Source organism: Bacillus sp. VA15, from assembly GCF_055721145.1.
In genome coordinates, this window is sequence record NZ_JBVQPQ010000004.1 from 230,687 (window position 1) to 346,029 (window position 115,343).

Genomic DNA, 115,343 nt, shown 5'->3' on the forward strand with positions numbered 1-115,343 from the left:
GAATGGGAGGCGCCCAGCCGCTGTCTGTCACGATGAATGAAGGAGTCGTCATTGCCGTTGAGGTTGATGAGAAACGCATCGACAAGCGCATCGAAACAAAATACTGCGACCGTAAAACAGCCTCGATTGAGGAAGCATTAGCGTGGGCTGAAGAGGCAAAGCTGACAGGAAGACCTTTGTCCATCGCTCTTCTCGGAAACGCGGCTGAGGTTCATCACACACTTTTGAACCGAGGCGTCAAAATTGATATTGTGACGGATCAGACATCTGCCCATGACCCTTTAATCGGTTATGTTCCCGAGGGCTATTCACTTGATGAAGCTGACCGTTTGCGTCAAGACAATCCAGACCTTTACGTGCGCCTTGCGAAGCAAAGTATGAAAAAACATGTGGAAGCCATGCTGGCCTTTCAACAAAAGGGCTCTGTTGTATTTGACTACGGCAACAATATCCGGCAAGTCGCAAAGGATGAAGGGCTGGAGAATGCCTTCGATTTTCCGGGGTTTGTCCCTGCCTACATTCGCCCCTTATTCTGCGAAGGAAAAGGACCGTTCCGCTGGGCGGCGCTTTCCGGTGATCCGGCAGATATTTACCGTACGGATGCGTTATTAAAAGAACTGTTCCCGGAACATAAAGCCCTTCACCGCTGGATTGATATGGCACAGGAAAAAGTCACGTTCCAAGGCTTGCCGTCCCGTATTTGCTGGCTTGGATATGGAGAACGAAAAAAGATGGGCCTCGCCATTAACGAGTTGGTTAGAAACGGAGAGCTAAAAGCGCCTGTCGTCATTGGAAGAGATCATTTGGACTGCGGGTCTGTCGCCTCTCCAAACCGGGAGACAGAAGCGATGAAGGACGGAAGTGATGCTGTCGGCGATTGGGCTGTGCTAAATGCGCTTGTCAACACGGCGGCGGGTGCAAGCTGGGTTTCCTTCCACCATGGCGGAGGCGTTGGAATGGGCTATTCCCTGCATGCCGGCATGGTCGCGGTTGCCGATGGAAGTGAGCTGGCTGACGAGCGGCTTGCCAGAGTCTTAACGAGCGACCCGGGAATGGGCATTATCCGTCATGCGGATGCGGGTTATGAACGTGCCGTTGAAGTAGCGAATGAACAGGACATTATCGTGCCAATGCAAAAATAAAGGAGTGATGACATGCCGAAACAAATTGATACGATGCTCATTAACATTGGTCAGCTTTTAACGATGGAAAGCAGCGGCCCCCGTGCGGGCAAAAGCATGCAGGATCTTCATATGATCGAAGACGCTGTTGTCGGCATCCATGAACAGAAGATTGTGTTCGCCGGAAAAAAAGGGGCTGAAGCCGGTTATGAGGCAGACGAAATCATTGACTGTTCGGGACGGCTTGTAACGCCGGGCCTCGTTGATCCGCACACCCATCTTGTATTTGGCGGATCTCGGGAAAAGGAGATGAATCTTAAGCTTCAGGGCATCTCATATTTAGATATTCTGGCGCAGGGCGGCGGGATTCTGTCTACTGTCAAAGACACTAGGGCGGCTTCAGAGGAAGAGCTGCTGCAAAAAGGCCATTTTCACCTGCAAAGAATGCTGTCCTACGGCACGACCACGGCTGAAGTGAAAAGCGGCTATGGCTTGGAAAAAGAAACAGAGCTGAAGCAATTGCGTGTCGCAAAAAAACTGCATGAAAACCAGCCTGTTGACCTTGTCTCCACGTTTATGGGAGCCCATGCGATACCTCCCGAATATCAACACAATCCGGATGAATTTCTGGATCAAATGCTTTGCCTTTTGCCGGAAATCAAAGAGCAAGAGCTCGCCAGCTTTGCAGATATTTTTACAGAAACAGGCGTTTTTACCGTCAGTCAATCCCGCAGATATTTAAGAAAAGCGGCCGAGGCGGGATTCGGGTTAAAAATACACGCAGATGAAATTGATCCGCTTGGAGGAGCTGAATTAGCGGGTGAGCTAAAGGCTATCTCAGCCGACCATTTGGTAGGTGCCTCAGACGAAGGCATAAAGAAATTGGCTGAGTCAGGAACGATCGCCGTCCTCTTGCCGGGCACGACATTTTATCTTGGCAAAAGCACATACGCCAGGGCAAGAGCTATGATTGATGAAGGTGTATGTGTCAGCTTGGCAACGGATTTTAATCCTGGCAGCTCGCCGACTGAAAATATCCAGCTGATCATGTCGATTGCCGCGCTTCATCTGAAAATGACTGCGGAAGAAATATGGCATGCGGTCACAGTCAATGCCGCACACGCCATAGGAAAAGGAGAAGAAGCCGGTCAGCTCAAAGCCGGCCGATCAGCTGATCTAGTCATTTGGCAAGCCTCGAACTATATGTATATTCCGTATCACTACGGCGTCAATCATGTACACCAAGTCATGAAAAACGGAACAATTGTAGTCAACAGGGAGGGAGCCATTCTTGGATAAATACCCTTTTCTCAGAGAGGCAGGTTCTTCGTTTAAAGACCGGGATGTAACAAAAATGAGCGACCTGATATCAAAATGGGACGGCCAAAGTATTAAAGGGCCAGCATTGATAGGTGTCCCTCTATCAAAATCCTCTATCAGTCATTCAGGCGCTTCCTTTGCTCCTGGAACAATCCGCCAGGCACTCAAACATTCATCGGCCTATTCTGCGGAGCTTGAAGGACATGTCGTATCAGATTTTCTTTACGATCTGGGGGATATCGATATTCATGTAACTGATATCGTAAAGTCACATCAACAAATCTTCCATACCATGCATGCTCTGCTTTCGGACCATCCAGATTGGGTGCCGCTCATACTCGGGGGAGATAACTCGATCAGCTACTCCACCATAAAAGCGATAGCACAAACTAAAGGAGCGGCAGCAGTGATTCAATTTGATGCCCATCACGATGTTCGAAATACGGAGGACGGGGGGCCGACAAACGGCACCCCCTTCCGCCGCCTTTTGGATGAAGAGATCATTGAAGGCCAACATTTGATCCAGCTGGGTATCAGAGAATTCAGCAACAGTCAGGCATATGAAGCATATGCAAAAAAACACAACGTGAACATTCACACAATGGGCATGATTCGTGAAAAAGGACTAGTCCCGACGATAAAAGAGATTTTGCCTGCCATTCAAACAAGAACAGACTCCATTTTTATATCCGTTGATATGGATGTCTTAGACCAGTCCCATGCACCCGGCTGTCCAGCGATTGGCCCGGGCGGCCTCTATACAGACGAATTGCTCGAAGCAGTCAAGTACATCGCACAACAGCCCAATGTTGCCGGGATTGAAATCGTTGAAGTTGATCCTACCCTCGATTTTCGAGATATGACAAGCAGAGCCGCAGCTCACGTTCTGTTACACGCATTAAAAGGAATGAAACGCTCCCCATTCAAGTGATCTTCTGGCAGGTTGTATTTTGGGTATGAGAAACTCATCTGCCTAATGAATGGCAGCTAAAAGGAGGGCGAGACGGTGGATCTTCAGGAGAACAGCGGCCAACAGCTAAAACGCACAATGAAAAGCAGGCACTTATTTATGATCTCATTGGGAGGCGTCATAGGGACAGGGCTTTTCCTCAGCACGGGTTATACGTTACACCAAGCTGGACCCGGCGGTACGATACTCGCTTATTTAATCGGCGGGTTGATGATGTACCTCGTCATGCAATGTCTCGGTGAATTGTCGGTCGCCATGCCGGTGACCGGATCTTTTCAAAAATATGCTACCACATTCATCGGGCCATCTACCGGTTTTATGGTCGGCATCATGTACTGGGTGAATTGGGTGGTGACGGTAGGTTCTGAGTTTACCGCATCAGGTATTCTCATGCAGCGCTGGTTTCCTGACAGCAGCGTATGGATGTGGAGTGCGGTTTTTGCAGCTCTCCTTTTCATATGCAACGCATTTTCAGTCAAGCTATTTGCGGAAACCGAATTCTGGTTTTCCAGCGTGAAGATTGTCACGATCATTTTATTTATCATTTTAGGAGGAGCCGCCATGTTTGGTTTGATCTCTTTAAACGGGACGGCAGATGCTCCTATGTTGTCAAATTTCACAGGTCATGGAGGGTTGTTTCCGAATGGTTTTCTCGCCGTTTTTATCGCCATGATATCTGTGAGCTTCGCCTTTTCCGGTACAGAATTAATCGGAGTCACAGCCGGAGAATCAGCAAATCCTCAAAAGGATATTCCGCGATCCATCCGTAATGTTGCATGGAGAACAGTCATTTTTTTCATTGGCGCTGTCTTCGTATTATCCGGGCTGATTTCATGGAAAGAAGCAGGCGTGATTGAAAGCCCGTTTGTAGCCGTATTTGCGGAGATCGGAATCCCTTACGCCGCTGATATTATGAATTTCGTCATATTAACTGCCTTGTTATCCGTCGCCAACTCGGGCCTATATGCTTCAACCCGTATGATGTGGTCGTTAGCAAACGAAAACATGATCAGCTCCCGTTTTAAGAAAGTCACATCTAAAGGCATTCCCTTAAATGCCTTAATGATCAGTATGGCCGTATCTTGTTTATCTCTCGTTTCCAGTATCGTGGCGCCCGGAACTGTATATGTGGTGATGGTAGCGATTGCTGGATTTGCAGGAGTCGTGGTCTGGATGAGTATTGCGTTGTCTCAACTCTTGTTTCGAAAGAGATTTCTTAAAAAAGGGGGAAATGTAAAAGATCTGACATTTCGCACGCCGCTTTATCCTCTTATGCCTATAGCCGCTCTTTTATTATGTTCAGCTTCTTGTATCGGTCTTGCTTTTGATCCCAATCAAAGAATCGCACTATTCTGCGGAATTCCTTGTATCATCCTATGCTATCTCATCTTCTATTTTAAAAGAAAGATTGAGAAAGCAAAAAAAATCAGCCAAGAAGAATATCAGATCGATCATATCCTTTAATCAAAACAGCACACCCCACTCAGATGGGATGTGCTTTATTTTTATTCCGTAATCAACGTATGAATCAGTTTCGGCGCCTTCGCTTCCGCTGCGATACGGATGTTGTCATAGACTTTTGCGATGACTTCATCGACGTTTTCGCGGTTGGCGTAAAGCGTAACAAGAGACTCGCCTTTTTCTACCTTGTCGCCGACCTTTTTGCGGAGCATGATGCCGACGGCCAAGTCAATTTCATCTTCTTTTGTGGCGCGTCCGGCACCTAACAGCATTGCTGCGACGCCGATTTCGTCCGCGACAATTTCGGAGACAACACCGGCTTCTTTGGCAGGCACATCAATTTGATATGCAGCTTGCGGAAGCTTAGATGGATCGTCAACAATCGAGCTGTCGCCGCCTTGGTTTTTGAGGAAGTCCTTGAATTTTTCAAGCGCTTTGCCGTTTTTCATGACTTCTTCCAGCTTCGTTCTCGCTTCGTCCAATGTATCAGCTTTTTTCGCAAGCACAACCATTTGGCTTCCGAGCGTTAAGACAAGCTCATGAAGATCCTCAGGGCCCTCGCCTTTGAGCGTGTCGATCGCTTCTTTGACTTCAAGCGCATTTCCGATCGCAAAGCCGAGCGGCTGGGACATGTCAGAAATGACAGCCATTGTTTGGCGGCCGACGTTATTGCCAATACGAACCATCGCTTTGGCAAGTTCAGCTGCGTCTTCTTCTGTTTTCATGAAGGCGCCCGCTCCCGTTTTTACGTCAAGCACGATAGCGTCCGCCCCGGCAGCGATTTTTTTGCTCATAATCGAGCTTGCGATCAGCGGAATGGAATTGACCGTTCCCGTTACATCACGAAGCGCGTACAGTTTTTTATCAGCCGGCGTTAAATTGCCGCTTTGGCCGATGACGGCGACCTTGTCGCGGTTCACAAGCTTAATAAATTCGTCCTTCGACAGTTCCACATGAAAGCCGTCGATTGCCTCTAATTTATCAATCGTACCGCCCGTATGGCCGAGGCCGCGGCCGGACATTTTAGCAACCGGCACATCAAGAGCCGCAACTAGCGGGGCGAGAACGAGTGTTGTCGTGTCGCCGACGCCGCCGGTGGAGTGTTTATCCACTTTAATCCCTTCAATGGCAGAAAGATCAATCGTTTCACCGGAGTTCACCATAGCCATCGTCAAGTCCGCACGTTCACGGTCACTCATATCCTGGAAGAAAATCGCCATAGCAAGCGCGCTTGCTTGATAATCAGGAATGCTTCCATCTGTATAACCTTTCACGAAAAATTGAATTTCTTCAGTGGTGAGTTCTTTTCCGTTTTGTTTTTTGATGATGATATCTACCATTCTCATGTTTGGTCACCGATCCTTTTCGATTAAGTTCAGTAAATCAAGCCCACAATTGCTGCTGATAAAAAGCTGACAAGCGTAGCGCCGTATAATAATTTCAGGCCAAAACGAGCGACAACATTTCCTTGCTTTTCATTCAGTCCTTTTACGGCACCGGCAATGATACCGATCGAGGAGAAGTTCGCAAATGACACAAGGAATACCGATACGATCGCTGTTGTACGGCCGCTGAAATGGAAGCCGTTTTGCGTTAGCGACGTCATGGCAACAAATTCATTCGATACCATTTTTGTTGCCATAATGCTTCCCGCATTAACTGCTTCGTTCCATGGGATACCCACAAGAAAAGCGAATGGAGCAAACACATATCCAAGAATGCCTTGGAAGGAAATACCGAATACTGCATTAAAAATGCCGTTAATTAAGGCAATAATCGCAACAAATCCGATCAGCATCGCAGCGACGACCACCGCTACTTTGAAGCCGTCAAGGATGTATTCTCCGAGTACCTCGAAGAAGGATTGTTTTTCTTCTTCTTCGACACGAAGCATATCCTCTTCTTTTTTTACATCATAAGGATTAATAATTGAAGCGATGATGAAACCGCCAAATAAGTTCAAGACCAGTGCCGTTACGACATATTCCGGTTTCAGCATCGTCATATACGCGCCGACGATTGACATTGATACGGTTGACATCGCAGAAGCGCAAAGCGTGTACAAGCGCTGCTGGTTTAAAAGACCGAGTTCTTTCTTCAAGGAGATAAATACTTCTGACTGCCCTAAAATGGCTGAAGCAACTGCGTTATACGATTCCAGTCTTCCCATACCGTTTACCTTGCTGAGGGCAAGGCCGATATATTTAATAATAAACGGGAGGATCTTCCATTTTTGCAGAATCCCAATCAAGGCGGAAATAAACACGATTGGCAAGAGAACGTTCATAAAGAATGTCGTTTGATCCGCATTCACCAAGCCGCCAAACACAAAGTTGATTCCTTCTGCCGCGTATTCAAGCAGGTAACCGAATCCTTTTGCAAATCCTCCTACGAGGAAATTCCCTACCCCGGTATTGAGGAGAATGTAGCCGAGAATAAATTGCAGAATGAGCATAACAACAATTGGGCGGATCTTAATTCTTTTTTTCCCGCTGCTTGCGATCCACGCAAGGCCTAAAAACACGATCAAACCGATTATCCCAATCAAATACTTCATATGTGTTTCTCCTTTGTTTGTATTCGCTTACAATAACTACTTCCCCAGAAAAGATAGAAGAGTAACGGAAAGCAATGTGCCTTCCGTCTACTTCTTAATAGTTGTCTCCGCCTGATGCGTTTTCGCCTTTTACAATGGAAACGCCTGCGCTTGCGCCGATTCGGCTCGCTCCCGCCTCGACCATTGTGTCTACATCTTCTTTCGTTCTGACGCCGCCTGATGCTTTCACGCCGATATCAGGGCCTACTGTTTTGCGCATTAAGGCGATATCTTCCTTCGTTGCGCCGCCTGTAGAGAATCCCGTTGATGTTTTCACGAAATCCGCTCCCGCAGAAACCGCTAAACGGCACGCGCGTTCTTTTTCTTCATCAGTCAGAAGGCATGTTTCGATAATGACTTTGACAAGCGCTTTTCCGGCTGCTGCTTCCACCACACCGCGGATATCCGCTTCAACCATATCGTCTTCTTTGTCTTTCAACGCCGCAATGTTAATGACCATGTCCACTTCAGTGGCGCCTTTTGAAATCGCGTCTTTTGTTTCGAACGCTTTTGTTTCTGTTGTGTTGGCACCGAGCGGGAAGCCGATGACCGTACAGACGTCAACTCCAGTTCCCTCAAGCTCTTTTGCAGCAAGCTCTACCCATGTCGGATTGACACATACTGAAGCAAATTTGTATGTTTTTGCTTCTTGAATTAATGTTAGAATCTCCGCTTTTTGTGTATGCGGTTTCAAAGCTGTATGATCAATTATGTTAGCTAATGACATCCTTCGCACACTTCCTTTTTTGTTAAGATATTTTTTAGCATAACCGACTTTTGAACATATGTAAATTGGTAATTGAAATTTTGTTCAACGAACGGTTTGCACGTGTCACAAATCATTAACAAGCGCCCTTGCAGTATGCTGGTCAATGATCAAAACGTTGGCATATTTTCCGGTTAATGCACCGTGTATGGAGGACACTTTTCTGCTCCCGCCGGCCACTAAAATCGAGCGTTCCTTCAGCCTAAGGTCTTCAAGCTCAACGCCGATGGTCCGGTCATTGATGGCTCTGCTGCAAATATTTCCTTTCGCATCAAAAAAGCGTGAACAGATATCCCCGACGGCCTGTTTTTTCAGCAGGGCTTTCTCTTCTTCGTTAAAGTATCCGAGCCGGAACAACAGCGCTTCTTCACGGACAGTTCCCACCGTGAAGAGAGCGATATTCGCCTGCTTGCCCATCTCGATGATCCGCTCAATATGACGGTCTTTCTCCACCATTTTCTTCACATCGGCATTATCAAACACGACGGGAAGCGGGAGATAGCGCGGCATCGTTTGAAATGCCTCTGCAAACAGCTGAATCGTTTCAGCGGAATACGTGTTTACCCGGGAATGGCTGATGCCGCCTTTCAGCTGGACGACCTCGACGCCTTTTACCTGCTTCGGCTGCATGTTTTGCGCAATTTGATACATCGTGGTTCCCCAGCTGACACCGACAATGTCGCCGTCTTTCACCGTTTCATGCATATATTCTGCACCATAGCGGCTTAGGTCATGTGTAATTCCTGCATAATCAGGTGTCGGAGAAAATACAACATGCGCCTCCAGAAGCCCGTATTTCTCTTCAAGCATGGAACCGAGCGCATCCAAATCCTCAAAAGGGTCCATGACGCGAATCTGGACAAACCCTTTTGCTTTTGCATATTGCAGCAGCCGTGAAACGGTCGGCCTTGAAATGTTGAGCTGCTCAGCAATTTGCTGCTGACTGTAGTCTGATTGATAATAAAGCCTAGCCGCTTCTATGCTTAATTGTTGTTTTTCCCGATCCATTCCGCACCTCCCTTTGGATCAGTTCATGATGAAACTGCTTTCGATTTGCTTTTATTATACAGGCTGGCCCCAGCTTTCATCCACCTGATTTCTGAGAAACTGAAAAACGCTCTGGACGCAGGACCTGTCCAGAGCTTACTTCTCCCATGTCATATGCTGATAAATCCCTTTCATAATAGCGTACATTCCATATAAGATCAGCCCGAACGCCAAAATAGACAGAATCATTTTGCCATGCGGCTGCTGCGCGAGTTCAGCGAGCGCACCGTCAAAGCCTCTTGTGTCGTCAGGATCAGCGGTCATGGCTGTCTTGATGAGAAAATAGCCGATAGCCGAGAAAATAATGGCCCGGGCGATATTGCCTGCGCGCCCAGTGTTTTTCGCGATGCATATCATTTGTTTATTCATTTTTGACGTATCGAATTCTTTCATAAAAGCAGCCCGTACACCCTTCACAAATTGAACGATCGCAAATACGATAAAACCCGCACCCGTAAACCCTGTGAGCCATTGGCCGAACGGCTGGGCCAATACATAAGCGGACCACGTCTGTTCTGAAGTGCCGCCGTCTCCTTGGCCAAACACAAAGCGCAAGGCATTCCAAGCAATGGATGCATAAACGGCGGCGCTGAAAAAGTTTCCTGTTCTCCGCGTCAGGCCGCGCCTGCTTGTTCCGTGGCCTTCCGTGTCCTTGAGCGCGCTCAGCACCATCCAGATCACATAACCGACGAGACCGACGCCAATGAAAAAAAGCAAGAATGACCCGTACGGCATGCGTGATAACGTTTGGAGCGCTCCGCTCGAATCTTTTGCGCCACCCGCCCCAGCTGCCGTCATACATGCTAAAATCCCGAGCAGGATAAACACGCCGCCGAATGCAAAATAACCAAGCCTCCCGAATCGCTTGACCCAAGGCTTGGTTTCCTGTTTGATTTTTGACATGTACTGGTCTTTCACGGCCATGTGTCCAACCCTCTTTCACAGAATCCTTACTGTAACATTCCCGATTGGACAAAATTGAAACAGCTGCTGCCTTAGCTATGGCTGGCTGAGACATGTTTTTGCTGGTCAGCTGACTGTGCAGGCGTCATCCAAGCAGCCGCTGCGGCTGCTGTGATTCCGCCCGCTAATTTTCCAATGATCATAGCAGCCGCCATTTCTTTTTTCATTCCGGCTACAAAACCGAGATGGCTGCCAAGCACAAAGGCTGCGCTAACCGCAAATGCGACATTGATGACCTTTCCTCTCGGCGTCATATCTTTTAATGAAGCCAGCATGGGAATATGATGAGCCAAAGAAGTCACCAAGCCTGCTGTTGCTGTCTCATCTAAATGAAAGCATCTCCCCAGTGCCTGAAGAGGCTTTTTAAAGACTTTTGTGATAAAGGCGGTCATCGGAAACGCCCCTGCCAACGCAATGGCGATGGTCCCTGTCGTTTGTATCCCTGTTTCGACGTTTTCCATCCCTGGAATCAGCACAATGCCAGTCATCGTTTCAACGGAGACAGCTGCAAGCCCGATAATTGCAACCATACTGACAGCCTTCCCGAAGAGATGAAATAACCGAATGATGATATCGGTGTACCGCCATAATCCAAAAGCGATCACAGCAGATAAAAGACTCGGAATCAGGAGGTTTTGACCTATCATGATGATGTTAAGGCCTGCGCATAATCCGCCGGTTAAGCACCCGATCGGCACTGTACACAGCCCGATTAAAATGCCTTTTGCAAAGTACGGGTGATCCTCTTTTTCGATGATGCCTAGAGCGACGGGAATTGTGAAGACAATAGCCGGTCCCATCATCGTTCCTAAAAACACCCATGAAAACAATCCGGCCTGTGGATCTTTCGCCATTTCTCCAGCGAGCGCATATCCTCCCATATCAATGGCCAAGATGGTGTTCGCAAAGGATGAAGGATCGGCGCCAATCGCTGTATAAACCGGAGAGACGATGGGAATCAGGATAGCTGCCAGCACGGGTGCCAGCGACACAATTCCGATCATGGACAGCGCCAGAGGCCCCATGGCCTTGAAGCCGTCGGCAAACCGCTCGCCAAGCCCCCACCTGTTTCCCAAACAATAATCCGCCGCTCCCAATAGTAAAAAGGCAGCCAAAATGAATACAACCGCGTCATTCACCGTCATGGTTTCTCCTTTTTCAAACGTATGATTGGTTTTATCATATCATCTGAAATCGGTTAGTAGAGCTGAATCTTATCCAATATGCGCTAAAAATTCTTTTATATCGGCTTTCTCAACGGCTGTTATGATGCGACGCGCTTTTTCTTGCGGAACCGTTAATATCAATTTTTCTATTATGTCTTCTTCAGACAGCTCATTTCCTGGCGCCCCTTTTGGGCAGTCCACACGCGCTTCGCAAATCCGGCCGTCTGATAAATAGGCCCGGACAATCGTGAAACGGCCTTTTGGAACGGCATGAGGGGCCGGCTGAATGGCATTGTCATATACTCGCTGAATATGCCCTATTGTCGTTTGAATGACGCTTGGGATCGGCTGGCTGTTGAAATGCTCAGCGTTCAGCTCATGTCCGTGCAAAGCAAGAGCAATCACATATTCAACGCTGAAACGGCCTTCCTCTCCAGCCTTCGGCGATCTTTCCGTCAATGCAGCATCTCCGCCTGGCGGAAAAATCACTTCAATCCGCTCGGTATTGGCAGCAGAAATAGCTTCTTCAGAGACAAGCTTTCGTACCGCATCTGCAGCATGGTGTGCCGCAGAGCAAAATGGGTAAATCTTAAACCATAGGCCAGGCTTCACGATTCTCCATGATGCGCCCCAACGGTTTAGCAACGTGTTTTGTGCTTTTTCTAAATCGCCGTACAGGCCGAAGAAACCTGTATCTCCATCAAGTGCCGTACGGGACCCGCCGAATTCTGATTGGGCCAGCTTAACGGCAAGCAAGCCAGCCTGAGCCGCCAGCCCGGCGTGCAGCGGTTTCATTTCTGTCCCAAATTGCACCCTCATCCCGGCAGATTGCGTTGCTGCAAAACCAATGGCTTTTTCCAGCTCTTCCTGAGTCAGTTCCTCTGCGTAACCTGCGGCGCAGGCAGCAGCGATCGCGCCAAGCGTTCCTGTATTATGCCAGCCCTTTTCATAGTGGCGGCTGCCAATCGATTCTCCCAGCCTTGCCATCACTTCAACACCAACAATATAAGCGCCAAGAAGCCGCTCGTCATATCCGCGAGCGGCAGAAGCTATAAGAGCCGGCACGATGACAGCACTGGGGTGTCCTCTTACATCGGAGTGGACATCATCAAAATCCAATGCATGGGCGATAAATCCATTGAGCATCGCGGATTGTAATGGCGCGGCCTTTTTTCCTTGCCCGATAATAGGAACAAGGGACGCGCCTCCTTCATCCTCTATCAGGCGGAGGAGCTTTTGAATTCCTTTATCTTCTCTTCCTGCGAATGAAGCGGCTGTAAAATCGAGTAACCCTTTTTTTGCTTCACGCATCGCGGCAATTGCACGCTCAGGCTGTGACGTTCTCACAGCCTCCGCGAGACCTGCTGTCAGCCCTTGTCTGCTCATTTGATGGTCTCCAGTACGATAACAGCCAGCTCAGCGAAATATTGAGATGCAACCGTCAAGGCTTCTTCATCCAATGTAAAGGCCGGGTGATGCCACTCCTCCGTACCGTTCGTTCCCATCCACACAAAAAATCCCGGGATCTTCTCTTGATACAGAGCGAAGTCTTCTCCGCCCGGAGACTGCTCAGCGTGAACAGTTTGATAGCCAAGCCGTTCCGCAGCTTCGGATGCCGCATTCAAAAATGTGCCGTCATTCTGAACGGAAGGCAAATAAGGAAACCACTTGAATTCTGCTTGTGCCCCATAGCCCGCGGCAATTCCTTCAGCCACTCGTTTCATATGTTCCGGAACAGCCTGTCTCGCTTCTTTTTGAAAGGTTCGAACCGTCCCCTCCATTTCAGCCTGGTCCGGAATCACGTTCCACGAAGTGCCCGCCTGTACTCTTGTAATACTAACGACCGCGTTTTGCAATGAGCTGATGTTGCGGCTGACCACAGATTGCAGGCCGCTGATGATTTGTCCGGCTGCAACGATTGGATCAATACTGTTATTCGGGATGCCGGCGTGTCCGCCTTTCCCTTTGACGACGATCTCAAATCGGTCAACACTTGCCATGAGCGGACCTTCTTTTACACCTATGGTCCCGACAGGCAGATCCGGCTTATTGTGCATGCCGAAAATCGCGGAAACGCCATCAAGTACGCCAGCTTCGATTACCTTTCTTGCTCCTGCGGCAATTTCTTCCGCTGGCTGAAAAATAAAGCGGACAGTACCTTTCAGCTCGGCTCTTCTTTGATTCAGCAAAATGGCCGTGCCGATAATGGAAGCTGTATGAAAATCGTGTCCGCACGCATGCATCGTACCGTCAACCTTAGATGCAAACGGCAGATTCGTCTGTTCTTGGATCGGGAGCGCATCAATGTCAGCTCGTATCGCTATCACGGGTCCGTCTTCGTGCCCTTTGATTTCCGCAATCACGCCTGTTTCCAATAGAGGAACGTCAAGAATCTCAATATGTTCTTCTTCAAGCCAGCGGCGGATTTTTTTCGTCGTTTCAACCTCTTGAAATGACAGTTCAGGATGTTCATGAAGATCACGCCGCATATTGATTAAACGGGTATGAAACGTTTTGTCGGCCATTGTTCTTCTCCCTTTCTTATATAAGCTCTGCAGGCTCTCCCACCTGCTTGATAAATCGTTTCGTCCGTTCGTTTTTCGGATGGTCAAACAGTTCTTCTGGCGTTCCCTGCTCGATAATATGGCCGTCTGCCATAAAAATCACTTTATCAGCGACCTCTTTCGCAAACGCCATTTCGTGTGTAACAATGATCATCGTTGTTTGTTTTTCCGCAATGGACTTGATGACCTGAAGCACCCCTGCGACGAGCTCAGGGTCAAGCGCCGAAGTTGGTTCATCCAGCAAGATCGCATGCGGATTGACCGCAAGTGCCCGCGCGATGCCGATTCGCTGCTGCTGGCCGCCGGACATTGTGATCGGATAGCTGTCAGCCTTATGCTCTAAACCAACTTGTTTCAGAATATCCATTCCAATGCGTTTCGCTTCGTCGCGTGATTTGTGTTGAGCCACGATTAAAGCTTCTGTAATGTTTTGCAGAGCCGTTTTATTTTTAAACAGATTGTAGTTTTGAAAGACCATGGCCGTTTGCTGGCGAAGCCGGTGTGCTTCCTTGCGTGTGAACTTTTCCGCGTTCAGTTTGGCTTCTCCGATTTCAATGTGGCCTTGATCCGGACGTTCTAATAGATTTAAGCATCGGAGAAGCGTTGATTTTCCAGAACCGGACGGACCGATGATCGCCACTACTTCTCCGCGTTTCACTTCTAGATCGATTCCGTCGAGCACGACGAGATCTTTAAACGCTTTGCGAATATTTTTTACTGTTATCAACTGATTTCACCTCTAAGTCCGGTATGGCTTGCTCATGGCGCGTTCAAACATGTCCTGCAAAATGCTGTAGATAATGGTAAGAACCCAATAGACAATCGCAACCGCTAAGTACGTCTCAAAATATTTGAGGTTTCCTGAAGCGTACATCTTCCCTTGGGCGAACATCTCCATGACCCCTAATGTAAAGGCCAGTGAAGTTTCTTTGAGTAGTCCGATAAATGTATTTCCCGTTGCCGGAATCGCATTTCGGACGGCTTGCGGCAAAATAATCCGTCTGTATGCCTGAAGTTTTGTCATGCCGACAGACAGGCACGCCTCCAGCTGCCCGTCATCAACAGAATTGAGGGCGGCACGGAAGATTTCTGCCAAATAAGCGGCGTTTTTTAAGCTTAACCCGATGATGGCAGCTGTGAGAGCTGTCATTTTGCTCATCTCCGGAAACAGCTGCGGCAGTCCGTAGTAGATTAAGAACAGCTGCACAAGTGTCGGCACGCCCCGGAAAAAGGATATATACAGCTTTGACAGCTGATGTAGCACTGGAATTTTGTTCTTTGTGATAAGTGCGAGAATAAGTCCTCCGATAATGGCAAAAATCATAGCCGCTACGGCCATAAACAAGGTGATCGGAAGGGCCTGAATTAAAGTCGGGAATGCTGATATCATGAATTCCCAATCAATTGTGTTCATTCTGGTGATTCACCGCCGTTTCTTAATGCTTCTGTTCTACTGTGATATCTTCATTAAAATATTTTTCGGAAAGCTTTTTCAGTGTCCCGTCTTTACGCAATTCATCAAGCGCTTTATTAACTTTTTTGCGGAGCTTATCGTGTGCGTCGTCCTTGGCAAATGGGAATGCAACTTGTTCGTACACAATCGGATCCCCTGCAAGCTTTAACGGCAATCCGGTTTTCTTCATTTGCGCGATCAGCACAGTTCGGCTGTTGACATAAGCGTCTACACGGCCGTAAGCGACATCCTTCAGCGTGCCTTCTTGTGTTTCGTATGTTTTGATATTGATTTTTTTATCAGGATCTTTGCTTTCAAGATTTTTTGCGTGATTTGAACCGAGAACGGCAGCGACTGTCTTCCCTTTTAAATCGTCTACTGACTTGATGTCATGATTGTCTTTTTTGACAACAATCTGTGTTCCCGCATAAGCGTATGGTTCAGTAAAGTGATACGTTTCCTTACGTTCATCAGTCACAGCTACCTGGTTGGAAATGGTATCAAGCTTGCCTGTTTGAAGCTCTCCCATCAGCCCGCTGAATTCAAGCAGCTTCCAGTCCAGTTTCATGTCAATTTTCTTCGCGACCGCTTCCATCACTTCCACATCAAAACCTGTCAGCTTTCCGTCTTCTTTATAAGCAAATGGGTAACTTTGTCCTGTCGCACCGACATGAAGTACATTGTCATCCTCTTTACTGCTGCTGTTTCCATTGCCGCAAGCTGAGAGCACCGCTAATAATGCAGCAACGAACAGCACAGTCCATTTTTTCATTTTCATTTGATTTCCCGCCTTTTCTATTTTATAGGTCATTTCGCAATTGTTTTTTCATATAGATTGTCATATGCCCTTTGCCAAGGTCTTGTTCACCTGAGCGGACATACCCTTTTCGTTCATACATCTCAATCAGCCACGGATGCTTATCCGCTGTTCCGAGTGAGACAAACGGAACCTTTAACGTATCGCGGAGGATTGTTTCCTCCAGCCATTGAAGCAGCTTTGTTCCGACTCCTTTTTGACCGGTGTCAGGGTCCACAGCGAACCACCAGATATGCGGAACGCCATACGGTCCCGGCTGCTGTCCCCAAGGCATTCTTAAGGTAATGGTCGCGATGATCCGCCCGTCCTCTTCCATGACGTAGCAGGCGTTTTTCCCGATGTTATTTAACACCAAATCCAGATCCGCATGAGCGGCAGCAAAACGAATACCGAGCTTTCGAATCGGTTCATAAGCCCGCAGTGTCAGCTCTAGAAGCTGTTCGGCATCACGTTCAACTGCAAGACGATATTGTGCCTTCATCTAGCGTTCCTCCTTACTTTGCATAACGGTTTACCGGCTTTTCCAAACCGAAGTGGTCTCTCAATGTAGTGCCTTCATATTCTTTTCTGAACACCCCGCGCTCCTGTAAAATCGGAACCACTTGATCAACAAACACTTCAATTCCTTCCGGAAGAAGCGGAGGCATGATGTTAAACCCGTCACATGCCTTCTTATCCACCCATTCCTGCATCTTGTCGGCGAGCTGCTCCGGCGTGCCGACGAAGATATGGTGGCCTCTGGAGCCTGCAACGTATTTGTAAAGCTCGCGTATCGTCATATTGTCACGTTCAGCCATTTCCTGAACAAGCTTGAAGCGGCTCTTCACCGCATTGGAAGCATCTGCGTCAAGCTTCGGCAGCGGCCCGTCAAGCGGATATGCTGACAAATCAATTCCTCCTAAATAATTTTGGAGAATTTGCAGACCGACAGATGGAATAATCAGATCTTGAAGCTCCTTGTATTTGGCTTGCGCTGCTTCTTCGGTATCAGCAATGATCGGGAAAATACCCGGCATGATTGCAATTTTTTCTGGATCACGTCCGAATTCCGCAGCCAGCTCTTTAATCGATTGATAAAAATCTTGAGCTGATTCCAGGTGGTTTTGCGCTGTGAAGATCACTTCTGCTGTTCTGGCAGCCAGTGCTTTTCCGTCTCCTGATGATCCTGCCTGGATAATGACCGGCTGGCCCTGCGGCGTTCTTGAAACGTTAAGAGGCCCGCGAACCGAGAAATATTCTCCTTTGTGGTTCAGCTCGTGCATTTTTTCCTTCTCAAAGAATTCACCTGTTTCTTTATTGCGGATAAAAGCGTCCTCTTCCCATGAATCCCAAAGTCCCTTTACAACCTCGACAAATTCCTCTGCCCGCTGATAGCGCAAATGGTGTTCAAGATGCTTTTCACCGCTGAAATTCAGCGCTGTTGATTCAATAGACGAAGTGACGACGTTCCATCCGGCACGGCCGTTAGACAGATGATCCAATGACGCAAACTGTCTGGCAATGTGAAACGGCTCGCTGTATGTAGTGGAAGCTGTTGCTGTCAGTCCGATTCTTGATGTTACCTGCGCCAAAGCAGAGAGCAAGGTGAATGGCTCAAACCTTGTTAACACATTTGGATGAGACTTGCTGTCAATTGATAGGCTATCCGCTAAAAACAGCATATCCAGCTTGCCCCGCTCCGCTGTTTTCGCAAGCTCTTTAAAATAATCCAAATTCATGCTCGCATCGGCAGGCGCGTCCGGATGCCGCCAAGACGCCACATGATGTCCTGTACCCGCTAGAAAAACCCCTAATTTGATTTGTTTCTTTTTGCTTGTCATGACGTTACTCCTTTTATCATGTTTTAGGCTGAAAAATCCGAAAAATAAACACCTATATTCCTAGTCGTTTAATATGAATAAATCAAAATGTACCCTTGTCTTAGGCGTTTGTCAATGAGTTAAGATCAAATTTTTCATATCTCGCGGAATCATGGGGCGGCATTTGTGCAACCTGTGTACTCGTAAAACTAGTCTGATGATGCTGAGACTCAGTTTTGATCCAAAGTTTATATAAATATAGCTTGCGCGTGATCGGCGTTGTAGATTTAGCACAATCCATTTTGCCAATGATTCAGAAGCTGTGACATCGTACAAAAAAAATCAGCTGACCCCGGATTTATACCAGAATCAGCTGATTGATTCTTAATTAAGCTCTAGAATATTTTCTTCTGCTTTAGCAGAAAACACTTTAGGCTCCAGACAGTCAAGGTCTTCATGAAATAAACTTACTTTTTGGATTTGCCGATTGTCGTAGTGGTGAAAGTAGTAGTTTCCCGTGTCGTTGCACATCACAGAAGTATATTGCGTATAATCAATTTCGTCTTCTTCCGTTATCACAGCACCCTTGGGTATCGCCATGTTTGCCAAAAGCTGAAAAGCAGCTGATACACCTCTCGTTTCATCTGCTGCCGGCTCTAGATGTTCTTTCAGAAAAACAGCTCTGACAAACCGTGAAGGCGGTGTATAATCTCCCGGCAGACCCACAGTACCCGAGCCTTGGCCAAAAGCGGACAGCATCAATCCGCCCATCTCCTTGCTCTCGAATTGTTTCGGCCTTATTCCTATATATTGCCTAAGATTGGTCACATGCCATAAAAAGTCGGGACTGTTCGTCATGACACCTGGTTGATTGTCATAGATTTTGATGCCGTCTGCTCTCGGTTCTATCGTCAGGCTGCGTCCCGTCCGGTCTGACAATATCCAGTGTAGCGGTAAAACGGTATCCAATAGCTCTAATTTCTTCTCCACAATCGTTAAAGAGTGGATCTTTTCTTTTACATCATCCAAAGACTTACAAACTGACAGCGCCCATGTTACAAACTCATGCGGGGCAATATGAACGCCGTCTCCCCGTATCGTTTTTTCGTACTCCGCATATCCCATAAAATAAAGCGCCGCACAAGATAAACCGCTTTCATTAACACCGTCGGCAAATAATATATTTCCAAGTTTTCTCCCCATACCGATAAACGCGTACTGTGTTTGGTGCACCTTTCCGTCAGCTTCACTCGTCCAGTTGTAACGGCGCGGATAGAGAATGACCTCCGTCCCCAGCTGAAATGCAAAATCCATTGTTCTCGCTAATAAATGATTCCGGTCAGCAGTTTCCAATGTAAGACTTGTGCACATCTGATTCAGTCCCCTTCCGATTCAGGCTAAAATCATACATTTTGTGAACAACTTGTTTTATCAGCATAACGAAAGTCAAAGAGATTCGTCAAAAGATTAACATGACTTCAAAACGAGGAATCCATCCTAGAGCAAAGAATGACAAGAAGATTCGTTCATGAGAAAAAAATGTACGATGCTGATGATTATGGTGATTTCTTCCTTTTTATTTCTACAGCAGCAGAGCCAATAAGAAATTATGCAGGTTCATAATTCATCGCTGATGTTCTAAAAGGGCAGCAGGAAAAAGAAATCTTAGCGTCCATTCCGCAAAAAGGGCTGATGATGATTACAGACCAGACAGGCACAATAAAGCCGCCATAACAAAAAAATCCAGCCTCCTAAAAGGCTGGATTTCATTATTTCGCCAAAACAAGCTCGTGAATCGCATGCGCAACACCATGTTCATTGTTGGAGCGTGTTTGAAAGTTTGCGGCTTCCAATACTTCTGGGATGGCGTTTGCCATGGCAACGCCGCAGCCCGCCCATTCAATCATTGTCAGGTCGTTCCCGTTGTCCCCTATGCTCATGACTTCCGCTTGTTCAATTCCAAGCAGCTGTGCTAGCTGGCGTACGGCATTTCCTTTGCTGGCTTCCGGATGCAGAATTTCATAAAAGAAAGGCGCGCTTCTGACCATTGTATATTTTTCTCTCACGTCTTTTGGAATCGATGTAATGACGTGGCTTAAGTTCTCCGGTTTATCAATAAACATCACTTTCGGGATGAGGATATCTTTTGGCACCTCGTCAATCTCGCGGAAATGAAGCGGCACTTGCGTCACATAGGATTCGTATACGGTAAATTCGCTAATATCCCGGTTAGGCGTATACAAATTAGATGAGTCAAAGAAATGCATCGGCGTCTTCAGCTCTAAGCTCAGGTCATATAATGAAGTCAAATCATCATAACCGAGAGACAGCTCCGTGACCACTTCGTTTGTATAGGTATTTTGAACAAGCGCTCCATTATACGCAATAACATAGTCGCCTTCTTCAATTAAATTCAGTTCATCTAAATATCTCCGCACACCCCCGATCGGCCGGCCGGTGCAAAGCACAATTTTGACGCCTTCCGCTTTAGCCGCGTGAAGTGCTTTGCGGACTTCCTCTGTTACTTCATGATGATCATTTAAAAGTGTTCCGTCCATATCAATTGCAATTAGTTTGTACATCCTGCATCTCCTTCGTGTCGTTTTCAGGCTATAGTCCCATCATATCGTTTTTTCTTTTTGATATTCAACTGGAAGAGATGATTTTCTCCGGATTCTGTTTAGACGCCGGCCTTGTCTTCGAGTACGAGTGCGCGGTTTCCGCTTTCTTTTTGTCTCCATGCCGCCGTTTTCTGTTTTTTCCTGTTTCATCAGCAGGAAGCCGGCAGCTAAAAAAGGAACGCCGGTTATATTCAAGATGGCGAGCTTCACACCCGCCGCCGTCAAAAAGAATCCCCATGAAGATGCAGGATTCCGCCTGATCATGACGTAAGCCGTCATTTCCAGAACAATCAAGATGGCATGAAGAACTACACAATACATAAGCCATACAAGCGCAAAAAACAATACATAATTCACGATTGCCCCTGAGTACATCATAGCGCGCATCATTTGTATAAACGATAAGGACTGCATGGATCCGCTGATAACATTAGGGTTATAGATCGTATAATCACTAAATAAGTCTTTGATCTTGAGAAAAGCCCATAATATAAATATCCACTGAATGATATGTAAAATAAGTCCTGTTAACACCAGTCTTTCAGCTTTTTTATTTCTCATATTTCTCCTCCTTGCCGATCTTTGATGTGATTCTTGTCATCGTTTTTGTCTGGCCATTTTGCTCCCATATCAGCGTCCCATTTTCTCCTCTTTTCAGCGTGCTTTTGAGCGGATAATAAAGTCCGAGATACTGAATCCCGATAGACCCGTCAGTGCTTTGGGAAATCACCTTGTATGCCATAAAAGGCAGCTGTACCTCTCCTCTTCCTTCAATCACTTCCGTCTCCATCACCTCGTTTTTGGTAAAGGTGACTGTTGCTGATTTCACGCCATCCATGGGTCCCTGGGCAATTCCCTCATCCCACGTGCCGTAATAAAACGGCGTTTCCTCTTTTTGTTGTTGGCAGCCCGATATCATGACGCTTACAGCGGCCAGCAGCAAAGCGATAAGACCTTTGCTGCGCAACTTGATCACCGCCCTTTCTCACCTTTTTAGGCAAATGCCGTGGCACTGTGCCAATGACTACATAAGTTATAAGGAATTCACCCACATTTTATTTTTAAGGAGATTGATTACATGAATCCATATCAATATTACAGCCCGCAGCTGCCTCAGCAGGAACCTTACTATAGCCAACATGAATACAATCCTTATCCGCAGCAGGATTATTATGATCCTTACCAGACGGACAGACAGCCGCCGGCGTTAGAAAGAAGAGTTGCGGCACTTGAACGGCAAAACGAACAGCAATCAAGAGAGTTAACACGCCTTACGAATGAAGACCGCCGTCAAAATCGAGAAATTGCACGGATTGCCGAACAGGTCAATCAGTTAAGCCAGGCTGTTGAACGCCATACACGCCGTTTAAACCGGCTCAATCAGCGCCTCCGCACAGTAGAAAACAGGCTGAATATCCCATTTACTGCAGGGGAAGGCGGTTTCTGAAGCAGGCAAAGAAAAAAAGCGGAATACGATTCTCCCGATTTCAGGGTTTCGTTTTCCGCAATCCTTATGGTTTTAAAACGGAACATTTACATAAAAAGGGTTTGTACCAGTATACAATCTTTACCGTTTTCATTCAAAGATAGAGGAGCTGAGGAAAATAATTGTAGTTCCACTTTTACAGAATTTCTTTTCATTCAAGTTGCATGATAATACCGACTCACATCAATCGATCACATGGAGGAATGATTCATGCATCATACACAACACGGCTTGCAGCAGCTGAACCAATGCCGCCAGACTGCTCAGCAGCTCATTCAGCAAACACAGCAAAGCAGCCAGCAATATCGCCAAATGCTTCATCAGGAGCAGCAAAACATCCAAATGCTGCAGCAGATTCTAAACCACGAACAACAAGCGGCACATACTATTCAGCAAGCGCTGCACGGACATGACATGGCCATTCAAAAATGCCAGCAGGTTGTCAACATGTGCAACCAAATGCAGCAGGAATTCACTGGACAATCCAGCGTGATGAATACGAATGTGTCTACACTTCCATTCGGCCAAAATACGCCATTCCAGCAGCAATCCTACCAGCAGTAACATATAAAAAGCTCAACACAATGCTAGTGTTGAGCTTTTTTCTTACTGTTCTTTGCGAATATGTATATCTTGAATTGACTGTTTCGGGGCATGAAATCTGCTCTCGGCTTCACTTCTTGCCTCGGCAAAAGCCCGCGCCTCCACATGATCTTTGTAGACATCCAGCTGAATCAAATACAGCGGGCGTACTTTAAATCCATGAATAATGGTCACCGCCCATAACGGGACCACAATAAAAACACCGGGCAGATCGGGCAAAACAAAACCAAACGCAAAAATGAAAAAATAAATGATTCCGTACATGATCCACTTTCTATTTCTAACCTTGATGCCAATAAATAAAAAGGCAAAAAAACTGGTAATGGCAAAAGGCATGAAAATAAACAGCATCCACCAGCTATGCAGCCATCCCCAAGCGGCACCTCTTTTTGTAATTCCCATATTTTCCTCCTCCTATTTACCTATAATAATCGATTAGGCATACCGCGTCACCCATAAACGGGAAAAACTTTCTCCCTTTAAAATAGTGATAGACGGCGAACAGGTTTCTTGCTATATTATTAATTGATAATGATAATCATTACTAATCAATTAAAATACATATTGGAGGGTTCTTGATGAAAAAGAACACATTGCTCGTGGGCATGCTGGTGCTGCTTCTTATGTTTGCCAGCGCTTGCAGCGGCACGGCTTCGAAAGGAAGCTCAAGTGATTCAGCTTCCGAAAAGACAGAAATGAGAACATACAAATCAACAAAAGGGAACGTCAACATTCCTGCACATCCGAAACGCATTGTCACTGATTTTTATGCCGGTGAATTACTGTCTGTCGGGGCCAATGTGGTCGGCTCAGGCTCATGGTCATTTGATAATCCGTTTTTAAAATCAAAGCTGAAAGATGTGAAGGATGTTGGTGATCCGATCAGCGTTGAAAAAGTGATGGAGCTTCAGCCTGACTTAATTGTTGTCATGAATGAAGAGAATGTCGATAAATTAAAGAAAATCGCTCCAACTGTTGTCGTTCCTTATAACACAGCGAAAAACGTAGAAGACACAGTCAGCATGTTCGGAGATATCGCCGGAGCGAAAGACAAAGCAAAATCATTTATGGCTGACTTTAACAAAAAAGCGGAAGCTGCTAAAAAGAGAATTGCCGGCGTCATCGACAAAGATGCGACCTTCGGCATTTATGAAAACACGGACAAGGGCGAATTCTGGGTGTTCAATGACAATGGCGGACGCGGCGGCCAAGCTGTATACAATGCACTCGGGTTAAAAGCGCCTGAAAAAATTGAACAAGATGTCATCAAAAAAGGAGAGATGAAACAGCTCTCTCAAGAGGTTATTCCTGAGTATGCCGCAGATTATATGTTCATTACGGATTACAACCCGAAAGGCGAAAGCAAAACACTCGACAAGCTGGAGAATTCCTCTATTTGGAAGAACCTGGACGCTGTTAAACATAATCGCGTGTTTATCAATGACTTTGACACGTTTTATCCGTACGATCCGATTTCTGTCAGCAAACAGGTGGATATCATCACCGACATGCTGATCAAACGGGCCGAAGAAAATAAAAAATAAAAAAACGGCACAGTCATGACGCTGTGCCGTTTATTATGATTCACTTTAATGTTGACTGTACGGAGTCCGGCATATCTTCAAACCTGACTTCTTCCCAAGTCTCGACATACTTTCCTTTCGCCTTCACCTTCAAATACGCGTTCTTCCGAAGCTCTTTGCCGGCGAAAAAGGTCACTTCTTCTTTTTTCCCGGATGCATTATATCCGTCTAATGTATATTCAGTACCGCCCGGGCTAAGATGTCTGCCATCTCGATCAATCTGAACATAGACATCTTGCTGGTGAATAAACGGATTAAATCTGTCTGTAACATCGTTATGAAAAAAGAGAAGCCCGCATATTACGGCAGCAGCCGCCAAGACGGCCAGGATTGCCATTGCTTTTTTCATCTTTGCACTCCCCTTACTTGTTCATTTTTTTCAAATAGCTTGACCGCACCGCGAGGAAGAATAGAAGCTGAAAAATGAAAAACCCTCCGATGGTGAGACTGAGCGGCCCCGCTACATCGGAATAGCCTTCCACAGCCAATGTTCTCAAGGCAAACAGCGTATGCATGACGGCAATGACAAATGGAAAGAAGAAAAGAATTGCCAATTGTATCGTTACGCTTTGTGCCATTTCACGCTCACTCAGGCCGATTTTGGCCAGTGAACGGTAGCGCTCCCGGTCTTCATCTAAATCAGTGAACAGCCTGAAATATAAGAAACTTGCTGCCGCGACAAAGAATACAATTGCGATAAACAAGCCGATAAATAAACTCAGGCTCGGCAGCTGCACCGTATCATAGTAGGTGCCGGCTTTTGACATAAAATCAGAATGCACGTCGATATAGTTGCCGTAGATCTCATCTTTCAGAGATTGGCTGAAACCAAGACTGTCTTTCCAATGATCGTAGCTGTAGCCGTATAATGACGCTTTATCACCGAGTGATTTGAGCTGATCAAAGGTTTTATCGTTCACCGCGATGATGGCATTCAATGAGATCAGCGGTTTTTTGACTTCTTTTACTGACAGTTTTTGTCCGGACAGCTTGCCTTTTTGGTTCAGCAGCTTCAGCTGATTCGGCGCTTTGTTTTTGAAATTGCGGTCATACGTGCCCGGGAAATAGACAGCCTCGTCTTCTTTCAGAGAGTTCACTTTGACATGGAAGTATTTTACCGCATCCGATTCACTAATCATGTAAACAGGCGGAACAGTATCCCCTGCCTGATAGCGAATATTGGAAACATCTATTTTGTCTTTCTTATACGTAAAGCCGTGTGTTTTCAGTTCATGGTCAATTTTTTTCAAATGAGTCTGTTCTTTTGGATTGTTGCTGTAAGATAAATACTCCATTTCATAAGCGGACTCTTCCGCCCCGACGGTCGATTTGTACATCGCGAGCACACCCGTAGCCGTAAACGCAACCGCGGAAATAATGCTGACAATAAAGAACAGGCGGGCGTTGTCTTTTAAACGATAGACAAGGTCAGAAACCCAAATGACATTTTTCCCGCGCAGATAAAAGGTTTTCCACTTCTTCAGCGCGCGCAGAATCCATATGCTGCTTTGGCTGAAAAAGAAATACGTTCCGATGACGGTGAGCAGTAAAATGATAAACGGTTCGGTCCCGTGGACATTGCCTTTAAGAACCATGCCGTACCCGCCGCACAGACAGGCGATGCCGAATAAGGACAGAAGCACGGACGGCTTAGGCTCCGGCTTAATCTTGTCAGTGCCCTTTATTAATTTGATAACCGTATTTGATCTGACAAAAAGGATCGTAAACTGCGATAAAAGGAAAAATAAGAGCAGAAATCCGCCGGCCGTAATACCGAGCGCTTTCCAAGGCATATACAAAGGCAGCGCGTCCATTTCTAAAATATAAGCGCCAACCGTAAAGAACGTCTTTGAAAAAATGAATCCTCCGATTATGCCGGCTGCAATTGACATGACGCCGATGATCATATTTTCCGCAGTAATGAGCTTTCTCAGCTGCCCCGGCGTGATGCCCTGCATGAGCAGGATGCCGAATTCTTTATTTCTCGATTTTAAAAACGCATTAACCGAATACAGAACAAATAAGAAAGAAAAAACAAAGATCATCCATTCCGCGGCGGTTAAGCCTTTTTTGGCGATGTTATTCAGGTAGCCTTCCTTTAATGCCGGATGAAACAGGAACATCGCAAAGGTAAAGAAAATCAAAACGGAAAAGGCGCTGCTTAAAAAGAATGCAAGATAGGCCCTTTTGTTTCTCGTGACGTTTTTATAAGCGAACTGAAGAAAGGTCATTTGCGTTTCCCCCCAGCATAGACAGCACATCGAGAATTTGTTCATAAAATACTTGGCGGTTTTCCCCGCGGTAAATCTCATTAAACAGTTCGCCGTCTTTTATAAAGATGACGCGGCGGCAGTAGCTTGCCGCAACAGGATCGTGGGTCACCATCAAAGCCGTGACATGATCATCCTGATTCAAGCTCTGCATCGTTTCCATGACGTCTTTTGACGCTTTGGAATCAAGGTTTCCCGTCGGTTCATCGGCCAGAATGAGTGACGGCTTATGAATGACCGCTCTTGCAATGGCGGCACGCTGGCGCTGTCCTCCGGATACTTCAAACGTCCGTTTGTTGAGCAGGTTTTCGATACCGAGCTTTGCCGCGATGCCTTGCAGTTTTTCTTCCATTACAGACGGCGCTTCTTTTTCAAGCGTTAACGGCAGCATGATATTTTCACCGATTGTCAGCGTGTCCAGAAGGTTGAAATCCTGAAACACAAATCCGAGCTGCTTGCGGCGGAAATGAGCGAGCTTTGTCCGCTTCAGGCGATGCGGGTTTTCTCCATGAATCAGGATATCACCTGAATCCGGACGGTCGATCGTTGAAATGATATTCAAAAGCGTTGTTTTTCCGGACCCGGACGGCCCCATCACCGCCGTGAACTCGCCTTCTTCTATTGAAAATGAAATTTGCTTTAAGGCTTGATAGGACACTTGTCCTTTATAGGTTTTATTTATATGTTTAACTTCAAGCATATTCGCCATGAGAATCCTCCTTATGGTTTTATTCTTGTTGATCTGGGCTGCTTTCATGTAGTGCCGGGACGTTCAACATAAAAATCCCCTTGACATAAATCCATGTTATCAAGGGGAAACAAAGCGAGCTATGTTGTTTTCTTAACGCAGCCTTACATTTTTGTAAGAAATGAAAATCGAACTGATGTCCCTTCACCGGGAGACGAGCTGATGTCTACCGTATGATTGAGCTTACCTGTAATTTCTTTGACGAGATGGAGGCCGATTCCCGTAGATTCTTGGTAACGCCGCCCGTTTTCACCGGTGTAATAAGGGTCAAACACCCGCTTGATGTCTTGGGAGGGAATCCCGACGCCGTAATCTTTGACTTCAAGCACCGTCCTGTCTTCATCGCGGAAGACATTCAGCTCAAGTCTGTCACTCTTGCCCGCTGAATACTTGACCGCATTTGTGACCACTTGGCCGATCGCAAATTTGAGCCATTTTGCATCGGTGTAAATCTGATGATCATCGCAAATGTCCATTTTCGGATAAACGCGGTATTGAATAAAAAATCGTTTATAGCTTTGAATAACTGATTGGAGAAGCTCAGACAGGGAAACCGCTTCGATTTTAAAATCCCGTTCAAACAGGTCGAGCCTTGAAGAATAAAGAAGCGTCTCCAGCCCGAATTCAATCTGCCGGACTTCTTTTTTGATTTGTTCAAAAACGGGCTCATCCTCTTCTTGAATGATTAAATTAATAACCGACAGCGGCGTCTTTACTTGGTGCACCCATTGATTCATATACGTCACCCGCGCGTCAAGCTTGGCTTCGGTCTCATGGAGCTTTTGGTGCTGCAGCCGGATCAGCTCCATCTGCTTTTCATACAGCTCTGAACAGAACACTGAAGAACCGAGATACGGGATATCCGTCCCTTCCTGCCCCGAGCTGAGCCATTGATACACGCCGCGGTCTTTGTACCAGCGGTAGGCAAGATAGCCCGCCAAAATGAGAAGCTGCACGCCCAATATGTAAAACAAGTGAGAAAAAGAATGAAGACCCGCAAACCAGTAATAAAAGAAGACAAACAGCCCTTGAAGGAGAAATAGCAGAATCAGGACTGTATGAAACCGGAGAAACAGCTTCATGACTGCGCCCTCAGCTGGTAGCCTTCGCCCCGCACCGGTTCAATAGAAACAGGCGCATTCAGCTCCCGCAGTTTTTTTCTGAGCCGCGTGATATACACGTTAAGTGTATTATCATCGACGAAAATGTCGGTGTCCCACGTCTTTTCCATGAGACGGTCCCGACCCGTCACCTTTTCTCCCCGCTCCAGCAACACTTCCAAAAGCTTACTTTCTTTTTTAGAAAGCTCGCTTTTTTCATCCTGAAAACGCAGTTCAAACCGTTCTACAAAGAGCTGAACGCCGGCATATTCAACCACTTTCTCCCCCTGCTTTGCGGCGTACTCCCCGTACGCCCTGCGGATCTGGCTTTTGATTTTCGCCAGCACAATATCATAAGAAAACGGTTTTTCGATATAATCGTCTCCCCCGTTTTCAATCGCCATCACCTGATCCATTTCCCCGCTTCTGGCTGAAATAAAAATGATCGGGCTGGTGGAATGCTGGCGGATCTGGCGGCACCAATAATATCCGTCATATGCCGGCAAATTGATATCAAGCAGCACTACATCAGGCTTTTCCTGCAAAAAAACATCAAGAACAGCCGTGAAATCCGCGGTGACCACTGTTTGATATCCGTATTTTTCAAGGTAATTCTGCAACAGTCCACGAATGTCTTCACTGTCTTCCACAATCATGATCTTATTCAAACTGAACCACTCCCGTTTCTTACACTGCTGCCATCATCATAATCGTTTTGGGCGTATGGACGCAACACCGCACAAAAAAACCGCCATCTCGGCGGTTTCTGGTCTCATCAGCCGACCTGCTGTTTTACGGCTTTACCGGCTGATCCGAACTCTCTCATTTTGCTTCGCACTGTCTCTTCCACGGCTTTAATGCCGGGTGTCATATAGCCGCGCGGTTCGTACAGATCGCTGTTTTCCTGAAACATGCGGCGTGTTTCGTCTGTCCAGGCTACCATACATTCCGTATTGATATTGATCTTCGCGTGGCCGAGCGTGATGGCTTTTTTGATCTGATCCTGCGGAATCCCGGATGCCCCGTGAAGAACGAGGGGAATATCAGTCATGCGGGAGATAGCCTCCATTTCCTTAAATCCGAGATTCGGCTCACCCTGATATTTGCCGTGTACAGAGCCGAGGGCGGCGGCCAGCGCGTCGATATTGGTTTCTTTGACGATCCGCTCACATTCCGTGATATCGGCATAGCGTACCCCGCCGACCAGTCCGTCTTCCATTCCGCCGACCGTGCCGACTTCGGCTTCTACTGACACGCCGTGCTTTGCGGCATAATCGGTGACTTCTTTTGTCATCGCGATATTCTCGTCAATCGGCTGATGGGAGCCGTCAATCATCACTGAGCTGAATCCGGCATCAATGGCCTGTCTGCAGCGTTCCGCACTGCTTCCGTGATCAAGATGAAGCACCACGGGAACGGTAATCGCCATGTCCTCCATTAACGCGCCGACCATGGCGGCAATCGTTTTAAATCCGCCTAAATAGTCGACCAGGCGATCGGAAGCCGCGGCGATGACCGGTGATTGCTCCTTTTGCGCAGCCTGCAAAATCGCCTTCGTCCACTGCAGGCCGTTGATATTAAACTGGCCGACTGCGTATTTCTCCCGCTTTGCATCTTCAAGAAGCTCTTTCATCGATACAAAAGCCATGTCCACCCCTCCTTTATCCATTACATGTTGAAGTATTTTGATACGACATCAACCGTTGTTTTTTTCGCTGTTTGAATGGCTTCCTCAGCACTCAGCTTATAGTATTCAGGCCGGAAGAGCTCAACTGATACAACATCAGAGAAGCCAATTTCCTTTAGTGCTGATAAGTGGGCATCTAAGTCAATCGCCCCTTGGCCCGGCCATACACGATCCTCATCCGTTAAAAAGCCGATTGGGAAATCTTCGGTATCGTCGATATGATAGATGAAAATTTTCTTTCCGTCCGCCTGCTTTAAGCTTTCAATATTTGACCCCATTGCATGGAAGTGGAAACTGTCAAGGACAAGCCCGACATTGTCACGGTCGACTGTGTTTACGATGTCGTACGCCTGTTCAAACGTATTAACTGTACACTGCGGATGGCCGACAAATTCGAGCGCGATTTTTACGCCATACGGCTCCGCGATATCTGAAAGCTCAGTCAGCACCTCAACACTGCTCTTTTTGATCTCTTCTTTTACAATCTTCTGCTCAGTCACAAGCGGGACGGCCACGACATATTTCACACCGAGGGTTTTGCACGTTTCCATCATGTCTTTAAATTCAGCGATGATCTCATTGTGGCCCTTTTCATCACGGTTGTTGAAAAAAACGAGTGCGTTTAAGGCAAGCGGCTTGATGTGATGGGTTTGAAAATATTCCGCAAGATCAGCCAATGAATGGTCTTTTAAGTACTCTGGCAGCTTATCCATTGTGCGGATTTCAATATAATCATAGCCATGCTTTTCGCATAGTTCTAAATCCTGTTTAAGGTTTGAGTTTTCCAATGTTGTTGCTTCATTGAAACAAAGTTTCATGTCAGACTCCCCCATCTGTGTTTTAGATATGAAGGGAGTTCGGCAGGAAGGCTGTTCGCCATATCCCGCCGAACTCCATGCTCAGCTTATGCCAGACCTAATTCTTCTTTCATTTTTTTAAGCATAAATCGGCTTGATTCATCCGCTCTTTCGTCGACCCAAGCAAATACTGCATTCGTCGCAATTCCGTCGAACTTCATCTCTCTCAGCTTTCTGAAAATCGTATCAAAATCAACCTCGCCTTGACCAATGTCCAAATGCTGGTGAACCGTTACTTTCGCGTCAGGCGGATTGACGATGTAGCGCAAGCCATGAGCCGCTTTATGATTAAAAGTATCTGCAAATAAAACATGTGTGAGGCGGTCGCCGGCTTCGTCAAACATTGTCTCAATGTCGCCTTTGCCGTCATCATAGAAGAACGTATGCGCAGTCGAGTAGACAAGATTGATCCAATCCTTGTCAAGCGCGCGGATCATATCCATCGCACCTTTGTGCGTTTCGATAAAATCGTATGGATGGGCTTGAAGATTGAGTTTAATGCCTTCTTTTTCAAAGACTGGCAGAAGCTCATCCATGGATTTGATAAATTTTTCTTCACTTGTTAAAGGATCATATTTTGAACCGCTGAATTCGCTGTTCATCAAATCCACTTCAAGTTCAACTGCAATTTCGATCGCCCTTTTCCAGTTGCGCACCGCAGCCTGGCGGCGGTCTTCATCAGGACCCGCCCAGTGGTAAAGAGGAAGGAGCGATGATAGCTTAACACCTGTATCCTTTAATAGACGCTTTAATTGTTTGATCTTTGCTGAATCGACTTTCGGATATTTATAGAATGGACAAAAATCCTCGCGTGGCGATAGCTCAATATATTCATAGCCAAGCTCCGCTGTTTTATAAACCATTTCCTCCAAAGTTAAATCATCACGATACATCGATGGATCCAATGCTAATTTCATATTTTCACTCCTCTATTTTTTTAATTTTTAACTGTTGTAAACGATTGATAGAATTCCGGTTTTTCCTTCAATTCAACCTTTTCTTTTTGTCCAGATTCCTGGGCTTTTACACACGCGTCAGTCGTAACAGCAGCAATATAGCCGTCCCATGCCGTCGGCCCGCTGACCTCGCCTTTCTTTTGAATCGAATCAATGAAGTCTTGGATTTCCACATCGTACGCAGCCACAAAGCGTCTCTGCCAATCCATCAAAATATCTGTGCTGAATTTGCCTTCTTTTCTCATGCTGATGCTTGATGGTTCAGGAAGCTTGATAACGCCGTCTTCTCCTACAATTTCACATTGAATGTCATAGCCGTATTTACAGTTCACATAGATTTCAGCATTGATGACGATGCCGCCTTTCGTTTCAATCAATACGATTTGCGGATCTTTCAAATGCGGAAGTGCATTTTTCGATTTTTTTGGATAGATGACTTGAACGGACTCGTAGTCATCATTGACGAGCCAGTGCAGTACATCAATTTCATGAACAAGCGTGTCGACTACGGCCATATCCGTTGTGTAGTTATCTCCCACAGTCGGGTTGCGGTGCGCGCAGTGAATCATAAGCGGCTCGCCAATAACATGATTATCGAGTGCTTCCTTCAGCTGTACGTAACCGCTGTCATAACGGCGCATAAAGCCAACTTGAACTAGGCGTTTGCCCACTTTGACTTCCTCTTCGACGATGCGCATGCATCCTTCAGCCGTTGTCGCGAGCGGTTTTTCACAGAACACATATTTCTGGGCTTTAATCGCTTTCAGCACGCTCGATTCATGCGCAGGACCCCAGCTTGTCACTAAGACAGCATCTACATTTTCGTCTGCAAGCAGGCTGTCATCATTCGGATAAACCGTCGCGTTTAATTGGTATTGCTCAACGACCTTTTGTGCAGCTTCTTGATTGACATCCGTTACAGCAACGATTTCTGCGCCGGACAGCTTGTTCGTAATGCGGTTAATATGTTCTTTTCCAATTGCTCCAGTTCCAATTACGCCAATACGTAAACTCATTGACAGCCACTCCTTCTGTTGGTTACATCATTTTGCTTTCTGTTCCTTGCTTTACTTGGCTCTGAGGAGATCCGTAGAGTTCCTCCTGAATTTGTTCAAGCGACTTGCCAGACGTATTCGGCGCGAAGAGAATCCCGATAATCATACTGGCCGTCACACATCCGAGGAGAATTGCAGCCATCGTTCCAATGCCTAAATTGGTCATAATCATTGGGACAAACAGACTCCAAATCCCTATTGAAATACGGACGAGGAAAAACATCAGTCCTTGTGCAGAAGCACGATATTGCGTAGGAAAGATTTCACTGGCCCATAACTGATAGTTGGCTTGCTGCCCGGCTCCGTTATTGATGCCGATCACGACAATAAACAGAAGCAGAACCGGCAGGCCTTCAACCGGCAGCAGAAACAGCGTCCATCCGATCACTGCCATAAAAGCAGCGATTCCAAATACGGTTTTTCTATATTTGTCGGCAAAGGGCATGAAGATTAAAGCGACCCCCAATCCCGTGAAGATAAACAGTCCCATTTGCAAAAGGTTTGCCATATTGGCAGATACACCGCCGACCTGCTGATAAATGTATGGCATGAAGAAGCCCATCACCCCGGCGGCTAAATTCCAAACCAAGTACACACCCATCAAAAACAGTATGCTTTTTAGATACATTGGCTTGAGCAAATCAAAATACGATGTTTTGTTCAGTACGGCCGGCTTCTCTTCCTGAGCATCTCCCGGCTGATTTTTTGCCTGCCAGGCGTCTGACTCCGGAAGCCTGATTCTCAGGATGTACGTAATCAGCGCAATGACAAGCAGATGGGCAAATACGATTTTATTCCCCAAGAGGCCTAAATCACCGACCAGTACGGAGAGAAGCAGCACAACGACTGCCCCTGCCGCCCAAGCGACTTGTGCCACGCCGCAATGACGGGCCCGATTTTTCTTTGGCGCATTTTCTGCAATAATGGTCCATGATGCGGTAATATCAGCTCCTACTGATAAACCGATAATCATGTAACCGCTTAACAACATGGGGAAATTAACCCCAAACAGAACCAAACAAATCCCTATTGCATAAACCAGCATGCTATTGGTATAAACAGCCTTCCGCCCGACTTTATCAGCTAGATACCCGCCAAGCAGTGCGCCGACAGCGGCAGAAATTGCGTTTGCGCTTAGCGCGCCGAGCAGCCCGATTTGCGTATCAGATAGCTTTAGGTAACTGACCCATAATGATAAACCAGCAGAGCCCGCCACAATGGAACCTGCATCAATATAGTTGGCCAATGCTGCTGCGATTGTCCGTTTATTGAAGGCCGAATCTCCATTGGTATTACCCATATATTCAGTCCCCATTAAGCCAGATCCAACAACTGCTCATCAATATAGTTTCTCGCGATCAATGCATACTCAAGCGGGTTTGCAACATCGGGGTCCTGTTCAGCTTCAACGACAATCCATCCGGAATAATCGTGCTTCAACAGCTGTTGATATACTTCTCTAAAATCAATGCATCCATCACCGGGAACCGTAAACATGCCTTTTAAAAACGATTGCTGAAACGATTTCCCTTCAAGCCTGCATTGTTCCATGACATTCAGGCGGGCATCTTTAAAGTGCACATGCTTAATGCGGTTGATATGCTTCTCAAGCATCCCCAAGTAGTCACCGTCAGAAATATACGCATGGCCTGTATCATAGAGGAGGTGTACATGCGCAGGGTCTGTTCCTGCCATCAGGCGGTCGACTTCTTCTGCCGTTTGGACGCCAGTACCGAGATGGTGATGGTAGACGAGCTTCAGGCCATGCTGGTCAGCAATTTTGCCAAGGTGATTCAGCCCTTCGCAAAGCCGTTCCCATTCATCATCCGTAAAGTGCGGCTTCTCTGTGAACACGTTTTTCTCCAAGCTTTGCACGCTGTAGGTTTGTTCAGAGACAACTGCGACATCCGCGTTTACTTGCTGCAAATACTCACAATGCAGGGTAAATGCTTTTGCCGCTTCACCAAGTCCGTCACGCAAAATAAAACTGCTGAACCATTTTCCCGCAATGCGTAAATTCCGAAGCTTCAGCTCTTTGTTCAGGATGGCAGGTTCGGGGAAAAAGCCCCCGACCTCCGTGCCTTGAAAACGTGCGACAACAATATCACTTAACAAATGCTGAAGTGTATTTCCCGCTCCAATTTCAGGCATATCATCATTCCGCCATCCAATGGGAGCGATCCCCCACAGGATTTCATTTTTGCCCATCTATGGTGCCTCCCCTCTAATACTGCTTCGCAGATTCCAGCATTTTCTCTTTTGCTTCGTATGCTTTCTGAACGCTTTCTTGTTCAGACACCTCTGCTACGCCGACATGCCACCAGCTGTCATAGCCGTCAGTCATTGTTTTTGGCAGAACCTTCATTTCAATTAACGTTGATACGTCTTGTTTCTTCGCATCCTCTAACGCCGCTTTTAATTCTTCTACTGTGTTTGCACGATAGGTTTTCGCTCCGTATCCCTCAGCAACTTTCGCATAATCGACATTTAAAATCTGGTTGTCATCTGTGCGGAACTCACAATAGTAGCTGCCGCTGCCATGATCCATTTGCAAGTTGTTGATACATCCAAAACCAGAGTTATCAAAGAGCAGCACATTGATTTTCTTGTTGTACTGAATCGCCGTAATCAGCTCGGAGTGTAGCATTAGAAAGCTGCCGTCTCCGACAATGGAATACACTTCTCTGTCAGGATGGGCCAGTTTCAGACCCAGTGTCCCGGACACTTCATAGCCCATGCAGGAATACCCGTATTCCAGGTGATACGTATTCGGAACATTTGAATGCCACAGACGCTGCAAATCTCCTGGAAGGGAGCCTGCTGAGCAGATGATCACACTGTCTTCAGGAATTGTCTCGTTGATTGTCAGCAATGCCGTTGTTTGCGGAAGCTCAGTATTCAACGTGTCAGCGTATTCATTTAGAACCTCTTGAGAGAAATGATTTTTGATTTCCGGATCAAATGCTTCCCGTTTAAACGTCACTTTGCTGAGGCGTTCGCGTTCAGCGAGCCATTCGTCCTTCAGCTCCTTAATCGTTGAGCCGAATTCACTCTTATAGCCTTCAAGCAAGCCGTGCAGTTTGCCAAGCGTCACTTTCGCATCCGCTACCACTTGGAACGCATCGAGTTTATACGCCTGCATTCGGCTGACATTGATGTTCAGAAACTTCGCTTTATCAAAGTCAAAAGCGGTCTTAGAGGATGTCGCAAAATCCGTATATCTTGTGCCGATACCAATAATCAAGTCAGCTTGGCGGGCCGCTTTATTTGCCGCAAGTGTACCTGTGATGCCCATTCCGCCAAGGTTGTTCGCAAAATCAGCTTCAACTGTCGACTTTCCTGCCTGCGTTTCAACTAACGGAATGTTATACGCTTCAGAAATGGCAACCAATTCATCGCGCGCACCGGAGTATTTTGCGCCTCCGCCGACGAGGATCACAGGATTTTTGCTGGCTTTAATCAGCTCCGCCGCACCTTGAAGCTCGCGCTCGCTCGGCTGCATGCGATCAATATAGTGAACCCGTTTGACGAAGAAACTTTCATCAAAATCGTATGCTTCTCCTTCGACATCCTGAGAAATACAAATCGTTGCTGGACCTGCTTTTGCCGGATCAGTCATGACTTCAAACGCGCGCAGCAAACTGCTCATAAGCTGCTCAGGGCGCGTAATGCGGTCCCAGTATCTCGATACAGGTTTCAATGCATCGTTTGTTGTAATCGCCGCACTGTATTCTTGCTCCATTTGCTGCAGTACAGGGTCTGGCTGTCTTGTCGCAAATGTATCTGCCGGAATCAAGAGAACCGGGATATTGTTTGCCAATGCAGTACCGGCTGCCGCCACTAAGTTGGCCGCTCCCGGTCCGACGGATGTAGAGACCGCATATATTTTTCTTCTCAGCATTTGTTTGCTGTACGCCATTGCGGCATGCGCCATTCCTTGTTCATTTTTCCCTTGATAGACTTTCAAATGGCCTGCATCCTGCTCAAGCGCCTGGCCAATCCCTAACACGTTTCCATGACCGAAAATTGTGAAAATCCCTTCTACAAAAGGCTCTTCCTTTCCATCTACATGGATGTACTGCTGGTTTAAGAATTTAATCAGCGCTTGTGCTGTTGTTAAGCGAATTTTCTTACCCACAAACGATCCCACCTTTACTCGATCTTTTTCAATTATGACTGTGCTTCAATAAGCTGTACGATTTCATCCGCAGTCGGCATCGCTTCTGACGAACTGTGCTTGCTCACCACAATGGAGGCTGAAGCGCTGCCGTATTTCAATGCCGTTTCGATGTCTTTTCCGCTGACAAGGCCATAGATAAAGGCTGACGCATAGGAATCACCGGCTCCAAAGGTTTTCAGCACTTTTGTCTTGTACGCTTGGGCGCGGAATACCTCGCCTGATTTGCTGTATGCATAAGAGCCTTCGACGCCGTGTTTGATGACAACGAGGTCGGCTGAATGGTCAAATAAATGATTGACCGATTCTTCATTGCTTCCGCCTGTGCGGTTTTCCATCACATCAAATTCATCGCGTGTGCCGATGACGATATCAGACTGCTCGGCAACCAAAGAATAGTAAACGGCTGTTTCATCTGCTGACTGCCACGTATACGGGCGGTAATCCAGTTCGAACACCACTTTGACCTGATGCTTTTTCGCATATTGAACAGCTTTTAACACCGCTTCCCGTGACGGGCTTTTGGCGAGTGCTGTCCCGGAAACAAGCAGCATTTTCGCATTTGCGATATAGTCCTCGCTTACCTCTGAAGGCTCAAGATAAAGATCCGCCACATCATCGCGATACATTAAGATGCTGCATTCTTCAGGACTGAGGATTTCTGTAAATGCAAGACCTGCTTTGTGTCCATCTTGATCAACAATCATCTGCGTTGTATCAACGCCGGTATTTCTCATATAGGACTCTATGAATCTTCCATGCTGGTCATCTGGAATTTTGCCGATAAAGCCCGCTTTTAAGCCAAGCTTCGCGCTTCCGATCGCGATATTCGCAGGTGAACCGCCGACATATTTCGAAAATGTCATCGTTTCTTCCATTGGGCGGTTGTATTCGACTGCGTTCAGATCAATACATGCCCGGCCGATGGCAACAATATCAAAAGCCTTCTCTTCATTGAATGTATACTTCATCGTAAACAGCCACTCCTCACTTGTTAGCGTTCTAAAATCCACTCATGCGCCGGGTCATTATGAAACTTCCATTTCCGCGTCGGCCCTGCCATGACATTTAAATAGTAGGATGTGTATCCGTCCGGCACGCCTACCGGGTGGTATCCAGCAGGAACAATGACAACGTTTTCATTTTCTACAGTCATTGTCTCGTCAATAGAGCGGTCATCTGTGTATACACGCTGAAACACAAAGCCCTGTCCCGGGTCTAATTCATGGTAGTACGTTTCTTCTAAGAAAGATTCCTCCGGCAAGTTGTCTTGATCGTGTTTATGAGGCGGGTAGCTGGACCAGTTGCCGCTGTCTGTATAGACTTCAACTACTAATAGGCTGTTAGCTGAAGGGTCTGAATCCGGAAGAATGTTGTGAACAGTACGTTTGTTTGAAAACTTCCCGCGATGCTCAATTCCGTTGTCTTCCGCTTTGATCAGCTTTGTCGGAAGCTGTTTTTCCGATGGAGAATAGCAAAGCGCCACTCTTGCGTCGCTGACCGCTGTGATCTCAAATGCACGATCATTTGAAATATAGACGCTGTCTGTCGGTTTTCGTTCGAATACGCTTTCACGCGTGCCGATATTCTCAAAAGTTGACTCATGATCGGTGACTGTAATTTTTCCTGTGACCGCAACAATACAGATTTCTTGTTTTTTCAATTCTTCTGCATAGCTGGAACCGGAAGCGAGATCTAACACTTTAAACTCTACATAGGTGAGATCAGAGTTGGATTTTGTTACTTCGTGCACCAGTTTGACCCCATTAGATACTTCATTCGACTGCGGCTTACGCAACAAATAACTCATAGTGAAGCCCTCCTCTTTCTATTGTAAGAATGAGTCCGAACAGCGCATATGGACGCCGTTCGGATGTTCGTCGTTTAGTTGAAATCAGGTGCCGGATATCTTGCCGTAACCACTTTTTTACGTGTATAGAAGTCGACGCTGTCTTTTCCGTTCGCATGCAGCGTTCCAAAAAATGATGACTTCCAGCCTGAGAATGGGAAGAACGCCATCGGAGCCGGAACACCCAAGTTGATGCCGAGCATACCCGCATCAATGTTTTCACGGAAGTAGCGGATTGCGTTTGAGTTGGATGTGAACAGGCAAGCACCGTTCGCAAACTCAGACTTATTGGCAATCTCAATTGCTTCTTTTAGGTGTTTCACGCGGATGACAGATAAGACCGGAGCAAAAATTTCATCTTTCCAGATCGTCATCTCTGTCGTGACATTATCAAAGATCGTCGGGCCGACAAAGTAGCCGTCGTCAGACACATTTTCACGTCCGTCACATACGAGTCTCGCGCCTTCTTCAAGCCCTTTTTCGATATAGCTGAGCGTGCGCTTCTTGTTGTCTTCGCGAATAACAGGTCCTAAGAACACGCCGTCATCAAGGCCGTTACCGATTTTAATGTCAGCCACTTTTTCCTGCAGCTTCGCCATAAACTCATCAGCGATTCCTTCTTCAACCGTCACAACCGCACAAGCCATGCAGCGTTCACCGGCAGAACCGAAGGCTGCTCCAATAATGTTTGTGATTGTGTCTTCGAGATTCGCATCGTTCAGGACAATCGTATGGTTTTTCGCGCCAGTCAGAGATTGAACGCGTTTTAAGTTTTCGCTTCCTTTTTTGTAGACGTATTCGCCGACTGGCTTTGAGCCTACGAATGAAATCGCTTTAATTTCAGGATGCTCGAGGATGCCGTTCACAACGTCATGCGCACCGTATACGACGTTGAATACCCCTTTCGGAAGGCCCGCTTTTTCAAAAAGTTCAACCAATTTCTCTGTTAACAGCGGTGTCCGCTCAGATGGTTTTAAAATAAATGTGTTGCCGAGCGCGATTGCCATCGGGAACATCCAGCAAGGAACCATCATCGGGAAGTTGAATGGCGCGATTCCGCCGACAACTCCGATTGGGTAGCGGTAGTTGGCCGCTTCAACATCTGTTGCAATGGAAGCAAGTGAGTCACCCATCATCAGGGAAGGTGCTCCAGCCGCGAATTCTACGTTTTCAATTCCGCGTCCCACTTCTCCAAGTGCTTCTTTTGTGTTTTTTCCATTTTCAATGGTAATCAGATGAGCAAGTTCTTCTCTATGCTGAGACAGCAGCTGCTGGAAGTTAAATAGGATTCTGGCACGGCGCGGAACCGCCACTTTTGACCAAGTTTTAAACGCCTCAGACGCTGTTTGCGCTGCGTAATCGATATCCTCTTTTGTTGAAATTGGCACTTGGCACAGCACTTCTTTCGTCGCCGGATTCACAACGTCTTCGTATTTATCTGTTTTGCTTTCAACCCATTCACCGTTGATGTAGTTTTTTAATTTTCTGATTTCTGCCATTCTTATTGCCTCCTTCATTAGTAAACACATACACTTGTATGGATGGTTCAGGATAGATTCATATCAATATCCACTTTTTCAGTAAGCCAAGAATTAAACGCTTTCAAAAAAACCAAAAAAATAAAAGTTGATCCAATTTTAGATACAAGCAACCATTTCATGCACAACAGGTTACTTTTTGGTCATTTCTTGGTTATATTCTAATCGCATAATACCCATAAGTCAATCATAAACACTAAATTTTTTCATTATTTTTATTATACTAATCTTTTAACTCATTAAGAGAGTAACGAGAAGTCCATCGAATCTTGCAAAAGATATACACCGATGTTATCATTTTTTAAGCAACTATTGATCAACTCTTGGGTTTTATTATATATTTATGTTACGTAAAGATTCAAGAAGGAGTTTATTTATATGAAACTGATGCGGATTCAGGAAATGGAGGAGTACATTTTATCTCATGGCACTGTTTCCTTAGATGAGCTGTGCCAGGTGTTCAATGTCTCTAAAAACACAGTCAGACGTGATATCAACAAGCTAACAGAAAAGGGTGCGATTGAAAAAGTATACGGCGGCGTAACATCTATTGAGAAAACCGCATTAGTTCCTTTTGAGAATCGCACCATTCAGCACCAAGATGAAAAAACAAAAATTGCTCACTATGCTTCCCGTTTTATTGAAGATCACGATTTGATTTTCATTGATTCAGGAACAACAACAAAGTCTATTCTCGATACGCTTGATCCTGCCAAAAATGTCACCATTTTAACCAACAGTTTAGACATTATCAATGCGGCATCAGCTTTGAAGCATATCAACTTAATCATTATCGGAAACAATTATAAGAGAAAAACGCGCTCCTTTGTCGGCATGGACGACCCGGCTATGCTTGATAAGTACAATATCAACAAAGCCTTTATGTCTGCTACCGGAACGACGCTGACACACGGATTGACCAATTCGGATCTGCTCGAGTACGAAATTAAAAAAAGGATTTCGGAAAAAGCAAAAGAAGTGTATTTATTGGCTGACCATTCTAAATTCGGAAAATCAACGCTACTGACGTATGCGCCGTTTGACAGGCTGCATTGCATTGTGACATCCCAGCCATTAGATGACGAGTACACGCAGTATTGCAATGAGCACCAAATCGGCATTCATCTGGCCTAGCGGTTACAATAGTGTTGAGAGTCTTTCATCCATTTTATTCTAGGAGGCAGATCATGAAAAAAGCTACGCTCGGAAAATCAGACTTGCAGGTATTCCCTATCGGGTTAGGAACAAATGCTGTCGGAGGACATAACCTCTACCCGAACCTGAATGAAGAAACCGGAAAAGAATTGGTTCGCGAGGCGATCCGTAATGGCGTGACGATGTTAGATACCGCTTATATTTACGGGATCGGCCGTTCCGAAGAATTAATTGGTGAAGTGCTGCGCGAATTCAACCGTGAAGATGTTGTCATCGCGACGAAAGCCGCGCACAGAAAACAAGGAAATGACTTTGTCTTTGATAATTCACCAGAATTCCTTAAGAAATCAGTTGATGAAAGCCTGAAGCGTTTGAATACGGATTATATCGATTTGTTCTACATTCACTTCCCGGACGAACATACGCCGAAGGATGAAGCTGTCAACGCGCTGAATGAGATGAAGCAAGCCGGAAAAATCCGCTCCATCGGTGTATCCAACTTCTCTTTAGAGCAATTGAAAGAAGCAAACAGAGACGGATTGGTAGATGTATTGCAAGGCGAATACAACCTGTTAAACCGTGAAGCGGAAAAGACATTCTTCCCGTATACGAAGGAGCATAATATTTCATTTATCCCTTACTTCCCGCTCGTATCAGGATTATTGGCAGGAAAGTATACAGAAGATACAACGTTCCCTGAAGGAGACCTGCGAAACGAACAGGAACACTTCAAGGGCGAGCGTTTCAAAGAAAATATCAGAAAGGTCAACAAGCTTGCGCCGATTGCTGAAAAGCACAACGTAGACATCCCACACATCGTATTGGCTTGGTATTTGGCAAGACCGGAAATTGATATTTTAATCCCTGGAGCAAAACGTGCCGATCAGCTGATTGATAACATCAAAACAGCTGACGTGACGCTTTCTCAAGAGGATATTTCGTTTATTGATAAGCTGTTCTCATAAGAAGCAGAAAACAGCCTTCCCCACTGGGAAGGCTGTTTTTATTTGTGCAAAATTGATCTATCATCCTATGATGCTTGATGAATTAGCAGCTTCAGTGAATAACTGATTTTGAAGCAAAAACTTACAAAAAGAGCCATAAATCCGATAAAATAAAGGTAGGTTATCTCAGAAAGAAAGTGATTGAAAAAGCAAAACAAGATATGAAACGTTAGTATCATCTAGAAATAAGAGACTCATGTGTTAAAAAAATCTGACCAGCTACTTTTATTTGCTGCTCAGAATAACGGGCCGTTTCGGCGGTCTATGGAGGAAGCAGAATGAAACTTACATATGTAAAAGCTTTTGTTGCAGTAATCGTTGCTTTAGGTGTACTGCTGCCATCAACCATTTCTCATGCAAAAAGTTTTAGCGGCCGCTCATCATCTAGTTACAGCAGCCGAAGTTCAAGCTCATCATACAGCGGAAGCTATAAATCCAGCCCAAAATCAAACTATAGTTCAGGAGCAAGCTCTTCAAGCAAAAACCCCAAGACGTCTGACGATTCATCATCATCGATTTCTCTAAAAAAGAAACCTTCGGAAGAGTCTAGCCCATCAAGCGCTAAAAAATCGTCAGGCACATTTTCCGGCGCCACCTCAAAAGTAAGCGGAAAGACATACAGCGGAAAAACGTCTAAAGCTTATGTTGGCGGACGTTATGTTTCAGTCAATCATTACTACAATGCAGGATTCTCGCCATCGGGATGGTTTGGATATTATAGCGGATTTACAATGGGCATGTTCATGATCAGCATGATGCACCCTTGGGGTTACACCTATCATCCAGTCGGGGGCCCAGGCTATGTTTCTTATGGCGCTTCGCCCATTGCCTGGATCGTTGATGTCATTGCTCTGATCATTATTTTACTCATTGCCATCGCATTGATCCGCGCATTCAAAACACCGAAGACATACAGAAGGAGCTTTTAGGTAATGAAACTAGTATTAAATGAGCAAGAAATTGTAGACGGGATTTGTGTGTATATTTCTAATGAAGAAGAGATTTACCCGGAGGACGTTGAAGTAAAAGAGCTGTCTTACAACAAGCGGACAGGATTCTTCGCTGAAGCCAAATATGGCCTGCACCACAAGCAGCTTGTGTCAGATGACATTTCAGAAGGCATTATTCAGTTCTTAGAGGAATACCACAACTTCAATCCAGATGTTACAGCAGTTGAATTGCAATTTGATAAGAAAAAAGGATTCTCCGCCTTGGTTTTTGTCAACGAGAGAGAATAAAAATCAAAACCTTACTCCGCGCGAGTAAGGTTTTTTTATGATGATTTGTCCCGGGCATATGCTTTGAGATGCTTAGCATTCCCGTACTCACTGGATCTGTCACCTTACGTAAAAATCGCTAATCCCCTGCGTTTTGGTTTTAATTTTTCCTTTTTTAAAACAAATGTTTCAAATCAGATAGGAAAAGGGTACTACTCTATTAACTTTGTTAAACATAAGAGATACTCATTGGCCTAACAACTGAGGGGGAACATTTGTGAAGACAAACACAAGGAAATATTTGATCTACTTTTTTGGCGCTTTAGGAGGGCTGCTTTACGGTTATGATACGGGCGTCATCTCTGGAGCGCTGCTGTTTATCAACAATGATATTCCTTTAACGACATTGACAGAAGGATTGGTTGTCAGCATGCTGCTCCTTGGCGCGATTTTCGGTTCTGCCTTAAGCGGCACATGCTCCGATCGCTGGGGCAGGAGAAAAGTTGTTTTTGTGCTTTCCATCATTTTTATTATTGGTGCGCTCGCTTGCGCGTTTTCTCAAACGGTCGGCATGTTGATTGCATCTCGGGTGATACTCGGGTTGGCCGTCGGCGGTTCAACGGCGCTTGTGCCCGTGTACCTGTCAGAAATGGCACCGACGAAAATCCGCGGGACACTCGGCACAATGAACAACTTAATGGTTGTTACCGGTATTTTATTAGCATATATCGTAAACTATCTGTTCACGCCGTTTGAAGCGTGGCGCTGGATGGTGGGACTGGCTGCGGTGCCCGCTGTGCTTTTATTAATCGGGATCGCATTTATGCCTGAATCACCAAGATGGCTCGTAAAGCGCGGGCGTGAAGATGAAGCGAAAGACATTATGAAAATCACTCATGACCAAGAAAATATTGAGCAGGAACTAGCAGATATGAAAGAAGCGGAAGCTGGGAAAAAAGAAACAACACTCGGTTTGCTAAAAGCAAAATGGATTCGTCCTATGCTTCTCATTGGCATCGGCCTTGCCGTTTTTCAGCAGGCGGTCGGCATTAACACGGTCATCTACTACGCACCAACCATTTTTACAAAGGCCGGTCTCGGCACATCGGCGTCAGTACTCGGCACAATGGGTATCGGTGTACTCAACGTGATGATGTGTATTACAGCTATGATTTTGATCGACCGCATCGGCCGCAAAAAGCTGCTGATTTGGGGAAGCGTCGGCATTACACTGAGCTTGGCTGCATTAGCAGCTGTGCTCCTGACACTGGGTCTCTCTACATCAACAGCATGGCTGACTGTCGTTTTTCTCGGAGTCTATATCGTATTTTACCAGGCAACATGGGGTCCGGTTGTATGGGTTCTGATGCCTGAGCTCTTCCCATCCAAAGTACGCGGAGCCGCAACAGGCTTCACTACTTTAGTGTTATCAGCAACCAACCTGATCGTGTCGCTCGTCTTCCCGCTGATGCTCAGCGCCATGGGCATCGCATGGGTCTTTACAATTTTTTCAGTCATCTGCCTGCTTTCATTTTTCTTCGCCCTCTACATGGTTCCGGAAACCAAAGGGAAAAGCTTGGAGGAAATTGAAGCAAGCCTGAAAAAACGGTTTAAAAAGAAGAAAAGCAGCCAAAACCAAGTGCTGAGTGAGCGTACATTATAAAAAAAGGAATCGTCTCAAGGGACGATTCCTTTTTTATTACACCATAACCTTGCAAATATTGTTCGTGAATTCCACAGGGTCCTGAATCGGTAAGCCTTCGATGAGAAGCGCCTGATTGTACAGAAGATTTGTGTACAGGCTCAGCTTCTCTTTATCCTGTTCAAATGCGTTCTGCAGCGTTTGGAATACCTCATGATTCGGGTTGATTTCAAGCACTTTTTCCGCCTTTACATTTTGGCTGTCCGGCATCGCGTTTAAGATTTTTTCCATCTCGATTGTCACTTCGCCGTCAGCAGCAAGGCAGACCGGATGTGATTTGAGTCGTTTTGAGATTCTGACGTTTTTCACTTTATCTGACAGAATGTTTTTCATTTCCTCAAACAGATCCTTGTACTTGCTTTCTTCTTCCTCGGACTGCTTTTGGTCCTCATCCGTGTCTATGCCTAGGTCTCCGCTTGATACGGATTTAAACTCTTTTTCCTGATAAGATGCCAGCATTTTAATCGCAAACTCATCAATGTCCTCAGTGAAGTAGAGAATTTCATAGCCTTTGTCCGCTACCATTTCCGTTTGCGGCAGTTTTTCTATGCGATCGTATGAATCACCGGTCGCATAATAAATGTATTTCTGCTCCTCGGGCATTCTGGATACGTACTCATCTAAGCTGACCAGCTTTTTCTCTTTGGAAGAGTAGAATAATAAGAGGTCCTTCAATTGATCCTTATTCGCGCCAAAATCATTGTACACGCCGAATTTCAGCTGTCTGCCGAATGATTTGTAGAACGTCTCGTATTTCTCTCGGTCTTTTTTCAGCAGGCTTTGCAGCTCGCTTTTGATTTTTTTGCTGATATTTTTCGCGATCAGCTTCAGCTGGCGGTCATGCTGGAGCATTTCTCTGGAAATGTTCAGAGACAGATCCTCAGAATCGACCATGCCTTTCACGAAGCTGAAGTGGTCCGGAAGCAGATCCGCGCATTTGTTCATAATCAGAACGCCATTAGAATACAGCTCCAAGCCTTTCTCATATTCCTTAGAATAATAGTCAAACGGCATGTTTTCAGGAATAAATAAAATCGCGTTGTAGCGAACGGCGCCATCCACACTGATATGAACGTGTGTCAGCGGTTTATCAAACCCGTAATGCTTTTCAGCATAAAACTTTTCATAGTCCTCATCTGTCAGCTCGCTTTTGTTTTTTCTCCAGATCGGCACCATGCTGTTGACTGTCTGTTCTTCCTGTACCTCTTCAAATTCATTTTCGCTGCCTTCCTTCGGCTTATTAATGGTTGTATCCATTTTGATCGGGTAGCGAATGAAGTCGGAGTACTTTTTAATGATTGCTTTTAAACGATATTCTTCTAAGAACTCGTCATAGCTGTCATCCTCTGTATTCTCTTTGATTTTCAGGATAATGTCTGTACCGACAGAATCCTTTTCACACGGCTCAATCGTATAGCCGTCTGCACCCGCAGACTCCCATTTATACGCCTCTTTGCTGCCGAGCGCCTTACTGATGACAGTCACGACATCAGCAACCATAAACGCCGCGTAAAAGCCGACACCGAATTGCCCGATGATGTCATGGCCGTCTTTCAGCTCGTTTTCCTTTTTAAACGCAAGGGAACCGCTTTTTGCAATGGTGCCGAGATGCTGCTCAAGCTCATCCTTTGTCATCCCGATCCCCGTATCAGAGATCGTTAATGTTCTCGCACTTTTATCAGCTGCGACCTTTATGTAGTAACTGTCTTTATCAAACGTAAGCGTATCGTCCGTCAGCGCTTTGTAATAGATCTTGTCAATCGCGTCACTCGAATTGGAGATTAACTCGCGCAGGAAAATTTCTTTTTGGGTATAAATGGAGTTAATCATCATATCCAGCAGTCGTTTGGACTCTGCTTTAAACTCTTTTTTAGCCACTCTAGATCGCTCCTTTTTGATATGTTATTACGCTATGTAAACTCTTTTCAGCATCTATTTATCACATGCTGTGACAATTGTCAATTAGATTGATAGATGCATATATATGTAAATTTAACACTATTTAGGTCTGCTTTCACTATTTTTTCTCAGTCATTCTCATAAAAAAGAGAGGCTTCATCATCCTCTCTTTTTTTCTGCATCATTCCAGCGGCCAAACTCCCGCTTCATCCATATATGCACCGGGTAGAAAAACAAACCGAACGGGATCAGAAACAATAGATTATGCCATGAGGCATTGAGAAATGCACTTGCTGCAATCGGAAACGTAATCTCTTTAAATAAAAAAGAGATGATAGTCAGCACAACAAACGCGGACGGAATCGTGACGAAGCAATAAAACTTGAGCTCCTTCTTATGGTGTACTTTCAAAATACACAAACCTCCCAACAATTTCTAGTCCATCTTAACATATGCTGGCATTTCTTTTCTCGCATGTTTATCACTGCACGTAGCGGGAAGACAAATAGAAAAAGGAGGACTCGTGTAATGGGAAAACTTGAAAACAAAACCGCAGTCATCACAGGCGCCGCGACAGGCATTGGACAAGCGACGGCAGAGGTTTTTGCCAATGAAGGCGCGCGTGTGATGATCGGAGACATCAATGAAGACCAAATGAAAGAAACCGTTGAAGCGATCAGAAAAAACGGAGGAGAGGCGGACGCCTTTCACCTCGATGTGTCAGATGAAAACAGTGTGAAAGCATTTGCTGATCAAATCAAGGATGCTTGCGGAACGATTGATATTCTGTTTAATAACGCCGGGGTTGATCAGGAAGGCGGAAAAGTGCACGAATATCCGGTTGACCTGTTTGACCGCATTATCGCCGTTGACCTGCGCGGCACGTTCCTTTGCAGCAAATACTTGATTCCGCTCATGCTCGAAAATGGAGGCTCCATCATCAACACCTCCTCCATGTCAGGCCGGGCCGCGGACCTCGACCGCTCCGGCTACAACGCTGCAAAAGGCGGAATCACCAACCTGACAAGAGCGATGGCGATCGACTACGCAAGAAACGGCATCCGCGTCAATTCTATTTCTCCGGGAACGATTGAAACCCCGCTGATTGATAAACTGGCTGGCACCAAAGAACAGGAAATGGGCGAAAAATTCCGCGAAGCCAACAAATGGATCACGCCGCTCGGCCGCCTCGGCCAGCCGAAGGAAATGGCGACAGTGGCCCTGTTCCTCGCCTCAGACGACAGCTCATACGTCACAGGAGAGGACATCACCGCAGACGGCGGCATCATGGCGTACACATGGCCTGGGAAGATGTTGATTGATGAGAAGTGGAAGGAAGAAATGAAATAGACATGGACTGGGCAATTTTATGCGTTAATGATCAAATGTGAATCAGCCATAGATATAGCTAAGTAAAAGGGAGCTCAACCTGAATCATTAGGTTAAGCTCCCTCTTCATTTACTCTATTTCTTTTTTCCGCTGTCTGGCAGGAAAAAGAAATGAAAACTACATATTGCATTTATCCATATATATTTTACATATTGTTTATTATATCTTACAATAAATTTAGCATTTATTAGGAGTTGGTAGAATGAAATTGCTATATACCTATATCATTTTAGGAGGTTTCATTAGCATATCTCTTACTTATTTTTTTGAGTTAGGTATTTTTAATCTTGCTTTATATCTTATCTATTTTAACTATGCACTTTTTTTATATAAACGAGCTAAAAGCGCCAAAAGTTCAATGAATACTTAGTATATCCCTTAATAGGTTACAGTCATATTTATTCGTTCATTTTTCAGTATAATTATTTTAGTTTTTAGTATAATTCTAATAATATTTGACAGAAAGGCACGCAATTTATGTCACAAAACAAACTACTATTTTTACTTTTTTCATTTTCTTCTATCGTTCACCTGCTCTTCAATACGATTTTAGACCATACTTCAAGCTGGAAATCTTGGTCGGTGAACATTGCACAAATTCTTTTGGCCCTTCTATTTTTAAATCTCACCTTGAAAGAAAGAAAAGCAAAAGACCAAGTATCATAACCACACAAAGCCCGGGTCAAGTCTCCGGGCCACTTCAAAGCAATACAACCTTATACTTCTTCACATCCAAAAACTGCAAAAATTCCCTCGCCAGCACTTCTGGCGCATGCGTCTTCCCTTCATCCAGCCGATACAAAATCAGCCCGATAATCATCGCGGATACATAATAGGCATAAAGCTTTTTCTCCGCATGAATCTCAGTCTGCTGATGCAGATAAAACGATTCCAGCGCTTTGAACATATCAGGTATCACATGAGGAACACCCCATTCCCGATTGAGAAAATGCACAATGGGCATGTTTGATAAAGCAGAAAGCAGACTGGCGAGCGCCTCCTCCGCATCCTCTAAAGAAAGCTCATTCGGACTTGGGGCAATCGTCAGGTGATCTATGATCTCAGCACATGATTGCTGAATCATGGTTTGCAGCAATTCCTCTTTACTGGCATAGTGATCATAAAAGGTTGCTCGGCGGATATTGCTTTTACGGGTAATATCCGAAATCGTGATGGCCGCGTAGTCTTGTTTCTCTGCCAATACGTCCAGCAAAGCTTTCTGCAGCGCCTCTCTCGTTCGAACCACACGCCTGTCGATTTGCTTGTCCTCTTGCCGCTCCCCTGACGCAGCCTGTCCAAACAGCCAATAAAACCTCTTTTGAGAAACAAGCTCCCATACCTTTTGGCTGATGGCTTCCGGAGAAGCCGCGGCATCCTCATTCAGCCAATACAGGATAATCGCGTACGTGTACAAAGCCCGGTAATGTCCGTAGATTTCCCGTTCGATCGGCGTCAAGTTCACATGGATTGGAGCCAGCAGGACATCCTGCTGAAACACATCCTTAAAAAAACGATGAACATTTTCTCTGTTCATCATCGTACCAAAAAAGGATCGATGCTCGTGAACAAAGGACAGAGTCGGATGCACCGTTTGCCGTTTTTTGTTCAAATGGAGGGTATCCATATGCCTGAAGGCCTCATAGAGCGCTTTGCCCAGCCCCTCCTTCATGTCTTCGATCACATCCTCAATGATTGAAAACTTGTCTTCATAATAAAGGTAGAGCGTCCCGCGGCTCACTTTGGCCTTCTCAGCAATTTCTTTCATTGTGATATGTTGAATATCCCTTTCTTCCAATAAGGCCAGCAGCGCCTGTTTCACTTGAGCTTCAGCAGATTCCGGCACAAAAGACACCCCAATCATTAGACAGATGTTTGATATATGTACGGTAACGTATAGATGGTTCACCGTTGTCTTTCTTACAGAAAAGGTACCACTTTATAATAGGTCTGAGAAAAGAAGAAAGCAAATGAGGGGGATTTTACAATGGAACAGCAAGTAAAAGACGACATTCAGCGTGTCTTTCAGCTTCAGAAAAAACAGCAAAAAGCACTGCGCGCTTCAACAGCGGAACAGCGCATAGAGAAGCTTCAGCGCTTTTTAGATTCCGTCATTGCCCATGAAGAAGAAATCATCGAAGCGATTCGAAAAGACGTCCGCAAACCATATCACGAGGTCAAAAAAGCGGAAATCGAAGGAACGAAAAAAGCGATCAGAGATAATATGAACAATCTGGAACAATGGATGGCGCCTAAAGAAGTCGGTTCATCTTTAAGCCCTGACGCAAACGGAATTCTTATGTACGAGCCTAAAGGCGTAACGCTCATCCTCGGTCCGTGGAACTATCCGTTTATGCTGACGATGGCGCCGCTTGCCGCTTCTCTCGCAGCCGGAAATAGCGCGATTGTGAAGCTGTCTGATTTTACGATGAACACAAGCAACATTGCCGCAAAAGTGATTCGAGACGCTTTTGACGAAAAAGAAGTCGCGATTTTTGAAGGAGAGGTTGAGGTGGCAACCGAGCTTCTAGATCAGCCGTTTGACCACATTTTCTTCACTGGAAGTACAAATGTCGGAAAAATCGTCATGACAGCAGCGGCCAAACACTTGGCATCTGTCACACTTGAGCTTGGCGGCAAGAGCCCAACGATCATTGACAGTGAATACGATCTCACGGACGCAGCGAAAAAGATCGCCGTTGGGAAATTCGTAAACGCCGGCCAAACCTGCATCGCACCTGATTATCTGTTCATTAAAAAAGACGTTCAGGACAGGTTCGCGGGGATTTTACAAACAATCGTCAACGCAGGATTTATGGAGGATGATTACAACCCAGACCGCAGCAAATTTACGCAGATCGTCAATGACCGCAACTTCAACCGCGTCAAAGACCTGTTCGACGACGCCATCGAAAAAGGGGCGGAAGTCGTATTCGGAGGCGTGTTTGATGCCAGCGACCGCACGGTCTCGCCAACCGTTTTGAAAAACGTCACGCCTGACATGAAAATCATGCAGGAGGAAATCTTCGCACCGATCCTGCCGATGATGAACTATGAAGACATCGACGAGGTCATTGATTACGTAAATGATCGTGATAAACCGCTTGCGCTTTATGTATTCAGCCACAACCAAGACCTGATTGACAACGTCCTTCAGCATACGACATCAGGAAATGCCGCCATCAATGATGTTGTCGTCCATTTCAGTGACGTCAACCTGCCATTCGGCGGTGTCAACACAAGCGGAATCGGCTCCTATCATGGGGTATACGGATTTAAAGAGTTTTCTCATGAGAAAGGTGTATTTATTCAAGCCGCTAAATAATCACAATAAAGAGAATCTGCATCATTTTGCAGATTCTCTTTTATTTTTCACCAAACTCTTCTATTTTCCTATTAATCTACAATACAAATAGGAAAATAAAGCAATATACAGCAACAAAACACTATTGTTGTTAAAAGACAAAGTTCCTCTAGTATATTTCATTGAAACCCTATAGGCTCTAACATATAATATCCCAGAAAACTTCAAAGGAGTGAAATTCATACATGGAAAACCAGCAGGGTTTTGGATTCGGGCAATCGCCTCTATTATTGATGATTTGATTATCTATTTTTTTGCTTTTATTATGATTCTCATTAACAACTTAATTGTGCTGCCTCTTATTGATGCGGGAAGCCTTTATACGACAGAAGAACAATATACATTTTCTATATTGGTATTCGGGACAATCCCTGTTATTGCCATCATATATATCTTCGGTATTCTTTATTATAGCCTACTGACGTCTTCAAAAATGCAAGCAACACTGGGCAAAAAACTCATGGGAATAATCGTTGTCAATCAGTATGGCGAGCGAATTTCATTTTGGCACAGCTTCGGCCGTTTCTTCGCTTATACACTATCAGGAATTTTGTATATCGGTTATATCATGGCCGCCTTTCCCTCTAAACTGGCATTGCATGATTATATTTGCGGGACAAAGGTTATCTATAAAAACAAATATTTGGATTGACTAACCAAAAAAGGCTGCCGAGACCTTCTCGCCAGCCTTTTCTCATATTCGATTATTTCCCAAAAGCCACTATTTTTTGATAGATTCTGATCGCAATAAGTACAGCATATTCATCCATTTTATGAACAGGAAAATATAGGGGATTACGTAAAACTTCTTGTAACGGGTTTTTTTGATGCTGAACGAAAAGCTGCAAAAAACCAAATGATGTTTACAGCAGCCGCAGCGAGACAAACCCCAATCACAAGGATCACCTCAGAAAGCAGATGGTCACTGAACAAACTAAACATCAAAATAAAACCGGCCGAAGATAAATGAATCAGCAGCCCAAAGCCGCAAAGCACCGCCATTACATACCTCATCGCATCAACTCCAAGCATGTAAATGAGAAAAGGAATGAGATACAACACAAGGATCATACCGATAGCTGACCACATGCCGACTGAGTTAAACTGATTGGCCGCCCCTCCCGTTTCGGCCAGCGGCGAAAGTGAAGCAGCGGCAATCATGGCGCAAAAAAGGAATGCAGAAATGATTGTTACGATTGCCACGCTGTTTTTTCTAGACATCAAACTCCTCCTTTAAATAGAAATATTAACCTTTTTATTATAAATAAGCCCAATGGAAAATTCATTATATTTTAAATAAATTCCAGAACTCGCTTGCAAACGATATGGTTCTTCCTAGTATATTTATATAGTAAAAAACAAAGGATAAAAGACTCATTTTTCAGGCATATCAGGATTTTATCACCATATCATATTGCACATGCTTTTTTTTCAAAGTATACTATTCCAGATTAATTCAAAGGAGAGAAAAAAATACATGGAAAAACCAGCAGGATTTTGGATTCGTTTTTTAGCTTATTTTATTGATGGCATTATTGTATCTGTTCCTAGTTATATTATTCTATTTATTATCAATACTGTTTTTGTAGCTGGATCCGTGGCAGCAGACCCTTACATGACGCAAGAGGAGTATATGGTGACATACATGACGCTTGCATTTTTGCCTACTATGCTGATCACGCTCGTCATCAGTGTATTATATTACGGTCTGCTCACTGCTTCTAAAATGCAGGGCACACTCGGCAAAAAAATTCTTGGCCTTAAAGTGGTCAATGAACAAGGCGAACGGGTCTCTGTCGGACAGGGAATCGGCCGTTACTTTGCATACATCTTATCTGGAATCATCTTTTATATTGGTTTTATCATGATCGCCTTTGGAGAGAAAAAAGGCCTGCATGACATCATTTGCAAAACACGTGTTGTGTATAAATAATAGAAAAAAGTCTAGACGCCAATAAGCATCTAGACTTTTGTTTTCTTTACAATAGGCTGCCACGCCAGATACGTAGCGCTCCTCCACAGCCACTCAAACGGCCCCATCCGAAATACCCGAAGCCAAAGATGGCTGAAGACCATTTGAACGGCACAAATAGCAATCGTGATGAGCACGCCGGCAGCAGGATACACTTTCCCGTACAACCCCAAGCCGTAATGATAGAAAATCCACGTACACACGATAGACTGCATCAGATAATTGGTAAATGCCATCCGTCCAACAGCGGAGAAAGATTGCAGCACTGTTTTCACTCTTGTTTTATGATAAAGATAGACAACCGTTGTGACATAGAAAAACATGAGAAAAGGCGCACCAATCAGCAAAAATACTTCCCTATCCGTTACACTGTACAGCACTTGGGCGCTGATGCCGATGACTAGCCCAGCCATCCACACCCTTTTTAATCCTTTGCGATGCTTTCCGGGTTCGTGCAAATATCGTGACTTCGCCGCCGCAGCTCCCAGCAAAAACATGCTGAAATAAGGAATGGATGCAAAGAAGAAGTTGAGCGGGTTATACGTAAGCATGCCATTTGAAGACATGTAAACAAGACGATCGTGGATCCGCTGTTCCGCAATGTCCTTCAAGCTGCCGCTTCCGTAAACATGGAGCGCTTGTTTTGCCTGCTGAGTTACCGCTTCTGCCCATTCCTGTCCGTTTGATGGATAAAAGCTGGTCAAAATAAACGGAATGCAAAACAAAAGATACAAAGAAACCGCCCATATCAACAGTGTTTTCGGCTTTGCTTTTCGAAATAAAAGCAGAACAAAGCCGAGCAGGGCGTATTCCGTTAAAATATCCCCGTCCCAAATCAAAAAGGCATGAATCGTTCCAAACAAGAGAAGCGCCGCTAACCTTCTCGCATATAGCGGAACAAACCGTTTCCCTTTGCTTACTGTTCTCTCCATCATGACAACCATGCCAAATCCAAATAAAAAGGAAAACAATAAAATACATTTTGTTTGGATGAAGAATTTCAGTATGGCTGCTGCTGCAAAATCTGCTTCAGACCACTTTTCTGTAAAAAAGTTCTCTTTTCCAAGCATAGACAAATACATATCCGGATAACTGAAATGTGCCAGATTGACAAATAAAATGCCGAAAATCGCCATTCCCCTTAGCACATCAAGCACGCCGATCCGCTCATTTGCCAAAGTCGGCTGTAATGAAGACATAGCCATCACGCTCCTTTTTTCTGTACTTTAAGGGTATGAAAAAAAGGAGCGCAGAAACATCGATTTAGGTGTCATGCAGACATGGAAACCTTACAATCTTGTCATTTTTATGGTTTCATCACCTTTAAATCTAATGCTTCGATATTCTGCAAAACGCGATCAAAGCGCAGCGCCTGAGGCTCACTTGGGAAGATGTGGCCTTCATACGGCTCACCTAGCGTCCGGAAAAACGGTTCAAATAAGCCGGGAACCAATACGCCCACCATTTTTGTATAATGGGAATCCAGGCGATAGGAGTGAACAGTATTCGCAGGAACATGCAGAAAATCTCCAGGATTCAGCTGGATTTCTTTTCCATCCGCCCACATGGTCATCTGCCCTTCAAGGCAATAAAATGTTTCTGTATGATGTTCATGGTAGTGATCAACGATTCGGTCGCCTTTAGGGCCATCCGATACTACAACGATAAACTGGCCGTCTGTATTTTTTTGCGCAGCCACAATGCGGTGAAGCTGATCTCCCGTCAATAGACGGTCGCCTTCTCCAGACTCAAGCACGTATGGAACCGATCCATCCGGAAGCTCTGCAAGTTCCGCTAATTTTGCCGCACCGGCAGCCTTTTCTTCATCCAGAAATGTAATGTCCGCTACTGTAGCTGCTTCTGCAAATTGCCCGTTTGACACCTCTTCGCTTGCGTGCGGCGGATGTTCAGCGTGATCATATGGATTCCCAATAACGGAATACATGTGTGCCACATGTCCTTTCATCGTGTAAGACACCAGTCTTGTTCTGTGGCTTTGCATTCGGTAGCTGTGCGGTGTTCCGGCTGGAATGTTCGCATAATCGCCTGACACTAATAAATAGCGTTCTCCGGCAAGCGTCAACTCAAGCTTCCCGTCCAAAACGAGAATCCCTTCATGTGTGTCCTTGTGGACGTGAAGCGGAAAGGCATCTCCTTTCCCCCCGGAAAGCAGCACGATCTCAAACAGATCGCCGGTGCTCTTCCCATTCGCCATCACCGTGGCAACCTGTCTGCCGAACAAATAGCGCTCACCTTCTCCGCTGCGGAGCAAATAAGGCATTTTTTCTTTAGGCAATGAATTTTCACATAATGATTTCATATATTGTTCCTCCAATTTAGACCAGTCTATATACTATCATCTATCTGACTAGACCGTTCTATATAATTGTAGGAGAAAGGATAACAAAATGCTACCCTTTTTTTCTCACCAGCACTGGAATTTGTTCGGCAATGAGAAGAAGAGGCGTTTTGTCTTTATTCGTTAACGAAAGCATGATCCCGCCCTCAATCATCGAATTGATCAGCATTCCAAGCTGATTTGCTTCTTCTTCTGCAAATCCGTTTTCCACTAATTTTCTGGCAAAAACCGCTTCCCAGCTTTTAAACACCTTCATACAAACCGTCCGCAGCGGTTCACTGATTAACGCTGTCTCACTCGCCAGCAAACCGACTGGAATCCCTTTAATGCTTTCTGTGTTGTCAAATTGGCTGGCTGTTTTTTTGATAAATTGCTGAATCGCTTCTATTGGATCAGAGGATTCATCCATGCTTTGCTGTATCAAATGTTCAATCAATTTCCCTGTATATGTAACCGCTTCAATTGCTAATTCTTCTTTGCCATTCGGAAAAAAGTGATAAAGCGATCCCTTAGGAGCACCGCTTTCTTTCACAATCTGGTTCAAACCTGTCGCGTGATATCCTTGCAGCTGGAACAGACGTGACGCCGTGTGAAGGATTTTTTCACGTGAATCTCCTCTGCTAGTCATTAAAACATTCCCTCCTAGGTATGGTAGAGCGACTTATATAATATAAAAAAGAACCCTGTGATTGTCAAAAAGGGTAAGACCCTCCCGGATGGGGTAAATGTAGAAAAACAGCGTCTAGGAGGGATCTCAATGACAAACGATTATTCAGTCACGAATACAGAAAAGCTTGAACAACAGAACTCGGGCATGAAAATGAAGATTAAACTAAAAAAACTCAAGGATCAAGTGATTGTCATTACCGGCGCTTCAAGCGGAATCGGACTTGTCACTGCACGAATGGCAGCTGAAAAAGGCGCAAAGGTCGTCGCAGCAGCGCGAAATGAAGATGCGCTGAAGGAGCTCGCTGATGAACTAAAGGAAAAAGGGCACGACGCCATATGGGTGAAAGCGGATGTCGGAAAAGAAGAAGACGTCAACCGCATCGCAGAAACCGCAATTAGCACATTTGGCCGCTTTGACACATGGGTCAACAATGCCGGCGTCTCGATCTTCGGACATGCCATGGACGTCACCGTCGAAGACATGAAGCGCATGTTCGACGCAAACTTTTGGGGACCTGTTTACGGAACAAGAGCGGCCGTCAAACACTACACCAGCAGAGGCGTGCCGGGCGCACTCATCAATGTAGGAAGCCTGTTCGGCGACAGGGGAACGGTCATTCAATCCACATACGCCTCAGCCAAATTTGCGCTTCACGGCTGGACGGAAAGCATCCGAATGGAGCTCGAAAAAGAACAGGCGCCCGTCTCGGTTACGCTCATTCATCCAGGCAGAATTGACACACCTTACAACGAACACGCGCACAGCTACCTGGACAAACAGCCGGCTCATTACCGCTCGCTGATCTACCCTCCGGAAGCGGCCGCCGAAGCCATCCTTTTTGCCGCCGAACACCCGAAGCGCGACGTGTACATCGGCTCACAGGCAAAAGCCATTGCCATGCTGGGTGCTCTTTTCCCCCGGCTGACCGACAGACTGATGGAAAAAATCATGTACCACAGCCAGCATGCTGAAAGACCGTCCAAACAGCGGGAAGAAAGCGCGCTTTATGAAGCGGGCTACGGCATGCATGACAGGGGCACAAATAAAGGCTGGAAGCGGTCAAGAAGCTACTACACGAAAGCTACGAAGCGCCCGATTGTATCAGCGGCTGTTGTTGCCGGACTGGTCGCTTTAGCTGCCGTCAAACGATGCAGATAATCTCTGACCATAAGAAAAACCCATGCTGTTCCATCGAACACATGGGTTTTTAAATGTTAGTCGATAAAGGCCTTGTTCATACGCTGCAGTAGCTCGCCGAACATCTCTTTTTCCTTTGTTGACCATTCTTTCAGCATCTGTTCATAACGTTCAAGACGCTTTTGCTGATCGGCTTTTAATGTTTGTTTGCCGAGTTTTGTAATGGTAAATAGGCTGACTCTCCCATCGGAAGGGTCTGAGAAGCGATAGATGAGCTCCTTCGCCTCTAATGCAGCTGCTTGTCTTGAAAGAGTAGATATATCAAGCTTAAACGATACTGCTAATTCCTTTACGCGGGCAGGCCCAAACTCATCCAATTGTCTCAGCAATAAGTACGAAGATCTCTCCAAATTCCCTGTTCTTTTCTCAGATTGATCCAGATAAACAGCTCTCCTGATAAAAGTCGTCAGCTCATATTCAATTAATTCAACTGGATTTTGTTTTTGCAATCGCTCTCGCTCCCTATTCCAATCTCCGGCATTGACAACATCATATATACTTGTATAATACAAATGTATATTAATTGAATGAATACAAGTCGTTATATGACTAAATCAATCATTATACTTGTATAGTACAATCATATAAAAAGAAAGTAAAGCGATTCCTCAGAACCATCCTAGAAGCAAGTCACCTGAAAGGAGGAAGCTGTTCTCATTGGAGAGCGGCACTTGATGTGAAAGTCATTCGAATTATGTTGCAAGTGTTGATATTATATGTATTTTTTATGATCGGGGAAGCCATTCAGCATCTGTTTCATTTACCGGTGTCAGGTAGCATAGTCGGATTGGTATTGCTGCTGATCTGTTTAGGTCTCCGTATTGTTCCCGTCTCCTTTATTCAAGACGGAGCAGGGTTTTTATTGTCCTTTCTTCCATTGTTGTTCATCCCGGCTATGACAGGTGTAATGAAATATCCGTCGCTCATTTCATTCAAAGGTTTGATGCTGCTGATTACAGTCGTTCTGAGCACCATCGTCACGATCATTGCGGCTGGATTCGCCAGCCAGCTATTAGAGAAAAAAGCAAAAAAACGTGAGGAGAAAGAGAAATGCAGCAAGCAAGTATCGCAATCATTATAATTCTTTTAACAGTTGCCGCTTACTTAGCGATGGTCAAACTCTATAAGCGATTCCCGCTTCCATTTCTTATCCCTGTTCTGACAACGACAATTTTGATTGTCGCGGTTTTGATGATGTTCCATGTATCGTATGAAGGCTATATGATCGGGGGGAAATGGATCAATTCTTTGCTTGGGCCTGCTGTTGTGGCGCTGGCCTATCCGCTTTATAAACAATGGCATATCATTGTAAAACATTGTGTTCCCATCCTAGGCGGCGTCCTGGTCGGATTATGCATGGGAATGATCAGCGGTCTGATCTTCGCAGAAGCATTCGGGATTGATCATGATCTCTTATTATCTATTCTGCCAAAGTCGATCACAACCCCTGTCGCTATTCAGATCGCCGCCGGTCTTGGCGGTGTTCCTTCCATGACGGTCGTATTTGTCATGATTGCCGGCTTCTCAGGCGTCATCCTCGGGCCGCTTGTCTTAAAATGGCTTCGCATACGCAGCTCACTTGGCCAAGGCATCGCATTAGGCAGCGCCTCCCATGCACTGGGCACCTCCAAAGCATTGGAATATGGGGAACTGGCCGTATCCATGAGTTCCGTCTCAATGACGCTTTGTGCGGTGCTTGGCTCTTTCTTTGGGCCGCTTATCGTCTGGCTGTTTCATATTTAACAAAGAAAGACTGCCCGCAGGAGGGCGGTCTTTTCTTATCTGTTTTACGCTGTTCTTGCCGGGCTGGTTTGGGGGATGGCCGAAGAGGAGGAAATAAGCTGAAAAAACAGACTGACAAAGGGCTGTCTTACATAAGATATGTTTATCATTCACAAACTGAGGGTAATTCTTCGTTGCACGATGAACAAAAGGAGGTCTCAATGGAACACTTAGACTTGCATCATATATTCGAATTAGGTTTTTTGTTAGTCATGATTGCAGCCGGGATCACCGCAATTGCCAAGAAGTGCAGGCAGCCTTATCCCATCGCGCTAGTGATTGTCGGAACGATCATTGGACTTGTACATATTCCGCTCTTTGAACCGCTGAAAGATTTTATTACTGAAGGAGAAGTCTTTAACTTCGTCATCATTACGCTGTTCTTGCCGGCTTTATTAGGAGAAGCGGCGCTGAAGCTTCCTTTTTCACACTTGAGAGAAAACAAACGGCCCGTTCTGGCATTGGCCTTCGGCGGTACGCTCATCTCTTTTCTGATCGTCGGCTTTTCTTCCATGTGGCTTATGCATTTGGCCATTCCGGCAGCGTTTGTCTTTGCCGCTCTGATGAGTGCGACAGATCCTGTTAGTGTGCTGTCCATTTTTAAAAGTGTCGGCGCACCGAAAAAGCTTTCGATCGTCGTTGAAGGAGAAAGCCTGTTCAATGACGGACTGGCGGTTGTGCTGTTCAACATTTCCGCTTTTTACTTGATGACCTATTTGGATCTCGGCATCCAAGGCGCCGGTTTAGGCTTGTGGGAGTTTGTCAAAGTCATTTCTCTCGGCCTTATCATCGGAGGCGCTCTTGGATATGTCTTTTCCCAGCTCACCAAGTATTTTGATGATTATCCTTTAGAAATTATTTTTAGTATCATTCTGTTTTACAGTTCATTTCTTTTGGCAGAAATGGCAGGTGCCTCCGGGGTAATCGCCGTCGTTGTCGCCGCGCTTATTTTCGGCAATTATGGCGCCAAAATCGGCATGAGCCCGACGACAAAGCTGAATATCAATAACTTTTGGGATGTCGCCGCCTTGCTCGCGAACTCCCTTGTCTTTTTAATGGTCGGGCTCGAGATCACGAGAATTGACCTGACTGATAAATGGGGATTGGCCATTATGGCGATTGTGATTGTGCTCATCGCCCGAAGTGCCGCCGTCTACATCAGTTTGGCCTTTATCAAAAAATTCCCGGTTACATGGCAGCATACCATCAATTGGGGCGGACTGAAGGGCTCTCTGTCCATTGCACTCGTGCTGAGCCTGCCTCGAGACTTCCCGGGACGTGAAGACATTCTGGTTTTCGCCTTCAGTGTCGTTTTGTTTTCCCTTGTTGTTCAGGGCCTCACCATCAAGCCGCTTCTGGAACGGTTAGGCGTGAATCAAAAAGAAGAAGGTAATCAGGAATACGAGGAATTGCTCGCAAAAGGACATCGCTTAGAAACCGCCATCCAAGAAGTCCAGCAAGTTAAACACAATTTGCTTATACACGAAGCTGTCTCCAGCGAACTGACAGACCAGTATAAAAAAGAGGTCAGCCAGCTGCATCAACAAACAAACAAATTATTCGAAACTTACCCGGAACTCAAAAACAAACAGCAAACCATCTTGAAAAAACACTCGTTATACGCCCAATACCAAGCGATCGAAAACTTATCAAAGGAAGATATCATCTCAAACGAAGTAGCTGAGCAAGAGCAAGCACAGATCATTGATGAAATCGTTCGTTTGGAAAACGATCATTAACACAAAAAAGCAGACTGTCATTAGTCTGCTTTATCTTTTATGATTTTAAAAAATCAACCAGCGGCTGAAAATCCTTTGATAAATCAACGTCATTCGGCTCTGCTTGAAGCAGGCGGTCAATCATGCGCTCCAGTTTCCTCATATCATTTTGATCTGTGTATTCAATGAAGTTTAAGCTTTCGAGCCAATCCCGATACGAATGTTTAGCTTTGCCGTAGCTGTTTCCAAAGACGAGGCAAGGTGTTTTGGTGATAATCGAGAAAATCATCGCGTGAAGGCGGTCGGTAATGACCAATTTACTTGAACCGATGCGGTCAAGCATCTCCATAAAATGCTTTTCGCGATCGGCGTAATCAATCATGTCTACCGTATCCAGCACCGTATCAGTACGCTCCGTATAAGTTGTTTTTTCTGCCCATTTCCTCATGTGTGAAATAAAATCTTCGTCAGTCACTTTCTCCTTATCCGCTCTTAAAATAAAGAGAACGCCGTCCCGTTCGAGGTCTCGCGGCACAATATCCAAGGAAAGCACCATGTCCGGTGTAAAGATTACATTGGAGTTGAAGGTCTTTTTTACAACATCCAGTGTCTGCGTCTCACGCGCAGCAATCGTTAAGTTTGGATTTTGATGGTACGCATCCTGTGTTTTTTTCTTTTCTTTATTTCCGTCCTCTGTATCTTCAAAATAAACGGATTGCGGCAGAGAAATCGATTTGTAGTCTTTAAACGCCGAGAAGACCTTTCTTCTGTCTTCCTCAATATCGAGATAGAGGTTTCCTAAATTCCCTCCGCCTGTAAAGCAGACAATATCGTCTTCACGGATGATCTCCTTCACCAGTTCAATGCCCTCATCCGTCGCATAATCCATAATCTCAATGTATTCATAGTACGGAAAATGGTTTTTTATAAATTTCTCTTCCGCATACGCAATCGCTTGGTCACCAATGTTTGTGTAACTCGGGGAACCAAACAAAAATACTTTTCGTTTATCATTTAACAGAGCTTCTGGTTCTACATTTGGCGCAATGCCTTTTACTAGTTTTTTGCCTTTGATTTCTTGTACAGTCATGTCGTCGTCCTCCTTCTGGGATGAATGCCTCATTGTGTGGTTAACTGTCTCTACCCAAAAAGGAGGATGACTATGCATCGGCATGTGCGCAGGCTATATCAGAAACATCGTTTTCGCCAATTTGATGGATGCCGCAATGTCCCGAGCCGTTCTTTCCATATATTCTGCGGCATGTTCAATCGCGTCTTCAAGAGGCACGGATCCGGGAACGATGCTGAAAAGCGCATCGATTCCGTGTTGATAGACGGCATCACTGTCTCGCGATATTGATCCAGCAATGCCAATGACGGGCACATCATATGATTTAGCCGCTTTGGCCACGCCGATCGGCGTTTTTCCGTAAATCGTTTGGCTGTCAATTCGCCCCTCACCGGTAATCACAAGGTCTGCATCTTGAACTTCATTTTCAAAATCAACCGCCTCAAGGACAATATCAATGCCTCTTTTCAGATCAGCATGAAGAAAAGCCAACAGACTCCACCCGAGACCGCCCGCTGCGCCGGCGCCCTCTGTTTCTCTGCAGGTTGTTCCGAGCACTTTTTCTGCCACATCCGCGAAATGGATCAAGTTCTGATCCAGCACATCCACCATGACTTCTGTCGCGCCTTTTTGCGGCCCGAAAACAGCCGAAGCTCCTCTTGGCCCTGTTAACGGATTGTCCACATCACAAGCGACCTCCAGTTTGACACTCTGCAATCTGGAATCAAGCCCGCTTACATCTATTGAGGCAAGCTGAGCTAATGCGCCGCCCCCCGGCCCGATCTCACGGCCTGAGTCATCAAGAAGCCTTCCGCCCAATGCTTGAATCATCCCGGCTCCTCCGTCGTTCGTGGCACTTCCGCCGATCCCGATGATCAAACGCTCTGCGCCCGCATCAAGAGCCGCTCCGATTAATTCTCCCGTTCCCCTTGTTGTGGTGATGAGCGGATTTCGCTTATCAACGGGCACGAGATGCAGCCCTGAGGCGGCAGCCATTTCAATCACAGCTGTTTTCCCATCTCCCATCATGCCAAAAAACGCTTTCACCGGTTCCCCCATCGGTCCTGTGACAACCTGCTCTTTGAACCATCCGCTTGTGGCATCAACCAGAGACTGAACGGTACCCTCACCGCCGTCCGCCATCGGCAATTTTCTGTAATCAGCACCCGGAAAAACCGATTTGAAACCTCTTTCTATCGCGCCAGCGGCCTCCAGAGCTGATAAACTTTCCTTAAAAGAATCAGGTGCAATGATGATTTTCATCCAAATCGCCTCTTTCAAAACATGATTCACTTAACCTATTTATCTACAATGTACCACACCCTAACTGGGAATACATACCATGAATTATGGTAAAAATTTAATTAAAAATTAGTAATGAAAGTGTTTGCATAAACGAAACATTCACGTTATCATACTTGTATACAAGTATACTCCTTGAGTGAGGAAGGTGAGTGTATGCTAGACTCCAAGGACCTGTTGTATCCTGCAAAGTGGCTCTCAAAAGCGTCAACCGGTGTTCGTGTCGCATACGAGCTGAGAATGCGGATCATTTCAGGCATGATTGAAAGCGGTACCATTGTATCAGAAAATACGATCGCCGCTGAGTTTTCCGTAAGCCGTTCACCAGTTCGCGAAGCGTTAAAAATACTCGCATCCGAAAAAATCATCCGCTTAGAACGAATGGGAGCGGTTGTTATTGGGTTAACTGAAAAGGAAATCGCAGAAATTTATGATGTGCGTTTACTAATAGAAACGTTTGTCTTTGAACGGCTTGTCAAAATCGACACTGAGCCTTTAGTTAAGGATCTTAGCAAAATACTTGAAATGATGAAAGTCTCCATCAAATATGAGGACGCTGATGAATTTTCATTTCAAGATGTGCTGTTCCATGAAACGATTATCCGAGCTATCGATCATTCATACATTCAGATGATCTGGAACAATCTAAAACCCGTAATGGAAAGCTTTATTCTCTTATCAATGCGGGTACGGTTAAAGGAAAAATATGAAGATTTCACAAGGATTTTAGATAACCATGAGCTTTACATTCAGGCCATTAAAGAAAAGGATAGGGCGCTGATGATTCAGTCCCTTCACCAAAACTTTGATGATGTGCAAGAAAAGGTAGAAGACCTGTGGCTCTCACAACAAATGCTGGCAAAAGGAGCTGAATACAACAATGACTAGGTATATGTTAGGAATCGATATCGGCACGACAAGCACAAAAGCTGTGTTGTTCAGTGAAAACGGAGACGTGGTACAGAAAGAAAGCATCGGCTACCCGCTCTATACACCGGACATCTCAACAGCTGAACAAAACCCGGAAGAGATTTTTCAGGCAGTCATCCAAACAACAGCGAGAATTACAAAACAGCATCCGGAAAAACAGATCTCATTCATTTCGTTCAGCAGCGCCATGCACAGCGTCATCGCAATCGATGAAAAGGACCAGCCGCTGACGCCATGTATCACATGGGCCGACAACCGGAGCGAGGGCTGGGCGCATAAGATCAAAGATGAATTGAACGGGCATGAGGTGTACAAACGGACAGGAACACCGATCCATCCAATGGCACCTTTAAGCAAAATTGCCTGGATCACGAATGAACAAAAAGAAATCGCTTCCAAAGCAAAAAAATATATCGGCATCAAAGAGTACATTTTTAAACAGCTGTTCAATGAGTATGTCATCGATTACTCATTGGCATCAGCGACAGGCATGATGAACCTGAAAAGCTTGAATTGGGACGAAGAGGCACTGCGTATCGCAGGCATCACGCAGGATCACTTATCCAAACTCGTGCCGACAACCGAGATCTTTCAGCACTGCAGCCCGGAATTAGCGATACAGATGGGAATCGATCCGGAAACACCCTTTGTCATCGGCGCCAGCGATGGCGTACTGTCTAATCTCGGCGTCAACGCCATTAAAAAGGGCGAAATCGCCGTCACCATCGGGACAAGCGGTGCCATCCGCACGATTATTGACCAGCCGCAAACTGATGAAAAGGGACGGATTTTCTGCTACGCCTTAACGGACAAGCATTGGGTTATCGGCGGACCGGTAAACAATGGGGGTATCATCCTTCGCTGGATCAGAGACGAGTTTGCCTCATCCGAAATCGAGACAGCGACACGGTTGGGCATTGATCCATATGATGTGCTGACGAAGATCGCCGAACGTGTCAGACCTGGTTCTGACGGCCTGCTGTTCCACCCGTACCTCGCCGGCGAACGTGCTCCGTTGTGGAATCCGGATGTACGCGGCTCATTTTTCGGCCTGACTATGTCGCATAAGAAAGAGCATATGATACGGGCGGCATTAGAGGGCGTCATTTACAACCTGTACACGGTGTTCCTTGCGTTAACAGAATGCATGGACGGCCCGGTAACCCGCATTCAGGCGACAGGGGGATTTGCAAGGTCGGAGGTTTGGCGCCAAATGATGTCAGATATCTTCGAATCAGAGGTTGTCGTTCCGGAAAGCTACGAAAGCTCATGTCTCGGCGCCTGCATTTTAGGCCTATATGCAACAGGGAAAATTGATTCATTCGATGTCGTGTCCGACATGGTCGGCAGTACGCACAGACATACGCCGATCGAAGACTCAGCCAAAGAATACAGAAAATTAATGCCGATTTTCATTAACCTATCAAGATCATTAGAAAATCAATATACACAAATTGCAAATTATCAGAGGGACTTAATCACACACAACTAGTACATGACATGAAGGGGAGGGCATTACCATGCCGTTAATCATCGTTGCACTTGGGATCCTAGCTTTACTACTTTTGATTATGGGCTTAAAGTTAAACACATTTATTTCCTTACTGGTCGTATCGTTCGGCGTGGCATTGGCACTCGGGATGCCGTTCGATAAAGTTGTCAGCTCCATTGAAGCAGGAATTGGGGGAACTCTTGGCCACATCGCACTCATCTTCGGACTCGGTGCGATGCTGGGCAAGCTGATCGCAGATTCAGGAGGCGCACAGCGCATTGCAATGACACTCGTCAACAAATTCGGCGAAAAAAACATTCAATGGGCCGTTGTCATTGCTTCATTCATTATCGGTATTGCGTTATTTTTTGAAGTAGGATTGGTTCTATTAATTCCGATTGTATTTGCGATTTCAAGAGAATTGAAGATTTCTATTTTATATCTCGGAATTCCGATGGTCGCAGCACTATCGGTCACACACGGTTTCCTGCCGCCGCACCCCGGACCTACAGCGATTGCCGGTGAGTACGGCGCAAACATTGGGGAAGTGCTGCTGTACGGCTTTATCGTTGCTGTTCCGACAGTGCTCATCGCAGGGCCTTTGTTTACAAAGCTCGCGAAAAAAATCGTTCCTGCCTCATTTGAGAAAAACGGCAATATTGCATCACTTGGTACGCAAAAAACGTTCAAACTTGAGGAAACACCTGGCTTTGGAGTCAGCGTCTTTACGGCAATGCTTCCAATTATCATCATGTCGGTCGCGACCATTATCGATCTGCTTCAAGAAACAATCGGATTTGCGGATAACGGAGTTTTAGCTTTTATCCGATTGATTGGAAACGCATCGACTGCTATGATTATTTCGTTATTGGTTGCAGTCTATACAATGGGCATCAAACGCAACATTCCAGTCAAAACCGTGATGGACTCTTGTTCAACAGCCATTTCACAAATCGGCATGATGCTTCTGATCATCGGAGGAGGCGGCGCCTTCAAACAAGTGCTGATCAACGGCGGTGTCGGCGATTACGTGGCAGACTTATTCAAAGGTACTGCATTATCGCCAATCGTCTTAGCATGGCTCATCGCGGCGATCCTGCGCATTTCTCTAGGGTCAGCCACCGTTGCCGCGCTAAGCACAACAGGGCTCGTCATTCCGTTATTGGGACATTCTGATGTTAACCTGGCATTAGTCGTGCTAGCAACAGGCGCAGGAAGTGTCATCGCTTCACACGTCAATGATGCCGGCTTCTGGATGTTCAAGGAATACTTCGGATTAAGCATGAAAGAAACATTTGCCACATGGACGTTACTGGAAACGATTATTTCCGTTGCTGGACTGGGATTCATATTATTGTTAAGTTTAGTTGTATGAAATTGATGAAGGAGCTGTAACACATGTTCAATACGATTGGTGTCATAGGCTTAGGCGTAATGGGAAGCAATATCGCCTTAAACATGGCAAACAAAGGTGAAAACGTCGCCGTCTATAATTACACCAGAGATCTAACGGACCAGCTTGTCCAAAAGCTGGATGGACAATCTCTCAACCCATATTACGAGCTTGAAGATTTTGTTCAATCGTTAGAGAAACCAAGAAAAATCTTTTTGATGGTCACAGCGGGAAAACCCGTAGATTCCGTCATCCAATCATTAATGCCTTTACTTGAAGAAGGCGACGTCATCATGGACGGGGGCAACTCCCACTATGAGGACACAGAAAGAAGATATGACGAGCTGAAGGAAAAAGGCATCGGCTACCTGGGAGTCGGCATTTCCGGCGGCGAAGTCGGCGCATTAACAGGGCCTTCCATCATGCCGGGCGGAGATCGCGAAGTCTATGAGAAAGTCGCTCCTATCCTGACGAAAATCGCAGCTCAAGTTGGAGATGATCCGTGCTGTGTCTACATCGGTCCAAAAGGGGCAGGGCACTTTACAAAAATGGTGCACAACGGCATTGAGTATGCCGACATGCAGCTAATTGCAGAAGCCTATACGTTTCTGAGAGAAACGCTGCGTCTGCCGCTTGATGAAATTGCATCTATTTTTGAAACATGGAATCAAGGTGAGCTGAAAAGCTATTTAATAGAGATTACAGCTGAGATTTTACGCAAAAAGGACGAAAAAACAGGACAGCCTCTGATTGATGTCATCCTTGATAAAACCGGCCAAAAAGGCACCGGAAAATGGACGAGCATGCAGGCGATTGATAATGGCATCCCGTCCACAATCATCACAGAGTCCTTGTTCGCCCGCTACTTGTCATCCTTAAAAGAAGAACGGGTGGCAGCTCAAGACATGTTAGCAGGCCCGGAAGCCGAAGAAAAACATTTAGATAAAGACACTTGGATTGAATACGTCAGACAGGCTCTTTATATGGGGAAAGTATGCGCCTACGCACAGGGCTTTGCCCAATACAAAATGTCATCTGAGCTTTACGGATGGAACCTGCCGCTCAAAGACATCGCCTTGATTTTCCGAGGCGGCTGCATCATTCGCGCAGATTTCCTAAATGTGATCAGCGAAGCATTCAGCGAGCAGCCAAATCTGGCAAACCTGCTGATCGCGCCTTATTTCACAGATAAGCTCCAAGCCTATCAAACAGGCCTGCGAAAAGTCGTTTGCGAGGGCATCAGCACAGGAATCTCATTCCCATGCTTAACCACCGCGCTCTCTTATTACGACGGCTACCGCACAGGACGTTCCAATTCGAACCTCTTGCAGGCGCAGCGCGATTACTTCGGCGCCCATACGTACGAACGGACAGATATGGACGGCGTTTTCCATACGAATTGGTCTGAATAACAGTCATAAAAAAACACGGTCAGTTTCAACTGAACCGTGTTTTTTTTCATCTATGATTTCTTCTATCTCAAATAACAGGAGACATAAGCTATGTTTTAAATATCATAAACAGTGATACAATAATAGCTAGAAACAATCCCCAAGATCATCATGTGATAGCATGCTTGCTGTTCCGTTCTATTCTGCTATTTGTTTATTGAGAAAAATGATCAAACGATTTGCCCCTTGCTCATTGTGTCATAAAATGTTCAAATGCTTAAACGGACTGACATTCTGATTCACAAAAGTCCCGGAAAACCTTGTCTAATTGAGAATCAACCCTTATTAATATTCTCATTTGCTATAAAAGGGATGCCTAAATCTTTCCTTTCACACCTTAAATAAAACGAAAAAAAGAATGATATTCATGGGGTTATGGCTTGACAAAAAATATATATTAATTAATAATTCATATATAATTAGAATTATTATTGAAAGCACTTATGCTTTCTAATACATTTTTAGGAGGAATAAACATTATGTCTTTAATCGGTAAAGAAGTACTTCCATTCGAAGCAAAAGCATTCAAAAACGGTGAATTCATCGATGTAACAAACGAATCTCTGAAAGGCCAATGGAGCGTATTCTGCTTCTACCCAGCAGATTTCTCTTTTGTATGCCCAACTGAGCTAGAAGATCTTCAAAACCAATACGCTGCACTTAAAGAATTAGGTGTTGAAGTATACTCTATCTCAACAGATACTCACTTCGTACACAAAGGCTGGCATGACAGCTCTGAAAAAATCGGCAAAATCACTTACGCTATGATCGGTGACCCATCTCAAACGATCTCTCGCAACTTCGATGTTCTTGACGAAGAAACTGGTCTTGCTGACCGCGGTACATTCATCATCGATCCAGATGGCGTCATCCAAACTGTAGAAATCAATGCAGGCGGTATCGGCCGTGACGCAAGCAACCTTATCAGCAAAGTAAAAGCAGCACAATACGTTCGTCAAAACCCAGGTGAAGTTTGCCCGGCTAAATGGGAAGAAGGCGGCGAAACTCTTACACCTAGCCTTGATCTAGTAGGTAAAATCTAAGGAGTGCATACCATTGGTACTTGATGCAAATATCAAAGCACAATTAAATCAATACATGCAGCTAATTGAGAATGATATTGTTCTCAAAGTTAGCGCAGGCGAAGATGACACTTCTAAGGACATGCTGGCTCTCGTTGATGAGCTGGCTTCCATGTCATCAAAAATTTCAGTTGAAAAAACTGAATTAAACAGAACGCCAAGCTTCAGTGTCAATCGTGTCGGAGAAGACACTGGCGTTACATTCGCCGGTATCCCTCTGGGCCACGAATTCACATCATTAGTCTTGGCATTGCTCCAAGTGAGCGGCAGACCGCCTAAGGTAGACCAAAAAGTCATTGATCAGGTGAAAAAGATCAGCGGTGAATACCACTTTGAATCTTATATCAGCCTGACATGCCACAACTGTCCTGACGTTGTACAAGCTTTAAACATGATGAGCGTGCTGAACCCGAACATTACGCACACGATGATCGACGGTGCAGCATACAAATCAGAAGTTGAAAGCAAAAATATCATGGCAGTGCCGACCGTTTACCTGAATGGCGAATCCTTCGGAAGCGGCCGTATGACGCTTGAAGAAATTCTTGCGAAATTGGGCAGCGGCGCAGATGCATCTGAGTTTGCTGACAAAGACCCGTTTGACGTTCTTGTTGTCGGAGGCGGACCTGCTGGCGCAAGTGCAGCCATCTACACTGCGCGTAAAGGCATCCGCACTGGTGTTGTCGCTGAGCGCTTCGGCGGACAGGTTCTCGACACAATGAGCATCGAAAACTTCATCAGCGTCAAAGCGACGGAAGGTCCGAAGCTTGCTGCAAGTCTTGAAGAGCACGTGAAGGAATATGATATTGACGTCATGAACCTTCAGCGCGCAAAACGCCTTGAGAAGAAAGATCTGTTTGAACTTGAACTTGAAAACGGCGCTGTCCTGAAAAGTAAAACAGTGATCCTGTCAACAGGTGCCCGCTGGCGCAATGTCAACGTACCTGGTGAACAAGAGTTCAAAAACAAAGGTGTCGCATACTGCCCGCACTGTGATGGGCCATTGTTTGAAGGCAAAGACGTAGCGGTTATCGGCGGCGGAAACTCTGGAATCGAAGCAGCGATTGACCTTGCAGGTATTGTCAATCACGTTACTGTGCTAGAGTTCGCGCCAGAACTGAAAGCAGACGAAGTCCTGCAAAAACGTCTCTACAGCCTGCCAAACGTCACTGTCGTGAAAAATGCACAAACAAAAGAAATCACAGGCGATCAGAGCGTTAACGGCATCACATACGTAGACCGCGAAACAGGCGAAGAAAAACACGTTGAACTCCAAGGTGTATTCGTCCAAATCGGTCTCGTGCCAAACACAGAATGGTTAGACGGAACGGTTGAACGGAACCGCATCGGCGAAATCATCGTCGACAAACACGGTGCAACAAGCGTTCCAGGCTTATTTGCTGCCGGCGACTGCACAGACAGCGCGTACAACCAAATCATTATTTCGATGGGATCAGGTGCAACTGCCGCTCTCGGCGCGTTTGATTACCTTATCCGTAACTAATACAAGAAAGCCGCAATATTGCCAGATTGGCAGCATTGCGGCTTTTATATTTTGTAAAACAGAATACTTTACATAAACTGGTCTGAATCACCAAGGACATATTAAGAAGGCAGTATTTCTTCTAAACAATCTTCACTGATTTTATAAGATTTTGGTCTTCTGCTCGTAAGCTCCACAAATCCTTGCTCTTCTAAATAATCCATAACTTTATTAACAATATGTCTTGATTTACCTGATATTTTCATTAACTCTTGCACCGAAAGCATGACATGATCATTTACAAATACATTAATAGTGATGATGATATAGAAGAGTTCTCGTTCATCCTTATAATCAACCCATTGATCACTTTTCATATAGTTTTTAATTCGATTAAGTTTCATTAAATTGAATTCAAGGTCTTCAATTATCCCTTTTTGCCCTGACAGAAGCAATTCCAGCATATTGATTAAATAAAAAGTCATCTCTCCTCTATTTAAAGGGGAGGGAATTTCCTCTAAAGCTTTGTAGTACTTTTCTTTATTCTTATTCACTGCGTAAGAAAACGTAATAGCTGAATACTTTTCCAAATAACTGGATAAATAACTCCCGACGATTAGTCGTCCTGTTCTACCGTTACCATCATAGAAAGGATGAATATATTCATAATAATAATGTGCAACCATATAACGATAAAGCTGTGGATGTGATTCATCATCCAAATAATCAATTAATGCATCCAATGCTTCTGTAATTTTCTGTTCGGAACTAATGCCAATATGAGTAGTTCTATTTCCGTCATTTACCTCAACATATCCTCTCCTAAAAAGCTCTCCATCCGGAGCATCCTCTGCCACGATCTCATCAGCTACCAATTCATCATATAATTTTCTGAAGTCACGAACACTCTTAAAAGAATCAATCTGATCTATAAATTGATATGTCTTCATTAGCCCTACAAATCGCTTATGTTGTGGTTCAGATTGTTCTAGCGCATTAAGAGCTTCTTTCAATTCTTTTTTTGTACTTCGAATCCCCTCAATTTCATTATTGCTCTGTGCTTCATTAATAATTAATTTATTAAAATAAGGTTTAACAACAAATTTAGGAAGTTGACTAATTAGTGAAGAGATTTTAGAACTATTTAATAACACTTCATTATTCAACTTCATGAGTTCATGGGTATTTACATAAAATAATTCGAATGAATCATTAGTAAGATGACCTTTACGGAATCCGCGTACTGTTAATGATGTAGAATAGCTGCCATAGCTGCTTTTTCTTTTTATGAATTCCTTATCATATGAGTCAGCATCAATTTTATAAAAAAGTTTTGATAATTTCTCATAATTCATACTATCCATCACCTCTCTAATTTAAAATTCATCCCTTTTTTAAATTATATACTCATTATAGACTCTTTTCTAATAAATATTCTTTATTCCTCAAAATAAATCTCTCTGTTTGCTGTTAGTCTGAGAAAAGAACTAAATTATAATCAAAGTATTGAGTCCTAAACAGATACTTTGAACAAAAATGGAATACATTCCTTCAAAGATTTGAAGAAAAGGGGCTGCCGTTAAAAACAAGGCAGACCCCTCAAATGAAATGAACCAACTTGACTGATGGTTGCACAAACAATACGAATCTTTGGGATCAGGTGCAACTGCCGCTCTCGGCGCGTTTGATTACCTTATCCGCAACTAATATAAGAAAGCCGCAATATTGCCAGATTGGCAGCTTGCGGCTTTCTTTTTTATTCCAAAAATATTGCATGTTTTATACAATTGTAATATAGTTGTAATGTTAGTGAATGGTCACTTCACACTCAGCATATTTGCTGTTTTTAAAGCGATACGCACTGATTTCCTATTTAAAGTGCCCTGATACTTTTTGACCTTTTTTTTCAGATCTTTAATGGTTTTTTCCTTTTTGGCATTTTCTAATGCCATAAGCGCTTCCCAGCGTTTCGCTGTTTCTGTGGAACTGCAGCCGCTAACTGTAGTCACAGGCGGAAGAAACTTCGTGTTAGATAGTTTTTCGTCAAAAGGAACGGTATCAGGAATCGCTTTCTCTTGATAAATATGATCCAATTGATTTTGATTCAGGAAGCTGATGAAATGGTCAAAGTTTTGCGCTTGCCGTTTCTCAGGCTGATGAAAATCAAGTGTTTCAATTAATTCTGACAGTTTTGTCTGATCTGTTATCTCATTTGCCATGACATGCGTTAACTGATGGTACTCAGCTAATTCCCGCATTCTTGCATCTTTCGGAAGCAAAAGGCTCGGTGTTCCGGCAATCGTTGCTGCGATATTCCCATGCAGCCTTGCGCCAAAGCTTAAATCAGCTTGTCTCAGGAAATCCAGCCATGTCGGCACATTTAAAAAGAAACGGACTCTATCATTCTGATAAGCTGGGTCTTCCATGCTGACCGGATAATTATCAGCAGGCTTCGCTATCGCAGGAGCACCTGCATACGTCAGAATCATCTCTTTTCGCCATTGCGGGATAAAGTAATGATTCGGGAACTCTTTCATGCTTCTCGTAATGAAGTCCAGTACATGCTTAGGAGACAGCCTTGATGAGTTAACCGTCACCATTGAACCTGGTGTAATATGGGTTTCTCTTATCTTCAGTTCTCTTCCAAACGCATACATAGAAGGACAGCCAATTACCGTATGGTCAATACCTTCACGGAATCCTAATCTGGAAAGGTATTTCGCTGTGATTTCACCGCGGACACCGATCATATTTGATCTCTCCAGCACGGCACTCACAAACGCCTTCACATCTTGATCAAAAGGAAAACCCTCATTTAATTTTGGTTCAAACGGAGCACGCAAACCAACCCCAATCACAACAACCGGAATGGTTAGTTTCTTAATTAATTGGGTATATTTCCGTAAAGAAGGTACAAAATCCTCGCGGAATGCATCTGCCAGCGGAATAATATACATATCATATGTTTTATTAATTTGTTCAGCATCTGCCGGATTAATCCGATAATAATCTGGTGTAATCGTCGTTTCTTCTGTCATCAGCGTACGAAACACACTGTAGGCATATACTAAGTTTCCTACGTTGCCGCCAATGGAGTTGCGAACAATCATTTCAGCTGCATTGAATGTATCAAATGGTGATATGCCAGCTCTTATTAAAATGTTTTTCAATGTGATGTTGCCCCTTCCTCGCCAAATTTTTGTCAGGAGATTTGCTTAGGGAACTCTATCATAATCTTAAAATCTTCAGCCGGACACCCGCTTTCATCCCTTTTTACTCACAAACTCCCTCCTTTTTTCCGTTCTAATATTAAATTATACAAAAAAGCATCTTACAGGTGAAATCATAACATAGCAATCAGCACTGGTAATCTATTCCCATCATTGGATGTCAGTTCATATCACACCAAAAAACCCGAATCAGGCACTTCAGTAAAAGTACTCGATTCGGGCCAGCAGCTTATAATTCCTCGCCGTTCGTTTGAATGACGTTTTTGTACCACTCAAATGAATCTTTCTTATATCGCTTCATGGATCCGTTTCCTTCATTATCACGATCAACATAGATCATGCCGTAGCGTTTTTTCATTTCCCCTGTTGTGAAGGAGACGATATCAATAATTCCCCACGGCGTGTAGCCAATTAAATCTACACCGTCGTAAGTAACCGCTTTTTCCAATGCTTCAATATGTGATTTCAAATATTGAATTCGTTCCGGATCATGAATCTTGCCGTCTTCCTCCAGCGTATCCACCGCGCCAAAGCCGTTTTCAACGATGAATAACGGGATTTGGTACCGGTCATAAAAACGGTTTAACGTATATCTCAGCCCAGTTGGATCAATTGCCCAGCCCCAGTCACTCGATGTGATGTACGGATTTTCGACACCATTCGGCAAGCCGCCGTTGACGATATCGCCCGTATTATCATTTTCCACATCGCTTTTCACAGTTGTGGACATATAATAGCTGAAGCCTAAGTAATCAACGGTTCCGTTTCTTAAAATCTCATCATCGCCGTCTTCAAATGTGATATGATAGCCTTCCCGTTCAAATTCCTTCAACGCGTAGCTTGGATAATAACCGCGAACCTGCACATCCGGGAAGAAATAGCGCTGTCTCATTTCTTCTTCAGCCAGCATCACATCTTCAGGATTGGAGGAGAAAGGATAAATCGGCACGTGTGACACCATGGCCCCAATCTGGAAGTCTGGATTGATGTCTTTTCCTTTTGCCACTGCTAAAGCGCTCGCCACTAATTCGTGGTGCGCCGTTTGGTACATGACTTCCTTGGCGTTTTCGTTTTCTCCAACCACCACACCTGAATTCGTCCATAGGAACAGCGGATTGTTCACGTCCATTTGGTTGTTGATCTCGTTAAATGTCATCCAGTACTTCACTTTATCTTTGTAACGGTTGAAGCAAGCCTCTGCGAAGTTGACGAAGAAGTCCACGACTTTCCGGTTTCTGAAGCCGCCATATTCTCTTGCCAAATGCAGCGGCATTTCAAAATGAGACAGGGTAATGACCGGCTCGATCCCGTGCTTCAGCAATTCATCAAACACATCATCATAGAACTGCAAACCCGCTTCGTTCGGTTCAGCCTCATCGCCTTTCGGAAAAATCCGGCTCCAGCCGATGGACGTCCGCAAGCATTTTAATCCCATTTCTGCAAACAAAGCGATATCTTCCTTGTATCTGTGATAGAAATCAATGGCTTCATGATTCGGATAAAATTCGTTTTCTTCAATAGTGTCAGTGATTTTTCTCGGCACACCGTGCGCACCCGCTGTCATGACATCGACGACACTCGGCCCTTTACCGCCCTGATTCCATCCGCCTTCAAATTGGTGGGCAGCTAAAGCACCGCCCCATAAAAAATCCTTCGTCATGTTTCCCATGTTTCATTCCTCCTCAGCTTACGACTGTAAATAATTTTTGGTCTATCGTACTTTCTTCAAGATCCTCAATGAGAATTTCCTGATACGCATGTGAATTCGTGATGATGACTGGGGTAATCGTTGTTAACCCTTTCTCTTCAATGAAAGCTTTATCAAATTCAACAAGCACTTCGCCTTTTTTGACTGTATCGCCCTCTTTCACCTTCAAGGTAAAAGGAGTGCCGTCTAATGTCACCGTATCCAGTCCGATGTGCACAAGCAATTCGACGCCAGACGCCGAACGAAGGCCGATCGCATGCTTTGTAGGCGCGACCATGACGACGGTTCCGTCAAACGGGGCAAACAATTTATTATCGGATGGCTCAATCGCCAACCCTTGTCCCATTGCACCTGAACTGAATACCTCATCAGGCACGTTAGAAAGCGGGATCACCTTGCCGCTAAACGGAGCATATACGGTTTCTTCATTTGCCTGTGCCGTTTGACCATTTTCCTTTTCCGTCTGTGCAGCAGTATCTTCACCGTAGCCAAAGATCTGAATCAGCACAACAGGGAGAATCACCGCAATCGCAGCACCGATTAAAATGCCCCAAATGGATGTCGGGAATTGTTCATTGATACCATTCACGATCGTCAGCGGTCCCGGAAGTCCCGCATAGGCAAAGTAATACGGATGAAAGAAGCTTGCCACGATTGCGCCAACCGCGCCGGATATACAGCCAAAGATAAACGGCTTCTTAAATCTCAAGGTTACACCATAGATCGCCGGCTCTGTAATGCCAAACAGTCCCGTGATTCCAGCAGAGACGCTGACTTTTCTCGTTTCCTTGTTTCTCGCTTTCAAAATGACGCCAAGCACGGCCCCAACCTGCGCAATGACCGCAATCGTTTGATACGCTTGAAATGAATCCCGACCGTATAAATCAAAGTTTGCCAATACCATCGGCGTGATGCCCCAATGTACACCGAAGATGACGATGACCTGCCAGAATGCGCCGATGATTGCTCCTGCCAAAGCCGGCACGTTTTCCGCCAAGAAGTTGTAACCGTTTGCAATTCCGTTTGCGCCTAATGTTGTCACAGGGCCTATGAGGACAATCGTTAACGGCACCATGATGACCATGCATAGAAACGGAACAAATAACGGTCTGACCACTTCGTTCATTCTCTTATTCAAGAATCGTTCAAGATAAGACAACATCCACACTAAAAATAATGGCGGCAGCACGGAAGACGTGTATGTCGTTTGCGATAAAGCAATCCCTAAGAAAGAAATGCTCTTTCCGTCTGCGATTTGAGCTGCCATCTCCGCCCATGTCGGACTGACTAACGCGGCACAGCACGCTACAGCGATATACGTGTTGGTCTTAAAATGCTTTGATGCCGTAATCGCGATAAAAATAGGCAAAAACGTAAACGGCGCCCAAGATATGAAACTGAAAACCTGATAAACTCCTGTTTTCTCAAAACCAGCAAACAATAAGTTAATGATAATTAATGCCCCTTGCAAAATACCAGCAGCGGCCAGAATGTATACAAACGGCGCAAACACAGCTGACATCGTCGCAATGATCCGGTTCAACATCGTTCCTTTATTCTCGCTCTGTTCGCCAGAAAGATCAATATGGACCAGCTTTGAAAACTCCTCGAAAACTTCCCCTACATGCTGTCCAATGACAACCTGGAATTGACCGCTGTTCTCTACAACCGTAATGACGCCGGGCATCGACTTCACGATATCCTTCGCTTTAGGGTTAGATCGCTTCAGCACCAACCGAAGCCTAGTAGCACAGCGAGAAGCTCCTATTACATTCTCTTCCCCGCCTACGGCCTCCAAAATGTCTTTCGCTAGTCTTGTATAATCTCTCACTTTCCCCGACATTTTCACCCACCCCTTTGTTTGGTTACGCTTTCATTATAATTGTACCGGTATAATTTATCAATACCCTTACAAAATATTTGTATACTTACTATGATTGTAAGCGGTTTATGCTATAATTTTGACAAGTGAAACTAAACGAATAAATGAGGAATGTGTATGTTAAAGTACCAGCAAATCGCAGAAGAAATCGAAAAGTATATAGAAGAAAATGAGCTTCAGCAGGGAGATAAACTGCCAGTGCTAGAAACCCTCATGGCCCAATTTGAAGTCAGCAAAAGCACAATCACAAAGTCCCTGGATCTATTAGAGCAAAAAGGCGCGATCTTTCAGCTCAGAGGAAGCGGCATCTTCGTCAGAAAACATAAACGAAAAGGCTACATCAGCCTTCTGTCAAATCAAGGATTTAAAAAAGACCTCGAGGATTTCAATGTCACCTCAAAAGTCATTGAACTGGACGTGAGAAAGCCGACACCGGAAGCGGCAGAAAACCTAAACATCGGAATTGACGTGGACATCTACTATGTCAAAAGGGTCCGCTACATCAACGGCCAAACCCTTTGCTACGAAGAATCCTACTACAACAAATCTATCGTGACGTATTTAAACAACGAAATCGTCTCTCACTCGATCTTCCACTACATCCGGGAAGGACTGGGATTGAAGATTGGTTTTTCTGATTTGTTTCTTCACGTGGGTCAGCTGACTGAGGAGGAAGCGGAGTATTTGGAGTTGGAGGCTGGACTGCCGAAGCTGTATATAGAAAGTATTTTTCACCTGACGAATGGACAGCCGTTTGATTACTCGAAGATTTCTTATAATTATAAGCAGTCGCAGTTTGTGGTACAGGCTAATAGTTTTTTGTTGTGAAATAACGCTCAACCTGCAGAAAGTGAAAGAGACCAAGAACAATTTATTCTTGGTCTTTTTTCTGAATGTACATGAATCTATGACTTACCCGACATTCTTGCAGCCTTAGCTTTCTCTTCTGTTTTCTGCTTTATCTATATCCTCGCTCATCTCAGCACCTCTTTCCTCGTTTTAATTGTCTCTAAAAGCAGTTATGCGTTACTATCATATAAAGGTCCAATGTTTAAAAATAATGTCATACTTTTAAATTCACCTTATCATGCAAATGCTCATAAATAGGGGTTTATTCTAAAAAGGGGATGGACGATTTTGGAAAGCAAGTACTTAGATCTACTCGCACAAAAATACGATTGTGAAGAAAAAGTAGTAACAGAAATCATTAATTTGAAAGCGATACTGAACCTGCCAAAGGGAACTGAGCATTTTGTCAGTGATTTGCACGGGGAGTATCAGGCATTCCAGCACGTGCTGCGTAATGGTTCAGGACGAGTCAAAGAGAAGATACGCGACATCTTCAGCGGTGTCATTTACGATAGAGAAATCGATGAATTAGCAGCATTGGTCTATTATCCGGAAGACAAACTGAAGTTAATCAAACATGACTTTGATGCGAAACCAGCATTAAACGAGTGGTATAAAGAAACGATTAATCGAATGATTAAGCTCGTTTCATATTGTTCCTCCAAGTATACCCGCTCCAAACTGCGCAAAGCACTGCCAGCCCAGTTTGCTTATATTACGGAGGAGCTGCTATACAAAACAGAACAAGCTGGCAACAAGGAGCAATATTACTCCGAAATCATTGATCAGATCATTGAACTTGGCCAAGCTGATAAGCTGATCACCGGCCTTGCTTACAGCGTTCAGCGACTGGTGGTCGACCATCTGCATGTTGTCGGCGATATTTACGACCGCGGACCACAGCCTGACAGGATTATGGAGGAGCTGATCAACTACCATTCAGTCGATATTCAATGGGGAAATCACGATGTCCTTTGGATCGGCGCCTATTCCGGTTCCAAAGTGTGCCTGGCCAATATTATCCGTATCTGTGCCCGCTACGATAACCTTGATATTATTGAAGACGTGTACGGCATCAACCTGAGACCGCTGCTGAACCTGGCCGAAAAATATTATGATGATAATCCAGCGTTCCGTCCAAAAGCAGACGAAAACAGGCCAGAGGATGAGATTAAGCAAATCACAAAAATCCATCAAGCGATTGCCATGATCCAATTCAAGCTTGAGAGCCCGATTATCAAGAGACGGCCGAACTTTAATATGGAAGAGCGGCTGTTATTAGAGAAAATAGATTATGACAAAAATGAAATCACGCTGCACGGAAAAACATATCAGCTGGAAAACACCTGCTTTGCGACAGTTAATCCTGAACAGCCAGATCAGCTATTAGAGGAAGAAGCAGAAGTCATAGACAAGCTGCTATTCTCTGTCCAGCATTCCGAAAAGCTGGGCCGCCATATGAATTTTATGATGAAAAAAGGCAGCCTTTATTTAAAATATAACGGCAACCTGTTAATTCACGGCTGTATTCCTGTCGATGAAAACGGCAATATGGAAACGATGATGATTGAGGATAAACCGTATGCGGGCCGTGAGCTTCTCGATGTATTTGAACGATTCTTGCGGGAAGCGTTTGCCCATCCAGAAGAAACTGATGACCTGGCGACAGATATGGCCTGGTATTTATGGACAGGCGAGTACTCCTCCCTCTTCGGAAAACGCGCCATGACGACATTTGAGCGGTATTTCATTAAAGAGAAGGAAACACATAAAGAAAAGAAAAACCCGTATTACTATTTACGCGAAGACGAGGCAACCTGCCGAAACATCCTGGCAGAATTCGGCCTCAATCCAGATCATGGCCATATCATCAACGGCCACACACCAGTAAAAGAAATCGAAGGAGAAGACCCAATCAAAGCAAACGGAAAAATGATCGTCATCGACGGCGGCTTCTCCAAAGCCTACCAATCCACAACAGGCATCGCCGGCTACACGCTGCTATACAACTCCTACGGCATGCAGCTCGTCGCCCATAAACACTTCAACTCCAAGGCAGAAGTCCTAAGCACCGGAACCGATGTCTTGACGGTGAAACGATTAGTGGACAAAGAGCTTGAGCGGAAGAAAGTGAAGGAAACGAATGTCGGTGAGGAACTGCTGCAGGAAGTTGCGATTTTGGAGAGTTTGCGGGAGTATCGGTATATGAAGTGAGGAATATGGGGTTCAGAGAAGATGATATGCTCCCCTCAAGGTAGACAGATGAAATAAAAAATCTGTCTACCTTGAGGGGAGTTTTTTTCATGGTTGGAAAACGGTGATTAAAAAAGGAGAAAAACTAAACAAACTTTCAGGATACGAAACAAGGATTTAGAAAAATGCGCTGGTTTTTTCGATCGTATTGTAATTTTCACATTAGTAAATAACCCTCATGTCAGATGAATACAGCTATGTTCAATGACACAAAAACATGTCGAAACTTACTCTAATCGTTCAAAGTATGATTCAGAATCGGTCTTACTCTATCGAATTTTTTATCAGCTTTCACAACTACTTTGAATTTCTCTCAACATTTGAATAAATACTACCTATTATAACATTCACTTTAGTCTGATAAGTATTCATAAACAGCAATCATAGCAACATTTCTGATCCGTCTAGCCCGCTTCTCTCCCACCTGATATGCTTCACGAAGTTTAGATTCTGGTGCCCTTAAAATATCACCAACAGTGTATAACTCTAGAGACAAAATTTTTTCCTTTTGAAATTCTGTTAAATCTAATACTTCTATCGGCTTTTTAAGTTCTTCTTTAAGAATTTCAGACATATTTGGTTCATCGAAACTAGGCATCTCTGAAATTAAAGAATCATAAACTTTACTATTCTCGCCATACTCAGTCATCTTCTTTATTGAAAGCGCCTTAACAATTGTTAGTGCCATAGAAGTTGGAGTTGACTCTAGTGCCAATAATGCACCAATATTCACAAAATATCTTATCCCAATATGAGACCTGGTAGCCTTTATTCCAAAAGCATGCTCTCTAACGACTCCTGTGTACTCTAATAACCGTAAAGCTTCCTTTATTGCTTGCGGCGCATCTCTATGAATCCAAAAATAACATGAAGTTTTCTTATCATCATCCAAACTACTTAAATTCTTTTGTTGTATCTCTTGAAGCACCTCACCTTCAATAAACTTTCTTCCCCAATCTATAAGAACTCTATGCCCGACATACTTCTCTGCTAACTTAGAATGTTCAGACCATATATCTGTTCTATAATACTCCCTAATAACTTTATTTACAGAATTACTTTCGAGAGAATTTGTAAGGAGTAATGTTTTTAATAAATGTCTTGGATTTCCACTCGATGCATATGAAAGAATTGCAAAATTTTCTCCTCTCCTCAAAATGTTTTTCATTATTGAGCTATCCTCTGCTTGTTTACTAACAATTTCCCTCATGTTATTTAAATAATCATCATCCAAAACATCTCTATTAAGATTAATTACTGATGCATCATGAATTGGTTGAAAGGTTTCACCGTATACAGTAACCCCTGGGTAGACAGCAGCATTACATGAAATATAAGGGTTACGAATATCCCTGAATAGAGTAAAGAATTGTCTTTGCTGTTCTGGCATAAATACATGTGCAGCTTCATCTATGAAAACTACAACACGATTAATATCTAACTCTTGACAAAGGTCTTCAACAGCATCAAGAAATCTATCTGTCGATGGCAACCCTTCAGTGTTCACTAATTTCCCAGGATCTTTCCAAGATTCTTCAAAGGCCTCTGCGATTAATTCAATATTTGTTTTTTGTACTTGTCCAGTCTGTACATTACCAGCAGTCAGTATATTTAGACTAGTAGGGATTTTGGTTAGTTTACCGCTTTTCTCCAAAACCCTTATTAACTCATGGCAAATCCTAGAAATCATCCAGTGATGGAATTGCTGTGGATCATTGGTATGTATTAAAGAACTCCCTCTAAATGTAACATAAACAGGCATTACTTTCTCTGAAGCAAATTTTTGCATAAGTTCATATTGTGCAACTCTAAATAAAAAAGACTTACCAACTCCTCGACTACCTACAAGAATTACTGGAGTTCTTGATTTTAATTGCTCTATTATTTGCCTATCTTGTTTTGATTCAACAAAATATTTACTTATTTCTTCTAGTTTAATTTCTTCTGTCCTATAGAAAAATTCAGCCATTATACATTCTCCTTTTGAACTTGAAAACTAGTTTGTATGCCTTTGATGTTTCCAACATGATCCATTATACTTGACTCAAGACGTGCTTTCATACCATGATCTATACAATCCAAATATCTAGCACATAGAGAGAAAACAATAAGTGTCCTAGCAATTTTAGCTTTTTCATTAAATATTTCAAATGAATTTTGGTTAAACTCTAATTTTGTTGATAACTTTTCTCGAGTCACATAATTTCCATGTACATATTCTGAACACTCTCTGTATATTTTTTTACTTATATCACTATATGTTATTGACTCTCCAATAAGCATCGGGGAAAACGCTTTAAAGAACCCTTTGGAAAAAATACCATTATCTTCATTTATGATATTACTCCAATTAATGTCCTTCTCTCCCAATTTCCATAGTCTTAAATCCAATTCTTGAAATGAAAAGTATATTCCTGCAAGTGTATGCTCAATAAAAAATCTTAATGCGTTAAAAGATTGTCTATAAAAACCTTGTGATACTTGAATTAGACTAAACTGGTATTCACGAAATGCTATTTCGTATAACTCAATCTCTGGACGATTATTTAAAGCTTCTAACCAAACTTCCAAATCAGTTATAAAAGAATGATTGGTAGATAGTAATTGATAATTATCACCTAAAAAAGATTGATTAACAATATCTTTACTCTTATTGCTAATTTCAAGGTAAAATTCATTACATGTAAGCACTTTAAAAGTCTCCTCACAATTTAAAATTTACAATATACCCCAAAAAATATATTAATACTTTACTTTTTATAGAACACTACCTTGTAGGTAACTTATGAAATAAAACACGTCAATTATTAATTCCTTAAAAGAACTAAATTAGTTATTCGCACCATTTATAACCTCATTTATTTATGATAAGGCTCCCCACGATTAATCCGAAAAGCCCGATAAATCTGCTCCACCAGAATCAACCGCATCAACTGATGAGGAAACGTCATCTTTGAAAATGACAGCTTTTCATCCGCTCGCTTCATCACCGCGTCACTCAATCCGAGTGATCCGCCGATGACGAAGGTGACTTTGCTTTTTCCATATGTAGCCAGCTTATCTATTGTATCGGCTAGTTCTTCGGATGTTTTCATTTTTCCTTCGATGGCGAGGGCGATGACGTGGGCGTCGGGGCTGATTTTTGAAAGGATGCGGTCGCCTTCTTTGTCTTTTATGATTTTCATGTCTTGGTCGCTTAGGTTTTCCGGTGCTTTTTCGTCCGGGAGTTCGATGATGTCGATTTTTGCGTAGGCCGATAGTCGTTTTGTGTATTCTTCTATACCTTGCTTAAGATATTTTTCTCTTAGTTTTCCGATTGTCACAATATTGATATTCACAGGTCATCCCCACTTTAGAAACAAGTTATTCATATATATTGTCCACAATTGTGGATATCTTTTCTGTATTTTGTGTAAGATCATTCGTTCCCCACTATATATACTGCGGGGTCTCCACATAATTCACAGGCTGTGGATAAACTGTTAGTATGTTCGATTTTTCTGATTTCAGGCGGCAGTTCGTGGTCGTCTATGTACATATCTAGCACGGTTTCGATGTGTTCTTCACAGGAATAATACGTTTGTTTCATGTTCAAATCCTCCGATGGTTTCTTGCATTTTTGCAAATATTCTCTTCCCAATATAACCTATTTATTCACATGTTAGTAGTGCTTCGGGCTGAGTTTTATCCACAATTCGACAAACAAGCTGTTGATGACTCTATTTCGCTCGTATGTTAGTTTGGATGCAACCGATGTTTGGGGAGGTCTGCATTTGCGCTCCAGATGGATTTGGCTTTTTGTGATCATGTTGTTGCTTGCTGGGTGCCAGCCGTCTTATTGGTTGTTAGAGAAGGATCGAATCGGTGAAGGCAGTCCAGACTTAAAAATATACGCTAATTACCTTCAAATGCATGATGATGTAAAAGGATATCAAGTCTTCACCATTTCAGAAGGCAAAAAAATGGTCGTGGTGTCCCTCGGAAGCAGCGAGAAGGATAAAAAGCTTGAGGTGTCAGGCGTCAAATACTCGCCTAAAGAAACGATTGTAACTGTGAAGCGAAAACCTGCGCCCAAGGCAAATGGAGAAAAACCCTTATATTCTGATTGGACTGGACAAAATCGAAGGGGAATTCATCGTACGGATGAAATGGGAAGTCGATTTGAAGAAACAGATTACCAGCAATAAAGCCGGCGTTCCGAGAACGTCCGGCTTTTTCTCTTATTTCAGCGTTCCATGCGGGTCGATGACGAATTTTTTGGCTGCGCCTTTGTCGAAATCGCTGTAGCCTTTTGGTGCGTCGTCCAGAGAGATAACGGTGGCGTTGACGGCTTTTGCGATTTGCGCTCTGCCGCTCAGAATCGCTTTCATCAAATTGCGGTTGTAGGTCATGGCGGGTGTTTGTCCAGTGACGAAGGTATGGGCTTTGGCCCAGCCGAGTCCGAAACGGATCTTTAGAGAGCCTGTTTTAGCTTCGGCATCCTTTGCACCGGGATCTTCGGTCACGTATAAGCCTGGAATGCCGAGGCTTCCGCCGACCTGAGTGACGTCCATGATCGAGTTCAGCACGGCGGCTGGCGCTTCCCCTTGGTTGCCGTGTCCGGATGCTTCAAAGCCGACACAGTCCACTGCGGCATCAACGGTTGGTTCACCTAGTATTTGTTCAATTTGCTCGCCGAGGCGGTCATGTTTTTGTACGTTGACCGTTTCACAGCCGAAGCTTCTCGCCTGTGCCAGTCTGTCTTCGTTCAGATCACCGACAATCACCGTCGAAGCGCCAAGAAGCTGCGCGGAGTGTGCAGCTGCTAAGCCGACAGGTCCCGCTCCTGCGATATAGACGGTCGATCCTGTTTGCACGCCCGCTGTGTACGCCCCGTGGAAGCCGGTCGGAAAAATGTCGGACAGCATGGTCAAATCGAGAATCTTTTCTAACGCCTGTTCTTTATCCGGGAATACCAAAAGCTGAAAATCGGCGTACGGTACCATGACGTATTCAGACTGGCCGCCGACCCAGCCGCCCATATCGACGTAGCCGTAAGCCGATCCCGGACGGTCCGGATTGACATTCAGGCACACATGCGTTTTCTGCGTTCTGCACATCACACAGCGTCCGCAGGCAATATTGAAAGGAACGGATACGATATCGCCTTTTTTGATAAATTCAACATCACGCCCCGTTTCAATGACTTCTCCGGTAATTTCATGCCCGAGCACCAAGCCTTCAGGCGCCGTTGTGCGGCCTCTGACCATATGCTGGTCGCTCCCGCAAATGTTGGTTGTAATGACTTTGAGAATAACCCCATGCTCACATTTTCGATTCACATTCGCCTTCGGAACGCCGGGCCCGTCCCTTAAGATTAACTCCGGATAACCGATATCCTCCACCGCTACAGTCCCTTTGCCTTTGTACACAACCGCTTTGTTTCCAGTCAACGCCATTCCTCCCATTCATGTTTTTGGACTCTTCGCCCTAGCACATGACTTCGGTTCGGCATGACCCTTTCCCTGTTTTACGCTTGTTTTTTCTGCATTCTTAAAACAACAAAAATGCCAAGAGTGCAGCCGATAATGGTTCCGATGAGGTCAAACCAGTCCGCTTTTCCTCCATTCAGCAGGAACACGGTAACCGCCGAGGTTAGGCCGATAATGAGTGCCTGAAGAATAACTTGTTTATTCCGCATGTCATACCTCCTTTAGATTCGTTTCCTATACCTTACCCGCAGTTAATTCCAGACTCGGACATATGTATCAAAGAAAAAGAGACTTCACCAGTCTCTTCATAAACAGCGATCAATTAAATCATTTCCTGAGAAATAATGTGACAATACTAGCCACTAACGCAATCGCCGTATAGATCACAACCCAAAATAAAAATGAACTGTTGCCAGATGCTAATGTAAATAACAAAATGATGCTCGCCATTAGGACAATGAGCGGCGCCACCCAAAATCTCTTAAATAAAAAATGACCCGCTATACCAAATACACCTGCGATGATCGGAAAACCAAATACGATAAATAACACAGCGATGGCTCCCATACTAACCTCCCTGCCCTTAAAACCCCTTCATCACCTCAAAATCATACAGCTTCAAATGACTCTTCGGTGTCACGACATCCTTTACCTTCCTAATCTCTTTTTCTTTCACTTTCTTTCCGGTTTTCAGGCTGTATTGTTCAATGGTTGCAGGCTGATTGTAGGTGTACGTGAAGAAATAGAGGCTGCTGTCTTTTAGGGTGATTTCTTTGAAATCAGCTTTCATTTTTTCCGGCGAAAGGTTGAATGCATTGCTTGTTTTTCCTGTCTTTGCATCGATTTTATATGCCTTTCCGAAGCCGTCAATGAAGTACAGGTACCCATCATAAGAGAAGAAGCTTTTTTTGAAGCTGAAGGGCATGGAGCTGTATATCGTTTGTTCGTCGTTTTTGTATTCGGCGATGTCATGAAGCTCTACTTTTCCGCTTTTCTTGTTGATCTTGACCATTTGATAAAGATTGCGCGCCTTTTGGCCGCGAACAATGGCATAAACAGCTTGGTCGTCCACAGCAAGCTGGGATTCGACCGAGGCTCCTTCCCGGTATTGCCATTCCGTTATGGTGTGATAGGTGAGCTTCTTTTGATCTGCTTGAATCTGAAGGAGCTGATAGCCTTTTTCGTCATCTGTCGGAACGAGTGCGTAAATGGCGCCGTCATGAAAACCGGAGGCTCGGATGTAGTAGGGGATGACGTCTTTTTTCCACCCTCCCTCCATCTGGCGGTACAGCTCTGAGCGGTATCCGTCTCCTTTTTTGTCGTAACCGGAGTTGTAGAGTGTGTAAAAGCCATTCGTATTTTGCAGAAAGCCCGCGCTGTCACCTGTGTGCTGATAGGCTCTTTTATAGGAGCGCAAGCCATTTTTGATCGTGAAAATCGTGTTTTTATCCTCCAGCATCACACTGTCGCCGTGTACCTTGGCTGACCCTAGCTCAAGGCCCTTCATCTTAAATGAAGACAGCGACCCGTCTTGGCTGATAAACAGGGCATAGCTTTTCCCGCCGCCAAATGCATCTTGATCCGCAGAGGATGAGAAATACAGCAGGACTTCTTTATCAACAAGAAAATCGGGGTCTCTGAGATCCTGCTGACTCACGGCTTTATGGCTTTTGAGAGGAGAAATGAAGACAAATAGTGCGACTCCTGCGAGAATCAGCATGGCAATGGTGATCATCCACTTTTTCATATCCTTCTCCTTAGTAAATGGTCATGATGGTTGTCGTATACGAAGAGCTTGTGATGTCGCGCGGATATACGCCTAAGCCTCCGTTGCTGTCTATATCAATGCCTGCTTTCAGTAAAAATGCAGACCATAGGAGCTTCGAACAGTTTTTCGCGCCGTCATGGCCGGTATTTCTATTATTGACGAAGTTAAATGAGTATGGGTCGCCGACTCTTGATACCGCCCAGTCGGCAGCGGATGTTTTCTGTGAAGAGGTGACATTGACTGTCTGTACGATGGAGTTATCTTCCACGTCTCTGGCATTATAAGCGATCTGCCTGACGCCGTCGCTCGGAACAGATTCAACAATTTTGTCAGCGGCGGAGTACATGCCGACGTGGCCATGATTGTAGTAGGCTGTGTAGGAGTTGGTGTAATAGATATTGCCTTTCGCGCTTGTCGGGAGTTTTTTCGTGCCGGATGAGCCGCCCATGATAGACATGCCGCTTTCCTTGGCGAGTCTATCGCCTTCTGCTTTATCTGCTGTGATTTCTTTATAGAACTGTTTCAGAATAACGTCTTGCTTTACGTGCTGCTGTTTGGCAATCTGGCTGGCGGACTTCATGATTTCCTCTGGTGTCGTGCCTGGCTGCAGTGCGGCGATTTCTTCAGCATAATTTGTGGTCTTTACGGCTTTGGCGGGAGAAACAAACAGGCCGCCACACATTGTAAGCGCTACCAAAAACATTGACAACCGTTTCTTCAACTTCATTACATCTCCTCTTTTCTTGTGAATGTAGGAAAGGTGATTTCCTCACCCACATTATATTAGGAAAATAAGGAAAGTAACTAGGTGATTTACAGAATTTTTAGAAATCATTTACAGAAGTCTGTCCGCAAAAAAAGGCCTTTTTCAGGCCCTTTTTATTAAAGCTTCTTGCTCATGGCCACGTCCGTTTCTTGAAATCCGGTCCGCTCATATAGCTTCCGTGCTGTGTGATTATGGGCAAAGACGTGGAGGGACAGCTTCCGGATTCCCATGCTTCGTGCCGTTTGTTCTAAAGCCGTTAATGCTTGCTTTGCGTAGCCCTTGCCACGGTACGGTTCATATAACCCGAAATCGTAAATAAACGCTTCCTGCTGCGGATGCTCCGGTTCAGCATGTATCCAGAGCCACCCAACGATTTCCTTTTCATTCAGCGTAAGGCTCCATAAATGATGATGGGGTGTTTCCAGCCCTCTCGGAAGCAGATCAGAAAAGGTCTGCTTAGACAAAAGCAATGCGTCTTCAGGCAGCCATGTTCCCGCCTTCAACTTTTCTTCCGCGTAATGCTTGGCCGTGTATGTGAGGTAAGACCGAAATTCTTCTGTCTGCATAGGGGTCAGCATGATTGTCATCTCATCTCTCCTTTATATATTGACTAGAGGATTTTACATAAAATAGAAAGAGGTGTTACTATCAGAATAAGCAACTGAGATTGATAAGTCACTAGAGAAAGGAGTTTCAAATGAATAAGATTGCACCCGCAGAAATCGCTAACATGCTCAACGATTGGTACCTTGCCATCAAGAAACATGAAGTTGAAGAGTCCTCCCGTTTATTTGAAGAAGTAAAGCCTTTATTGGATGACATGGAAGAGGATCAGGAGGTTCTTGCCTACTTCTCCTTGCTGGAACTGCGACACAAGGTTTTGCTTCACGAGGCGAGAGGACAGGGCTTTCAGCATGAGGAGCCTTCTCATATGAATGCTACGTCTGACATGCTGAAATATTACTTTTTTCTGTTTGAAGGCATGTATGAGGCCTATAAGAATAATTATGACATTGCCATTGGGCTGTATAAAGATGCAGAGCAGTATCTCGACAACATTCCCGATCCGATTGAGAAAGCCGAATTTCACCTGAAGGTCGGAAAGCTCTATTATAAGCTGGGACAAAATATTGTGTCCCTCAACCATACACGGCAAGCAGTTAAAACGTTCAGGGAAGAGACCGATTATAAAAAGAAACTGGCTTCAGCGCTGATCACCATGTCAGGCAATTTTACCGAGATTGGGCAGTTTGAAGAAGCTGAAACATATTTGGACGAAGCAATTCGGATCACGAGAGAATTAGAGGATCATTTTTTTGAAGCCCAGCTTTTGCATAACTTCGGCCTTCTTCATGCGCAAAGCGGCAAGTCCGAAGAGGCGGTCTCTAAATTAGAAGAGGCCTTACAGAACGAAGAATACGCCTGCTCTGCCTATTACTATCATTCTGTCTACTTGCTCATACGAGAGCTGTTTAAGATCAAAAAGAAAGAACAGGCCTTATCTTATTACCAAGATGTGAAGGAAAAATTGACTGCTGAGCCGAATAGAATATGTGAGGCAAAAATAGACATTTTGTATGCCATTTATGCAAAAGGAGGTCATGCGGAAACGTTTCACTTATGCAAACAATATATGGATGATTTGGTGTCCGAGAAAGAGTATGACAGTGTAAGAGAACTTTCCATTTTGGCTGGAGAACGGTATAAGGAGCATGAGCTTTACAAAGAAGCTGCCCACTTTTTTTATGAAGCATTACAAATTGAAGAACTCATCAAACGAACGGAGGTTATATAAATGAAAAAATTTCTGATTGGTGCAGGCGTCGCAGCGGTGATTTTATCTGGATGGTTTATTGCAGATCATCAAACCCATTCGCAGGAGATGAAAGTCGCTGAGAAAATGATTGGATAAATGAAAAACCCCCGCGGGATGCGGGGGTTTTCTTATTACAGCAACTTTTTCCCTAGCAGGGATTCTACGAGCTCTACTGCTGTTTGGCCAGTCTTGTTTTCGTGATCAAGAATCGGGTTGACCTCAACGAATTCAGCTGAGGTAATGATACCTGCGTCATACAGCATTTCCATAGCCAGGTGGCTCTCCCGGTAGCTGATGCCGCCCACGACAGGGGTTCCGACACCCGGTGCGTCGTTTGGATCAAGTCCGTCCAGATCAAGGCTGAGATGGACGCCGTCACATGCTGATAAATAATCAAGGGTTTCTTCGATCACCTTTGTCATGCCGAGACGGTCGATTTCGTGCATCGTGTACACCTTCATGCCGCTTTCCTTAATATACTTACGCTCCCCTTCATCAAGTGACCGGGCGCCGATGATGACGACGTTTTCCGGTTTGATTTTAGGTGCATAGCCTTCAAGCTTAACCAGTGACTCGTGGCCGATGCCGAGGCTGACGGCAAGCGGCATGCCGTGAATATTTCCTGATGGTGATGTTTCAAGTGTATTCAGGTCGCCGTGCGCGTCATACCAGATGACGCCGAGATTATCGTAATGCTTTGCTGTGCCTGCCAGCGTGCCGATCGCAATACTGTGGTCGCCGCCCAGGACAAGCGGGAATTTTTTCTCTTCGATGACTTTGTTGACCTTTTGAGCGAGCTTTTCATTTCCCGCCAATACGGAATTTAGGTTTTTTAATTCTTCATCGTTTTTGATCTTTTCGCGGCTGATCGGAATGTCACCGAGATCTTCAACCGTATAGCCCATGTCTGACAGCCTCTCGATCAAATGGGCGTACCGGATGGCACTCGGTCCCATGTCCACTCCGCGTCGTGCTTGTCCTAAATCCATTGGCATTCCAATAACCGAAATCGTTTTATCCATCTGTGATTCCACCTCAACATATAAGATAATGTCCTTATGCGGGTTATAACAAAGATGACTTGCGGACAACGTTTTTAAAGCTCTAGCTGACGATTTGCCTGCTGGCGTTTTTTAATGACGACATGATAAATGATGTAGCAAATGACCATAAACGGTATGCCGCAATACAGCGCGATACGCTGCTCTGGATCAAATGCAAGGCTGATGAGAACGACCGTATTTAACGTCAGGCCAACCAGCGGAAGCACCGGATACAGCGGTGTTTTGAATTTCAGGTCTTCTGTCTTGCCGCCTTCACGGATATATTTGCGTCTGAACATGATTTGGGAAAGCGAAATCGTAATCCAGCCGACCTGTGCGCTCATGCCCGCCAATGATAATAGCACCATATATACGGTTTCAGCCTGCGCAAATTTTGTCAGAAGTGACAGGCAGGCCACAGCCATCGTGACAATTAACGAGTACATCGGCACACCGCGTTGATTTGTTTTGCCCAGCGCTTTAAAGGCCTGTCCTTCATTCGCCATCGCGTACAGGATACGTGTCGATGCGTATAAACCTGAATTCGCAACAGATAAGAGCGCAATCAATATAACAAAGTTCATGATATCAGCAGCATACGGGATTCCGATTTGCTCAAATACGACAACAAACGGACTTTCCACGACTCCAGCCTGTTTCCACGGAATCATGCCGGCAATGACAACGATGGAAAGAACAAAGAATACAAGTGTTCTCCATACTGTCTGTTTGATGGACCGCGGAATTGTTTTTTCAGGGTCTTCACTTTCTCCTGCTGCAACCCCGATCAGCTCAGTTCCCTGAAACGCAAAGTTCACGGTAATCATCGTAATCAGCATTGCCTTTATGCCGTTCGGAAATAACCCGTCTTCATAAAAATGTGTCAGAAACGGCGCCTGCTCTCCGCCCTTCAGGTTAATCAGGCCAAACATGGCAGCTCCGCCGAGAATAATAAATAAAAGGATAATCAAGATTTTAATCCCGGAAAACCAAAATTCAGATTCTGCAAAGGCTTTCGCGGTTATCGCATTTAGTAAAAACATCAGTGCCGCAAATACAAGACACCAAATCCAGACCTCCACATGCGGAAACCAACGCTGCATCAGCTGTCCCGCTGATAAGAATTCAATTGCGCATGTAACTGCCCAGCCGAGCCAGTACAGCCAGCCGAACGCAAACCCGAAGGCCGGGCTGATAAATTTTGTCGCATAGGTCTGAAAGGACCCCGACACAGGAAAGGCGACCGCCAGCTCCCCTAAGCAAAGCATGGTCAAAAACATGATAAAGCCGCCCACTAAATAGGACAGAACCGCGCCGAGCGGTCCCGCCTGGTTAATGGTAAATCCGGTTCCAAGGAAGAAACCGGTTCCGATCACTCCGCCCAATGAAATCATGAACAAGTGGCGTGATTTCATTGTCCGCTGGAGCTGATTTCCGTTATCTTGGTTTGTATTCACATTCTGCACCCCTTCAGCAACTTGTATTGGATCTAAGCTGGAACATCTACATGGTGCATATCCCAGTTTGCTGTCCAAAGAGTCTCTATCTATTTAATATAAAATTCACTTCTTCTCATAAAGATACATTATACTAAAATACTGTAGCTGAGCAAATAGGGAGTGCTTATTTTTCTGTTGTAAATTTATACAAACGAAGTGAATATCCCGCCATGGTGCGGAATTATGCGTTTTGCAGCACGTGCTTAATTTTCTCTATCGCCCAATCTAAATCCTTTTTGGAAATGATTAATGGCGGTGCAAAACGAATGACTGTATCATGCGTTTCCTTGCATAAAAGCCCTTCTTCCTTCAAACGCTCACAATAAGGGCGTGCGGCTTCTGTCAATTCCACACCGATAAACAGCCCTCTGCCGCGGACTTCTTTAATGATAGGGTTGTCAATGCTCTCAAGTTCGCTTTTAAAGTATTCGCCAAGCTCAAGAGAACGATCCGCCAGCTTTTCATCCTCCAGCACTTCCAATGAGGCGATAGACACTGCACAGGCAAGCGGGTTTCCGCCAAATGTGGAGCCGTGTGAGCCAGGGTTAAACACGCCTAAGATCTCGCGGTCCGCCGCAATGCAGGAGATCGGGAATACACCGCCGCCTAGCGCTTTACCCAAGATGTACATATCCGGAACAATGCCGTCCCAGTCACAGGCAAACGTCTTGCCTGTACGTCCAAGACCCGTCTGAATTTCATCAGCAATAAACAGAACATTCTCTTCCTTACAAATCGACGCCGCTTCCTGCAAAAACCCTACAGGCGGAATGACAATGCCCGCTTCGCCTTGAATCGGTTCGAACAAGAATGCCGCTGTATTCGGCGTAATCGCCTGACGAAGCGCTTCCGCATCTCCGTACGGAATTAATTTGATTCCCGGAAGCATCGGGCCGAATCCTCTTTTATATTCCTCTTCAGAAGAAAGAGATACCGCCAGCATCGTCCGGCCGTGGAAGTTCCCGACACATGCGATAATTTCCGCTTGATTGTCGGCTACGCCTTTCACTTCATAAGCCCAGCGTCTTGCCGCTTTCACCGCAGATTCAACCGCTTCAGCTCCTGTATTCATCGGCAGAATCATCTCTTTGCCCGTTAGTTTAGCTGTTTTTTCGTAAAAAGGCCCAAGCTGATCGTTGTGAAACGCGCGTGATGTGAGGGTGATTTTATCAGCCTGATCCTTCAATGCCTGAATAATTTTCGGGTGTCTGTGACCCTGGTTTACCGCAGAATAAGCACTCAGCATATCCATATATTCATTGCCTTCCGGGTCCTTTACCCAAGCACCCAGCGCTTCAGAAATGACAATCGGGAGCGGGTGGTAATTGTTGGCTCCATAATGAGACGTCTGATCAATAATTTCTTTGGATTTAGATAAAGCTGGCATATTTGAATTCCCCCTTGTTTTCTGTTTCAACATGTTATCCTGCTTTCCCTTTTTATAAATGCAAGTTCTGTGCCAAATCAAGATTTCGTGTGTTTTCTACAAATTTCGTGGACAAGGTGCAAAAACATTCAGATATTTCGAGCAAAAATTTTAGCAAGTGCAAAATTCTTTTGCATATCCTCTCCATTCTTTTATAAAATAGAAGCAATATTAAGAAAATAATTGAGGGAGGTTCATACAGTGGTCAAAGACAGCGAGTTCCTCACGTTAGTGTTTCAAAGCATTTTGGATGAAATCGATGTTGGCCTGCACGTGGTAGACGAGCACGGAAACACGATCGTTTATAACAATAAAATGATGCAAATTGAAGATATGGAGAAGCATGACGTCCTGAATAAAAACCTGATGGATGTGTTTATGTTTTCAAAACAGCAGGACAGCACGCTTGTACAGGCCCTTCAGGAAGGCAAAACGATTAAAAACGTCAAACAGAGCTATTTCAATAATAAAGGGCAGGAAATTACGACGATTAATCATACATATCCCATCGTCAAGGACGGCAAGATCAGGGGCGCAGTCGAAATTGCCAAGGATGTGACAAAGCTTGAACGGCTGATCAGGGAGAATATGAACAAAAAAGGTAACACAACCTATACGTTTGACAGCATTCTCGGCACCAGTCCGGCCATTCAAGACGTCATCGAAAACGCCAAGCGGGCAACGCGGACGTCATCATCTGTCCTTCTCGCAGGCGAAACCGGCACTGGAAAAGAGCTGTTTGCGCAAAGTATCCACAACGGCAGCGATCGTTCAGGAGGCCCGTTTATTTCACAAAACTGCGCGGCACTGCCAGACAGCCTTGTGGAAAGCATTTTGTTTGGAACGAAAAAAGGCGCGTTTACCGGCGCTGTAGACCAGCCCGGCCTGTTTGAACAAGCGCATGGCGGCACACTGCTGTTAGATGAAATCAACTCGCTGAATCTCAGTCTTCAGGCGAAGCTGCTGCGCGCCCTTCAAGAACGGAAAATCAGGCGCATTGGTTCGACAAAGGATACACCGATTGACGTGCGTATTATTGCCACGATGAACGAAGACCCGATTGATGCGATTGCGGGCGAACGAATGCGGAAGGACTTGTATTACAGGCTAAGCGTCGTGACGCTCATTATCCCGCCGCTTCGGGAACGAAAGGAAGACATTTTGCTTCTCGCGTCGGAGTTCATCCAGAAAAACAACCACCTGTTCCAAATGAATGTCGAACACATCAGCGAAGATGTGAAGCAATTTTTCCTATCCTACGACTGGCCGGGAAATATACGTGAGCTTGAGCATATGATCGAAGGCGCAATGAATTTCATGACGGACGAGCAAACGATTACGGCTTCTCATCTGCCCTATCAATACCGCATGAAAATCAAGCCGGCTGACATCCCGGAGCCTGAAACACCAAGACACCAGCCGGCCGCGGACTTAAAGGAAAAAATGGAGAGCTTCGAAAAATACGTGATTGAGAACGTGTTAAGAAAACACGGCCATAACATCTCGCAAGCTGCTCAGGAGCTTGGCATCAGCAGACAAAGCCTCCAATACAGGCTGAAGAAATTTTCTCAACCGACTGCCGAGTCATAACCCTATTCCGGCGCAGGAAGCCTGATCAGAAAAACAGTGCCTCTGCCGATTTCACTTTTTACTTCAATCGTCCCATTGTGGCTGTCGATAATCGACTTCGTAATGGCAAGCCCCAGTCCCGAACCTCCATATTTTCGGGAGCGGGATGGGTCTGCCCTGTAAAATCGGTCAAATAAATGCGGCAAATGCTCCGGTGCGATGCCTGTGCCGTTGTCCGCTATCATCAGCATAACGCCATCATGGTCTTTTTGCAGCGAGATGGTGATGGCGCCGGTTTTCTCATCTGTATACTGCACCGCGTTGTAAGCCATATTCAGAATGACCTGTTTCATTCTATCCTGGTCAAACACCGCTTCAGCATGATCCTCAAGCAGCAGCTGCAGTTTTCTTTCTTTCGCAAGCAGACTGAGCTGCGGCGAACAAATGCAAAGGTACAGTCAAGTCTTCTGCATTGAAGAAAGAGAACGGCATCTATGTGTACATCATTAAAATCACAGCCAGCAACCACACAGTACAAACCATTAAAGTCAATGCTGAAAACGGAAGCATTTGCAGTTAACAGGCATTGCCTGCTGTTTCACGTGTAACATCCATCTTGTATTTTTCTTCATATTCGATATATCCTTGTTCAACTGAACGGGCGTGACCCCCGTTCAGTTTTTTTGCATAAAAAACAGTCTGGCAACGGTGCCAGACTGTTTTTAACTAACTTCCTAATTGATCTGCGGAGGAAAGCTTGATGTCAACGGATTTTTCTTTACCGCTGCGGTAAAACTTCACCTTCACCCGGTCACCGACTTTTTTCTGATAAAGCCGTTTCCGCAGATCAACAATATCATTTACTTTGTATCCGTCAAATTCCGTGATGACATCCAGTTCCTTCAGCCCTGCTTTTCCGGCAGGTGAGAAGGCATCTACACCCATCACAACCGCTCCATTGGTGACATCCTTAGGAAGCTTCAATGTTTCATCCCAATGATAGCTTGCAATATCGCTTAGCGATTTCATCTCAATGCCAAGGAACGGACGTTTGACTTTGCCGTATTTCTCTAAATCCTCTATCACAGGGATCACAAGCTTAGACGGAATCGACAGGCCAATCCCTTCAACCGCCGATTCGGCAATTTTCATTGAATTGATACCAATGACTTTCCCATCCATATTTAACAAAGCGCCGCCGCTGTTCCCAGGGTTAATGGCCGCATCTGTTTGCAGGACTTCTGCGTTCCAGTCAGGCTGTCCGTCATCGTTTGAATCCACAGGAATTGCCCTCTCCGTACCCGAGATGACGCCCTGTGTGACAGAACCTGCAAACTCAAGGCCTAACGGGTTCCCGATTGCGATAACCGGCTCACCAGATTGGACTTTATCTGAATTACCGAAGTCGGCGACTGCTTTAATTTTATCGCTTTTCACCCGTAAAACGGCAAGATCCATCAGCTGGTCACTGCCGACAAGTTCAGCCGCTACACGCGAGCCGTCTTTCAAGCTGATTTCAATTTGGGAAGCGCCCTCGATGACATGATGGTTGGTCACGACATAAGCAGAGTTGTCATTTTTCTTATAGATGACGCCGGAGCCGCTCCCAGCCTCACCGCTCTCTCCCCAAATGTCTGATTTTTGGATGTTCACAACGCCGACAACGGCAGGCGACACATTGCTGACAATCTTGGTGACCGCATTGTTGACACTGACATTCACCGTCCTGATTGATTCCCGGCCATTGTTGTTGTTCTGCTGCTGATCTAAGGCACCCGTATCTAACCCTTCATTTGAAAAGTACGGCATGAGAAACGCCATTAATACGGCACCGACAATCACGCCAATCAGACTAGAAAGAAAATATCCTTTTTTGCTTCTCTTTGGCTGTTCAGGAGTAGTATGTTCTTCCTCACGATCGTAATCCACCATATTCCATCCTTTCCAAGAACGTTAATATGGTTATATTGTGGGTTAGAAGCTCCTATAATAGTCATGATTTACATAGAAAAATTATACAGCGCAAAGCGGAGTGGCCTTCTTCGGATCGGTATCATACAAATCAAATGTCTCACCCGTCACAAATCCTTTAGTAGCCAATGTCTGCTGCACAGACATTCTCGCCAGCTCCTTCATGTTGTTGTCCTGGCTCAAATGCGCCAGGTATATACGAGACGTCTCGTCGCCAATGACATCAGTCATCGCCAAGGCAGCATCTTCATTGGAAACGTGCCCGACGTCACTTAAAATCCGCCGCTTAATGCTCCATGGGTATCTTCCCATTTGCAGCATCCCAACATCGTGATTGCTTTCAAACACAAACACATTCGCTGAGCGGATGATACCTTTCATCCGGTCGCTGACATATCCCGTATCTGTCATTAATGCGAGCTTTCGGCCGTTATAATGGAATACATAAAACATCGGTTCCACCGCGTCGTGGGAGACGCCAAACGATTCGACATCAAGTCCGCCGAACGACTTTACCGTCTCCATCGGAAACACAAACTTTTGATCGGTGTCTATTTTGCCGATCTGATTCTCCATCGCTTTCCATGTCTTCTCATTCGCATAGATCGGAAGCTTGTACTTTCTGGCGACCACGCCGAGGCCCTTAATATGGTCACTATGCTCATGCGTCACAAAAATGCCGTCTACATCATCCAGCTTACGCCCGATTTGCGCCATTAGCCCGTCCATGGCTTTCCCGCTCAAACCGGCGTCCACCAAAAATGCGTGATCCTCTGTTTCAAGATAAAACGCATTTCCCGTACTCCCGCTCGCAAGTACGCTAAATTGCAAGCTCATGTCTGTCTCACTCCATTATTTTCATTGATCTGTATCTAAAATCGTACTCTCCAAAGCATTCACAGTAAAATACTCTTGTACTGTCTTTTTCTCGCCGTTCACTTTTTTATCGTACTCGACCGTAATTCTCCATACCGGCGCCAGCACCTGCGTACTTGTCAGCGGATATTGTGCAACGTAGCCGAATTTACAGCTCTTCACAGTGCTGTATTCTTTTAATTGATTTTGATAGTACAATAGCTCAACCGCATCCATTTCAGTAATTAAGCTTTCTTTCTGAATTTGCTTGAACGTCTCGAGCGTTGTCTGATCGTATGACACAACCTCGTTTTTAGCGTTTAAGTGCAGCACCACTTGTCCGATCATATTAGAAGAATTATCGGTCTTCTGGTATATATAATCGCCTTCATACGTTTGGAAGAAAATAATTTCTTTCTTCGATTTGTCAACCTTCCAAAGCTTATATTTTTCACCATCTTGGATTTTCGAAGAAACAAGTGCCTGGGCATCGTCCTCGATATTCTTCTTTGATAGGGCGATCGGATTCGTAAACTTCATTTTCAGGCTCGTTACTTTATGATCATCACTAGGCATGTCCATCAAAGGCTTTTGATCCTTGAGTGCCTCAATTTCCTCCTTGGTAAAGGCCTTTTGATTTGCTGTGATCCGGTAGCCTTCTATTGCATCCTTATTCAGGCCTTCATACGTGATATGGTCGGCTTTCATGTCATGCTCGACATCATTTTTAATGACTTCATATTCTTTGCTGGTAGCCTGCCATTTTTGAAAAAACTGATAGCCTAAGAATATATCTAAAATGAGGAAGGCAACGATGAAGATTGATTTTGTCTTATTCCACTCCACTGTTTGCCCCCTCCTTCGTCAATAAGTCCTTTGTAATAGGCACCATTTTTCCGTTTATTTTCATCGCCCAAACTGGTTCAAGCTCAACTAGAGGGTCATCATTGGTTGATGTTGATACCAATTGATAAGCAAGGAAGATCTGATCAATTTTGTCCATATCATATTTGGTTTGTTTAGAAAGCAGCATCTTCACTTCGCTGCCGCTCATCAGCTCTGTCTCGCTTGTTTTGATCGGATTCGTTCCGAGACTGTAATTCGGCCGCTTATAACTAAGAATATCATCGTTCGCCCATTGCACCGTAATCGCCGATGTCGCTCCGAACGGTTTGGCGGTGCTGTTAATGACCGGCATCTGATCCATAAAGATATAGAAGCTCAGCTGCTGGCTGTCATTGATATTGAAAAATTGATAATTATCCGTCCAGCTTCCCGTATCCTCTAGGTATTTTTGGCTCTTTTTGATTAACTCACCTGTTTGATAAGATGTGCTCTGGACTAAATTGCGCTGCTGGAATTGCACCTGGCGCTGGCTTAGATTCACATCTAAACGGCTGATCCCATCTGTCAGCACATTTCTGTTGTTGTAATTCGAATCTTCCCTTACAATGCTCGGATCGCTGAACAAAGCCTGCTTAAAGGTGTTTGTTTTAATCGATTCTGTGACAAACTCTTTTTTGTCCATCGTAAGCGGTTTGTTCGGCAGCAGGAACTCTTTCTTTGAGCCGATTGAGAACAAACTGTACGCCGGCATGTTTGATTGCCTGTTTTTCAAGTCGTTCATAATGTTCCGGTAGTTTGCCGATTCAACGGTCACTTCCAGAATGAGCTGTTTGCTGTAAGACACCAAATAAATTTTCTTGTTCGCTTTTGTTTCATTGAACGGAATCAGAATATGATCAAACGAACTGTATTCAAACGATTGATTGGACCATTTAAACAGCGTTTGGAAAATATCAATCGGAATCGTGTCATTGAATTGCAAATCAAGCTTCGCTTCATAACCGCCTATTCCATAAAACCAGCTCTTGAATCCAACCTTGTCATACTGATCAGAAATATCTTTAATTCCTTTTACATCCCAATGCGGCAAGTCAGACCAGACTTCTTCATAGAGGGTTTCATCACCCACTTTGTAATGAGCGCCGTCATCATGGATAAACATGTCCCTCGGCCTTACCGTTTCAGACAACTTTTGGGTGTTTTTTTCGATTTTATGTTTCTCACGCACAGTAGACTCTGTTGATGATGAGCCTTCAGAAAAGTTTGGCTGGAACGTCCATATCCCCCACGTAAACACAAGACTGATGATGACGAGTACCGTAAGTAATATCGTTTTTATATTTTCACGCTTCATCCCAATCATCCTCTTGTTCCTCTTTATATGGAAGAGTAAATGTAATCGTCGTGCCTTTTCCTTCTATGCTGTCCGCCCAAATATCTCCGCCGTGCGCCTGAACCATTTCCCTGGCAATCGCCAATCCCAGACCGGTGCCGCCGAGCTTTCTCGTTCTCGCTTTATCAACCCTGTAGAAGCGGTCAAAGACTTTTTCGACATCCTTTTTCGGAATTCCAATCCCTTCATCCTTGACGCTGATATAGAGGAGTTCTTCCTCTTCATTGACATCAATTGAGAATGTGACATGTCCGCCTTCCGGTGAGTATTTTAAAGCGTTGGAAATAATATTATCGAGTACCTGCGTAATTTTATCCTGGTCAATCTCGACGTACAGATTTCTGTCCGGCAGATTTCTGATAAATTCCACATGCTGCTCTTTTGTCATTTCAAAACGGTCAATAATAAGCGACATAAACCGGACAATCTGAATCCATTCCCGATTAAATTGATAATCCTTGCTGTCAAATTTCGAAAGCTGAAGCAGATCATTGACAAGCCGGATCATACGCTCTGTTTCATTTTGCGTCACCATTAAGAAACGCGGGGCAATATCTTTATTTTCCCACGCACCTTCAGCTAACGCCTCTAAATAACTGCGCATTGTCGTGAGCGGCGTCCGCAGCTCGTGTGATACATTCGCAACGAATTCTCTGCGTTCCTGATCCATTTTCTCTTGCTCGGTTACATCGTAAATGACAGCGATTAAACCATCGATTTTGCCATGTTCCCTTTGGATCACAGAGAAATTCACGCGAAGCACCGTTAGTTGATCATCGCGCTCAATCTCAAGCAGCATAGAATCCTGCTGCTCCACTAAATCTTCAAATGTATAATTCTCTTGAATCCCCAGCAAGCTCGTAATCGGCATTTCTAAGGCTGTTTCACGTGAAACGTTCAACAGCTCCAGCGCCGGGCTGTTTAAGAGAATAATCGCTCCGTTTCGGTTTGTGGCGATAACGCCGTCTGTCATATAGGCAATAACGGAGGCAAGCTTTCTGCGCTCTCCTTCTGTCATCGCCTGGGCATCTTCAAGCTCTCTCGTTAAGTGATTAAACGTAGTGGCGAGCTGCCCAATTTCATCATGCCCGTACTTTTTAACCTTCCTCGAGAAATTCCCTTTCGCAAGCTCCATCGCCTGCTTTCTCATATCCGAAAGCGGATGGGTAATGGTTCTTGCCAGAAAAATACCGAGAAGGGCCGTCAAAACAAGTGCCAAACCTGTGCCGGATGCCAGTATCGTATTGATCGTCTTCATTTGGTTAAAGACATCTTCCATACTCGCGACAACATAGATCGCGCCGACAACCTCTTGGTTTTCAGTCATGACGGGCTTCGCGGAAATGAGAACTCTGATTTTGCTTTTCGGGTCATAATACTTTCTTAAATACGATTGTTTAGTAGAAAAAATTCTTTTAAAGATCAGATCGGTCGTTTGTTTCCCTGCCACTTCCTCACCATACGGCTTTGAAGAACCGACCACCTCATAGCTCTTATCTACAAAACTAATTTCCCGAACCTCATCACTTTTCGTGAAGTCATTCAAAATACGGCTGACGTCATCCTTGATAACAGTGCTGTCGTTATCACTTTTATATTCTTGTTCGATATAGTAAGAAAGGTTGTCGATTCGCTGATTCAACGATTGTTCATACGAGCTGATCAGCGACTTCTCTACCTGATTGACAAAATACACACCAATGATTTGCATTGCAATGATAATCAAAAGCACATAAATCAAGGTAATCTTAAATTGGATCGACCGAAAAAAACCAACCTTATTCATAGGGGCATTAGTCCTGTTCTGGGTTTCTCAAGTAATAACCTACGCCGCGGCGTGTGACAATCCAATTTGGATGGCTCGGGTTGTCCTCGATTTTTTCACGAAGCCGGCGGACTGTTACATCAACCGTTCTGACATCGCCGAAGTAATCATAGCCCCAAACAGTTTGAAGCAAATGTTCACGGGTCATCACTTGTCCGATATGTTTTGCTAAATAATGAAGCAATTCGAACTCACGATGAGTCAACTCAATTGTTTCATCTCTTTTTGATACGACGTACGCGTCAGGGAAGATGACGAGAGAGCCGATATGAATCTCGTTAGAGGACGGCTCTTCCTCCGCCGGCGCTGTTGTCAGCTGGCGGCGCAGGTTCGCTTTTACACGTGCCAGGAGCTCGCGTGTGCTGAAAGGTTTTGTGACATAGTCATCAGCACCGATTTCAAGCCCGATGACCTTGTCAATTTCTGAATCCTTAGCCGTCAGCATAATGATCGGCATATCGTATTTCTTTCTGACTTCACGGCACACTTCAACACCGTCTTTATTAGGAAGCATGATATCTAAAAGAATTAAATCAGGCTGAAGCTCTTCTACCATTTCAACGGCTTCGTTTCCGTCGTGGGCACAGTGCACTTCATAGCCTTCTTTTCTTAAGTTAAATTCCAATATATCTGCAATCGGTTTTTCATCATCTACTACAAGGATCTTTTTATCCATCATTTTGATTTTCCTCCTGCCGAATAACTTCATTTCATCTATATAACATTCGTTTCATCATTTATGGCCCATGTAAACAATGGGTCCTTGTCTATTATAACGGTTTAAGGTCAAAAGATAAAAAAAATAAAGGTTTGGAAAAAAACACATATTTCACCTTTATCCGCCCATTGTTTATCTTTTGTCATGCTGGTCAACTTTTTTTAAAATAGTTAACTTTACTGAAACCTCTCCTCACCGGAGTGCGTCTTTATCAATGACGTCTTCTTCTTTGAACCGGCCGCAGGGCCGGTTCTCCCTTTTTCTTCTATTATAACACTCCTCATGTTTGCCTTTTTCCTAAAAGAAAAAACGCACCTACGATTGCAGATGCGTTTGGTAAGTGGCTCGGGACGGAATCGAACCGCCGACACACGGATTTTCAGTCCGTTGCTCTACCAACTGAGCTACCGAGCCAAATGTTTTATTTTTCTCTACTAAGTAAAGTAAAATGGCGGTCCGGACGGGACTCGAACCCGCGACCTCCTGCGTGACAGGCAGGCATTCTAACCAACTGAACTACCGGACCTTACAGTAATTTGCCGCGAGAGCTGTCGTGTCAGCCCTCGCAGACAAATAAGGAATTTAGCAATAACGCTAAAGTAAATCAATGACCCGTACGGGATTCGAACCCGTGTTACCGCCGTGAAAGGGCGGTGTCTTAACCGCTTGACCAACGGGCCTTCACGAAATGGTGAGCCATGAAGGACTCGAACCTTCGACCCTCTGATTAAAAGTCAGATGCTCTACCAACTGAGCTAATGGCTCTTAAGATGTCGGAATTTCCATAGAGCAAACGACTTGGAACAAGTTCTATCTTGTACTCTATTAAGCAGTTTCCGTAACAACGAGATTTATAATATCACGAACAAATAGAAGTGGCAATAACTTTTTTGGTTTTTTTTCATATTTTTTTCTCAGACCAACTTATATGCGGCTTTCAAACAAAAAATAAGCCCCTGAATTAGGGGCTTATAAGCAAATTCTATTTAGTTCGCACGGTACACGCTGCGAAGGACATTTGTCTGTGAACGGTCTGGACCGACAGAGAAAATAGAAAGCGGAATGCCTGTCAGCTGAGACACGCGCTCAAGATAGTGACGCGCGTTTTCCGGAAGCTCGCTCAAGCTTTTCGCGCCTGTGATATCCTCAGTCCATCCTGGCATTTCTTCATATACCGGCTCACATTCCGCAAGTGCTTTAAGACTTGCTGGGAATTCTTCAATGATCTCGCCTTTGTAGCGGTACGCCACACAGATTTTCAGCGTTTCAATTCCTGTTAAAACGTCGATTGAGTTCAGAGAAAGATCCGTAATTCCGCTCACACGGCGGGCGTGGCGGACAACAACGCTGTCAAACCAGCCGACACGGCGCGGACGGCCTGTTGTTGTTCCATACTCGCGGCCGACTTCACGGATTTGATCGCCGATTTCATCTTTCAGCTCAGTCGGGAAAGGACCGTCGCCGACACGAGTCGTATATGCTTTTGATACACCGACAACGTGCTGAATTTTGGTCGGGCCGACACCGGAACCGATCGTGACACCGCCGGCAACCGGGTTAGATGATGTAACAAACGGGTATGTTCCTTGATCGATATCAAGCATAACCCCTTGCGCGCCTTCAAACAATACACGGCGCCCTTCATCAAGAGCATCATTTAAGACAACAGATGTATCGCAAACATATTTTTTAATCTGCTGGCCGTACTCATAATATTCGTCTAAGATATCCTCAATTTTAAACCCTTCTGTCTCGTACATTTTCTCAAGCAGACGGTTTTTTTCTTCAAGATTGCGCTCAAGCTTTTCTGCAAACGCGTCACGGTCTAACAGATCCGCAATGCGAATTCCGATGCGGGCTGCTTTATCCATATAAGCAGGGCCGATTCCTTTTTTCGTTGTGCCGATCTTGTTAGCCCCTTTTCGCTCTTCTTCCACTTCATCCAATTTCAAATGATACGGCAGAATGACGTGAGCTCTGTTGCTGATTCTCAGGTTGTCTGTACTGACGTTGCGCTCATGAAGATACGCAAGCTCTGTGACTAATGCTTTTGGATCTACAACCATTCCGTTTCCGATCACACACGTTTTATCCTTATAGAAAATTCCAGACGGGATCAAGTGAAGCTTGTATGTGACTCCGTCAAACTTGATTGTATGCCCTGCGTTATTTCCGCCTTGATAACGGGCGATCACTTCTGCATTTTCTGATAGGAAATCTGTAATTTTACCTTTTCCTTCATCGCCCCATTGCGTACCTACTACAACTACTGAAGACATGTCCGTGCACCTCCGTTAACCTTTCAAAACGATTCTATTCAAACAAATCAAGTTTATCAGTGAAGAAACAGAAAGTCAATTGTAAATCCGAACATTAAATTAATGTAAATCTATATTCGTTCGCTTCCATTCATTTTATAAGCGTTTTCTCATCGCTTCGCTATAAAAAGCTTGTGAAACTTTTGTCCTTTAGCACGAAAAAGAGTTGCTAGCCGGATATCCCTTTTGTATTCATAAAAACGACTCGCCAGCCGTCCGGATCCTCTATCGTCACGCCTCCATGGCTCCAGTACGTGTTCTCAGATTCAACCTCTTGATAGCCCATGCGTTTTAGCTTTGAAGTGATCGCTGTCAGTTCATCTGCATTCGGCACATAAAAAACGAGGAGACTGTCGGGATGGGGAACGGGAGCAGTACTTTCCCCCTCATACTGGGTGAATTCCAAATGATAATCGGCATGAGGGAGACCGAACATGACACCGTCATACCCGTTATGCTGCGAAAATTCTCCAATTCGTTTCAAGCCCAGTCCCTCTTCGTAAAAACGAATGATCTTATTGAGCTGGCCTGTAGGCCGCGCAATCCGGATTTGCGCTGCGTTAAATAATGAAAAAGGGTTTCCCATGTTACCATCTCCTTTTTGCACCATTTTATTAAAACGCTTTCAAATTTACTTCCGCCGAGCGAACGGTATTTTTTCCATCTTTCGAATGAAAAAACCCCAAGATCAGCTCTTGGGGTTTATGCGCCGGGCGGAACACCTGCGTCATCAAAACGCCGTTCCAGGTTGACGAATTTATTGTATTCTTTTACGAACGCAAGAGACACTGTTCCTACCGGGCCGTTACGCTGTTTGGCAATAATGATTTCGATAATATTTTTATTCTCGGTTTCTTTGTCATAGTAGTCATCACGATACAGGAACGCGACAATATCCGCGTCCTGCTCGATACTTCCTGATTCCCGGATATCAGACATCATCGGACGCTTATCCTGACGCTGCTCAACACCCCGGGAAAGCTGAGAAAGCGCGATAACAGGGACTTGCAGCTCCCTGGCGATCGCCTTCAGTTCACGGGAAATTTCTGATACTTCCTGCTGACGGTTATCCTTTGAGCGTCCGCTTCCCTGAATCAATTGCAGGTAGTCGATCAAAATCATGCCGAGACCGCTTTCCTGCTTCAAGCGGCGGCACTTGGCTCGGATTTCACTCACGCGGATACCCGGTGTATCATCGATGTAAATCCCGCTGTTTGACAGGCTTCCCATCGCCATCGTCAGCTTGCCCCAATCCTCTTCCGTCAGGTTACCGGTACGAAGATTTTGGGCATTGATGTTTCCTTCGGCACAGAGCATACGCATAACGAGCTGCTCTGCACCCATCTCAAGACTGAAAATCGCTACGCTTTCGTCGGTCTTGGTCGCCACGTTTTGTGCGATATTCAGGGCAAAGGCCGTTTTCCCCACTGACGGACGGGCAGCCACAATGATCAAGTCGTTGCGCTGGAACCCGGCAGTCATCCGATCAAGCTCTGTAAACCCTGTCGGAATTCCCGTAATATCGCCTTTTCGATTGTGAAGCTGTTCGATATTGTCATAGGTTTGGACAAGGACGTCCTTAATATTTTGGAAGGCACTCGTGTTTTTGCGCTGCGCCACTTCCATAATCGTTTTTTCAGCTTCACTGAGTAAATCCTCGACCTCATCCTCACGGGTATACCCGTCTTGAGCGATGGTTGTCGCTGTTCTGATTAATCGGCGAAGAATTGATTTTTCCTCTACGATTTTCGCGTAATATTCTATGTTAGCCGCTGTCGGCACCGAGTTTGCGATATCTGTCAGATACGAAATGCCACCCACTTCTTCCAGCAGGTCTGTATTCGCAAGCTCTGACGTTACCGTCACTAGATCAACCGGTTCACCTCGGTCACCGAGCACTAGCATCGCATTATAGATTTTTTGGTGGGACATTCTATAGAAATCATCTGGAATCAATACTTCTGAAGCCAGTGTTAAAGCAGACGGCTGCAAAAAAATAGCGCCTAACACGGCTTGTTCGGCTTCTATATTTTGCGGAGGAAGCCGATCATTCAGAACGTCTGTCATGCTAAGCACCGTCCTCTCATTAAAAAATCTCCAAACTCCATTCTACCATTTCTGCAGAAAAAAAATAGAAAAATTGTCTATTTCCTGTTTTTTTCAGCTAGCCGATTGGATCGTTTCGGACAGTAACTAGGCGGGAAAAATGCAATAAAACTTGAGGGAGGAATGAATGATGATGAAAAAATATGCAGTTACACCTAATGTTGATGCGGACGGCTGGTTTATTAAGGTGGAGAATGTGGCGCCGACAGCTTTGTATACATCTAAAGACGCCGCAATTGAAAAAGCCAAACAGGTGGCAGAAGAAAACAGTCCAGCAAAGCTTGTGATTTATGACCAGTTTAAAAATGTGGAAGAAGAATACTCATTTTAACGAATGAAACCCTTCGCTGCAGCGGGGGGTTTTTGGCGGATCGGCTTATTTCATCCATTGGAAGCTTGTGTGCATCATCAGATCCGCCGCTTTTTGATACAGATCCCACTCCTCGAACGAAGCAAATTTCCCCATCAGCTCCTGAAGTTTCAGCCTCACAGCTATATACTCCTCAAAGGTGACAGCTTTCTCAGTTTCTTTCTGATGCTCAGTCAGCATTTGTTTTAATAATGACAGCGGTGCGTGCATAAGAACCCTCCTTTCCTCTTTTATAACGGGCATTTACGGATTGCTCCATTCCTTTGTGACATCTTCTTACATTTCACATCTGATTCTTGTACAATGGACAGAAGAGAGGAGGGATCTTTTGTGAGACCTTTGCAAATTTCTGCTGAAACTGCCCAAAAGCTTGCAGAGTCCTTGAATCTGCCGCTTGAACAGATCATGCATATGCCTCAGCATATTCTGCTTGCCAAAATGGCTGAATTGCAAAAAGAGGACAAATCATAGCCTTCATTCACATACTTGCTTACCTGTTTCGGGATAATATGATGTATATGTTAGAAAAAAGGAGTAACTGCTTTGCCACATCCACAAAATAAAAAAATCCAATCGTTTTGGCTGATCGCCGGCATTATCTTTATCGCGTTTAACTTACGGCCCGCGATTACTTCAGTCGGTCCGGTCATCAGCTCTATCCGGGCAGAGCTGCACATGTCCAATGGGGCAGCCGGTTTTTTGACAGCACTGCCGCTGCTTTCGTTTGCAGTTCTTTCTCCGCTTGCGCCTAAGCTCGGACAGCGCCTCGGAAATGAGCGAACCTTATGGCTTGGTCTCCTGATACTGTTTATCGGCGTTTTGATTCGTTCTGCCGGCTACACTGCCGCTTTGTTTTTCGGAACGGCACTCATCGGAGTTGGAATTGCGATCGGAAACGTTCTGTTGCCAAGCTTAATCAAACACAAATACCCTGAAAAGTCAGGAATCATGATCAGCCTGTATACGACATCAATGAATATATTCGCTGCTTTGGCATCGGGGGTCAGCGTACCCCTGGCCGCACAAATGGGAGGCGGCTGGAAGCAAGCCTTTCTCTTATGGGGCGGGCTGGCGTTACTTGCATTGCTGATCTGGATACCTCAGCTGCGCCACCGGGATACAGCAAACAAGGCGGTGAAGCTTCAAAACAGTTCCATTTGGGCTTCCAAAATGGCATGGTTTGTCACCATCTTTATGGGACTGCAATCATTTTTATTTTACAGCAGCATCGCTTGGTTTCCTGAAATTCTCCGTTCACACGGGATTGATACATCAACAGCCGGATGGATGGTGTCACTCATGCAATTTGCGAGTCTGCCTTCCACTTTTCTGACACCGGTTTTAGCTGACCGTGTGAAACAGCAGCGCGTTATCGTTGCGGCGCTGGCCGCAGTCTATCTGATCGGCCTATGCGGATTATTAGCGGGCGGCAGCCATACAATGCTTGCCATCTGGATGGTGATTATCGGTATCGGACAAGGCTCCAGCATTAGTTTGGCACTCGCTCTTATCGGTCTCCGCAGTGAAAATGCACAGCAGGCAGCTGCGCTGTCAGGCATGTCTCAGTCATTCGGCTACCTGCTTGCAGCCGTCGGTCCAATCTTTGTCGGCTATCTCTTTGACCAGACACATTCATGGACAACACCGATTGTGCTTCTTATTGCTGCCCTGATCGTAATGGGAGCAGCCGGACTGGGAGCCGGACGAGATCGATACATTCTTCAGTCAGCGAAACAAAGAAACTCAGCATAAAAAGCGGGGAAGATATCTCCGCTTTTTTCTTTGAAATTCTTCGAATATTTATGGTTTATTCATAAGTTTTTCATATTTGTTTTTTACAATTAAACACCATAAAGAGGTGAAAAACGATGAAAACCAACCGATTCGACGTAGTCCTTATTCTCATTTTGCTTACAGCGGCTTTTCTGAATGCGTATAACATTTGGCAGGATGACACAGCGAACCAATACTATTTGGCGGCTGTGAAAAGCATGACGCAAAGCTTCCACAATTTCTTTTATGCGTCATTTGACCCTTCTGGATTTGTGACAGTAGATAAGCCGCCTGTTGTGTTATGGATTCAAACGATTTTCGCACTGATTCTCGGCGTTCACACATGGAGTGTAATCATTCCCCAGGCTCTCGCTGGAGTTGGATCTGTATTCCTTCTCTACAGAATGATCAAACCGACTTTTGGAATTGGAGCGGCCCGCATTGCCGCACTTGTCATGACACTGACGCCTATCGCAGTAGCCGTCAGCCGGACAAACAATATTGACAGCATGCTTGTCTTTACCTTATTGCTCGGTTCAGCTTGCCTGCTTCGGGCCGTGAAACAAGGCAAGCTGGTTTGGCTGCTGACGGCATTTGCCCTGATAGGACTCGCCTTTAATATGAAGATGATGCAAGCGTTTATGGTATTGCCTGCATTTGTGTTATTCTACCTGATTGCATTTCAGGTTTCTCTGAAGAAAAAAATCGGGTCTCTGATTCTGTCTCTTGTCCTTCTGACAGGCCTTTCCCTCTCATGGGCGGTTGTGGTGGATTCGACCTCATCCTCCAGCCGGCCTTATGTAGGAAGCAGCCAGACCAACTCAGTGTTAGAACTGGCCTTCGGCTACAACGGCACAGAGCGGCTGCTTGGACAAACCACCGGCCTTGCAAGGAGTGATATGAATGCCGCTGGCGGCCGTAATATGCAGAATAATAGCACCATGCAACCGCCAAACAGCAACGGATCATCTTCTGCCGGAAACAGCAAGTCTGACGGAAGTGCCGCCAATCAAAACGGCAATCAATCATTCGGAAACAATTCACAGGGGCCTCAGCCGCCTAGCGGACAAAACGGCGCTTTAAATGGAGACGGAGGCACACCTCCAACAGGCAACGGAACTGGAAACGGCGGGCCTGGCGGCGGAAATGGAGGACCTGGCGGTAGCGGCGGAAAAAGCATGAATATGTTCGGCACCGGCGATGCAGGACCGCTTCGTCTCTTCCAATCGGCACTTTCCGGCCAAATCAGCTGGATGCTTCCATTCGCATTGATCGGATTGCTGGGCGGAATCGTCAGCTGGTACCGTGATCGCCGCGGACAGGCTGCTGAAATGAAAGAAACGCTATTCTGGACGGCATGGCTCGTTCCGGTCGCTGGTTTCTTCAGCGTTGCAGGATTCTTCCACCAGTATTATTTAATTATGCTGGCACCTCCGATTGCCGCACTTTCCGGTATCGGATGGTACACAATGTACCGTTTATACAAAAACAATAAAGACTGGGCCAGCTGTCTTCTGCCGGCAGCCGTTCTAATCACAGCCGCGTTCCAGGTTTATATTTTGAGCGCTTATACAAGCCAAATCGGCAGTGTATGGATGTACGTACTGGGACTCTTAGGATTCGTTATCACCCTTGCGCTTCTGATGCTTAAACGCAGCCATCCATTCAGTAAGCAGCTGACGATCATCAGCTTATGTGTTCTGCTGCTCACACCAATCTACTGGTCAGCAACGCCGCTTCTATACGGAGGCAACAGCGTCCTTCCTGAATCCGGCCCGCAGCTTAAAAGCTCGGCAAACGGCGGAAATATGTTCTCTTCAGAGGTCGACACCGGACTCCTGTCCTATCTGAGAAAGCATAATACCGGCGAAGAGTATCTATTTGCTACTTTGACAACCGTAACGGCTGCGCCATACATCATTAATGAAAATGAATCTGTTATGGCAATGGGCGGATTTAACGGCACAGATCCAATTCTGACTGTGTCCGAACTGAAAAAACTGGTCAAAGAAGGCAAAGTAAAATACTTCCTTCTGTCAGGAAATAACTCAGGCAACAGCGAACTTGTTTCCTGGATTAAGAAAAACGGAAAAGAAATAACATCTGACGAATATAGCAGTTCTTCCAGCAGCACAAACAGCAGCCTGCAAGGCATGAGAGGAGGACCTGGCGGAGAAAGCCAGCAAACTCTTTATCTCGTGGAATAAAAAAAGAGGCTTGGATTGCTCCAAGCCTCTTTTCTATTAAACTTCTTCTTTCACATGTACCTTTAACACAGCCTGCACCTCAGGATGCAGCTTCACAGGCACGTTTGTATATCCTAATGCACGAATGCCGTCCGGCAGTTCAAGCTTCCGCTTATCTACTTTAATCTTATGGTCTTTTTGGAGCTGCTCAGTAATTTGCTTGCTTGTCACAGAACCAAATAAACGGCCGCCTTCCCCTGATTTCGCGCTGAGCTCAACTGTCAGTTTTTCTAATGTTTCTTTTAAGCTCTTTGCTTGCTCAAGCTCGGCAATAGCTTCTTTTTTCTCTTTTTGTTTTTGTCCGTTCAGCGCGCTGATGTTTGACGCGTTCGCTTCAACCGCGAGGCCTTTTTTAATTAGAAAGTTATGCGCATAACCGTCTGCTACGTTTTTGACTTCGCCTTTTTTTCCTTTTCCTTTTACATCTTGTAAGAAAATAACCTTCATCTCTGTACGCCTCCCTCAAAATACTCATCTATGGCGTGCTTCAGCCGTTCCAGCGCTTCAGAAACTGAAATGCCGGACAACTGAGTCGCCGCATTTGTTAAATGCCCTCCGCCTTCCAGCGCCTCCATGATGATCTGAACATTGACCTCGCCAAGTGACCGCGCACTGATACAAACGGTTTGTTCATCCCGTCTCGCCACCGCAAATGAAGCCTCAACTTCACTCATCGACAGCAGCGAATCGGCCGCCTGCGCAATCAGCACTTGATCGAAGTATTCCTCCTCATTTTCAGGAAGAGAAGCAATCGCAATGTTCTCTTTATAGAGGGCTGTATGCTGGATCAGCTTCGCCCGTTTAATATAGGAATCAACGGTTTCTTTCAGGAACTTCTGCACAAGCACCGTGTCGGCGCCTTTTGCCCTTAAATAAGAAGCCGCATCAAAAGTCCGCGAGCCCGTGCGGAGAGAAAAGCTCTTTGTATCCACTATTATACCAGCTAATAGGGCTGTTGCTTCAATCATATTGATTTTTAAGCGCTTCGGCTGATATTCAAGCAGTTCTGTCACCAATTCCGCTGTCGAAGAAGCGTACGGCTCCATATAAACGAGCAGCGGGTCTCTGATAAACTCCTCACCCCTGCGGTGATGGTCGATGACCACGATATGTTCAATTTTATTGACCAGCCGTTCCTCCATAACAAGTGACGGTTTATGTGTATCAACGATCACAAGCAGCGTGTCATCATTGGAGATTTCCATCGCTTCTTCAGGCGTAATAAACCTTGACCACAGCTCTTCATATTTTTTGATTTCCTCAATTAAACGCTGCACACTTGATCCGATTTGATTTGGATCAATGACGATAAAACCATCTTTGTTATTTGCCTGAGCCACCTTTAAAATCCCGATCGCTGCGCCGATAGAATCCATGTCAGGGAATTTATGCCCCATGATAATCACATTGCTGCTTTCAGAGACGATTTCCTTTAAGGCAT

The 115,343-nt window shown here is 45.0% G+C and carries 107 protein-coding genes, 4 tRNA genes and 4 pseudogenes (2 of these 115 running past the window's edge); 37 read left to right on the top strand and 78 right to left on the bottom strand.

The features are described from left to right. From hutU to AC0DBE_RS12930, 4 genes are all read left to right on the top strand, one after another. Nucleotides 1-1,142 carry the 3' portion of a urocanate hydratase gene (gene hutU / locus AC0DBE_RS12915; protein WP_087987382.1) on the top strand. The gene continues 517 nt to the left of window position 1, outside the view, so the window shows 1,142 of its 1,659 coding nt (coding positions 518-1,659); the start codon falls outside the window, past its left edge; it ends in the stop codon at nucleotides 1,140-1,142. Nucleotides 1,143-1,154: 12 nt separating this feature from the next. Then, nucleotides 1,155-2,420 (top strand): imidazolonepropionase, encoded by a 1,266-nt coding sequence (hutI, locus tag AC0DBE_RS12920; protein WP_087987383.1) that lies wholly within the window; start codon nucleotides 1,155-1,157, stop codon nucleotides 2,418-2,420. After that, entirely contained in the window at nucleotides 2,413-3,372 is a 960-nt protein-coding gene (gene hutG, locus AC0DBE_RS12925) for a formimidoylglutamase (RefSeq protein ID WP_072565532.1), read from the top strand. Before hutI ends, hutG begins: the two co-directional genes overlap by 8 nt. 75 nt (nucleotides 3,373-3,447) lie before the next feature. After that, entirely contained in the window at nucleotides 3,448-4,875 is a 1,428-nt protein-coding gene (locus AC0DBE_RS12930) for an amino acid permease (RefSeq protein ID WP_087987384.1), read from the top strand. Between the two features lie 41 nt (nucleotides 4,876-4,916). Here the strand turns inward: AC0DBE_RS12930 and AC0DBE_RS12935 are convergent, their stop codons facing one another. From AC0DBE_RS12935 to AC0DBE_RS13015, 17 genes are all read right to left on the bottom strand, one after another. Further along, nucleotides 4,917-6,218 (bottom strand): pyrimidine-nucleoside phosphorylase, encoded by a 1,302-nt coding sequence (locus AC0DBE_RS12935; protein ID WP_014115742.1) that lies wholly within the window; start codon nucleotides 6,216-6,218, stop codon nucleotides 4,917-4,919. 29 nt (nucleotides 6,219-6,247) lie between these two features. Then, nucleotides 6,248-7,429: a nucleoside permease NupC gene (gene nupC, locus AC0DBE_RS12940; protein ID WP_014115743.1), complete on the bottom strand. Its 1,182-nt coding sequence runs from the start codon at nucleotides 7,427-7,429 to the stop codon at nucleotides 6,248-6,250. 94 nt (nucleotides 7,430-7,523) lie between these two features. Then, nucleotides 7,524-8,195, bottom strand: a complete 672-nt coding sequence (gene deoC, locus AC0DBE_RS12945; RefSeq protein WP_072565535.1) for a deoxyribose-phosphate aldolase — start codon at nucleotides 8,193-8,195, stop codon at nucleotides 7,524-7,526. Between the two features lie 105 nt (nucleotides 8,196-8,300). After that, nucleotides 8,301-9,242 (bottom strand): DNA-binding transcriptional repressor DeoR, encoded by a 942-nt coding sequence (deoR, locus tag AC0DBE_RS12950; protein ID WP_472962412.1) that lies wholly within the window; start codon nucleotides 9,240-9,242, stop codon nucleotides 8,301-8,303. 135 nt (nucleotides 9,243-9,377) lie between these two features. Beyond that, nucleotides 9,378-10,205 (bottom strand): DUF1206 domain-containing protein, encoded by an 828-nt coding sequence (locus AC0DBE_RS12955; protein ID WP_079287631.1) that lies wholly within the window; start codon nucleotides 10,203-10,205, stop codon nucleotides 9,378-9,380. A 71-nt stretch (nucleotides 10,206-10,276) separates the two neighbouring features. Continuing rightward, nucleotides 10,277-11,389 (bottom strand): ethanolamine utilization protein EutH, encoded by a 1,113-nt coding sequence (gene eutH, locus AC0DBE_RS12960; protein WP_014115748.1) that lies wholly within the window; start codon nucleotides 11,387-11,389, stop codon nucleotides 10,277-10,279. Nucleotides 11,390-11,458: 69 nt separating this feature from the next. After that, nucleotides 11,459-12,796, bottom strand: coding sequence for an MmgE/PrpD family protein (locus AC0DBE_RS12965; RefSeq protein WP_472962415.1), 1,338 nt, complete (start codon nucleotides 12,794-12,796; stop codon nucleotides 11,459-11,461). After that, a complete protein-coding gene (sndB, locus tag AC0DBE_RS12970) occupies nucleotides 12,793-13,935 on the bottom strand; it encodes an N-acetyl-sulfur-metabolite deacetylase SndB (RefSeq protein WP_072181640.1) in 1,143 nt (380 codons plus the stop codon). The genes AC0DBE_RS12965 and sndB overlap by 4 nt, the downstream gene beginning before the upstream one ends. A gap of 16 nt (nucleotides 13,936-13,951) precedes the next feature. Beyond that, entirely contained in the window at nucleotides 13,952-14,701 is a 750-nt protein-coding gene (locus tag AC0DBE_RS12975) for an amino acid ABC transporter ATP-binding protein (protein WP_014115751.1), read from the bottom strand. A gap of 12 nt (nucleotides 14,702-14,713) precedes the next feature. Further along, nucleotides 14,714-15,388: an amino acid ABC transporter permease gene (locus AC0DBE_RS12980; protein WP_061186829.1), complete on the bottom strand. Its 675-nt coding sequence runs from the start codon at nucleotides 15,386-15,388 to the stop codon at nucleotides 14,714-14,716. Between the two features lie 22 nt (nucleotides 15,389-15,410). Further along, on the bottom strand, nucleotides 15,411-16,205 hold the full coding sequence (locus AC0DBE_RS12985) for an amino acid ABC transporter substrate-binding protein (protein ID WP_061186828.1): 795 nt from the start codon (nucleotides 16,203-16,205) through the stop codon (nucleotides 15,411-15,413). Nucleotides 16,206-16,227: 22 nt separating this feature from the next. After that, nucleotides 16,228-16,725: a GNAT family N-acetyltransferase gene (locus AC0DBE_RS12990; RefSeq protein WP_072181637.1), complete on the bottom strand. Its 498-nt coding sequence runs from the start codon at nucleotides 16,723-16,725 to the stop codon at nucleotides 16,228-16,230. Nucleotides 16,726-16,738: 13 nt separating this feature from the next. Continuing rightward, complete coding sequence (locus AC0DBE_RS12995; protein WP_472962419.1) at nucleotides 16,739-18,064, bottom strand: LLM class flavin-dependent oxidoreductase; 1,326 nt, start codon at nucleotides 18,062-18,064, stop codon at nucleotides 16,739-16,741. A gap of 363 nt (nucleotides 18,065-18,427) precedes the next feature. Next, nucleotides 18,428-19,414, bottom strand: a complete 987-nt coding sequence (locus AC0DBE_RS13000) for a choloylglycine hydrolase family protein (protein ID WP_472962421.1) — start codon at nucleotides 19,412-19,414, stop codon at nucleotides 18,428-18,430. Between the two features lie 398 nt (nucleotides 19,415-19,812). Next, on the bottom strand, nucleotides 19,813-20,625 hold the full coding sequence (yidA, locus tag AC0DBE_RS13005; RefSeq protein ID WP_326197680.1) for a sugar-phosphatase: 813 nt from the start codon (nucleotides 20,623-20,625) through the stop codon (nucleotides 19,813-19,815). Nucleotides 20,626-20,664: 39 nt separating this feature from the next. Then, nucleotides 20,665-21,225, bottom strand: coding sequence for a hypothetical protein (locus tag AC0DBE_RS13010; protein ID WP_472962423.1), 561 nt, complete (start codon nucleotides 21,223-21,225; stop codon nucleotides 20,665-20,667). Continuing rightward, nucleotides 21,215-21,583 carry a DUF3255 family protein gene (locus AC0DBE_RS13015; RefSeq protein ID WP_472962520.1) on the bottom strand — a complete coding sequence of 123 codons (369 nt, stop codon included), beginning with the start codon at nucleotides 21,581-21,583 and terminating at the stop codon, nucleotides 21,215-21,217. The genes AC0DBE_RS13010 and AC0DBE_RS13015 overlap by 11 nt, the downstream gene beginning before the upstream one ends. A gap of 159 nt (nucleotides 21,584-21,742) precedes the next feature. Between AC0DBE_RS13015 and cotNE the strand changes: the two genes are divergently transcribed. Next, nucleotides 21,743-22,111: an inner spore coat protein CotNE gene (gene cotNE / locus AC0DBE_RS13020; RefSeq protein WP_014115760.1), complete on the top strand. Its 369-nt coding sequence runs from the start codon at nucleotides 21,743-21,745 to the stop codon at nucleotides 22,109-22,111. A gap of 249 nt (nucleotides 22,112-22,360) precedes the next feature. Then, on the top strand, nucleotides 22,361-22,714 hold the full coding sequence (locus AC0DBE_RS13025; RefSeq protein WP_014115761.1) for a hypothetical protein: 354 nt from the start codon (nucleotides 22,361-22,363) through the stop codon (nucleotides 22,712-22,714). A 42-nt stretch (nucleotides 22,715-22,756) separates the two neighbouring features. On the opposite strand, the gene AC0DBE_RS13030 is transcribed toward AC0DBE_RS13025, so the two are convergent. Next, nucleotides 22,757-23,155: a hypothetical protein gene (locus tag AC0DBE_RS13030; protein WP_472962426.1), complete on the bottom strand. Its 399-nt coding sequence runs from the start codon at nucleotides 23,153-23,155 to the stop codon at nucleotides 22,757-22,759. Nucleotides 23,156-23,331: 176 nt separating this feature from the next. Here AC0DBE_RS13030 and AC0DBE_RS13035 point away from each other — a divergent pair, with 176 nt between their 5' ends. Beyond that, entirely contained in the window at nucleotides 23,332-24,297 is a 966-nt protein-coding gene (locus tag AC0DBE_RS13035; RefSeq protein ID WP_014115762.1) for an iron-hydroxamate ABC transporter substrate-binding protein, read from the top strand. A 40-nt stretch (nucleotides 24,298-24,337) separates the two neighbouring features. On the opposite strand, the gene AC0DBE_RS13040 is transcribed toward AC0DBE_RS13035, so the two are convergent. From AC0DBE_RS13040 to iolA, 15 genes are all read right to left on the bottom strand, one after another. Then, nucleotides 24,338-24,685, bottom strand: coding sequence for a YxeA family protein (locus AC0DBE_RS13040; protein ID WP_061186823.1), 348 nt, complete (start codon nucleotides 24,683-24,685; stop codon nucleotides 24,338-24,340). Nucleotides 24,686-24,698: 13 nt separating this feature from the next. After that, nucleotides 24,699-26,567 (bottom strand): ABC transporter permease YxdM, encoded by a 1,869-nt coding sequence (gene yxdM / locus AC0DBE_RS13045; RefSeq protein WP_472962428.1) that lies wholly within the window; start codon nucleotides 26,565-26,567, stop codon nucleotides 24,699-24,701. Further along, nucleotides 26,542-27,315: an ABC transporter ATP-binding protein YxdL gene (gene yxdL / locus AC0DBE_RS13050; RefSeq protein WP_014115765.1), complete on the bottom strand. Its 774-nt coding sequence runs from the start codon at nucleotides 27,313-27,315 to the stop codon at nucleotides 26,542-26,544. Before yxdL ends, yxdM begins: the two co-directional genes overlap by 26 nt. A gap of 143 nt (nucleotides 27,316-27,458) precedes the next feature. Continuing rightward, nucleotides 27,459-28,436 carry a two-component system sensor histidine kinase YxdK gene (yxdK, locus tag AC0DBE_RS13055; protein ID WP_014115766.1) on the bottom strand — a complete coding sequence of 326 codons (978 nt, stop codon included), beginning with the start codon at nucleotides 28,434-28,436 and terminating at the stop codon, nucleotides 27,459-27,461. Then, nucleotides 28,433-29,122 (bottom strand): two-component system response regulator YxdJ, encoded by a 690-nt coding sequence (yxdJ, locus tag AC0DBE_RS13060; RefSeq protein ID WP_014115767.1) that lies wholly within the window; start codon nucleotides 29,120-29,122, stop codon nucleotides 28,433-28,435. Before yxdJ ends, yxdK begins: the two co-directional genes overlap by 4 nt. A 107-nt stretch (nucleotides 29,123-29,229) precedes the next feature. Beyond that, nucleotides 29,230-30,102, bottom strand: coding sequence for a 6-phospho-5-dehydro-2-deoxy-D-gluconate aldolase (gene iolJ, locus AC0DBE_RS13065; protein WP_061186819.1), 873 nt, complete (start codon nucleotides 30,100-30,102; stop codon nucleotides 29,230-29,232). Nucleotides 30,103-30,122: 20 nt separating this feature from the next. After that, nucleotides 30,123-30,959 carry a 2-keto-myo-inositol isomerase gene (gene iolI / locus AC0DBE_RS13070; protein WP_061186818.1) on the bottom strand — a complete coding sequence of 279 codons (837 nt, stop codon included), beginning with the start codon at nucleotides 30,957-30,959 and terminating at the stop codon, nucleotides 30,123-30,125. 86 nt (nucleotides 30,960-31,045) lie between these two features. Continuing rightward, nucleotides 31,046-31,915 (bottom strand): sugar phosphate isomerase/epimerase family protein, encoded by an 870-nt coding sequence (locus AC0DBE_RS13075; RefSeq protein ID WP_014115770.1) that lies wholly within the window; start codon nucleotides 31,913-31,915, stop codon nucleotides 31,046-31,048. Between the two features lie 20 nt (nucleotides 31,916-31,935). Then, nucleotides 31,936-32,970 carry a bifunctional inositol 2-dehydrogenase/D-chiro-inositol 1-dehydrogenase gene (gene iolG, locus AC0DBE_RS13080; RefSeq protein ID WP_439846167.1) on the bottom strand — a complete coding sequence of 345 codons (1,035 nt, stop codon included), beginning with the start codon at nucleotides 32,968-32,970 and terminating at the stop codon, nucleotides 31,936-31,938. A gap of 22 nt (nucleotides 32,971-32,992) precedes the next feature. Further along, nucleotides 32,993-34,309, bottom strand: a complete 1,317-nt coding sequence (gene iolF / locus AC0DBE_RS13085; RefSeq protein ID WP_472962433.1) for a myo-inositol transporter IolF — start codon at nucleotides 34,307-34,309, stop codon at nucleotides 32,993-32,995. 14 nt (nucleotides 34,310-34,323) lie between these two features. Then, nucleotides 34,324-35,217, bottom strand: coding sequence for a myo-inosose-2 dehydratase (iolE, locus tag AC0DBE_RS13090; protein WP_014115773.1), 894 nt, complete (start codon nucleotides 35,215-35,217; stop codon nucleotides 34,324-34,326). 16 nt (nucleotides 35,218-35,233) lie between these two features. Then, nucleotides 35,234-37,147, bottom strand: coding sequence for a 3D-(3,5/4)-trihydroxycyclohexane-1,2-dione acylhydrolase (decyclizing) (gene iolD / locus AC0DBE_RS13095; RefSeq protein WP_072181626.1), 1,914 nt, complete (start codon nucleotides 37,145-37,147; stop codon nucleotides 35,234-35,236). 32 nt (nucleotides 37,148-37,179) lie between these two features. Further along, nucleotides 37,180-38,157 carry a 5-dehydro-2-deoxygluconokinase gene (iolC, locus tag AC0DBE_RS13100; protein ID WP_019259953.1) on the bottom strand — a complete coding sequence of 326 codons (978 nt, stop codon included), beginning with the start codon at nucleotides 38,155-38,157 and terminating at the stop codon, nucleotides 37,180-37,182. A 23-nt stretch (nucleotides 38,158-38,180) separates the two neighbouring features. Beyond that, nucleotides 38,181-38,996, bottom strand: coding sequence for a 5-deoxy-glucuronate isomerase (gene iolB / locus AC0DBE_RS13105; RefSeq protein ID WP_061186814.1), 816 nt, complete (start codon nucleotides 38,994-38,996; stop codon nucleotides 38,181-38,183). A gap of 74 nt (nucleotides 38,997-39,070) precedes the next feature. Further along, nucleotides 39,071-40,534 (bottom strand): methylmalonate-semialdehyde dehydrogenase, encoded by a 1,464-nt coding sequence (gene iolA, locus AC0DBE_RS13110; protein ID WP_079287649.1) that lies wholly within the window; start codon nucleotides 40,532-40,534, stop codon nucleotides 39,071-39,073. 417 nt (nucleotides 40,535-40,951) lie between these two features. Here iolA and iolR point away from each other — a divergent pair, with 417 nt between their 5' ends. The 5 genes from iolR (at nucleotide 40,952) to AC0DBE_RS13135 (ending at nucleotide 45,612) form a co-directional block, all read left to right on the top strand. Next, entirely contained in the window at nucleotides 40,952-41,707 is a 756-nt protein-coding gene (gene iolR, locus AC0DBE_RS13115; protein ID WP_061186813.1) for a myo-inositol utilization transcriptional regulator IolR, read from the top strand. Nucleotides 41,708-41,760: 53 nt separating this feature from the next. Beyond that, nucleotides 41,761-42,693 carry an aldo/keto reductase gene (locus tag AC0DBE_RS13120; RefSeq protein WP_019716280.1) on the top strand — a complete coding sequence of 311 codons (933 nt, stop codon included), beginning with the start codon at nucleotides 41,761-41,763 and terminating at the stop codon, nucleotides 42,691-42,693. A gap of 317 nt (nucleotides 42,694-43,010) precedes the next feature. Continuing rightward, entirely contained in the window at nucleotides 43,011-43,661 is a 651-nt protein-coding gene (locus tag AC0DBE_RS13125) for a hypothetical protein (RefSeq protein WP_472962437.1), read from the top strand. 3 nt (nucleotides 43,662-43,664) lie between these two features. Beyond that, on the top strand, nucleotides 43,665-43,970 hold the full coding sequence (locus AC0DBE_RS13130; protein ID WP_072181616.1) for a DUF2653 family protein: 306 nt from the start codon (nucleotides 43,665-43,667) through the stop codon (nucleotides 43,968-43,970). Between the two features lie 256 nt (nucleotides 43,971-44,226). Further along, nucleotides 44,227-45,612: a sugar porter family MFS transporter gene (locus AC0DBE_RS13135; RefSeq protein WP_014115782.1), complete on the top strand. Its 1,386-nt coding sequence runs from the start codon at nucleotides 44,227-44,229 to the stop codon at nucleotides 45,610-45,612. Between the two features lie 36 nt (nucleotides 45,613-45,648). Here AC0DBE_RS13135 and htpG read toward each other — a convergent pair whose 3' ends face one another. Together htpG and AC0DBE_RS13145 are read right to left on the bottom strand one after the other, a co-directional pair. Continuing rightward, nucleotides 45,649-47,529, bottom strand: a complete 1,881-nt coding sequence (htpG, locus tag AC0DBE_RS13140) for a molecular chaperone HtpG (protein WP_472962440.1) — start codon at nucleotides 47,527-47,529, stop codon at nucleotides 45,649-45,651. Between the two features lie 180 nt (nucleotides 47,530-47,709). After that, nucleotides 47,710-47,961, bottom strand: coding sequence for a hypothetical protein (locus tag AC0DBE_RS13145; protein WP_090556855.1), 252 nt, complete (start codon nucleotides 47,959-47,961; stop codon nucleotides 47,710-47,712). Nucleotides 47,962-48,078: 117 nt separating this feature from the next. On the opposite strand from AC0DBE_RS13145, the gene AC0DBE_RS13150 reads away from it, so the two are divergent. Beyond that, nucleotides 48,079-48,900: an SDR family oxidoreductase gene (locus AC0DBE_RS13150; protein WP_409509342.1), complete on the top strand. Its 822-nt coding sequence runs from the start codon at nucleotides 48,079-48,081 to the stop codon at nucleotides 48,898-48,900. A 740-nt stretch (nucleotides 48,901-49,640) separates the two neighbouring features. Here the strand turns inward: AC0DBE_RS13150 and AC0DBE_RS13155 are convergent. Further along, on the bottom strand, nucleotides 49,641-50,783 hold the full coding sequence (locus tag AC0DBE_RS13155) for a TetR/AcrR family transcriptional regulator (protein WP_242733510.1): 1,143 nt from the start codon (nucleotides 50,781-50,783) through the stop codon (nucleotides 49,641-49,643). Nucleotides 50,784-50,924: 141 nt separating this feature from the next. Between AC0DBE_RS13155 and AC0DBE_RS13160 the strand changes: the two genes are divergently transcribed. After that, nucleotides 50,925-52,262, top strand: coding sequence for an aldehyde dehydrogenase family protein (locus AC0DBE_RS13160; RefSeq protein ID WP_014115787.1), 1,338 nt, complete (start codon nucleotides 50,925-50,927; stop codon nucleotides 52,260-52,262). 211 nt (nucleotides 52,263-52,473) lie between these two features. Beyond that, a complete protein-coding gene (locus tag AC0DBE_RS13165; RefSeq protein ID WP_472962443.1) occupies nucleotides 52,474-52,953 on the top strand; it encodes an RDD family protein in 480 nt (159 codons plus the stop codon). A 143-nt stretch (nucleotides 52,954-53,096) separates the two neighbouring features. On the opposite strand, the gene AC0DBE_RS13170 is transcribed toward AC0DBE_RS13165, so the two are convergent. After that, nucleotides 53,097-53,522 (bottom strand): DUF5391 family protein, encoded by a 426-nt coding sequence (locus AC0DBE_RS13170; RefSeq protein WP_061186806.1) that lies wholly within the window; start codon nucleotides 53,520-53,522, stop codon nucleotides 53,097-53,099. A 256-nt stretch (nucleotides 53,523-53,778) separates the two neighbouring features. Between AC0DBE_RS13170 and AC0DBE_RS13175 the strand changes: the two genes are divergently transcribed. Then, complete coding sequence (locus tag AC0DBE_RS13175) at nucleotides 53,779-54,234, top strand: RDD family protein (protein ID WP_014115790.1); 456 nt, start codon at nucleotides 53,779-53,781, stop codon at nucleotides 54,232-54,234. A 29-nt stretch (nucleotides 54,235-54,263) separates the two neighbouring features. Here AC0DBE_RS13175 and AC0DBE_RS13180 read toward each other — a convergent pair whose 3' ends face one another. From AC0DBE_RS13180 to yxaF, 3 genes are all read right to left on the bottom strand, one after another. Further along, entirely contained in the window at nucleotides 54,264-55,472 is a 1,209-nt protein-coding gene (locus tag AC0DBE_RS13180) for a DUF418 domain-containing protein (RefSeq protein ID WP_472962446.1), read from the bottom strand. Between the two features lie 107 nt (nucleotides 55,473-55,579). Beyond that, nucleotides 55,580-56,593 carry a quercetin 2,3-dioxygenase gene (locus tag AC0DBE_RS13185; protein WP_072565560.1) on the bottom strand — a complete coding sequence of 338 codons (1,014 nt, stop codon included), beginning with the start codon at nucleotides 56,591-56,593 and terminating at the stop codon, nucleotides 55,580-55,582. Between the two features lie 91 nt (nucleotides 56,594-56,684). Beyond that, nucleotides 56,685-57,260 (bottom strand): transcriptional regulator YxaF, encoded by a 576-nt coding sequence (yxaF, locus tag AC0DBE_RS13190; protein WP_014115793.1) that lies wholly within the window; start codon nucleotides 57,258-57,260, stop codon nucleotides 56,685-56,687. A gap of 129 nt (nucleotides 57,261-57,389) precedes the next feature. On the opposite strand from yxaF, the gene AC0DBE_RS13195 reads away from it, so the two are divergent. After that, nucleotides 57,390-58,460 (top strand): SDR family oxidoreductase, encoded by a 1,071-nt coding sequence (locus AC0DBE_RS13195; protein ID WP_061186804.1) that lies wholly within the window; start codon nucleotides 57,390-57,392, stop codon nucleotides 58,458-58,460. A 56-nt stretch (nucleotides 58,461-58,516) separates the two neighbouring features. On the opposite strand, the gene AC0DBE_RS13200 is transcribed toward AC0DBE_RS13195, so the two are convergent. Further along, the gene (locus tag AC0DBE_RS13200) at nucleotides 58,517-58,948 is read right to left on the bottom strand and encodes a MarR family transcriptional regulator (RefSeq protein WP_461845862.1); all 432 of its coding nucleotides are present in this window, start codon (nucleotides 58,946-58,948) and stop codon (nucleotides 58,517-58,519) included. A 227-nt stretch (nucleotides 58,949-59,175) separates the two neighbouring features. On the opposite strand from AC0DBE_RS13200, the gene AC0DBE_RS13205 reads away from it, so the two are divergent. The 3 genes from AC0DBE_RS13205 to AC0DBE_RS13215 all read left to right on the top strand — a co-directional run bounded on the left by AC0DBE_RS13205 (nucleotide 59,176) and on the right by AC0DBE_RS13215 (nucleotide 62,020). After that, nucleotides 59,176-59,580, top strand: coding sequence for a CidA/LrgA family holin-like protein (locus AC0DBE_RS13205; protein WP_461845861.1), 405 nt, complete (start codon nucleotides 59,176-59,178; stop codon nucleotides 59,578-59,580). Beyond that, nucleotides 59,550-60,242 (top strand): LrgB family protein, encoded by a 693-nt coding sequence (locus AC0DBE_RS13210; RefSeq protein WP_014115797.1) that lies wholly within the window; start codon nucleotides 59,550-59,552, stop codon nucleotides 60,240-60,242. The genes AC0DBE_RS13205 and AC0DBE_RS13210 overlap by 31 nt, the downstream gene beginning before the upstream one ends. Before the next feature lie 200 nt (nucleotides 60,243-60,442). After that, nucleotides 60,443-62,020, top strand: coding sequence for a Na+/H+ antiporter (locus tag AC0DBE_RS13215; protein ID WP_014115798.1), 1,578 nt, complete (start codon nucleotides 60,443-60,445; stop codon nucleotides 62,018-62,020). A 37-nt stretch (nucleotides 62,021-62,057) separates the two neighbouring features. Here the strand turns inward: AC0DBE_RS13215 and AC0DBE_RS13220 are convergent, their stop codons facing one another. Both AC0DBE_RS13220 and AC0DBE_RS13225 read right to left on the bottom strand, forming a co-directional pair. Next, nucleotides 62,058-63,089, bottom strand: a complete 1,032-nt coding sequence (locus AC0DBE_RS13220; protein WP_461845860.1) for a polysaccharide pyruvyl transferase family protein — start codon at nucleotides 63,087-63,089, stop codon at nucleotides 62,058-62,060. 93 nt (nucleotides 63,090-63,182) lie between these two features. Next, nucleotides 63,183-64,331: a glycerate kinase gene (locus AC0DBE_RS13225; RefSeq protein WP_472962452.1), complete on the bottom strand. Its 1,149-nt coding sequence runs from the start codon at nucleotides 64,329-64,331 to the stop codon at nucleotides 63,183-63,185. A 195-nt stretch (nucleotides 64,332-64,526) separates the two neighbouring features. Here AC0DBE_RS13225 and gntR point away from each other — a divergent pair, with 195 nt between their 5' ends. The 6 genes from gntR to ahpF all read left to right on the top strand — a co-directional run bounded on the left by gntR (nucleotide 64,527) and on the right by ahpF (nucleotide 72,222). Then, nucleotides 64,527-65,258, top strand: coding sequence for a gluconate operon transcriptional repressor GntR (gene gntR, locus AC0DBE_RS13230; RefSeq protein ID WP_014115801.1), 732 nt, complete (start codon nucleotides 64,527-64,529; stop codon nucleotides 65,256-65,258). Further along, nucleotides 65,251-66,792 carry a gluconokinase gene (gntK, locus tag AC0DBE_RS13235; RefSeq protein ID WP_072182358.1) on the top strand — a complete coding sequence of 514 codons (1,542 nt, stop codon included), beginning with the start codon at nucleotides 65,251-65,253 and terminating at the stop codon, nucleotides 66,790-66,792. Before gntR ends, gntK begins: the two co-directional genes overlap by 8 nt. Before the next feature lie 28 nt (nucleotides 66,793-66,820). Beyond that, complete coding sequence (gene gntP / locus AC0DBE_RS13240) at nucleotides 66,821-68,167, top strand: gluconate permease GntP (RefSeq protein WP_014115803.1); 1,347 nt, start codon at nucleotides 66,821-66,823, stop codon at nucleotides 68,165-68,167. A 23-nt stretch (nucleotides 68,168-68,190) separates the two neighbouring features. Further along, nucleotides 68,191-69,597 (top strand): decarboxylating NADP(+)-dependent phosphogluconate dehydrogenase, encoded by a 1,407-nt coding sequence (gene gnd, locus AC0DBE_RS13245; protein ID WP_014115804.1) that lies wholly within the window; start codon nucleotides 68,191-68,193, stop codon nucleotides 69,595-69,597. A 518-nt stretch (nucleotides 69,598-70,115) separates the two neighbouring features. Continuing rightward, entirely contained in the window at nucleotides 70,116-70,679 is a 564-nt protein-coding gene (gene ahpC, locus AC0DBE_RS13250) for an alkyl hydroperoxide reductase subunit C (protein ID WP_003236447.1), read from the top strand. A 13-nt stretch (nucleotides 70,680-70,692) separates the two neighbouring features. Next, complete coding sequence (ahpF, locus tag AC0DBE_RS13255) at nucleotides 70,693-72,222, top strand: alkyl hydroperoxide reductase subunit F (RefSeq protein ID WP_072183403.1); 1,530 nt, start codon at nucleotides 70,693-70,695, stop codon at nucleotides 72,220-72,222. A 101-nt stretch (nucleotides 72,223-72,323) separates the two neighbouring features. Here the strand turns inward: ahpF and AC0DBE_RS13260 are convergent, their stop codons facing one another. The 4 genes from AC0DBE_RS13260 to AC0DBE_RS13275 all read right to left on the bottom strand — a co-directional run bounded on the left by AC0DBE_RS13260 (nucleotide 72,324) and on the right by AC0DBE_RS13275 (nucleotide 78,982). Further along, nucleotides 72,324-73,556 carry a Fic family protein gene (locus AC0DBE_RS13260; RefSeq protein ID WP_072565566.1) on the bottom strand — a complete coding sequence of 411 codons (1,233 nt, stop codon included), beginning with the start codon at nucleotides 73,554-73,556 and terminating at the stop codon, nucleotides 72,324-72,326. Between the two features lie 462 nt (nucleotides 73,557-74,018). Further along, nucleotides 74,019-75,371, bottom strand: a complete 1,353-nt coding sequence (locus AC0DBE_RS13265) for a polysaccharide pyruvyl transferase family protein (RefSeq protein WP_014115810.1) — start codon at nucleotides 75,369-75,371, stop codon at nucleotides 74,019-74,021. A gap of 289 nt (nucleotides 75,372-75,660) precedes the next feature. Beyond that, a complete protein-coding gene (gene bglA, locus AC0DBE_RS13270; RefSeq protein ID WP_072565568.1) occupies nucleotides 75,661-77,100 on the bottom strand; it encodes a 6-phospho-beta-glucosidase BglA in 1,440 nt (479 codons plus the stop codon). A 13-nt stretch (nucleotides 77,101-77,113) separates the two neighbouring features. Beyond that, nucleotides 77,114-78,982: a beta-glucoside-specific PTS transporter subunit IIABC gene (locus AC0DBE_RS13275; RefSeq protein ID WP_114151014.1), complete on the bottom strand. Its 1,869-nt coding sequence runs from the start codon at nucleotides 78,980-78,982 to the stop codon at nucleotides 77,114-77,116. 156 nt (nucleotides 78,983-79,138) lie between these two features. Here AC0DBE_RS13275 and AC0DBE_RS13280 point away from each other — a divergent pair, with 156 nt between their 5' ends. Together AC0DBE_RS13280 and fbp are read left to right on the top strand one after the other, a co-directional pair. Then, nucleotides 79,139-79,849 (top strand): GntR family transcriptional regulator, encoded by a 711-nt coding sequence (locus AC0DBE_RS13280; RefSeq protein WP_472962457.1) that lies wholly within the window; start codon nucleotides 79,139-79,141, stop codon nucleotides 79,847-79,849. Nucleotides 79,850-80,158: 309 nt separating this feature from the next. Beyond that, entirely contained in the window at nucleotides 80,159-82,084 is a 1,926-nt protein-coding gene (gene fbp, locus AC0DBE_RS13285) for a fructose-1,6-bisphosphatase (RefSeq protein WP_242733499.1), read from the top strand. A gap of 391 nt (nucleotides 82,085-82,475) precedes the next feature. Here fbp and AC0DBE_RS13290 read toward each other — a convergent pair whose 3' ends face one another. The 4 genes from AC0DBE_RS13290 to AC0DBE_RS13305 form a co-directional block, all read right to left on the bottom strand. Further along, a complete protein-coding gene (locus tag AC0DBE_RS13290) occupies nucleotides 82,476-84,092 on the bottom strand; it encodes an ORC-CDC6 family AAA ATPase (RefSeq protein ID WP_088680251.1) in 1,617 nt (538 codons plus the stop codon). Beyond that, nucleotides 84,092-84,814 (bottom strand): hypothetical protein, encoded by a 723-nt coding sequence (locus tag AC0DBE_RS13295; RefSeq protein ID WP_088680250.1) that lies wholly within the window; start codon nucleotides 84,812-84,814, stop codon nucleotides 84,092-84,094. Before AC0DBE_RS13295 ends, AC0DBE_RS13290 begins: the two co-directional genes overlap by 1 nt. 167 nt (nucleotides 84,815-84,981) lie before the next feature. Further along, complete coding sequence (gene rlmH / locus AC0DBE_RS13300; protein WP_472962460.1) at nucleotides 84,982-85,461, bottom strand: 23S rRNA (pseudouridine(1915)-N(3))-methyltransferase RlmH; 480 nt, start codon at nucleotides 85,459-85,461, stop codon at nucleotides 84,982-84,984. Between the two features lie 80 nt (nucleotides 85,462-85,541). Next, entirely contained in the window at nucleotides 85,542-85,712 is a 171-nt protein-coding gene (locus tag AC0DBE_RS13305; RefSeq protein WP_003236479.1) for a CxxH/CxxC protein, read from the bottom strand. A gap of 184 nt (nucleotides 85,713-85,896) precedes the next feature. On the opposite strand from AC0DBE_RS13305, the pseudogene AC0DBE_RS13310 reads away from it, so the two are divergent. Then, nucleotides 85,897-86,310, top strand: a pseudogene (locus tag AC0DBE_RS13310) (hypothetical protein). A gap of 33 nt (nucleotides 86,311-86,343) precedes the next feature. Here the strand turns inward: AC0DBE_RS13310 and fdhA are convergent. The 6 genes from fdhA to AC0DBE_RS13340 all read right to left on the bottom strand — a co-directional run bounded on the left by fdhA (nucleotide 86,344) and on the right by AC0DBE_RS13340 (nucleotide 90,715). Further along, nucleotides 86,344-87,570: a formaldehyde dehydrogenase, glutathione-independent gene (gene fdhA, locus AC0DBE_RS13315; RefSeq protein WP_472962462.1), complete on the bottom strand. Its 1,227-nt coding sequence runs from the start codon at nucleotides 87,568-87,570 to the stop codon at nucleotides 86,344-86,346. Between the two features lie 62 nt (nucleotides 87,571-87,632). Further along, nucleotides 87,633-87,803, bottom strand: coding sequence for a hypothetical protein (locus AC0DBE_RS13320; protein ID WP_472962464.1), 171 nt, complete (start codon nucleotides 87,801-87,803; stop codon nucleotides 87,633-87,635). Nucleotides 87,804-87,921: 118 nt separating this feature from the next. Continuing rightward, a complete protein-coding gene (locus tag AC0DBE_RS13325) occupies nucleotides 87,922-88,161 on the bottom strand; it encodes a DUF2651 family protein (RefSeq protein ID WP_014115828.1) in 240 nt (79 codons plus the stop codon). Nucleotides 88,162-88,177: 16 nt separating this feature from the next. Next, complete coding sequence (locus AC0DBE_RS13330; RefSeq protein ID WP_472962466.1) at nucleotides 88,178-89,341, bottom strand: hypothetical protein; 1,164 nt, start codon at nucleotides 89,339-89,341, stop codon at nucleotides 88,178-88,180. A gap of 10 nt (nucleotides 89,342-89,351) precedes the next feature. Next, nucleotides 89,352-90,089: a YiiX/YebB-like N1pC/P60 family cysteine hydrolase gene (locus tag AC0DBE_RS13335; RefSeq protein WP_268465993.1), complete on the bottom strand. Its 738-nt coding sequence runs from the start codon at nucleotides 90,087-90,089 to the stop codon at nucleotides 89,352-89,354. Nucleotides 90,090-90,244: 155 nt separating this feature from the next. Then, on the bottom strand, nucleotides 90,245-90,715 hold the full coding sequence (locus AC0DBE_RS13340) for a GNAT family N-acetyltransferase (RefSeq protein WP_472962469.1): 471 nt from the start codon (nucleotides 90,713-90,715) through the stop codon (nucleotides 90,245-90,247). A gap of 110 nt (nucleotides 90,716-90,825) precedes the next feature. Between AC0DBE_RS13340 and rapG the strand changes: the two genes are divergently transcribed. Next, the gene (gene rapG / locus AC0DBE_RS13345) at nucleotides 90,826-91,923 is read left to right on the top strand and encodes a response regulator aspartate phosphatase RapG (protein WP_014115832.1); all 1,098 of its coding nucleotides are present in this window, start codon (nucleotides 90,826-90,828) and stop codon (nucleotides 91,921-91,923) included. After that, on the top strand, nucleotides 91,924-92,040 hold the full coding sequence (locus AC0DBE_RS13350; RefSeq protein ID WP_003219133.1) for a Phr family secreted Rap phosphatase inhibitor: 117 nt from the start codon (nucleotides 91,924-91,926) through the stop codon (nucleotides 92,038-92,040). It begins immediately after the preceding gene. A gap of 35 nt (nucleotides 92,041-92,075) precedes the next feature. On the opposite strand, the gene rocF is transcribed toward AC0DBE_RS13350, so the two are convergent. The 3 genes from rocF to rocD form a co-directional block, all read right to left on the bottom strand. Continuing rightward, complete coding sequence (gene rocF, locus AC0DBE_RS13355) at nucleotides 92,076-92,966, bottom strand: arginase (protein ID WP_014115833.1); 891 nt, start codon at nucleotides 92,964-92,966, stop codon at nucleotides 92,076-92,078. 74 nt (nucleotides 92,967-93,040) lie between these two features. Next, nucleotides 93,041-94,444, bottom strand: a complete 1,404-nt coding sequence (locus AC0DBE_RS13360) for an amino acid permease (RefSeq protein WP_014115834.1) — start codon at nucleotides 94,442-94,444, stop codon at nucleotides 93,041-93,043. A gap of 223 nt (nucleotides 94,445-94,667) precedes the next feature. Next, nucleotides 94,668-95,873 carry an ornithine aminotransferase gene (gene rocD / locus AC0DBE_RS13365; RefSeq protein WP_072565581.1) on the bottom strand — a complete coding sequence of 402 codons (1,206 nt, stop codon included), beginning with the start codon at nucleotides 95,871-95,873 and terminating at the stop codon, nucleotides 94,668-94,670. A 240-nt stretch (nucleotides 95,874-96,113) separates the two neighbouring features. On the opposite strand from rocD, the gene rocR reads away from it, so the two are divergent. Then, complete coding sequence (rocR, locus tag AC0DBE_RS13370; RefSeq protein ID WP_061187131.1) at nucleotides 96,114-97,502, top strand: arginine utilization regulatory protein RocR; 1,389 nt, start codon at nucleotides 96,114-96,116, stop codon at nucleotides 97,500-97,502. Nucleotides 97,503-97,504: 2 nt separating this feature from the next. Here the strand turns inward: rocR and AC0DBE_RS13375 are convergent. Beyond that, nucleotides 97,505-97,915 (bottom strand): annotated as a pseudogene (locus tag AC0DBE_RS13375) (sensor histidine kinase); the annotation flags it as partial. On the opposite strand from AC0DBE_RS13375, the pseudogene AC0DBE_RS13380 reads away from it, so the two are divergent. Then, nucleotides 97,915-98,061 (top strand): annotated as a pseudogene (locus tag AC0DBE_RS13380) (PepSY domain-containing protein); the annotation flags it as partial. The pseudogenes AC0DBE_RS13375 and AC0DBE_RS13380 sit on opposite strands and share 1 nt — an antisense overlap. Here AC0DBE_RS13380 and AC0DBE_RS13385 read toward each other — a convergent pair. From AC0DBE_RS13385 to dnaB, 14 genes and pseudogenes are all read right to left on the bottom strand, one after another. Beyond that, nucleotides 98,058-98,187 (bottom strand): annotated as a pseudogene (locus AC0DBE_RS13385) (hypothetical protein). The pseudogenes AC0DBE_RS13380 and AC0DBE_RS13385 sit on opposite strands and share 4 nt — an antisense overlap. A 20-nt stretch (nucleotides 98,188-98,207) precedes the next feature. Then, on the bottom strand, nucleotides 98,208-99,413 hold the full coding sequence (gene htrC, locus AC0DBE_RS13390) for a serine protease HtrC (RefSeq protein ID WP_014115841.1): 1,206 nt from the start codon (nucleotides 99,411-99,413) through the stop codon (nucleotides 98,208-98,210). A gap of 81 nt (nucleotides 99,414-99,494) precedes the next feature. Next, on the bottom strand, nucleotides 99,495-100,289 hold the full coding sequence (locus AC0DBE_RS13395) for an MBL fold metallo-hydrolase (RefSeq protein WP_079287674.1): 795 nt from the start codon (nucleotides 100,287-100,289) through the stop codon (nucleotides 99,495-99,497). A 21-nt stretch (nucleotides 100,290-100,310) separates the two neighbouring features. Then, a complete protein-coding gene (gene walI / locus AC0DBE_RS13400) occupies nucleotides 100,311-101,153 on the bottom strand; it encodes a WalRK two-component regulatory system regulator WalI (RefSeq protein ID WP_014115843.1) in 843 nt (280 codons plus the stop codon). Then, nucleotides 101,140-102,507 carry a WalRK two-component regulatory system regulator WalH gene (gene walH / locus AC0DBE_RS13405; RefSeq protein ID WP_014115844.1) on the bottom strand — a complete coding sequence of 456 codons (1,368 nt, stop codon included), beginning with the start codon at nucleotides 102,505-102,507 and terminating at the stop codon, nucleotides 101,140-101,142. The genes walI and walH overlap by 14 nt, the downstream gene beginning before the upstream one ends. Next, on the bottom strand, nucleotides 102,497-104,332 hold the full coding sequence (gene walK / locus AC0DBE_RS13410) for a cell wall metabolism sensor histidine kinase WalK (protein WP_061187128.1): 1,836 nt from the start codon (nucleotides 104,330-104,332) through the stop codon (nucleotides 102,497-102,499). The genes walH and walK overlap by 11 nt, the downstream gene beginning before the upstream one ends. A gap of 7 nt (nucleotides 104,333-104,339) precedes the next feature. Next, the gene (walR, locus tag AC0DBE_RS13415) at nucleotides 104,340-105,047 is read right to left on the bottom strand and encodes a cell wall metabolism DNA-binding response regulator WalR (RefSeq protein WP_003244363.1); all 708 of its coding nucleotides are present in this window, start codon (nucleotides 105,045-105,047) and stop codon (nucleotides 104,340-104,342) included. A 383-nt stretch (nucleotides 105,048-105,430) separates the two neighbouring features. Beyond that, nucleotides 105,431-105,503 (bottom strand) — tRNA-Phe (locus AC0DBE_RS13420). Between the two features lie 35 nt (nucleotides 105,504-105,538). Further along, nucleotides 105,539-105,615, bottom strand: a tRNA-Asp gene (locus AC0DBE_RS13425). An 82-nt stretch (nucleotides 105,616-105,697) separates the two neighbouring features. Then, a tRNA-Glu gene (locus tag AC0DBE_RS13430) sits at nucleotides 105,698-105,769 on the bottom strand. 9 nt (nucleotides 105,770-105,778) lie between these two features. After that, nucleotides 105,779-105,854, bottom strand: a tRNA-Lys gene (locus tag AC0DBE_RS13435). A gap of 221 nt (nucleotides 105,855-106,075) precedes the next feature. Beyond that, nucleotides 106,076-107,368 (bottom strand): adenylosuccinate synthase, encoded by a 1,293-nt coding sequence (gene purA, locus AC0DBE_RS13440; protein ID WP_024713335.1) that lies wholly within the window; start codon nucleotides 107,366-107,368, stop codon nucleotides 106,076-106,078. Between the two features lie 208 nt (nucleotides 107,369-107,576). Beyond that, nucleotides 107,577-107,993, bottom strand: coding sequence for a VOC family protein (locus tag AC0DBE_RS13445; protein WP_472962476.1), 417 nt, complete (start codon nucleotides 107,991-107,993; stop codon nucleotides 107,577-107,579). A gap of 116 nt (nucleotides 107,994-108,109) precedes the next feature. Beyond that, nucleotides 108,110-109,474, bottom strand: a complete 1,365-nt coding sequence (gene dnaB / locus AC0DBE_RS13450) for a replicative DNA helicase (RefSeq protein ID WP_014115849.1) — start codon at nucleotides 109,472-109,474, stop codon at nucleotides 108,110-108,112. A 169-nt stretch (nucleotides 109,475-109,643) separates the two neighbouring features. Between dnaB and AC0DBE_RS13455 the strand changes: the two genes are divergently transcribed. Beyond that, nucleotides 109,644-109,844 carry a DUF2188 domain-containing protein gene (locus AC0DBE_RS13455; RefSeq protein WP_041521111.1) on the top strand — a complete coding sequence of 67 codons (201 nt, stop codon included), beginning with the start codon at nucleotides 109,644-109,646 and terminating at the stop codon, nucleotides 109,842-109,844. A gap of 45 nt (nucleotides 109,845-109,889) precedes the next feature. Here the strand turns inward: AC0DBE_RS13455 and AC0DBE_RS13460 are convergent, their stop codons facing one another. After that, the gene (locus tag AC0DBE_RS13460) at nucleotides 109,890-110,093 is read right to left on the bottom strand and encodes a hypothetical protein (protein WP_014115851.1); all 204 of its coding nucleotides are present in this window, start codon (nucleotides 110,091-110,093) and stop codon (nucleotides 109,890-109,892) included. Nucleotides 110,094-110,213: 120 nt separating this feature from the next. On the opposite strand from AC0DBE_RS13460, the gene AC0DBE_RS13465 reads away from it, so the two are divergent. The 3 genes from AC0DBE_RS13465 (at nucleotide 110,214) to AC0DBE_RS13475 (ending at nucleotide 113,863) form a co-directional block, all read left to right on the top strand. Then, on the top strand, nucleotides 110,214-110,354 hold the full coding sequence (locus AC0DBE_RS13465) for a YycC family protein (RefSeq protein WP_003242786.1): 141 nt from the start codon (nucleotides 110,214-110,216) through the stop codon (nucleotides 110,352-110,354). A gap of 72 nt (nucleotides 110,355-110,426) precedes the next feature. Beyond that, nucleotides 110,427-111,635 carry a CynX/NimT family MFS transporter gene (locus AC0DBE_RS13470; RefSeq protein ID WP_014115852.1) on the top strand — a complete coding sequence of 403 codons (1,209 nt, stop codon included), beginning with the start codon at nucleotides 110,427-110,429 and terminating at the stop codon, nucleotides 111,633-111,635. 116 nt (nucleotides 111,636-111,751) lie between these two features. After that, on the top strand, nucleotides 111,752-113,863 hold the full coding sequence (locus AC0DBE_RS13475) for an ArnT family glycosyltransferase (protein WP_472962480.1): 2,112 nt from the start codon (nucleotides 111,752-111,754) through the stop codon (nucleotides 113,861-113,863). Nucleotides 113,864-113,899: 36 nt separating this feature from the next. Here the strand turns inward: AC0DBE_RS13475 and rplI are convergent, their stop codons facing one another. Together rplI and gdpP are read right to left on the bottom strand one after the other, a co-directional pair. After that, nucleotides 113,900-114,349, bottom strand: coding sequence for a 50S ribosomal protein L9 (rplI, locus tag AC0DBE_RS13480; protein WP_003219165.1), 450 nt, complete (start codon nucleotides 114,347-114,349; stop codon nucleotides 113,900-113,902). After that, nucleotides 114,346-115,343: the 3' portion of a cyclic-di-AMP phosphodiesterase GdpP gene (gene gdpP, locus AC0DBE_RS13485; RefSeq protein WP_088680241.1), read on the bottom strand. Its footprint extends 982 nt past the window's final position; the window shows 998 of its 1,980 coding nt (coding positions 983-1,980); the start codon falls outside the window, past its right edge — the gene reads right to left on this strand; the stop codon is at nucleotides 114,346-114,348. The genes rplI and gdpP overlap by 4 nt, the downstream gene beginning before the upstream one ends.

Coding starts and splice junctions, on each gene's coding strand:
- gnd (WP_014115804.1), top strand. CDS start 68,191: ATGTTCAATACGATTGGTGTCATAGGCTTAGGCGTAATGGGAAGCAAT.
- AC0DBE_RS13475 (WP_472962480.1), top strand. CDS start 111,752: ATGAAAACCAACCGATTCGACGTAGTCCTTATTCTCATTTTGCTTACA.
- iolJ (WP_061186819.1), bottom strand. CDS start 30,102: ATGGCTTTTGTATCGATGAAAGAGCTTCTTGAAGATGCAAAGCGGGAG.
- AC0DBE_RS13305 (WP_003236479.1), bottom strand. CDS start 85,712: ATGAAACAAACGTATTATTCCTGTGAAGAACACATCGAAACCGTGCTA.
- AC0DBE_RS13010 (WP_472962423.1), bottom strand. CDS start 21,225: ATGAGAAATAAAAAAGCTGAAAGACTGGTGTTAACAGGACTTATTTTA.
- AC0DBE_RS13215 (WP_014115798.1), top strand. CDS start 60,443: ATGGAACACTTAGACTTGCATCATATATTCGAATTAGGTTTTTTGTTA.
- AC0DBE_RS13335 (WP_268465993.1), bottom strand. CDS start 90,089: ATGAAGTTGAAGAAACGGTTGTCAATGTTTTTGGTAGCGCTTACAATG.
- AC0DBE_RS13220 (WP_461845860.1), bottom strand. CDS start 63,089: ATGACTGTACAAGAAATCAAAGGCAAAAAACTAGTAAAAGGCATTGCG.
- AC0DBE_RS13030 (WP_472962426.1), bottom strand. CDS start 23,155: ATGGGAATTACAAAAAGAGGTGCCGCTTGGGGATGGCTGCATAGCTGG.
- AC0DBE_RS13195 (WP_061186804.1), top strand. CDS start 57,390: ATGACAAACGATTATTCAGTCACGAATACAGAAAAGCTTGAACAACAG.
- AC0DBE_RS13395 (WP_079287674.1), bottom strand. CDS start 100,289: ATGAGCTTGCAATTTAGCGTACTTGCGAGCGGGAGTACGGGAAATGCG.
- iolI (WP_061186818.1), bottom strand. CDS start 30,959: ATGAAACTTTGTTTCAATGAAGCAACAACATTGGAAAACTCAAACCTT.
- AC0DBE_RS12955 (WP_079287631.1), bottom strand. CDS start 10,205: ATGGCCGTGAAAGACCAGTACATGTCAAAAATCAAACAGGAAACCAAG.
- fdhA (WP_472962462.1), bottom strand. CDS start 87,570: ATGGGAGGAATGGCGTTGACTGGAAACAAAGCGGTTGTGTACAAAGGC.
- yxdK (WP_014115766.1), bottom strand. CDS start 28,436: ATGAAGCTGTTTCTCCGGTTTCATACAGTCCTGATTCTGCTATTTCTC.
- AC0DBE_RS13185 (WP_072565560.1), bottom strand. CDS start 56,593: ATGAAATCATTATGTGAAAATTCATTGCCTAAAGAAAAAATGCCTTAT.
- htrC (WP_014115841.1), bottom strand. CDS start 99,413: ATGGTGGATTACGATCGTGAGGAAGAACATACTACTCCTGAACAGCCA.
- AC0DBE_RS13320 (WP_472962464.1), bottom strand. CDS start 87,803: ATGCGGAATAAACAAGTTATTCTTCAGGCACTCATTATCGGCCTAACC.
- AC0DBE_RS13340 (WP_472962469.1), bottom strand. CDS start 90,715: ATGACAATCATGCTGACCCCTATGCAGACAGAAGAATTTCGGTCTTAC.
- rocD (WP_072565581.1), bottom strand. CDS start 95,873: ATGCCAGCTTTATCTAAATCCAAAGAAATTATTGATCAGACGTCTCAT.
- iolR (WP_061186813.1), top strand. CDS start 40,952: ATGAAACTGATGCGGATTCAGGAAATGGAGGAGTACATTTTATCTCAT.
- deoR (WP_472962412.1), bottom strand. CDS start 9,242: ATGGATCGGGAAAAACAACAATTAAGCATAGAAGCGGCTAGGCTTTAT.
- AC0DBE_RS13130 (WP_072181616.1), top strand. CDS start 43,665: ATGAAACTAGTATTAAATGAGCAAGAAATTGTAGACGGGATTTGTGTG.
- AC0DBE_RS12990 (WP_072181637.1), bottom strand. CDS start 16,725: ATGAAGGCACAATATCGTCTTGCAGTTGAACGTGATGCCGAACAGCTT.
- dnaB (WP_014115849.1), bottom strand. CDS start 109,474: ATGACAGACGTTCTGAATGATCGGCTTCCTCCGCAAAATATAGAAGCC.
- AC0DBE_RS13180 (WP_472962446.1), bottom strand. CDS start 55,472: ATGTCTTCATTACAGCCGACTTTGGCAAATGAGCGGATCGGCGTGCTT.
- AC0DBE_RS12935 (WP_014115742.1), bottom strand. CDS start 6,218: ATGAGAATGGTAGATATCATCATCAAAAAACAAAACGGAAAAGAACTC.
- rapG (WP_014115832.1), top strand. CDS start 90,826: ATGAATAAGATTGCACCCGCAGAAATCGCTAACATGCTCAACGATTGG.
- AC0DBE_RS13445 (WP_472962476.1), bottom strand. CDS start 107,993: ATGGGAAACCCTTTTTCATTATTTAACGCAGCGCAAATCCGGATTGCG.
- AC0DBE_RS13025 (WP_014115761.1), top strand. CDS start 22,361: ATGCATCATACACAACACGGCTTGCAGCAGCTGAACCAATGCCGCCAG.
- AC0DBE_RS13460 (WP_014115851.1), bottom strand. CDS start 110,093: ATGCACGCACCGCTGTCATTATTAAAACAAATGCTGACTGAGCATCAG.
- AC0DBE_RS12965 (WP_472962415.1), bottom strand. CDS start 12,796: ATGAGCAGACAAGGGCTGACAGCAGGTCTCGCGGAGGCTGTGAGAACG.
- AC0DBE_RS13280 (WP_472962457.1), top strand. CDS start 79,139: ATGTTAAAGTACCAGCAAATCGCAGAAGAAATCGAAAAGTATATAGAA.
- AC0DBE_RS13225 (WP_472962452.1), bottom strand. CDS start 64,331: ATGAAAATCATCATTGCACCTGATTCTTTTAAGGAAAGTTTATCAGCT.
- walK (WP_061187128.1), bottom strand. CDS start 104,332: ATGAATAAGGTTGGTTTTTTTCGGTCGATCCAATTTAAGATTACCTTG.
- AC0DBE_RS13125 (WP_472962437.1), top strand. CDS start 43,011: ATGAAACTTACATATGTAAAAGCTTTTGTTGCAGTAATCGTTGCTTTA.
- ahpC (WP_003236447.1), top strand. CDS start 70,116: ATGTCTTTAATCGGTAAAGAAGTACTTCCATTCGAAGCAAAAGCATTC.
- rplI (WP_003219165.1), bottom strand. CDS start 114,349: ATGAAGGTTATTTTCTTACAAGATGTAAAAGGAAAAGGAAAAAAAGGC.
- AC0DBE_RS13035 (WP_014115762.1), top strand. CDS start 23,332: ATGAAAAAGAACACATTGCTCGTGGGCATGCTGGTGCTGCTTCTTATG.
- iolA (WP_079287649.1), bottom strand. CDS start 40,534: ATGGCAGAAATCAGAAAATTAAAAAACTACATCAACGGTGAATGGGTT.
- yxdL (WP_014115765.1), bottom strand. CDS start 27,315: ATGGCGAATATGCTTGAAGTTAAACATATAAATAAAACCTATAAAGGA.
- AC0DBE_RS13330 (WP_472962466.1), bottom strand. CDS start 89,341: ATGAAAAAGTGGATGATCACCATTGCCATGCTGATTCTCGCAGGAGTC.
- deoC (WP_072565535.1), bottom strand. CDS start 8,195: ATGTCATTAGCTAACATAATTGATCATACAGCTTTGAAACCGCATACA.
- purA (WP_024713335.1), bottom strand. CDS start 107,368: ATGTCTTCAGTAGTTGTAGTAGGTACGCAATGGGGCGATGAAGGAAAA.
- AC0DBE_RS13350 (WP_003219133.1), top strand. CDS start 91,924: ATGAAAAAATTTCTGATTGGTGCAGGCGTCGCAGCGGTGATTTTATCT.
- AC0DBE_RS12980 (WP_061186829.1), bottom strand. CDS start 15,388: ATGAACACAATTGATTGGGAATTCATGATATCAGCATTCCCGACTTTA.
- AC0DBE_RS13120 (WP_019716280.1), top strand. CDS start 41,761: ATGAAAAAAGCTACGCTCGGAAAATCAGACTTGCAGGTATTCCCTATC.
- AC0DBE_RS12985 (WP_061186828.1), bottom strand. CDS start 16,205: ATGAAAATGAAAAAATGGACTGTGCTGTTCGTTGCTGCATTATTAGCG.
- rocF (WP_014115833.1), bottom strand. CDS start 92,966: ATGGATAAAACGATTTCGGTTATTGGAATGCCAATGGATTTAGGACAA.
- AC0DBE_RS13210 (WP_014115797.1), top strand. CDS start 59,550: ATGCAGCAAGCAAGTATCGCAATCATTATAATTCTTTTAACAGTTGCC.
- gntK (WP_072182358.1), top strand. CDS start 65,251: ATGACTAGGTATATGTTAGGAATCGATATCGGCACGACAAGCACAAAA.
- AC0DBE_RS13160 (WP_014115787.1), top strand. CDS start 50,925: ATGGAACAGCAAGTAAAAGACGACATTCAGCGTGTCTTTCAGCTTCAG.
- AC0DBE_RS13040 (WP_061186823.1), bottom strand. CDS start 24,685: ATGAAAAAAGCAATGGCAATCCTGGCCGTCTTGGCGGCTGCTGCCGTA.
- yxdM (WP_472962428.1), bottom strand. CDS start 26,567: ATGACCTTTCTTCAGTTCGCTTATAAAAACGTCACGAGAAACAAAAGG.
- iolF (WP_472962433.1), bottom strand. CDS start 34,309: ATGGGTAATACCAATGGAGATTCGGCCTTCAATAAACGGACAATCGCA.
- hutI (WP_087987383.1), top strand. CDS start 1,155: ATGCCGAAACAAATTGATACGATGCTCATTAACATTGGTCAGCTTTTA.
- AC0DBE_RS13170 (WP_061186806.1), bottom strand. CDS start 53,522: ATGTCTAGAAAAAACAGCGTGGCAATCGTAACAATCATTTCTGCATTC.
- iolC (WP_019259953.1), bottom strand. CDS start 38,157: ATGAAGTATACATTCAATGAAGAGAAGGCTTTTGATATTGTTGCCATC.
- nupC (WP_014115743.1), bottom strand. CDS start 7,429: ATGAAGTATTTGATTGGGATAATCGGTTTGATCGTGTTTTTAGGCCTT.
- sndB (WP_072181640.1), bottom strand. CDS start 13,935: ATGGCCGACAAAACGTTTCATACCCGTTTAATCAATATGCGGCGTGAT.
- yidA (WP_326197680.1), bottom strand. CDS start 20,625: ATGTACAAACTAATTGCAATTGATATGGACGGAACACTTTTAAATGAT.
- AC0DBE_RS13290 (WP_088680251.1), bottom strand. CDS start 84,092: ATGGCTGAATTTTTCTATAGGACAGAAGAAATTAAACTAGAAGAAATA.
- walR (WP_003244363.1), bottom strand. CDS start 105,047: ATGGATAAAAAGATCCTTGTAGTAGATGATGAAAAACCGATTGCAGAT.
- AC0DBE_RS13325 (WP_014115828.1), bottom strand. CDS start 88,161: ATGGGAGCCATCGCTGTGTTATTTATCGTATTTGGTTTTCCGATCATC.
- AC0DBE_RS13015 (WP_472962520.1), bottom strand. CDS start 21,583: ATGATATCGGGCTGCCAACAACAAAAAGAGGAAACGCCGTTTTATTAC.
- AC0DBE_RS13260 (WP_072565566.1), bottom strand. CDS start 73,556: ATGAATTATGAGAAATTATCAAAACTTTTTTATAAAATTGATGCTGAC.
- walH (WP_014115844.1), bottom strand. CDS start 102,507: ATGAAGCGTGAAAATATAAAAACGATATTACTTACGGTACTCGTCATC.
- gntR (WP_014115801.1), top strand. CDS start 64,527: ATGCTAGACTCCAAGGACCTGTTGTATCCTGCAAAGTGGCTCTCAAAA.
- AC0DBE_RS13275 (WP_114151014.1), bottom strand. CDS start 78,982: ATGTCGGGGAAAGTGAGAGATTATACAAGACTAGCGAAAGACATTTTG.
- iolE (WP_014115773.1), bottom strand. CDS start 35,217: ATGGGCAAAAATGAAATCCTGTGGGGGATCGCTCCCATTGGATGGCGG.
- AC0DBE_RS13150 (WP_409509342.1), top strand. CDS start 48,079: ATGGGAAAACTTGAAAACAAAACCGCAGTCATCACAGGCGCCGCGACA.
- AC0DBE_RS13455 (WP_041521111.1), top strand. CDS start 109,644: ATGATGAAAAAATATGCAGTTACACCTAATGTTGATGCGGACGGCTGG.
- yxaF (WP_014115793.1), bottom strand. CDS start 57,260: ATGACTAGCAGAGGAGATTCACGTGAAAAAATCCTTCACACGGCGTCA.
- gntP (WP_014115803.1), top strand. CDS start 66,821: ATGCCGTTAATCATCGTTGCACTTGGGATCCTAGCTTTACTACTTTTG.
- AC0DBE_RS13075 (WP_014115770.1), bottom strand. CDS start 31,915: ATGAAATTAGCATTGGATCCATCGATGTATCGTGATGATTTAACTTTG.
- AC0DBE_RS12995 (WP_472962419.1), bottom strand. CDS start 18,064: ATGACAAGCAAAAAGAAACAAATCAAATTAGGGGTTTTTCTAGCGGGT.
- eutH (WP_014115748.1), bottom strand. CDS start 11,389: ATGACGGTGAATGACGCGGTTGTATTCATTTTGGCTGCCTTTTTACTA.
- AC0DBE_RS13000 (WP_472962421.1), bottom strand. CDS start 19,414: ATGTGCACAAGTCTTACATTGGAAACTGCTGACCGGAATCATTTATTA.
- iolG (WP_439846167.1), bottom strand. CDS start 32,970: ATGAGTTTACGTATTGGCGTAATTGGAACTGGAGCAATTGGAAAAGAA.
- bglA (WP_072565568.1), bottom strand. CDS start 77,100: ATGGGAAACATGACGAAGGATTTTTTATGGGGCGGTGCTTTAGCTGCC.
- AC0DBE_RS13175 (WP_014115790.1), top strand. CDS start 53,779: ATGGAAAAACCAGCAGGATTTTGGATTCGTTTTTTAGCTTATTTTATT.
- iolB (WP_061186814.1), bottom strand. CDS start 38,996: ATGAGTTATTTGTTGCGTAAGCCGCAGTCGAATGAAGTATCTAATGGG.
- cotNE (WP_014115760.1), top strand. CDS start 21,743: ATGAATCCATATCAATATTACAGCCCGCAGCTGCCTCAGCAGGAACCT.